Origin of the sequence: Thermosulfurimonas sp. F29 (genome assembly GCF_019688735.1) — a bacterium.
Lineage (GTDB): Bacteria > Desulfobacterota > Thermodesulfobacteria > Thermodesulfobacteriales > Thermodesulfobacteriaceae > Thermosulfurimonas_A.
The window spans coordinates 54,382-167,909 of the sequence record NZ_JAIFYA010000003.1; the positions used below are offsets into that span (position 1 = coordinate 54,382).

Here is a 113,528-nt window from a genome sequence, read left to right on the forward strand (position 1 = left end):
TTACCGTCCGAAAGCCGGTTCCCCCAACCTCGAAAAGTACAATCTAAAAAAGGAGGTAAGAGCATGCATACATCGAAAGCTTTAGCGAGGTTCGAATTCTGGAAAGTATTCCGCTCCCTCTCCGTCTCCGGTTTTGTTCCGGTAATCCTGGCCGGAATTAACCCCGCACATCCGGTTTACGCCATGGGGGCTCCGCCGGCGGAAGGAGCCCACGGAGGGCCGGCCGGTCTGGTGGCCACCTTTCTGCCCCTCGTTCTCATCTTCCTGGTCTTTTACTTTCTCCTCATTCGTCCCCAGCAGAAGCGGGCCCGGGAACATCAGAGATTCATAGAGAACCTCCGTAACGGCCAGAAGGTGATCACCGCCGGAGGTCTCATCGGACATGTGGTAAAGGTGGAGGGGGACGAGGTTCTCCTTGAGGTGGGCAAGGATGTGAAGGTCCGGGTGCAGAAGAACTACATAGCCGGGCCGGCCTAGGTCTCTCCTATTTCCTCAAGCCACCGGGAAAGGACGGCGAGGGCCCTTTCGGCCATGAGCCGATAGCGCTCGCGCTTGGGAATCTTTTTTCTCCTCCGCGGAGGCAGATCCAGGGGCGGGAAGAGCCCCCAGTTGATGTTCATGGGCTGGAAGTGGCGGGGGTCGGCCTCCATGAGGTATCGGATAAGGGCTCCGTGAGCGGTCTCCGGCGGGGGCACCACCGGTTCGAGCCCGCGCACGATCCGGGCCGCATTAAGACCGGCTATAAGTCCCATGGCCGTGGACTCCACATAGCCCTCCACCCCGGTGATCTGCCCGGCCAGAAACACCCGGGGGGCCTTTTTCAGCTGCAGGGTGGGAAGAAGCACCCGGGGAGCGCACACGAAGGAGTTCCGGTGTATGGAGCCGTAGCGGGCAAATTCGGCCCGTTCCAGCCCCGGAATCATCCGGAAGACCCTCTCCTGTTCCGGATACTTGAGTTTGGTCTGGAACCCCACCAGGTTGTAGAGGGTGCCCTCCCGGTTTTCCGGACGCAGTTGCACCACCGCATAGGGTTCCTTCCCGGTGCGGGGATCGACCAGTCCCACCGGCTTCATGGGACCGTAACGAAGGGTTTCCGGCCCCCTTTCGGCCATGACCTCGATGGGCAGACACCCCTCGAAGTACCGGGGCTCCTCAAAGTCCTTGAGGGGAACCTTCTCGGCGGAAAGCAGGGCCTCCACGAAGCGTTCGTATTCCTCCCTGGTAAGCGGACAATTCACATAGGCCCCTTCTCCCTTTCCGTATCGGTCGGCCCGGAAGACCCTATCCCAGTTGATGGAGTCGGCGTAAACGATGGGGGCGATGGCGTCGTAAAAGTGGAAGTAATCCTCGCCGGTGAGTCGCCGCAGGTCCTCGGCCAGGGCCTCGGAGGTAAGGGGTCCGGTGGCCACGATGGTGAGTCCCTCCGGGGGGATCTCGGTAACCTCCTCCCGGACGATCTCCACCAGGGGTTCGCTTTCCAGTTTTTCCGTCACATAGCGGGCGAAGCGCTCCCGATCCACGGCCAGAGCCTTTCCCGCGGGGACCTCGCTGGCCAGCGCCGCCTCCATGATGAGGGACCCCATTCGCCGCATCTCCTCCTTGAGAAGCCCCACGGCGCTGGTCAATTCCCGGGAACGCAGGGAATTGGAACAGACCAGCTCGGCCAGGTTTCCGGTGCGGTGGGCCGGGGTGAGCCGTCGGGGACGCATTTCGTAAAGCCGCACCCGCACCCCACGGCGGGCCAGCTGCCAGGCCGCCTCGGATCCGGCCAGCCCCCCTCCTATGATGATCACCGCTTCAGACATGGGCCACCACTCCTGCCCTCCGGGTATCACCGGCCCCGGAAAGATCGCTTCCCGCCAGGTGTACTCCCCCGAAATAGAGGTTCTTTTCCGGCCAGAGATTTAACGGTTGAGCAATTTCGGAAAGAAAATCAGAGAAACCGGGCTCAGCCTGAAAAGTGCCTTCCTCGAAATGGAGTCTCGGGGCTGAGACGGCCTCCTCGGGGGAAAGTCCAAAGAAGGACAGATTGATCACCACCTGGAGGAGGGCCGAACGGATCCTCTTGCTCCCGCCCGAGCCTAAAACGAAACGCTTTCCGGAAATTTCTAAAAGACTCGGAGCCATCATGGAGGGGACGCGTTTGCCGGCCGGATAAGAGAAAAAACCCCGGGGATGAAGATCTTCCTCCCCCAGAATATTGTTGAGAACCAGACCGGCCTCCGGAAAGATAACGCCCGCTCCTTCCCCGAAAGTCAGGGTTATACCACAGAGGTTCCCTTCCTCGTCGGCTACACTCAGATGGGTAGTCCCTTTAGAGCCCCCCTTAAGCCACCGGAAGACCCCTTCGGGATGCGCCAGGAGTTCGTTGCGTACGCCGGCCTGAAACTTGAGGGCCCCGGCCAGAGCCTGCAGGTGGGCTTTCCCGAGATATTCTCCTTTCCCGAAGTGTTCTCCGAAAAACTCAAGCGCCAGGGCCACCAGACTTCCTCCGAAAGAAGGCGGGGGATTGGTTAGAAAATGTCCCCGGGGAAAACGGTACTCCAGGGGTTTACGCCGATAAACATGGTAAAAGGAAAGATCCTCCTCGGTGAGGAGGCCCCCGCGGCCCTTGAGAAAACTTACGAGTTTACGGGCCAGTTCTCCCCGATAGAGTTCCTGAGCACTACGAGGGAAATCTTTCAAAAAATTCGCCAGAGCGGGATTTTTGAGCCTGGTGCCCGGAGCCGGGGGTTTCCCCGAGGGATAGAAAAGTTTCTCCGCCAGCGGATCCCTCCGGAAAATGGGCTCAAGGATACCGAAACAGGCTGCCTGTAGGCTATCCACCTCAAAACCATCCCGAGCCAGGCGTACGGACGGCGAAACCACCTCGGCCCAGGGAAGGATTCCCAGGTCCTCCTTAAGGATCTTGAGTCCCAGAGGGGTACCCGGCACGGCTACCGAAGCCGCCCCTACGAAAAAATCCTGAGTGGAAGAGGTGAAACGAAGGGTCACTTTCTTGAAATCCGATTTCTCGGGGAAAGAGGCCAGGCCCAGGCCCGGAACATTCACGAAGAAATCGTAGATGAAGGCTTGCCGGGTTTGCCCTACATAGGCCACGGCGTAACCGCCTCCGGCGAGTCCCGTGAGCCCGGCCTCCGCTACCCCGGCGGCCAGGGCCGCGGCCACCGCGGCGTCAAAGGCGTTCCCTCCGGCCCGCAACACCTCCACCGCGGCCCGGGCCGTCTGCGCGTTTCCGCAGGCCACCACTCCCCTCACAGCCAGAACTCCCCCTGCGTAATCGCCACCACCTCCCGCAGGTCTCGCCCCTCCAGGTGAAGGTTGAGCTGACGGTGGGCACCGGTGCCTTCCTCCACCACCCTTTCCAGGGCCCGAACATAGTCTCTCTCCCCGGTCTCGGCGAATCCGCCGGCACACCGGAAGAGGAACTCCCGGAAGATCTCCCGAAAGGTATTTCTCCGGCCCGTGGCCGGATCCACGAAGTAGCCGTCCAGACCGTGCCGGGCGGCCTGCCACTTGTTGTAGCGCAAAACCTCCATGGGCACCGCGGGGGGATCGGACTTTTCGGCGAGCACCGCGGCGGCAAAGGCCCGGGCCAGGGCCGCCACCCCCAGGACCTCGGAAAAACGCCCCGGCAGATCGCACACCCGAAGCTCCACCGTCCCGAATTCGGGATGGGGACGCACATCCCACCAAAGATCCCGGGGCTGAAGGATGATCCGGTGGGCCAGGAGAAGGTCCACCAGGTTCTCGAATTCCCGATAGTTCTCGAAATCCCGGGGATAGCCGGCCAGCGGCAGGGCCTCGAACAGCTTGCTCCGATAGGAATAAAAGCCGGTGTATTCCCCCTCGTAGAAGGGAGAAGAGGTGGTGAGGGCTAGGAAGAGCGGAGTGTAGAGACGGAACCAGCGGAAGACCCGCAGGGCCTCCTCCGCCGAGGGCATTCCCAGGTGGATGTGCAGCCCCTGCGAGATGAAACGCCGCCCCACGATCTGGAGTTCGTCCCGGAGGGCCTCGTAGCGGGGATCCTCCCACACCTTCTGTTCCGCGGCCCGGGAGAAGGGATGAAGGCTGGCCGCGTAGAGGAGGTAGCCCTTTTCCTCGGCCAGATTTCGCAACCTGGTGAGGGCCCCGCGCAGCCATTCCTCCGCCCGGGAAACGGACGGACACACCGGGGTCACGATCTCGATCATGGAGCGAATGAACTCCGGCTTCACGAATTCCGCAAGGTCCGCCTCCCTCCTGACCAGGTTTAAAAGGACGGGCCCTCCGGGGGCAAGCTCCAGGCTTTCCTTCCGCAGGATCTGAAACTCGATCTCTATTCCCAGGGTAAGGGGCTCACTCCTGGCAAAGGGGAGCATGGGCCTCCTCCCTGAGGGCCAGATGGGCCACCTCGAAGTAAAAACGCGCCCCTATGGGGAGAACCCTTTCGTCGAAGTCGAAGCGGGGGCTGTGAGCCGGCACATCTTCCCATCCCTTCTTTCTGGCCCCGAAGCGCACGAAACATCCCGGCACATGTTTAAGATAAAAAGAAAAGTCCTCCCCTCCAAGGCTGGGATGGGGCATCCGGACGAGCCCCTTTTCCCCCACCACCCGCCGCGCGGCCTCCCGGGCCAGCTCGGTCTCACGGGGGGTGTTTATCACCGGTGGATACCCCTCAAAGATTTCCAGTTCTCCGGCGACCCTGTAGAGTTCCTCCACCCCCCGCACCAGCCGGGCGAGTCCCTGATGGATCCTTTCCCGGATCCGCGCTTCGGTGGAGCGGATGGTCCCCTCGAGCCGGGCCTCCTCCGCAATCACATTGAAGGCCGTGCCGGCCTCAAACCTCCCCACGGTAACCACCGCGGGATAGGCGGGATTGACCTCCCTGGCCACAAGGGCCTGAATGGCGGTTACCAGGAAAGACCCGGCCACCACGGCGTCCACGGCCTCGTGGGGCCAGGCCGCGTGTCCTCCCCGCCCCTTAAGCCGGATCACGAAGCGATCCGTGTAGGCACAAATGAGTCCCTCGTTTACGGCTATCTCCCCCACCTCAAAGTGCCGGTCTATGTGTCCTCCGAAGATGGCTACCACTCCCTCCAGCACTCCGGCCTCGATCAGGGCCCTGGCCCCGCCCCCGCTTTCCTCGGCGGGCTGAAAAAGGAGTCGCACCCCGCCCCGTGCAGGAGGGTCCCGGGCCAGCAGACGGGCCGCCCCCAGGAGCATGGCCACATGGCCGTCGTGCCCACAGGCGTGCATCACCCCCGGCACCCGGGAGGCGAAGGGAAGACCGGTCTCCTCCTGAAGGGGGAGGGCGTCCATGTCCGCACGGAGGGCCACCCAGGGAGGCCCCTCCCCTATTTCACAGAGCACCCCCGTGCCCGCCACCCTGCGGGCCCGCAGACCCAGCTCGGCGAGCTTTTTCTCGATGAAGGCGGCGGTCTTCTCCTCCTGAAAGGCCGGTTCCGGAAACCGATGGATGTGCCTTCGGATGGCCACCAGCCACCGAAAAAACGCCTCCTCCGCACTCTCGCTCATGGGCTCAGTATAGTCCGGATATGTCGGAGGAGACAATCCGTGGGGTGATGAACACGATCAACTCGTTTTTGGAAAAGGAACGCTGACGATTCTTGAAAAGCTCCCCGGCTCCCGGAATTCTGGAGAGGCCGGGAACTTTGTTGCTGGCATTGGAGAGGTTCCGCTCTATTATCCCTCCGATCACCACGGTATCTCCGTTCTGAACGATCACCCTGGTCTTGGCGTAACGGGTCACGATGGAGGGGACCCCGTTCACCTGCCGGCTAAAATCCGGGGCATTCTTCTCAATCTCCAGTTCCAGGGTAATTCGATTATCCGGGGTTACATGGGGAACCACCTTCAACCGCAGGGTGGCATCCATGAATTCGGTGGTGGCTACCCCCTGTTCATTCAATTTAAGATAGGGGATGCGGAATCCCTGTTTGATCTCGGCCTCCTGATTATCCTCGGTGATAACCCGGGGAGCGGAAATGACCCTGGCCACTCCCTCACTCTCCAGAGCCGAGAGCTGCACATCCAAAAAAAGGGCCGACTCGTGACTCACATGACCGAAGGTAAAGCCCAGCCGGGAGGTCCCGGCCACGCCCAGATCCACTATGGCTCCGGGATCAATCCCGATGTTCACGGTTCCGGGCTGGACACCGGTGGCCTGGGAAGCGCTCAAATCGTTGTCCAGACTCAGTCCGGTCTGGGGCGAAATACCGGTGAAGGTATGCTGGCTCAGGCGCCAGCCCGCCCCGGACCAGCGAATCCCCAGCCTGTGCTCGTAATTATCCTGAACCTCCACGATCCGGGCCTCGATGAGGACCTGCTTGGTGGGCTGATCGATGCGATTGATGAGCTCCCGGGCCTCCCGGATGACCTTGGGCACATCCTTCACGATAACTTGATTGGTCCTTTCCTCGTAGGTCACATCCCCGCGATCCGAAAGGATCTTTTTGATCTGTTCGGCCACATCCTTGGCTCGAGCGTAGTTCACCTGAAAGTAAACCATCTTCAAGGGGGCTACATCCTCCTCCCGGGCCTGTTCCTCCTTTATCTCCCTGATCCTTCGGGCCTCGTCCCGCAGCTCTTTCAGGGGGGCCACCCGCACGATGTTACCCACCCTGACCATTCCCAGCCCCTTACTGGCCAGAACGGTATCCAGCACCTGATCCCAGGGCACATTCTCCAGGCGCAGGGTCACCGTGCCCTTTACGCTATCACTGACCACCACATTGAACCCCCCGACCTTGGCCAACAACCTCAGTACCGCATGAATATCCGCATTTTGAAAATCCACCGATATGGGGGTTCCGGTATACTTGCTTCGGGTAAGCGGTACCTCTATGGCACTCTCTTCTATTCTGGGCAGAGAAATTCGTTCATACCATTCCTTGGACTTACTCTGTTGTGCGACGGGAGAGGAAGGGGTTTCAAGCTCCCTAAGGGTAAGAATAAGCCCCCTTTTTTCGGGCCTAACCCTGTAGGCCACCGGTTTTTCGGTAAAAAGTTCCACTCTTATCCCCCGGTCCTCCGCCGCGATATCAATGCTCTTTATCAGGCTTTTACGGATATTTCCGATCCATTTGGTATCGGCGATACGGGTGTCCTCGAGCTTGAGCACCACCCCTTTCTTACCCTCTCGCGCAGAAACTGTATATACGGGTAGTCGATCAAAGGAAAAAATGATACTCACGCCCTTGGGAAAGGGAGAAACTTCCACATTTTGTAAAAGATGATAGGCGGCCTGAGCCACCCCTCCCCCCAGGAAGATAAAGGCAACCACAATCAGTTTAAGGAACCTCATGGGCTTCCTCCGTAGGTCTTAGGGATATTTTTATCTCTCTGACTTTCTCGCGTCCCAGAAAATCCACCACTCTTTCCCTGACCATAATAAAATCCTTCCCGATTCTGGTAATATAGCCCTGATTGGGGCCTATGCGCGTTCCCACCGACACGAAATATCCCTTTCCGGAAGGATCCTCTATCAGCGCCCACCTTCGGCCATTCTTTTTTACTATTCCGGTGAGCCGGAGTTCCTGAAGGGTCCACCTTTCCAGGGGGGATAAGGCTACGCGCTTTTTCCTGCCCCGGCTTCTCTCCCTGAAAAAGGGTTCAAAGGGGTTCGAAAAACCGCGAAGACGGGTATGGTAAGTCTCCGCCGCCAGAATCTTTTCCCATCGTGCAAGTTCCTGATCCTTGAGAATGATACCTTTTTTGGAAGTCGTTCTCTTCACGGATAAAGGTCTCTTTTCTTCTCTTTTACAATTTCCAAGAAACAGACACATCACCAAAATCAGAATAACAAATCTCATCTCTTTTTCCTTTTATTTATCACCTTTCCTGTATATCTATAAGTATGAAACACACATCTTGCGGAAAGATAAAATTTTTCTGCCTCACCTTCTCGCATCTGTAGATCCATAGAGTTCAAAGTAATAATACGGGGCAGGTGTTCAACCTTTTCCCAGAAAAGAACCAATTCTTCAAAAGTTCCTTTTAATTCAATACCGAAAGGAATAGTATTATAGTAATCATGAGCAATTTCCGGCTGAGGAGTAAAGGAGACAACCTCCAGACCAGAATGTTTAGCCTGCTCGGATACTCGACTCAACAGTTCCGGAATCTCCTTTTCATTGGGAAGCGTATAAACCAATTTCTTAAAAAAGATCTTTCTTCTTGCCAGTTTAGCCTCAAGTAATGGTTTCTGTTTCGATATTTTTTGATATTTAGCAATTTCCTTTCGCAGTTTATCATTTTCTTTCGTCAAATTTTCAATCTTTTTTACCGAAGGAATTACAAACCAATAAACATAAACAAACACAGGAAGAATTATACTAATAATAGCCAGAATGAATCTCTGTCGGAAATTTAGAGGCTCTATTTGTTTAACAAACCAGGATTTTAATTTATAAAAATAATCACGCATATTGCACCTTAAAATTCAAGATTAATTTTAAACTCGATCAAATTGTAACCTTTTATCTCTTTTTGTTTGGTATATAATAAGTCAGTGCGCTTGAAAAGTTTCTTACTCTCTAATGCCTTAAGATAAACAGCAACATTTTCATAATCAAGCGCAAATCCAGAAACAATAGCTCTATTATTATGAAGAGAAAAATTCACCAAATACATTTTACCTATAGGCACAGAAAGCATAATTTCATCAAAAATCTTTAAAAGTTGACCGCGCTTCCTTTTTAAATCAATGATAGTTTGAATACGATTTTTAAGTTCATCGTCTTCCTTTTTAAGTTTTTCGATCTTTTTTATTAAAATTATGTATCGAGCTCTTTCACGCTGAAGCAACTCTTTTTCTCGATTTTTATCGTTAATTTCCCTTTGAATCGCTAAAAAAGAAAATATAACCAAAAATAAACATAAACATGCAGATAAAAAATAAATCTTAAGCCAATCTATTCGAAGAACAAATTTTCTCTTCTCTCGCTCTTTTACAAAATTAATTTTAATCATGCTATAAACTCTCGGATGGCCTGAGCGACAGCAAAGGCGCCAATTCTATTAATATAAGAAATATAATTTTCATCAAAATTACCAGAAAAAGAAAGTTTAGAATTCAATGTTATACCCTTTACTTCTATTTTAAATTGATCTCTTATAAAATCAGAAAATCCCGGTATATTACTGCCACCTCCGATAATGAATATCTCTTTAGGAACCATGTAATATTTACCTTTAAAAATATTAAAACTATTTTCAATTTCCTCCACAAGATTACGCAAGAATTCCGTATATATTTCTTTTATCGCATAACCTCTTTCATCGTCGGGAAAGGAAAACTGAAGCTTTTCCGCCTCATCAAGAGGAACATCCAATTCTTGAGAAATATTTTTTAAAATATAAGACAAACCATAGGCAATCTCTCTGGAAAATAGTGGTCCAAGCTTATCAATAAATACCGTCAAAGTTTTAGAAAATCCTATATCGATGACTAATCTAATATTAGGCCCATATAAAAATTCAAGTAAATTAGAAATCGCAAAAACATCTACATCTATAGCGTTAACCGTGAGGTTTAGTTCAGAAAAAATTTCTAACAAGGTATCAACATTCTCCTTCTTAGCTGTAGCAAAAATTATCTCATATTTGTCTTTTTCTTTAATAAAAGGAACATAATCTATATAAATATCACTTAAATCGAAGGGAACAAAACTCTCTATCTCCGAGAGAACCGCCTGATGAAAATCTTCCTCCTCCACAAAGCTAAGAGGGATGCGCTCATAGAAAGTGGTATATGCGTAAAGACCAGTATTGAGTAAATGCGTCCGAGGTTTTAAATTATCCAGCAGCTCCTTTAAAGCCTTAAGAAACGCCTCCTTGTTCTTGATCATCCCATCGGTTACGGTGTCCGGAGGAAGACGAATCTGTGAAAAACTGTTTATAACAATAGAAGAACCTTTTTGATAAGCTTCGGCAAGCTTGAGAGAGTAACTACCTATATCTAACCCCAAAAAACCCCTCTTTTTCCCAAATGGCCCAAAAGATATAAACATCGGCCCTCCCTCTCCTCTTTCATAGCTTAAACTCACAGTCCTTGTCAAGCAGCAAAATTACCTTAGAGTTATAGTTGCAAAAAGTCTGGACATACGGGCACCCATGAAGGCCTTCCCTCAGGAAAGGATAAGAAACTTTTCCATCATCGCCCATGTGGACCACGGGAAGTCCACGCTGGCCGATCGTCTGCTCGAGGCCACCGGGGCGGTCTCGGAAAGGGAAATGCGTGAACAGTTCCTGGACAAGCTCGATCTCGAACGGGAAAGGGGCATCACCATCAAGGCCCAGGCGGTGCGTCTTTACTACCAGGCCGAGGACGGTGAGGTGTATCAGCTCAACCTCATCGACACGCCCGGCCATGTGGACTTCTCCTACGAGGTTTCCCGGGCCCTTTCCGCCTGTGAGGGGGCCCTTCTGGTGGTGGACGCCTCCCAGGGGGTGGAGGCCCAGACCCTGGCCAATGTCTATCTGGCCCTAGAAAACGACCTGGAGATCATTCCGGTGCTCAACAAGATCGACCTTCCCCAGGCCGACCCGGATCGGGTCCGAAGGGAGATAGAGGAGATCATCGGGCTAGACGCCTCCGAGGCCATAGAGGCCAGTGCCAAACTGGGCATAGGCACCAGGGAGATCCTGGAGGCCATCGTGAAAAGGATCCCACCGCCCCGGGGAGAAAGGAAAAAACCCCTGCGGGCCCTCATCTTCGATTCCTGGTACGACCCCTATCTGGGAGTGGTGGTCCTCATCCGGGTGGTGGAGGGAAAGATCCATCCGGGCCAGAGGATCAGGCTCCTTTCCACCGGCCGGGTCTACGAGGTGACCCGGGTGGGGGTCTTCGCCCCGCATCCCACCTCGGTGGACGCCCTCTACGCCGGAGAGGTGGGCTTTTTCGCCGCCGGCATCAAGGAGGTCCGCGAAACCCGCATCGGCGACACGGTTACCGAAGCCGACGCGGAGGTGGAACCGCTTCCCGGTTTCCGGGAGATCAAACCCATGGTCTTTGCCGGAATCTTTCCCGTGATAAGTGACGACTACGAGGACCTGCGCGAGGCCATCGAAAAGCTCTGGCTGAACGACCCCGCCTTCTCCTACGAGCCCGAAACCTCGGCGGCCCTGGGCTTCGGATTCCGCTGCGGGTTCCAGGGATTACTCCACATGGAAATCGTCCAGGAGCGACTGGAACGGGAGTTCGGGCTCAACCTGATCACCACCGCTCCCTCGGTGCGCTACCGGGTGGAGCTCACCAGCGGCGAGGAGATGGAGATAGAGAATCCCGCCCAGTGGCCCGACCCCGGAAGGATAAAGGAAGTCAAGGAGCCCTACATACGGGCCGAGATCTACACCCCCAAAGATTACATCGGTCCCATCCTCACCCTCTGCGAGGAAAAACGGGGGATTCAAAAGGAGATACGCTACCTCACCCCGGAACGGGTCCTCATCATCTACGATCTTCCCTTTGCCGAGGTGGTGCTCGACTTCTTCGACCGACTCAAGTCCGTGTCCCGGGGCTACGCCTCCATGGATTATCAGTTCCTGGAATATCGCCCCGGCGATCTGGTAAAGATGGACATCCTCATCAACAAGCAACCCGTGGACGCCCTCTCGGTGATCGTCCACCGGGAGAAGGCCTATTACCGCGGGCGGGAGCTGGTGTCCAGACTCAAGGAGGTCATTCCCCGCCAGCTCTTTGAGGTGGTCATCCAGGCGGCCATAGGTTCCAAGGTCATTGCCCGGGAAAGGATCCCTCCGCTCAGAAAGGATGTGCTGGCCAAGTGCTACGGAGGGGATGTGACCCGAAAGAAAAAATTGCTGGAAAAACAAAAAGAGGGTAAAAAGCGCATGAAGGCCCTGGGGCAGGTAGAGATCCCTCAGGAGGCCTTCCTGGCGGTGTTGCGCATCTAAAACCGGCAAAGGAGCCCGTAAGATGGAGGATTTCTGGGAAAAAGTTTGGGATTGGGTGAAAAGCATAGCGCTGGCCCTGGTTCTGGCCCTCTTCATTCGCACCTTTTTCGTGCAGGCCTACAAGATCCCCTCCGGATCCATGATCCCCACCCTTCTCATCGGGGACCACATCCTGGTAAACAAGATGGTCTACGGGATCAGGGATCCCTTCACCCGCAGACCCATCCTTTACCACGGACGCCTTCCCAGGCGTCAGGAGGTGGTGGTGTTTATTTATCCCCTGAATCGAAAGCTCGACTTCATCAAACGGGTCATAGGGCTCCCCGGAGATGTCATTATGATCCGGAACAAGCGGGTTTATGTAAACGGCAAACTCCTCAGGGAACCCTATGTACAGCACACCGATCCTCGGGTTTACCCCCTCCGCGAGGTGTGCGTAAGGGATCCCTTTTCCGTATCAGGGAGTCTCTGCCGGGACAACTTCGGGCCGGTGCGGGTTCCCCCGGGCTACATCTTCGTCATGGGGGACAATCGGGACGAGAGTTACGACAGCCGTTTCTGGGGGTTCGTGCCCCTTCGGGACCTCAAGGGCAAGGCCTTTCTCATATATTTCTCCTGGGATCCGCGCACCTTTCACATTCGCTGGCGCAGAATAGGAAAGCTCATTCACTGAGGGAGCCTTCCCCAGTCCAGCCCCACGATGCGTCCCGAAAGATAGAGCTCGCGCACGGCCCCGTTTACCAGAAAGAGATACAGTCCCTCGCCCCGGGGACCGCGTCCGCGGGCCAGCACATACATTCCGTCTGGGGCCACCCGTGGCTCCTCAAAGGAACCCTCCCCGCTTATGGCCAGGGGATTCCCTCCCCCGGGATCCACGGAAAAAAGGATGAATCGTCCCCGGCGCAGACCGGAAAAGATTATTCGATCCCCCCGGGGGGACCAGACCGGAGAGACATTGTATCGTCCGGAAAAGGTGAGCCGTCGAGTGCCCCCGGTAAGAAAGTCGTAAACATAGATCTGGGGGCTACCGCTCCGATCCGAAACGAAGGCCAGGTAGTGCCCGTCCGGGGAAAAGCTTCCCCCGGTGTTCAGGCCCTCGCCCTGGGTGAGCCTCCGCAGGATCCTTCCCGAAAGGTCTACCAGATAAAGGTCCGGAGAACCGTCCTTGCTCAGAGTGACCACCAGCCGTTTCCCGTCCGGATGCCACACCGGGGAGGCGTTAAGCCCCGGGTAGGCGGAGAGCGTGCGCACGCTTCCGGAGACCAGATCCATCGTCCGGACGACCGGACGGCCGCCTTCGTAGCTGACGAAGACCAGACGCCGCCCATCCGGCGAAAACCGCGGGCTGAGAATGATGGGGGCCCGATAGAGCACCCGGAGGTTGTAGTGATCAAAGTGCATGAGACAGAGCTCGTCCCCCCCGGGGGTGCGCCGCACGAAGGCCACCTGGGAATAGCTCACTCCGGGGAAACCGGCCATGGCTCTCACAGCCTGGTCCACGAATCGGTGAATCATGAAGCGCCCGGCGGCGGGTGGACCGGTGAAGAGCCTGCGCAGGAGAGGACGATCTTCAAAGAGATCCCTCAACTCGAGATAGAGACGAAGCCGTGGACGCAGGGCCTCCACCCTTCCGGAGATGAGATATTCCTGGACCGAGGTCCTTCCCAGAGGGGGTTCCGTGAGCACCCGGAAAATGAGGTGCAGACGCAGATCGTTTCGCAAAACCGCGGAAAGCTCCCTCGAAACCTCGGCCGGACCGGAAAGGGGAGGTACCCGCACCACGATGGGGGTGAAGCTGGGTTGATCCACCACGACGGTAAGTTCCCGAGCGACGGTTCCCGCAACCGTGAGAAGGGAAAGGACCACCGCGAGAAGGAGGACTTTGACAGCCCGAACACACGGGGATAACATGTCTCCAAATATAGTTCCCGGGAAAGGAGGCGCCAAGGCCGATGATTATTATTCTCAGACCCGAAGTCGATCCCGCCGGGCCGGAGGTCAAACAGATCCTGAACACCCTCCATTACTATCAGGGCGTTCAGACCCGCATCTCCGGAGTCACGGGCAAGGAGAGGAAGGTGATCGAGATATATGTGATAGGGGATACCTCCCGCATCCCCGAGGAGGAGATAGAGCGTCTCCCCGGGGTGGAGAGGGTGGTTCGGGTCTCCAAGAAGTATCGCCTGATCGGTCGTCACCGGGAGGACCTCGAGGCCCTGGGCTTCGAGTACAACGGTCTCTACTTCGACCAGGACTCCTTTCACATCTTCGCCGGGCTCTGCGCGGTGGACACCCCGGAGAATGTGGAGGCCATGTTCCGGGCCCTGCGGGAGGTGGGCGTCACCACCTCGCGAATGGGGGCCTACAAGCCCCGCACCAATCCCTATTCCTTTCAGGGACACGGGCGTCGGTGTCTGCCCTGGCTTTTTGAACTGGCCGGGAAGTACGGCATCAGGTGTATTGCCATGGAGGTCACCAAGGAAGTCCACATAGAGGAGATTTACGAGGAGCTCGAGCGGGCCGGGCGCCCCACCGGGGTCATGCTCCAGATCGGCACCCGAAACGCCCAGAACTTCGAACTGCTCAAGGCGGTGGGAAGCCAGAACGAGTTTCCCGTTCTTTACAAGCGAGGAATGGGAATCACCCTCGAGGAATCCCTCAACGCCTGTGAGTACATCGCCAGTGAGGGCAATCGCAGGATCGTCTTCTGTCTGCGCGGGGTGAAGACCAATCTCGGGGATCCCCATCGCAACCTGGTGGACTTTGCCCATGTTCCGGTGGTGAAGGGGCTCACGCGGCTTCCGGTTTGCGTGGACCCCACCCATTCCGTCGGACGGAGGCAGACCGCGCCGGACGGAATCCAGGAGATCTTTCACATCGCCGCCCAGGGGGTCATCGCCGGGGCCAACATGATCCTGGTGGAGTTCCACCCCCGGCCCGAGGAGGCGCTCTGCGACGGTCCCCAGGCCCTGACCCTGGAGGAACTTCCCCACTTCGTGGAGGACATGCGGGTGGTGCGCGAGGCCTACCTCACCCGCAAGGCCCTGGCCCATAGATATCAAACCGCACCGTCCCGAAAGGAGGTCTCCATCGATGAAGGGACTCTACCTTCAGCATGTGCCCTTTGAGACCCCGCGGGCCATCCTGGACTGGGCCGACGAAAGGGGTCACGAACTGCGGGGGATACACCTTTTCGCGGGCGATCCTCTCCCCCGGGAGTTTCCCGAGCTGGTGGTGGTTATGGGAGGGCCCATGAGCGTTCACGACGAGGACCGTTATCCCTGGCTTCCGGAGGAAAAGGGTTACCTGAGGGAGGCCCTGGCGGCCGGAAGCCGCATTCTGGGAATCTGTCTGGGGGCCCAGCTTCTGGCGGAAATCCTGGGAGCGGAAGTGGTCAAGAACCGGCACAAAGAGATAGGCTGGTTTCCGGTGCACCTTACCGACGAAGCCCTAAAACATTCACTGTTCGAGGGCCTTCCCCGGGAATTTCCGGCCTTTCACTGGCACGGGGAGACCTTCGGCCTTCCGGAAGGAGCCATGCATGTGGCCTACTCCGAGGCCTGCCGAAACCAGGCCTTCCTTTACCGGGATCAGGCCCTGGCCCTGCAATTCCACCTGGAAATGACCCCGGAGGGGGCGGAGGACCTCCTGAGACATTCGGCCGAGGATCTGGTTCCCGGGCCTTATGTGCAATCCCCGGAGGAAATCCGGGGCCGGGATTCTCTATATCGAACCACCCGGGAGATCCTTTTTACCCTTCTGGACCGGTTCGTGGACCTCTAGGCGACGGGCCAGCTCCAGATACACCTCCGGTCCCACCGCCTCGGCCCTAATATTCTCGGCGAGGCCGAGATCCCGAAAGGCCTCCCGGATCGCCTCTTCCGGCCAGACGGTGGCGAGATTGCGCAGGAGCTTCTTGCGGCGCCGGGAAAAAGCCACCTTCAGGAGCCGGAAAATCCCCTCGGGAAGAAACTCCCGCCGGAAGACCAGTTTTACCACCGCGGAAGCCACCTCCGGAGGGGGATAGAATTCCCCGGGGGAAAGGAGCATCAGCCGACGGGCTTCGGTAAGAAGGGAGGTAAGAACGGAAAGCAGACCGTAGTTTTTCCCTCCCGGGGAAGCGAGCAGCCTTTCGGCCACCTCACGCTGGAACATGAAGACCGCCGCCTCGAAGAGTTCGTGTAATTCGTAGAGTCGATATAGAAGCCGGCTTGAGAGGTAATAGGGCAGATTCCCGAAGAGGATCAGGGGGCGCCCCACCTCCCGCCTTAACGCGGCATAGTCCAGACGCAGGATATCGCCCCGGCGGATCTCCACCCGGGAGGGCAGGAAGTTTTCCTTACGGAGTACGGAGAGCAACTTTTCGTCGAGCTCGTAGGCGATGACCCGCCTGAATCGCAGGGAAAGGGCCCAGGTCAGGATTCCCAGCCCGGCTCCGAGTTCCACCACCGTCTCGTGCGGGGGCAGAGCCGCGGCCTCCACAATCCGCAGGGCCGCTTCCGGACGCCGAAGGAAGTGCTGCCCCAGGGACTTGCGCGGCCTGAGACCGTGGCGTCTCAGCAGTTCCGCCGGGCCGGGGGGCTTAGAAGGAATATCGGGGAAAACGGGCCCGGGCATAGACATCCAGATCCCAGCCGGCCTTGTGGCCGGCCGTGAATTCAAAATAGCCGGAAACCGCCACCATGGCCGCGTTATCGGTACAGTATTGCGGGGAAGGAAAGAAGACCTCAAACCCCTCCTCGCAAGCTCTCTCCTCAAAAAGTCCTCTCAGGCGACGATTGGCCGCCACCCCTCCCGAAACCACGACCCTTCCTATGCCCGCGGCCTTCACCGCCCGCACGGTCTTTTCCACCAGAACCTCCGCCACCGCGGCCTCGAAGGCCGCGCAGAGATCGTGCACCAGAAATTCCTCCCCCGAACGCACCACATTCAACACCGCGGTCTTGAGCCCGGCGAAACTGAAGTCAAAATCCGGGCTATCCAGCATGGGTCTGGGAAGGCAGATACGGTCGGGGTCTCCCTTCTCCGCCAGGCGACTTATCACCGGTCCCCCGGGATAGCCCAGATGGAGGAGCTTGGCCACCTTGTCAAAGGCCTCACCGGCGGCGTCGTCCCGGGTGTGCCCCAGAAGATAATGCTCCGTGGGGGAGCGTACCAGAAAAAGGGCCGTGTGTCCCCCGGAGACCACCAGACTTATCCAGGGAAACTCCGGGGCGTTTTCCAGAAATATAGCGAGACTGTGAGCCCTTACATGATCCACGGGCACCAGCGGTTTCCCGAGGGAAAAGGCCAGGGACTTGGCAAAGGAAACCCCCACCACCAGGGCCCCTACCAGCCCCGGTCCGGTGGTTACCGCCACGAGATCCACCTCCCCGGGGGAGATCCCGGCCCTCCCTAGGGTTTCCCTTACCAGGGGGTAAATGACCTCCAAGTGCTTCCGGGAGGCGATCTCCGGGACGATCCCCCCGAAGGGTCGATGAAGCTCCACCTGGGAGGCCACGAGGGAGGCCTTCAGCCGGAAATCCCTCTCTTTGCCGACCTCAAGCACCGCGGCGGCGGTCTCGTCGCAGGAACTCTCTATGGCCAGGACACGCATGCCGTATATAATAGCAGAGATGCGCTCCCTTGAGGAATTCCACAAACGAATCTCCGGCCATAGGGAACGCTTGAGGCGGCGTTTTCTGGAGTACGGTCTTTCCGCTTTCACGGACGAGGACATCCTGGAGATGTTGCTGGCCTTCGGCACCCCCCGGCGAGACACGCGGGCTACGGCCCGGGAGCTTCTCAAACGGTTTGGCGGGCTGGCCGCAGTCCTGGAGGCCCCTCTGGAAAAACTTACGGAGGTACCGGGGGTGGGACCCAGGAATGCTTTGCCCCTCAAGTTCGTGCACGAGGTGGCCCGGCGGTATCTTCGCCGTCGCCTGGAGAAAAAGGAATACATTCGCAGTGCCCGTGAAGCCTACGAATACCTGGCCCACGAACTGAAGCATCGCCCCCAGGAGATCTTCAAGGTAATCTTCCTGGATGCCCGGGGAAGAATTATCGAGGTGGAGGAACTTTTTCGGGGCACGCTTACCGAAACCGCCGTCTATCCCCGGGAGGTCTTCGCCCGGGCCTTTCAACACCGGGCGGCCTCCCTGGTGCTGGCCCACAACCACCCCAGCGGAGATCCCCGTCCCTCCGGGGCGGACCTCGAGCTCACCCGCAAATTATTGCTGGCCGGGCACCTCCTTTCGATCCGCATCCTGGATCACCTGATCATCGCCCGGGAGGGCTATTTCAGTCTGGCCGAGGAGGGAATTCTCGAAAAACTGGAAAGGGAGTTGTGAGGAATATGAAGGTAAGGCTCGCCCGAAAAGCCGGCTTTTGCATGGGGGTGCGACGGGCCATGCGTCTGGCCCTGAAGGCCGCCGAAACCTCCTCCAGACCGGTCTATACCTATGGCCCCCTGATTCATAATCCCCAGGCCCTCGAACTCCTGGAACGGCTCGGGGTGCGCGACCTCAAAAAGACGAAAACCGCACCGGAGGGGGTGGTCATCATCCGGGCCCACGGAGTGCCTCCGGAGGAAAAGGAGGCCCTGGCGGCCTCGGGGCTTGAGGTGATTGACGGAACCTGTCCCCGGGTGGCCAGGGTCCAGGCCCTGGCGCGAAAGTATTCCCGGGAAGGCTATCAGGTAATCGTCATAGGGGATCGGGATCACGCCGAGGTAAGGGGAATCCTGGGTTATACCGGGGGGCGGGGAGTGGTGGTGGAAAGCTTCGGCGATCTCGAGAGTCTGCCCCCGCTAAAGAGGTATGTAATCCTCTCCCAGACCACTCAGGACGAAGAAATCTTTGAACTCCTTTCCCGGGAGATCCTTTCCCGTTATCCCGGAGGAAAGGTCATCAACACCATCTGCCACGCCACCCATGTGCGCCAGGAGAGTGTACGGGAGCTGGCGCGGGAATGCCCGGCCATAGTGGTGGTGGGAGGAAGGGGAAGTGCCAACACTAACCGGCTCGTCCAGATCGCCGGGGAGGAGGGGGCACGGGCCTTCCTGGTGGAAACCCCGGAGGAGTTGCCGCTTGCGGAACTGGCCCGATACCCCCGTGTGGGGGTGAGTGCCGGTGCCTCCACCCCCAACTGGCTCATAAACGGCGTGGTGGAACGACTGGCCGCCCACGGGAATCCCCTGCGGCACCTGCTGCGTGTGCTCCTCTATCTGCATGTACCGCTGGCCCTTTCCGCGGTCTTGCTTCTGGCCGGAGGCTTCCTTATACTCGGAAAAACTCCGCCTCTTTCCGCAGCGGTTCTTGTATTCCTCATGGTCTTTTTTGCCCACACCTGGAACTCCCTGGTAGCCCGCGAGGTTCTGGCCCTGTGTCATCCCTACAAGGCCGCTTTCTACCGAAAACGGGAAAAGTTTCTGGTATCGTTATCCCTGGGGGCCTTTTCCGGGGCTCTCCTGATGGGCTATCGCCTGGGACCTCAGATTCTCATGCTTGTGGCTATTCTGGGAGGGATTTCGGCCCTCTACAGCCTCACCTCCCTGAGGGGACTCTTTCCGGGGAATCGCCCCCTATTCATTACTCTTTACTGGATCGTCCTGATGGGCTCTTTTCTGGTCCCTTCCTCGCCGCCGGGTCTGCCGGGCTTTGTGCTCCTCGGACTTATTGTTCTAGCCGTCTTCTTTCAAATTCTCTACCTGGATCTCCTGGATCTTTTCGAGGACGGCTTTCTCGGTCGCGAATCCATGGCGGCCTGGCTCGGAGAAAATCGAACCCTGAAACTCCTTATGGGATTACCCATTCCTGAAGTCCTCCTGATCCTGGGGATGGTCTTTTCGGCGGGCTGGAAGTTCCTGATCCTTCTTGGGGTCCCGTTCCTTCAGACAGGAATCACCTTTTTCCTGCGCCGCAAACCCTTAGGCCGAAGGGTGTCTCTTGAATACCTCGGTCTTTCTCCTTCCCTGCTCTTCATGACCCTGAGTCTTCTGGTGGTGAAAATTTAGATCATGTCCGGGGACAAAGATCGCTTTTTTATGCTAGAGGCGCTGCGGGAGGCCGAAAAGGCCTTTCGGGAAGGGGAGGTTCCGGTGGGAGCGGTACTGGTATCTCCGGAGGGGGAAATCCTGGCCCGGGCGCACAATCGTCCCCTGGGGCTGTGTGATCCCACGGCGCACGCCGAAATCCTGGTCTTAAGGGAAGGGGCTCGCCGGGTGGGAAATTACCGTCTCCTCGGGACCACGCTTTATGTAACCCTGGAACCCTGTCCCATGTGCGCCGGAGCGCTGGTCCATGCCCGGGTAAAACGCCTGGTCTTCGGAGCCAGGGACGAACGGACGGGAGCCTGCGGAAGTCTTTACGATCTGGTGAGGGACCCGCGCCTGAACCACCGTCTCGAGGTGGAGGAAGGGATCCTGGCCGAGGAGGCCGCCCTACTCCTTCGGGAATTCTTCCGGCTACGCCGTTGAGAGTTTTCACGGGGATGCAATTTTTGAATCCGGTGTTATATTATTCGCTGCCGGGGCGAAAGGAGGGGTGCCCGAGTGGTCGAAGGGGGCCGACTCGAAATCGGCTAGGGGAGTGAAAGCTCCCCTCGGGGGTTCGAATCCCTCCCCCTCCGCCAATTATTGTAAATATTATAAATCTCGTACCCCCCAATCTTCGGTCTCTAAACATCCCAAAAGTCTCAATGAGTCAATCCGAAGTATTGACATTTTTTATAATACTTCCATTATCCCTCCTGCGGAGGGGCTCCGGGCCTAATTCTCAATTCTTTAGCCCTTCCCCATTGGAGAGGCTTCCTCTTTTCTCTTAATAGACACAAAAATTTAGGCAACACCGAGCTTTGAGGGGAGGGCGTATGAAGCATTCTTAAGGTTTTTCATCCGAGAACTCGAAGGTCAAGCAAGGCGGACCTCAAGGCCTTTTTCCCGGAGGTAACGCTTGATCTCGGGGATTTCCACCTCCCGGCGATGGAAGATGCCCGCAGCCAGGGCCGCTTCGGCCTGGGTGTGGGCGAAGACCTGGTAAAAGTGCTCCACCGAGCCGGCACCGCTTGAGGCGATCACCGGAATAGAGACCGCCTCCGCCACGGCCTGGATCAATTCCAGATCGTATCCGCGATTGGTACCGTCGCGGTCGATGCTGTTCAAGAGTATCTCCCCGGCTCCGAGTTCCTCGCAGACCCGGGCCAGGGTGATGGCGTCCACATCCCGAGCCTCTCGTCCTCCCTTGACCGTGCACTGGAACCAGCAATAGCGTTCCCCGTTCGGACCGGGTTCGGCGGTCTCTATAACCGGATGTTCCGTTTCGGAAGGGCTTTTCACATAATGTCTCCGGGGATCGATGGATATCACCACCGCCTGTCGGCCGTAAACCCGGGAGATGGTTTCGATGGAGGATCGGCCCGAGGGACCCTTTCGGAGGACTTCCTCCACGATGTATACCGCATCGGAACCGATGGAGACCTTGTCCGCCCCGGCCCGAAAGTAGGCGGAGGCCACCTCCAGGGCGGTGTAGGAGCGTCCGTCGTGATCGGTGAAGTCCCGAATGCCCCCTCCGATGGTGAGCGGCACGAAGACCCGTTCGGAGGTGCGCCGAAGGACCTCCAGCATGGGTTGATCCTTCAGGGGGAAGTGGCGGAAACCGGTTATGTTCAGGAAGGTGATCTCGTCCGCCCCCTCCCGGTAATAGCGGTGGGCGAGGTCCACGGGGTCTCCCAGGTCCCGTACCCGGCCGCCCTCCCGCACATCGTACTGGAGCCCCTTGGTAACCACCAGACGCCCCTCGTCGTCCGAACGGACATCCAGGCAGGCGATGATGCGTTTGGCCAGTTGAGTCCGCTCGGGAGGTCGAGAAGGCAGAACCACCGGCCCCTCCCCGCGGAGAAAATTTTCGAGGATCCGGAGTCCCGCCGGGCCACTTTTTTCCGGATGAAACTGAAGGGCCACCACATTCCCGTCCTCCACGGCACTCACGAACTCGATTCCGTAATCCGTGACCGTAAGGGCCAGGTCCGGATCCCAGGGATCCACATAGTAGGAATGGACGAAGTAGAATTTTTCCTCACCGGTCAGCCCCTGAAAGAGACGGGAGGGTTTGCGAGGTTTGATCCCGTTCCAGCCGATGTGGGGTACCGAAAGATCTATTCGAAAACGACGAACGAAACCGCGGAAGACGGAAAGCCCTGCCACGCCCGGGGCCTCCTCGCTTCCCTCGAAAAGCACCTGAAGCCCCAGGCAGATTCCCAGAAAGGGACGATTGGCCCGCAGGTATTCCCGCAGCGGTTCCACGAAGCCCTTTTCGTGAAGGGCTCGCATGATGCTTCCGAAATGGCCCACCCCCGGAAAGACCAGCCGCTCGGCGGAAAGGATGTCTTCCGGGCGTTCCACGAACCTAACCTCGGCCCCCAGGACCCGCAGGGCGTTTACCACGCTTCGCACATTTCCCGCTCCGTAATCAAGCAGCGCCACCCGCATTTCCGGCCCCTCACGGTCTTTTGGCGACCATTTTAACACGGTAGAATGAAAGGGACATGCCCTCTCCCCGGGACAGACTGCCGAGCCTCCTCGAAGTCCTCAATCAGGTCCTCCGCGGAAAGAGCGAGGTGGTGGAACTGGCGGTGAGCTGTTTCCTGGCCGGGGGACATCTACTGCTCGAGGATCTTCCGGGCACGGGCAAGACCACCCTGGCCGTGGCCCTGGCCCGGACCACGGGGGGAGCGTTCCGTCGGGTCCAGTTCACCAACGATCTTCTGCCGGCGGATCTCCTGGGAACGGAGGTGTGGCAGGCCTCGGAAGGTCGCTTCGTTTTTCATCCCGGCCCCATCTTTACCAATGTCCTTCTTGCCGACGAAATCAATCGGGCCAGTCCCCGTACGCAGAGTGCCCTTCTGGAGGCCATGGCCGAAGGGCGGGTCTCCCTCTCGGGAAAGACCTATTCCCTGCCGGAACCATTCATGGTCATCGCCACACAGAATCCCTTGGATCTCTACGGAACCTATCCTCTCCCCGAGTCCCAGCTGGACCGTTTTTTGATGCGACTTTCGTTGGGTTATCCTCCCCGCGAGGAGGAACGAAAGGTACTCGCCGAGAACGGACTTTACGAAAAGGCCCGTGAGCTACAGCCGATTTTTTCCCGTGAGGAATGGCTGATCCTGCAAAAGGAGACCCGGAGGGTAAAGGTTTCGGACCGGCTCAGGGATTACCTTCTCGATCTCGCCGAGGCCAGCCGTAGAAGTTCGGAGTTTCGCTACGGGTTTTCCACCCGGGGGCTTCTGGCCCTCCAGGCCGCGGCGAGAGCGCTCGCCTATCTGCGCAATCGGGATTTCGTGACCCCTGATGAGGTGAAAGCGGTTTTCGTGCCGGTGGCCTATCATCGTCTCCTTCCCCGGGCGGAGCTTGAGCCCGGGGCGCGAGAGGAGCTCCTGCAGGAAATCCTCTCCCGGGTACCGGTGCCCCTGTGAAAAAGAGATACCGGGTAAGGATCACCCTCTCCGGATACCTACTGATCGGCCTCACGCTGGTGGTGGCCCTTGCAGGGGTGAACACCGGAAACAACCTGCTGTACCTCTCCGCCTCGGCGCTTCTCGCCCTTATGACCCTTTCCGGCCTGGCCTCCTGGCTCAACCTCTCCCGGGTAAAGGTGGAACTTGAACCTCCCCCGGAGATATTTGCCGGTCTTCCGGCCCTCTTCAGGGTGCACCTCCGGGGCCCCTTCTGGCCCTGTTTTTTTCTGCGGGTGCGCACCCCTTACGGGGAGACCCTGGTGCCCTGGTTTCGCGGAAAGCGGACCGTTTCCCTGTGGCTTCGTTTTCCCCGTCGCGGCACAGGGCGCCTCTCCTTCCTGGAGCTGGTCTCCGGATATCCCCTGGGATTTTTCCGGCGAACGCGTTTTCTGGAGTCGAACCTCGCCCTTACCGTCTATCCCCGCCCTCAATCGGGGCCGTTGAGGATCGTTGCCCTTGAGGTAGGAGAGACCGGGGCCTCCCTTTCCGGAAGTGCGGAGACCGAGCCCGAGGATCTCGTGGGCCTCGAGCCTTTCAGGGAGGGAACCCCGGCGAGCCGCATAGCCTGGAAGGCTTCCGCGGCCCGGGGGGAACTCCTGGTGAAACTCTTTCGCGGCTCCTCCGGATCCCGGATCGTGCTCGACCTGCGCCCTCCGATCTCCGAGGAACTCGTCTCCCGGGCTACCGAGGTGGTCCTGAGGAGTCTGCGGGAGGGTAAGTCCGTGGGACTAAAACTTCCGGAGCGAGAGATCCCTCCCGGAATGGGCAACGACCACCGCCGAATTCTTCTCGAGGCCCTGGCCTATGTCTGAGCTCTATCCGTTACGATGGGCCTGGTGGCTAGGAGTGCTGGCCCTCGGGGCACCGGTGCTGTTTCTCGCCCGGGACCTTCCCCTGCCAGGCCTCTCGGCCTTCGGAGGAGGGCTTCTCCTGGTGTTATTCCTCCGGCGTGATCCGCGCTTTTCCGGACTTTCCGTAAGAAGCCAGCTCCTTTTCATGGCCCCGTTTCTCCTGTGGGGGCTCTTCGGCCTTCGCCCGGAAACCCTGGTTCAGGACTTCCTGGGATACCTCCTGATCATAGCCGCGGCAAAGATACTCGGACCCCGTACCCCCCGGGACGCCCTCCAGCTTTTCCTCCTGGCCCAGCTTCTCCTGGTGGGGTCGGCGGTGATAAGGCTTGATCCGGGCTACGCCGTGCTTTTTGTAGTCGAAACCTGGGTTTCCGTTTCCGGCCTGGTCTTGCTCTACGCGGCCCGGGAATGCGAGCAAATCTCCCGAAAACTGGCCTCGAGACTCCTGATCCTGGGTCTGCTTTTCACCCTGGGTATCCTGTTTCTGACCGTATTTTACTTTCTGTTCCTCCCCCGCCCCCGGTTCACCCTATTTTCCGCTTACCTGGGAGGGACCCGCACCGGTCTCTCCGAAGAGGTGGACCCGGGGGCCGTGGTTGCCCTAAAGGAGGATCCATCCGTGGTCTTCAGGATTCGCTGGAGAAAAGGACCGCGTCCGAAGAGACCTTACTTTCGGGTATATGTGTACGGACGCTACCGGAAAGGAGTGTGGGAGGCCCTTCGCGGTCGAGGCCGGAGGAGAACCCCGCCTTCCGGGCCCCGGGCCACCTTTGAGGTCCTTCCGGTGGCGGAGACCTCGGGGCTTCCGGTTCCGGGTTATCCCCTTTCGGTGCGGACCGTAAGAGGACCCCGGGCCTTTACCGGGCCGGAGGGAACCGTGCTCCTCAGGGAACCCGTGGTGGAGCCGTCCCTGTGGCGAATAGAGGCCGTCTTGTCCGGGACCTTTCCGGTGGAGAGCCCTCCGGAAAGGTTTCTCGCCGTGCCGGAGAATGTAAAGTCCTTCCTTGCACCCCTCGCGAAAAGGCTCAAACGGTCCACCCCTCTGGCCACGGTCCGGGCCGTGATGCACTTCCTCAGGGAAAATTACACCTATACCGTGTCTCCGGGGAGGCCCCGGGGCGACCCCCTGCGCTGGTTTCTCTTCGAGAGTCATCGGGGACACTGTGAATACTTCGCCACCGCCATGGTCTTTCTCCTGCGCACACTGGGGCTTCCGGCCCGCGTGGTGGGAGGCTATGCCGGAGGAGAGTGGAATCCCCTGGGGAAGTATTATCTTCTGCGGGCAAAGGACGCCCACACCTGGGTGGAGGTGCTCATCCCCGGACGGGGCTGGGTATCCTTCGATCCCACCCCTCCCGCGCCCGGAAGTCTCCACCGTCCCTCCACCTTCCATCGCCTGAGACTTCTCTGGGATTATCTGGAATTTCGCTGGTACTACTGGGTGGTGGAGTACGATTTTCTGAAACAGGTCCGGCTCCTCCGGGGGCTTTCTCGCGAGGCGGCACGATTTTCCCTGCCGAAGCCTTCCGCGTTTTCCCTGAACGGTCGAGCGAAGGATCTTATTCCGGCAACGGGGCTCGTCCTCCTGGGCCTTCTGCTGTTTTTCGTCTTTCTCAGGAGATACCGGAGGCGGCCCCCGGTGGAAAGGCTCCTTCGGGACCTCGAAAAACGGGTCGGTCCGCGGGCATCCTCGGAAACCCTGCGGGAATACTTCAGCCGGATCTCGGGACAGAGGCCGGAAATCTCCAGCTTTCTAGAACGATTCCTCGAACTTTACGAACGCGAGGCCTTCGGCGAAGAGGATACCCGCCGGGCTCAGGAGAAACTCCTGGCCCGGATTCGTGCGGCGCTGGACAACCCCCCTTCTTTGGGGTTTAAAATATTTAAATAATCCGGGGTCGGGGGGGCGGATGAGGGTCGTCTGTATTGAACCGCGCAACCCGCGCACCCATGTGTTTTCGGCCTTCAGGCTTCCTCGTCTGGCCATGCCCCTCCTGGGCACCATCCTCCGGAATCGGGGCCACGAGGTCAGGGTCTTCCTCGAGGAATGGGGTGAGGTGGACTGGAGGGCGGTGCGCGAAGCGGACCTGGTGCTCATCTCCACCATCACCCCCACCGCCGAGAGGGCTTACGCGCTGGCCGACCGGATACGCCGGGAATGGCACAAACCCGTCGTCCTGGGAGGCCCTCACGCCACCTTTCTTCCGGACGAGGCCCTGGAGCACGCGGACTTCGTGATCCGGGGCGAGGGAGAGAAAACCGTGGTGGAGCTGGTGGAGGTTCTCTCCGACGGCGGAGGGTTCGAGACCGTCCCCGGCCTCTCCTTCCGGCGGGGGGAGGAGCGGGTGCACAACCCGCCCCGGCAGGGGTTCGTGGACCTGGACGAGCTTCCCGTCCCGGACTTTCGCCTGGTGCCCGGGGTGAGTCCGGAAAGGATGCGCATCTATCCCACCATGACCTCCCGGGGGTGCCCCTACGGCTGCGTTTTCTGCTCGGTGATCGCCATGTTCGGCCGCAAGTATCGCTATCGCTCCACGGAACTCGTCCTGGAAGAGATCTCCGGCATCCAACCGGGACAGCATGTCTTCTTCTACGACGACAACTTCGCCGCCCACCCCGAGCGCACCAAGGAATTGCTTGAAGGTATGATCAGACAGAACTTTCGGGGCGTATGGTCCTCTCAGGTTCGCATCGATGTCTATCGGGACCGGGAGATGCTAGATCTCATGAAAAGGAGTCGCTGTTTCGTGGTTTACATCGGTCTTGAGTCCGTGAATCCGGAAACGCTTAAGGCCTTCCGCAAGGGTATCACCTTTCAGGAGATCGAGGAGGGTGTGCGCGCCTTTCATCGTTACGGGATTCGGGTGCACGGGATGTTCGTGATCGGGGCCGATACCGACACCGAAGAGACCATCCGGGCCACTCTGGATTTCGCCAGGAAGGTCCATCTGGATTCCGCCCAGTTCCTGGTCCTCACCCCGATTCCGGGCTCGAAGCTGTTTCGCCAGTTCGAGGAGGCCGGGCGCATCTTCGACCGCCGCTGGGACCTCTACGACGGCCATCATGTGGTCTTCCATCCCCGGAACCTCTCCCCGCTGCGCCTCATGGAGCTTTCCTATGAGCTTCACCGGCGATTTTATTCCCTTTCCGAGGCCCTGCGTCGTCTGCTGCGCGGGGACCGGTTCGGGGCCTATATCGCCTTCATGGGCCGGAAATTCGTGCGCCGCTGGCGGAAGGAAAACGAAGAGGAATTCGCCTACCTGAGCTCCCTCACCGCGGCCAGCGCCGCCTCGTAATCGGGTTCCCGGGTGACTTCGGAAACCACTTCCACATAACGCACGGTGTCGTCGCGATCCAGCACCAGAACCGCCCGGGCTAGCAACCCCAGCTCCTTGATGAGGAGCCCGTAGGCCCGGCCGAAGGCCCTCTCCCGGTAGTCCGAAAGCACCGTCACCCTATCGATGCCCGCGGCTCCGCAGTAGCGGGCCAGGGCAAAGGGAATATCCACGCTCACATTGAGCACCACCACCTCATCGGAAAACGCCGCGGCCTCGGCATTGAACCTTCGGGCCTGGAGGTCGCACACCGGGGTGTCCAGAGAGGGGGTCACGCTTATCACCTTTATCCGTCCGGAAAAGTCCGCCAGCGCCACCGGATTGAGGTCCCTGTCCACCAGGGTGAAGGCCGGGGCCTTCTGGCCCACCCGAATCTCCGGTCCTATCAGGGTGAGGGGCTGCCCCTTAAAGGTCACGGCCCCGGGACGCTCCTCGAGCCCCTTTAGCTTGCGCAGAAAGGCCCTCATGAAGGCCGGAAGATCCCCGGGATGGCGCGAGGTGACGATCTGACCGTCCACCACCACCTCCCGGTCGAGGTATTCCGCCCCGCAGGCCAGCACTTCATCCTTCACCTTCCAGTAGCAGGTGGCTTTGTGGCCCGAAAGGAGTCCGGCGGAGACGAGAATCTGCGGACCGTGACATATGGCCGCAATGGGTTTGCCGCTACGGTAAAAATTCCGAACCAGGGCGAGCACCCGTTCGTCCTCCCGCAGGGCGGCCGGGGCCTTTCCACCGGGAAGCACGAGCCCCGCGTAGTCCTCCACCCGCACCTCCTCCAGGGTGAGGTCCACCGGTACCTCGTAGCCCCGCTTTCCCCGGATCTTCTCCTTCTTAAACGAGGCCACCTCGGGCGTGAAACCCTCCTCCCGAAGGCGCCAGTAAGGATAGAGAAGTTCACTGTCCTCGAACTGGTCGGCACTGAGAATAAGGACTCTCATTTCGGCCTCCCTCAAAGTCTTTGATCTATGATAAAGTAAAAGAACAGATTTTTCGAGGAGTCCAGCATGGTTCCGGCGCGAAAGGTGCTCCTGGCTTACGACGGCACCACTCCTTCCCGGAAGGCCGTGGCCTACCTCAACGAGGTCTTCGGCCATCGGCGGGACTTTACGATCACCCTGTGCGTGGTGGCCCGGCGTCCGCCTTCCTATTTGCTCCGTGGTGGTGGAGGAAAGCCCCTCTTTGAAAGGGAGGATCTGCTGGAGAAGGCCATTGCCGAGAACATGGCCCGGGCCCGGGCCGTGGCCGAAAGGGGACGGCAACTGCTCTCCGCCTTCCCCGAAGACGCGGTGGACCTCAAGGTTTCCCTTCAGACCGGGGATCTGGCTTACGAAATCATCCGGGAGGCGGAGGGGGGCTACTACGACGCCGTGGTGGTGGGGCGGCGGGGGCTTTCCCGGGCCACGCAGGGGTTCATGGGGAGCGTATCCTACAAACTGGCCGAACACGCCCGGATTCCGGTTTGGATGGTGGCCGGGGAGGGCTGGAATCACCGGGTGCTCGTGGCCGTGGATCTGGGAGAGCCCGGTTTTCGGGTGGTGGACCATGTGGCTTATGTCTTTGCCGGGGATCCCGGGGTGGAAATCACGCTGTTTCATGTGGTCTATCCCTGGACGGGGACCGGGCCCCGCACCGAGACCCTCAAGAGGATCGAGGCGGGGCTCGTGGCCGCCGAGGAGGAGGAAACCCGGACCTTTTTCGAGAAGGCCCGCCGACGCTTCGAGGAGGAGGGGTTCCCCACCGAGAGGGTCCGGGTGCGAATCGTGCGGTCCATTTTCGGGCCGGCCTCGGCCATCCTCAAGGAGGCCCGAAAGGGCGGCTACGGTACGGTAGTGGTAGGGCGTCGGGGCCGCGGAGGCTTCAAGGGACTTCTTCTCGGTTCCGTCTCCACCAAAATTATTTCCACGCTCAAGGACCGAACCGTATGGCTGGTCGGGTAAGACGGTGCCCAATCTGCGGCAGGCCGACCTCCTGGAGGAAAAACCCTTATCGCCCATTCTGTTCGGAAAGATGCAAACTGGTGGATCTGGACCGGTGGTTCTCCGAAGAATATCGCATTTCCGTATCCCGAGACACTATGGAAGCCGAGGAAGAGGAGGTGAAGGGATGAAAAGTCCGAATGTCATCTGGCATCCACGCCTGGTTACCCGAGAAGACCGGGAACGCCTGAACAAACACCGCAGCGGAGTAATCTGGTTTACCGGACTCCCGGCGTCGGGAAAATCTACCATCGCTCACTTTCTTGAAAAAGAACTTCACGATCGTGGTATCCGGGCCTATGTACTGGATGGAGATAACATCCGCTACGGGCTCTGCGGAGATCTGGGATTCTCTCGGGAGGATCGACGGGAAAACCTGCGACGCATAGCCGAGGTCTGCCGTCTCATGATGGATGCAGGTCTGCTGGTGCTCGCAGCCTTCGTTTCCCCTTACAGAGAAGACAGACGATATGTACGCGAAAGGGTGGGAGACGGGGCCTTCTTTGAGGTGTATGTGAAATGCAGTCCCGAAACATGTGAAAAGCGTGATCCCAAAGGTCTCTATCGAAAGGCCCGCGAAGGAAAAATACACGAATTTACCGGGGTAAATGCGCCTTACGAGGAACCGGAAAATCCGGATCTCGTTCTTAATACCGAAGAAGAGGATCTTGAGACCTGCATTCGCAAAGTTTTACAGATGCTTTCGGAAAAAAATTTCATTTTATTGCTTTAATTTCTGAATCCGCGATGAAGAAAAAGGCCCGTTTCTACCGGTGCAGGGCCTGCGGATTGCGCTTTCCGGATCTGGCCCCGCGGGAGGGGTGTCCCTCCTGCGGAGGGAGTCTGGAACTCGTGGCCGAGCGGCACCTTCGGGAGGACGCCCTCGGGCCTTCGCGGGGAGTGGTGGAGCCCCCCTGCGTGGCGATCCTGGAAAACATCCGCAGTGCCTGGAATGTGGGATCCATGTTCCGCACCGCCGAGGCCGCGGGTTTTGCCCGTCTTTATCTCTGCGGTATCACCCCTGCCGGGGACCATCCGGGGGTGGCCAAGACCGCTCTCGGGGCCGAGAGCGTGGTCCCCTGGACGCATCATCCCGACGCCCTGGCGGTGGTGAAGAACCTGAAACTGGAGGGCTTCAGGGTGCTCATCCTGGAGACCGAGGAAGCCGTGGACTGGCACCCGGAGCTCCCCCCGCCGGAAGGCCCCCTGGCCGTGGTGGTGGGAAACGAACTGACCGGGGTGGATCCTGGGGTGCTTGAGGCCTGTGACCTCACGCTGCGGCTTCCCATGAGGGGAGGTAAACGCTCGCTCAATGTCGCCGTGGCCTTCGGGGTGGTGGCCCTGTGGCTGTCGGCCCGGAGAGCTACTCCACGGTGACGCTTTTGGCGAGATTTCGTGGCTGATCCACATCACAACCCCGTCGCACGGCCATCTCGTAGGCGAAGAGCTGAAGGGGCACCGTGTAGACCAGGGGGGAAAACTCCCAGGAGACCGGGGGGAGCCCTACGAAGTCCGAGACCTTTTCCGCCAGCGCCTGATCTCCCCGGGTGCCGAAGGCCAGCACCGGGCCCCTCCGGGAACGCACCTCCTCGATGTTGGAAAGCATTTTCTCGTAAACGAGGCCGGCCTCCCGCGGGGCCAGCGCCACGGTGGGCACCGTTTCCTCAATGAGAGCGATGGGGCCGTGTTTCATCTCGCCAGCGGCGTAGCCCTCCGCGTGGATGTAAGAGATCTCTTTAAGCTTGAGGGCCCCCTCCAGAGCCACCGGAAAGAGGATGTTCCGGCCCAGGTAGAGGAAGTTTTCCCGGCGAAAGTACTTTTCCGAGAGATCCCGTAACTGCGGATGGACTTCCTCGATGAGGTTCTGGATGCGGCCGGGGATCTCGTAAAGCTCTCCCGCAAGGCGCCGGGCCTCCTCCGGGGAGAGCCTTCCCCGCAGGCGTCCCAGATAAAGGGTCAGGAGAAGCAACACGGTGAGCTGGGAGGTGAAGGCCTTGGTGGAGGCCACGCCGATTTCCGGGCCGGCGTGGGTGTAGATCACCCGGTCGGCCTCCCGGGCGATGGTGCTCCCCAGCACATTGACGATGCCGAGCACCCGGGAGGAAAGCTCCCGGGCCAGGCGAAGTCCCGCCAGGGTGTCCGCCGTCTCCCCGGACTGGGAGATCACGATGGTGAGGGTGCGTTCGTTCACCAGAGGGGACCGATAGCGGAACTCCGAGGCCAGATCCACCTCCACGGGCACCCCCGCCCACCTCTCCAGAAGATACTTTCCCACCAGACCGGCGTGGTAGGAGGTGCCGCAGGCCACGATGAAGATCTTTTCCGTGTCCTTGAAGAAATCCGGAGAAAGCTCCGCGTCGTCCAGATGGACCTCTCCGCTTTCGGGATCGAGACGCCCCCTCAGGGTGTCGCGGATGGCCTCGGGTTGCTCGTAGATCTCCTTGAGCATGAAGTGGGGAAAGCCTCCTTTTTCGGCCCGGGAGGCGTCCCAGGTGATTTCCTGAACGGAACGCTCCACCGGGGAACCGTCCAGGCGGAACACGCTGATCCCGCCGGCAGTGAGCACGGCGAGGTCTCCGTCCTCGAGGAAGACGACCCTTCGGGTCCAGGGCAGGAGCGCCGGCACATCCGAGGCCAGAAAGACCTCCTCCTCCCCCAGTCCCAGCACCAGGGGGCTCTGGTTGCGGGCGCACACGATTCGCCCCGGATCACGGCGCCAGATGATGCCCACGGCGTAGGCTCCCCGGAGCCGGAGAAGGGCCCGCCGTACCGCCTCGGGAAGGTTCCCAGTCTCGGAGAGGGCCTCCTCCACCAGATGGGCAATCACCTCGGTGTCGGTCTCGGAAACGAACCGATGCCCCCGGGCCAAAAGCTCCCGCTTAAGGGCCTGATGGTTTTCGATGATGCCGTTGTGCACCACCGCCACCTCGCCGGCGCAGTCCAGATGGGGATGGGCGTTGGTCTCGGAGGGTTCTCCGTGGGTGGCCCACCGGGTGTGTCCCAGTCCGGGGGCCTCACCCCGCACCTCAAGCCGGGCCAGACTCTCGTCGAGATCCAGGATCTTTCCCTTAACCCGGTGCAGAAAGAGCCTCTCCCCCTCGAAAAAGACCACTCCGGCCGAGTCGTAACCCCGATACTCAAGCCGCCTGAGCCCCTCGAGCAGCACGCTTTTTACCGGTCTTTTTCCCAGGTAACCGATGATTCCGCACACGAGGTTCCTCCTTTCCGGAGTTTTTCCAGGTATTCCTCCCACTCCCAGGGCAGGAGGTATTTCTTCCGATTATTGCATTCCTTGCAGGCCGGAACCAGGTTGGACTTTTCCGAGCGTCCTCCCTGGGAGAGGGGGATGCGGTGATCCATGGTGAGTTCGTGCGGAGGAACCCGCCTTCCGCAGTAATAGCACACCCCCCGCGCACACTTCCTGCGCCACCAGCGGGTCTTTCGCAGACGCCGGGCCTTTTCCCGTTCGCGCCGGATCCACTCCTCCGGCAAACATCCCTTCTCCCACATGGACCCTTACCGAAATTGATAAGAGTAATAAAGAGCAATACCCTTATCCCTGGCGTACCTTTCCACCGAGGGATGAGAAACCATGTGGGTGACCAGAATTAGAAATCGGTCGGGAAAAATCTGAATCAAGGGTTTGATCTTGCGGCGGAGGAATCGGTCTATGTCGTTTTTGGAAAGCTGAGCCTTGGCTTCTCCCAAAATAACCAGCTCCTTCCCGTTCTTTCGGGCCTTACCGAAAATGTTGACCTCTAAAGGCCGACCCTTTTCGTCTTCTACAAAGGTCCGGATCAATTCTCCTTCCACTTTCAGACCGTAGTCTTTTTCCAGGAGCCGAGGCAAATAACGGAAGGCTTCGTTTTCCAGGGTGTAGCCTACGGTAATGGAAAGGCCCCCCACCTGTTGCCGCAGATCCCGGATATCCTCTTTTACCTTCCCCATCTCTCCGGTGAGCTTGCGTACATCCTCCGTGAGCTGATCCACCCTTTGAGTGAGTTCGTCCACCCTTTGAGTGAGTTCGTCCACCCTTTGAGTAAGCTGATCCACTCGTTGAGTGAGTTGATCCACCCTTTGAGTTAGGGTTCGCAGGTTTTCTCCCTGCTGGCGGACGATTTCTTTGAGCTCGTTAAACTCCTCCCGGGTAACGGTCTGGGCCAGATTTTCGTAGATCTCGGAGAGGACGCGTAGGAGTTTGAGGGCCGCTTCCTCTCCGAAGGTCTCCCGAAATTCCTCAAAATATCTAAAGGCGTTAAACATTTTTATCTCTCCGCCCTCCAATCCGGATCTCCGTCCAACCGGAAACCCGGGTTGTCATTTTTTTCAGTTAAACTAGTATAGCCGTTGATGCGGGAGAAAACAATCAGAATAGCTGGTCTCTACGACATCTACGAAAAGATCCGGGCCGGGGAGAGACTCTCCCGTGAGGACGGGCTGAAGCTCCTCTCCTGCCGGGACCTCCTGGCGCTGGGATGGCTGGCCCGGCTGGTGCGGGAACGCCTGCACGGTCGGCGGGTGTATTATGTGATCAATCGTCATCTGAACTATACCAATGTCTGTGAAAATCGCTGCCGCTTCTGCGCCTACTGGCGGGCTCCCGGGGATCCGGAGGGGTATGTCGTCTCCCCGGAGGAGGCCGTAAAACGGCTTTCGGAGGGACCTCCTCCCCGGGAAATTCACATCGTGGGAGGGGTGAATCCGGAGCTTCCTTACAGTTATTATCTGGAACTCCTTTCGGCCCTGCGCGAGGCTTTCCCCGGGGCGGCCTTAAAGGCCTTCACCTGCGTTGAGATAGATCACCTGGCGAGGATTTCCGGAAAGTCAGTGGAGGAGGTGTTGCTGGATCTTAAAGAGGCGGGTCTTTCCTGTCTTCCGGGAGGCGGGGCGGAGGTCTTCTCGGAAAGGGTGCGCGAGAGGCTCTTTCCCCGCAAGATCCCCGCCGAACGCTGGCTGGAGGTCGCCCGCACCGCGCACCGTCTGGGCATCCCCACCAACGCCACCCTGCTTTACGGACACCTCGAGACCCCGGAGGAGAGGGTGGATCACCTCCTCCGGCTCCGGGAGCTTCAGGACGAAACCGGGGGTTTTCTCTGCTTCGTGCCCCTGCCCTTTCTTCCGGAAAAGACCCCTCTCCGGGGAGAGGTCTCCGCTCCCACGGGGTTCGACGATCTGCGGATGGTGGCCGTGGCCCGGCTCCTGCTGGACAACATACCTCACCTCAAGGCCTACTGGGTCTTTCTGGGGGTAAAGCTGGCCCAGCTGGCCCTTCACTTCGGGGCCGACGATCTCCACGGCACCGTGGTGGAGGAGAAGATAAGCGAGGCCTCCGGAGGGCGGGAGGCCGAGGCCCTGAGCCGAACCGAGATAGAGCGTCTCATCCGGGAGGCAGGCTTTGAACCCGTGGAAAGGGACGCCTTTTACCATCCCGTGAACTAGACCTCTCTCACCCCGGCCAGCCCCACGATCCTCTCCTCTCCGTTGAGGAAGAAGAGCTTGACCCCGCGGGTGGCCCGTCCCTTGAAGGGAATGTCTTTCACCCGAAGGCGGATGATCTTCCCGGAATCGGAGAGGAGGAGGATCTCGTCTCCCTCCGAGACCAGAAGCCCCCCGGCCAGATCCCCGGACTTGGCGTCGATCCGGGCGGCAATGATCCCTTTTCCCCCGCGACTCTGGAGCCGATATTCCGTAAGAGGAGTGCGTTTGCCGTAGCCGAAGGCGGTGACGGTGAGGAGGTCTCTTTTTTCTCCGGGGGGGAGCACCAGGAGGCTTACCACCTCGTCTCCGCGGGCAAGCTCGATGCCCTTGACCCCGGCGGCGGCCCGTCCCATGGGGCGCACCTGATCCTCGGGGAACCGGATGGCCTGTCCCCGCCGGGTGAGTAGCAGGATCTCGTGATCCCCCTCCGTGAGGGCGGCGTCCACCAGCTCGTCGCCTTCGTTCAGCTTCAGGGCCAGGATGCCCGTGGAACGCGGGTTTCCGAATTCGGAAAGTTCCGTCTTTTTGATCAATCCCCGGCGCGTGACGAAGATCACGAAACGCCCTTCGGAAAACTCGCGCACCGGAACCACCGTGGCCACCCGTTCGTCCTCGGTCAGCCGCAGGAGGTTGGAAAGGGGCGTGCCCCGGGCCGCTCTCCCCGCCTGCGGAATGTCCAGCACCCGCAACCAGTAGGCCCGTCCCCGGTTGGTGAAACACAGAAAGGTCTCGTGGGTGGTGGCCACGAAGAGGTCCTTCACCGCGTCCCCGTCTCCCACCGAAAGCCCGCTTACGCCCTTTCCTCCCCGGCGCTGCTGGCGATAGGTGGAAAGGGGTAGTCTCTTTACATAGCCCCTGTAGGTCACGGTGACCACCATGGATTCCTCGACCACCAGGTCCTCCCAGGAGACCTCACCGTCGTCGGCAACGATCTCCGTGCGCCGGGGATCGGCGTACTTCTCCTTGAGCTCCCGCAGTTCGGCCTCTATGACCCCCTTCAGGGTCTCCTCGTCGGAGAGAATCCTTTCGAACCAGGCGATCTGGCGCTGAAGTTCCCGGTATTCGGCGCGAAGTTTCTCCCGTTCAAGGGCCGTGAGTCTCTGGAGACGCATGTCCAGGATGGCCTGGGCCTGGGCCTCGGAAAAGGCGAAGCGTTTTATTAATTTCTCCTTGGCCTCGGACGGAGTGCGGGAGCCCCGGATGAGGGCGATGATTTCGTCGAGGTGATCGAGAGCCTTGAGCAAGCCCTCCAGAATGTGGGCCCGTTCGCGGGCCTTGCGGAGGTCGTACTGGGTACGACGCAGCACCACCTCCCGGCGGTGAGCCAGAAAGTGTCCCAGCACCTCCCGGAGGGAGAGAAGCTCGGGTCGGCCCCGCACCAGGGCCAGCATGATGACCCCGAAGGTGCTCTCGAGCGGGGTGTGCTTGTAAAGCTGGTTCAGGACGATCCGGGCCTGATCGGCCTTCTCCCGCTTGAGTTCCACCACCACGCGGAGACCGTCCCGGTCGGATTCGTCCCGCACCTCGGCGATACCTTCCAGTTTCTTCTGCTGGGCGAGTTCCGCGATGCGCTCCACCAGCTTGGCTTTGTTGACCTGATAGGGAATCTCGGTGATCACGATGGCCGTGCGCCCCCGTTCCCGCTCGATCACCGCCCGGCCCCTCATCCTGATGAGTCCCTTGCCCGTGGCGTAGGCCTCCCGGATCCCTTCCCGTCCCACGATGAGGGCCCCGGTGGGAAAGTCCGGCCCCTTTATGTAGCGCATGAGCTCGTCGAGGGTGATTTCCGGGTTGCGGAGCATGGCGATGAGGGCGTCCACCACCTCCCCCAGATTGTGCGGGGGGATGTTGGTGGCCATCCCCACGGCTATCCCCGAGGCCCCGTTCACCAGCAGGTTGGGGAGCCTGGAGGGAAGCACCACCGGTTCCTTCAGGGTGTTGTCGTAGTTGGGGGCAAAGTCCACGGTCTCTTTTTCGATGTCGGCGAGCATCTCGTGGGCAATGCGGGAAAGGCGCACCTCGGTGTAGCGCATGGCCGCCGGGGCGTCGCCGTCCACGGAACCGAAGTTCCCCTGTCCGTCCACCAGGGGGTAGCGCATGGTGAAGTCCTGGGCCAGCCGCACCAGGGTGTCGTAAACCGCGGCGTCCCCGTGGGGATGATACTTACCGATGACCTCTCCCACCACGCGGGCGCTTTTCTTGTGGGGTTTGTTCCAGTCGTTTTTCATCTCGTGCATGGCGTAGAGGATCCTGCGTTGCACGGGCTTGAGACCGTCTCTCACATCCGGAAGCGCCCGCCCCACGATCACGCTCATGGCGTAGTCCAGATAGGAACGCTTCAGTTCCTCCTCTAAGGGCACGCTCAGAATCTCACCCATTTCCGGATTCCTCCCGTGGTGCTATGATTTGCGATTCAGGAAGGACGGTGCTGGGGCTTGCCCCGGGCCAAAATCAGTAGAACCGTTACCAGACCTATCACAAAAAGATAGAAGCAGCCCCCAGCACCTCCATTTTTACTCCTCCCGCTGGTTTCGATCGAGGGCCATGTCCCTACTTTACCACAAAAAAAACGGGAGCGGATCCGGTTCCGTATCCCTGAAGATCACCCCTGGCAAATCCGATCTTTGCGTGTTAAGGATAAGGCCCGGAGGGAGGCTTCCCCATGGAGACCAGGGTCTATGTCCTGCGGCACGGTCAGACCCACGCCAATGCCGAAGGGAGGTTTGCCGGGCGCACTCCGGAACCCCTCACCGAAAAGGGGCGCGAGCAGGCTCGTCGGGCCGGGGAGTACCTCCGTTCCGATCCACCGATCCGGATCTATGTGAGCCCCCTGCGCCGCACCCGCGACACCGCCGAGCTTATGCTCGAGGCCCTGGGACGCCGGGCGGAGGTGGTGGAGGAGCCGGGATTTCTGGAGATCTCCATCCCCCCCTGGGAGGGGCGTTTTAAGCACGAACTGCGGGCCGATCCGGTCTTTCAGTACGAGGTGTGGTCGAAAAGCCCTCATCGATTCTTTATTCCCGGTTGCGAGACCCTTCCCGAGGTTTACGGGCGGGCCGTGCGGGCCATGGAAGAAGTCTTCCACCGCGAGTCCAGTCGCACCGTGGCCGTGGTTACCCACATGGTGGTGGTGCGCTGTCTCCTGGTGCATTACCTGGAGCTACCCCTTGCGGCCTATCGCACGGTCCCCGTGCCCAATGCCCTTCCGGTGCTTCTCCGCCGCCGGGGGCTCGAGGTCTCCGTGGAGGTGCCTTTCGGAGGAGGACGGGAAGCCGAAGAGATGCGGGCCTTTCTGGAGGGGGTTCGTCCGTGAAAAGGGCCCTTAAGATCTCCGCCCTGGTTCTGGCGGGTTTTCTGCTCCTTGCGGTGGCCCTGGGGTTTCTGCTCCCCTACATAGTGAACCTTTCCGCGGTAAAGGACCGGGTGGCGCAAAGGCTTTCCCGCACCCTAAAGGCCGAGGTCTCGGTAGGGACCCTTCGGTTCCGGGTCTTCCTTCGCCCCGGACTTTCCGCGGAGGAAGTACGCATCAGGGCACCCAGTTATCTTCTCTCCGTCAGAAGCTTGCGCCTTTACCCGGAGGTAATCCCGCTTCTTCACCGGAAGATCGTCATAAGGAGTTTCGCCCTGGAGTCCCCGCATCTCACCGTAATCCTTCCGGAGAGCCGGGGGAAAAGGCCCCTTTCCGTGAGGGAGATCGTCCGGCGCCTTCCGGTCCTACCGGCCATGGAGGTGCGGGTGTCCGGGGGGCGGCTGCGCCTTCTACGGGGGGAGGTCTTCCTCCTGGAACTCACCGACCTTTCGGCGGAGGTGGCCACCCGTCCCGAACAGATCCTGGTGGAACTCAAGGGGACCCCCTCCTTCGCCCGCAGTCTTCGTCTCAAAGGGCGGCTGAACCTGAAAGAGGCCTCGGCGGAAGGACTCCTGGAGCTCTCCCGGGTGGATCTAGCCGCCTTACGGCTCCTTAAGGATTATCTTCCGCTTCCCGTGCGGAAGACCGACTTTTCCCTTTCCCTGGCCTATACCTACGAGGACGGCTCCCTGGTGGCGGGTTTCAAGGGTTCGGCTCCCTGCGTTCTCTTCGAGAAGGAACCGGATCTCCTCTTTTCCTGCGCCGCCTTCGAGGGACAATTTTCGGTCTCAAAGGCCGGTTTCGAGGTCCTTTTCAGGAATCTCGACTTTAAGGAGCCGGAGCTGCGGGGGGAACTCACCCTGCGCAAACAGTCCGGGGCCTACGAGCTGGCCGCCCGACTGAGTAGCCTCGACTTTACCGCGGTCCGGGAGCGCCTCCTGCGCATTTTCCCGAAAAACAAAGGGCTTGCCCACCTTTTCTCCACGGTGCGCGGGGGCGTCTTCTCGGACCTGGAATTTCGGTCCCGGGCTCCCGAACTTTCCGGTCTTTTCCGTCCGGAAAACTTCATCCTTTCGGCCCGGGTGCGGGAAGGGGCGGTTCGTCTCTCCCGCCCGGCCCTGGATCTTTCCGGGGTCTCGGGGACTCTCTCCCTGATCATGGGGGACCTGACCTTCAAGGGCTCGGCCCGGCTCCCGGAGCTTACCGTTAATAAAGCTTCGGTTCGGGTGCACCTTCGCGACCGGAAGGCCCCCCTGAGGGTCGCGGCCGGGTTTTCCGGCGAGTCCGCGAGGCTCCTTTCGGTGGCGCGCTCGGTCTCGCCCCGGGTGGAAAGGGCCCTTTCCTTCCTGGCGGTGCGCGGCCCGGTTTCGGGAAGCCTCGAGGTGTCCGGGTCGCGCGAAAAGCCCCGGGTAAGGGTGCGTCTCAGACCCGAACGGATCTCCCTCAGGATGAACGCCCTGCCCTGGCCCCTCACCGTCTCCGGAGGGACCTTCTCCCTCCGGGGGAAAAAACTGAGTCTTTCCGGCTCCCGGATCTCCGGTCCTCCCGGCTCCCTGCGGATCTCGCTGGACCTTGACTTTTCCCGCAGGCCCTATCGAATCCGTCTCAGCGAGGCCCGGGGAAGGGTGATCCTGAAGCCCCTTCTTCCGCTCCTCTTTCGTTCCGCGGAGATTAAAAGGCTCTGGGAATCCCTCCGGCTCTCGGTAAAGGAGGTGGAAATCGCCTCCCTGACCTATCAGGGACCGCTTACCGGAAAGGCCCTCCGCGCCGGAGTCCGCTTCCAGGGAAAAGTCCTTGCGGGAAGCCTCTTCGTTAAAGCCCTCGGTATTCCCCTTCAATTCCGCGGCCTGCCCCTCACCTATCGACCCGGACATCTGGGCTTCGGTCCGGGGGAATTTGAGGTACTGGGGGCCGGCCTCGTCCTTTCCGGCACGAAGGACCTCCGCACCGGGACTCTCTCCCTGCGCGGCTCCGGGGAGGTCTCGCGAAACCTTCTCGTGCACCTTTACGAAAGACTCCACCTCCCTCAAAGATTCCTGCTGACCTCTCCCCTCCGTCTGAAAAACCTCGACCTTTCCCTTCCGGGAAAGGGACGGCTCCGGTTGACCCTTTCCCTGGAAACATCCCGGGGAGCCGCCCTTGAGGCCACCCTGGAACGGGATGAAAACGGTTTCGTCGTGAGAGACGGCCGTCTCCTTTTCCGGGAAGAGACCCTGACCTTTTCCTTTGAGAAGGTCCCGATGGAGTACAGGGTGAACCTGAAGGGGGAACTTTCTCCACGGGTTCTCACCGCCCTTTTTGAGGAAAATCCCGGGCTCAGGGGCTACTTCCGGGCCGACTTTGAGACGGACTTCAATCTCTCCCATCCCCTCCTTTCCCGCTTCCGGGGCCGTCTGGAGGGAGAGGGCCTGATCCTTCCCGTGCGAGGCTCTCCGCGGGTGGAGCGTTTTCGTCTCCGCGGAGCCGGACGCGTGTTCCACTTCGAGGAACTGGTGGCCCGCGTGGGCCGTTCGGACTTCACCGCCACCGGGAGGCTCGAGGTGGCCCCGGGCAATTTTCTGATCGAGGGGAACCTGGTCTCCGACTTCCTGGATCTTCCTTACCTGAAACAAACTCTTTTTCTCCGAAAAAAGAAAACTTCCCCGCGGCTCCGGGTGGCTGGTCATATGACGCTCAGATGTCACCGGCTTCGGCTATCCGAAAATAAATTCCTGGAAGACTTTGAGGGGGAAATCTTTCTTTATGCTCCGGGCGGTCGGGTAGTAATTTCCAGAGCTCGTTTCTGCGGTCTCCCTCTCGAAGGAGATTACCGTTTCGGCCGTCGCAAACAGCTCAACCTCAATATTTATGAACCCCGGGGGAATTTCGAAGTTCTCTGGTCATGCCTTTCCCCGGGCCAAAAAGTGTTTATTACGGGGCCCTTTAGTCTCCGGACCGAAATCCATCTCGGTGGAAGCCGAAATCTTTTCGAGGAGGGCCGGGGTACATTTTCACTCTACTCCCCCTCCGGAGAAATCCGCCGATTCGGACTCCTCGCCAAGATCTTGGGTTTTCTCAGTCCCATCGATCTCTTCAAAGGACAGATTCCCTCCATGGAGAAAAGCGGCTTCCCTTATCAGAAGCTTTCGGTAAAGGGAAAACTTTCCGGATCACGGTTTCATGTAGAAAGCGCCCACCTTGACGGGCCGGGATTGAGACTCTTCGCCTCCGGAGATGTATTTCTTCCCGAGGGAAGGCTTGACCTTACCGTCCTGGCTTCACCTTTTAAAACGGTAGATACCCTGGTGAGCCGCATTCCGGTGGTGGGTTTCGTTCTCACCGGGAAGAAGAAAATGCTGGTCTCCTTCCCCATCGGGATCCGGGGTACCTATAAGGATCCTACCATCCTTCCTCTGGATCCCAAGGCTATCGGAGAAGGGGTCTTCAATATCTTCAGGCGCGTCTTTGAACTCCCGGCTCATGTGGTGATACCGAAGAAGTAGTTTCTGAATGAAAAAACATATAAATGAGGCTTCAACTCCTCTCATCCCTTTTAATGACATACATCTTTTAAAAACGGCCCTTTACATTTATAAGGCTTTGGAGTATTAAGGAACGAGTAAAACCGGAGGATAAAAATTTTAGGGTTGAGGAGGTGTGCTTATGAAGCGATGGTTGGGGTTATTTCTGGCGTTCTTATTAATGGTACCAATGGTACCCGGGGGCCTCAGGGCCTACACCGGGGTCTCGCAGGAGGAACTGCTTCAGAAGATTGAACAGCTCGAAAAGGAACTCCAGGCCCTGAAGAAGCAACTACAGGAGGTGAAGCAGGCCCAGGAGGAGACCAGCGACACCGTGGACGAGATGAGCGACCTGGTGGAGAAGTTCAAGGACAATGCCGGAAAATTCAAAATCTGGGGTGACATCCGCACGAGGATTGATTCTACCCGGGCTTATGTGCCGGCGAATCATTATATGTTTACCTATGTTCCGACTTTTGCGCAGATGCCAAACGGGATGAGGAATTTATTAAATGGGTATGGTTTTGTTGCTGTTGGTGGAATGTTGAATCAGACTTTTCAGGCTTTGTTGCCTGCTTTGCAGGCTGACCCTAATGCTGCTGACCTTTTGAGGCAAATGAATGACTTGCCTACTTCTGTTAGAAATTCTTTAATGAATATGCGCCTAGTTGATATGGTTGGTCATCCTATTATTGATAATTCGGGTAATATCATCGGTTGGGATGGTGGCATTCAGATGCCCGTGGATGAAAGAACTGTAAACGCTCTGGCCCGGGCGGCTCGCAAGCAGCACCGTGAAAACGACACCATCTGGACCAACCGGATGCGTATCAACTTTAAGGTCAATCCCACGGAGAACACCAATGTAAAGGTCCGTCTTTCCTACTACAAGGTCTGGGGAATGAGTAACGATTATATAGCTCCAGGCCTCTTTCCGCCTCAGAGCAGCAACTTTTCTTTCGGCGTGCGTCCCTCCGACAGCCGACTTTATGTGGATCGGGCCTATTTCAACTGGGTGAATGTGGGCGGCTACCCCATCTGGATCTCCTTCGGTCGCCGGCCCACCACCCACGGCTCCCCGCAGCACCTGCGCGAGGGGCTCGACAAGAAGGAGGCTTCTCCCTCCGGTATCAACATTGACATTCCCTTCGATGGGGCCACCCTCGGGTTCCAGTATCGCTGGCCCTGGCCCGGGCGCATCCGCTTTTGTTACGGTCGCGGTTTCGAGTCCGGCTTCAAGCTCCCCATTGACCGGGCCAAGGACGATGTGGACTTCTACGGCTTCGTGTGGGATGTGCTGGACGACCCCGACCGCAACATGATGCTTATCGTGCAGGCCTTCAAAGCCGAGGGCGTGATGGACTTTCCGGATGGCGAGTGGTACATGTTCAACCCGGTCTTCAACGCCTGGATGCCCTTTGCGGTTACCACCCAGAACAACCTTGGTGATATTTACGAGCTCGGTGCCACCTGGATTCACAAAGTTGATATTCCTTATCTTGGTCTTGAAGGTGTAGATTACTTTGTCTCGGTCGGAGTTTCTATCACCGATCCGGACGACTGGGGTTACATGGGGATCCCCATCGATCATAATGGAAACTATCTTATGATGTACTATAGCCTTCTTGAGGGTCCGTATCTTACGCTGGCCAATCCGGCCAATGGAATTCAGCCCGGTGATCTCTGGAATCCTAAGGATGCCGGTCTGGATCTCGATACCCATACCGGCTGGGCGGTTTATGTGGGTGCGCGGATCCCGCTTCCCTGGGTGCCCGGGGCCAAGCTCGGTCTGGAGTACAACTACGGCTCCAAGTGGTGGCTGCCCTTCATGGTGGCTACGGACGATATTTACTTCAATAAGCTCGCCACCCGCGGACATGTGGCCGAGGTCTACTGGATCCAGGATCTTCCCGCCGGCGAGGCCCTTTCCAAGTACGCCCGTGTGTTTCTGCGCCTCGGCTTCCAGTACTACTGGTTTAATTACACCGGAAGTGGCGTGTGGCTCGGCCGTCCCTATGCCATTAAGGGCGACCTCGACGATACGGATAGCGTGACCATGTTCCAGCCCATCGACCACATGTACAACTTCTACGCCTCCTTCGAGGTCTACTTCTAGGGTAATCACTCTCAATTTTCTCTCAAAAAAGGGGCGGGATTCTCCCGCCCCTTTTTATTTAAACTTGAAGATTTTTTACGGAGGGCTAAGCTATAAAAGAAAGGGAGTTTATACATGCCCGAAGTCTTTTTCTTCAAACTCGCTATAATCCTTTATACCATATCCGCGGTGGGTTTTTTTATTTACTTTTACACCCTGCGTCCGGAAGCTCTGAAGGGAGCCCGCCGGGTGTTGCTGTTCGGGTTCGCGGTGCACACCTTAAGTCTCGTCCTCCGGCTCAAGGCCCTCAAGGCTCCCCCGGTGACCTCCTTTCACGAGGCCACCTCTTTTCTGGCCTGGTCGGTGGTGGGAGTGTACTTCTTCCTCTCCTACCGGGGGCCCAAGGTTTATACCCTGGGGACCTTTCTGGCGCCGGTGGTCCTCTTTCTGATGATCGTCTCGGCGGTCTCACCGGCCACCCTTCTGCCCCTCCCTCCGCCTCTGAGGAGTTTCTGGCTTCCCATCCACGCGGTAATCTCCCTTCTTTCCTACGCCTTTTTTCTGGTGGCGGCGGTGGCCGGTCTCATGTATCTCCTTCAGGAAAGACAGGTCAAACGGAAGACCCTCGGGGGGATCTTCCGGCGACTCCCCCCTCTGGAATCCCTGGATCGGCTGAACGAGGTGTGTCTAAAGTACGGTTTTCCTCTCCTCACTCTGGGGATCATCACCGGGGCTCTCTGGGCGGAAAAGGCCTGGGGCACCTACTGGAGCTGGGATCCCAAGGAGACCTGGTCCCTTATCCTGTGGCTGATCTACGCGGCTCTTCTCCACGAACGGCTCATCGTGGGCTGGCGGGGCCGCCGGGCCGCCTTCATGGCTCTTCTGGGCTTTGTGGTATGGATAATCAGCTTTTTTGTGGTAAATCTCCTTTTCCCGGGACTTCACGGCTATGGAAGGTGGACCTAAGGAACAAATCCTCCTCGTAGGTCTCAATCACCGCACCGCCCCGGTGGAGGTGCGGGAACGGTTCGCCCTGGACAAAAAGGGCGGGTCTCCTCTGGAGATCCTGCGCGAGAATCTTCCCGGAGCAAACGAGGTCTTCTTCCTTTCCACCTGCAACCGGGTGGAATTCCTGCTGATCTCGGAGGATCCCGAGGGAGTTCTGGAAAACCTCAAGGCCATACTCTCGCGGGAGACGGGGCTTTCCCGGGAGGAGTTCGAGCCCCACCTTTATGTAATGCGCAACATGGAAGCGGTGCGACACCTCTTCCGGGTGGCCTCCGGGCTGGACTCACTGGTGCTCGGGGAGCCCCAGATCCTGGGCCAGGTCAAGGAGGCCTATCGGGAAGCCGCGGCGCGACGCACCACCGGTCCCATCCTGAATCGCCTGCTCCACCGCACCTTTTCCGTGGCCAAGAGGGTGCGCACCGAGACCGGCATCGGTTCCTATGCGGTCTCGGTAAGTTACGCCGCCGTGGAACTGGCCAAGAAGATCTTCGGTTCCCTGAAGGGAAAGACCGCCCTTCTGGTGGGAGCCGGGGAGATGGCCGAGCTCGCCGCCCAGCACCTCCTCGGGGCCGGGGTGGAGAGGATGCTGGTGGCCAACCGGACTCTGGCCCGGGCCGTGGAGCTCGCCGAACGCTTCCGGGGAGAGGCCTACAGCCTGGAGGAGCTCACCGAGTGCCTACTGGCCACCGACATAGTGATCTCCTCCACCGGGGCTCCGGGGTATGTCATCACCCGGGACATGGTGAAGCCCCTCCTGCGGAAACGCCGCCTGCGCCCCCTCTTTTTCATAGACATTGCCGTGCCCCGGGATGTGGAACCGGCGGTTAACGATCTGGAAAATGTGTATGTCTTCGACATCGACGACCTCAAACAGGTGGTGGAAGAAAACCTGGGGCGGAGAAGGAAAGAGGCCCTGAGGGCGGAAAGGATCATCGAGGAAGAGGTCCTAAAGTTCGAACGCTGGTGGCGGGAACTGGCCGTATATCCCACCATCAAGGCCCTGAGGGAGAAGGCGGAGGCCATCCGTCGGCGGGAACTGGCCCGTACCCTTCCGCGACTTCGTGATCTTTCTCCGGAGGAACGGGAGGCCCTTGAGGTCATGACCGAGGCCATCGTCCAGAAACTCCTCCACGCCCCCATCACCTATCTCAAGGCCGGCTACCACCGCATGGGCCGGGAGGCCATTACCACGGTAAGACGAGTCTTTGACCTGGACGGTGATCTGGAGACCCTCCTCACGAAAGAGTGGCCCCCCGAGCACGAAAAACTCGGCAAGAAATCCTAGAAGGGCAGGTCGTCGTCCGGCGGGGGCTCGGGAAGCTCTTCCCTGCCTTCACCGGAAGCAAACCCCGCCGAGCCTGCAGGAGGGGGCTCCGGAGTCTCACGACGCCCGTCCAGCATCCGCATGTCGCTGGCCACGATCTCGGTGATCCAGCGTTTCTGACCCTCACGATCCTCAAAGGATCGGGTGCGGAGACGCCCCTCGATGTAAACCTGGCGTCCCTTGGTGAGGTACTCTCCGCAGATCTCGGCCAGACGACCGAAGGCCACTATCCGATGCCATTCCGTATGTTCCTGGCGTTCCCCGTTTTTGATCCGCACCTCGTTGGTGGCGATCCGAAAGGTGGCCACCGGCTGGCCCTCCGCGGTGTAGCGAATTTCGGGATCGGCCCCGAGACGCCCGATAAGAATGACCTTGTTTACGCTCATTACCCTTACCCCTCCATAACCTTTAGGTAAACCTTTCTGGTGCGGGGCCCGTCGTACTCGGCGAAAAAAATGCGCTGCCAGGTACCCAGAACCGGGCGACCGTCCTCCACCAGGATGGAAAGGCAGGGTCCGGTAAGGCTGGCCTTCACATGAGCCGGAGAGTTTCCCTCAAGGTGGCGATAAGCGTAATCGTAGGGAGCCAGACGCTCGTACACATTGAGAATGTCCTCGGCCACCGCGGGATCCGCCCCTTCGTTGATCACCAGACCGGCCGTGGTGTGAGGCACATAGAGAAAACAGACCCCACTCTTCACCCCCTTCAGCCGGCGGGCCACCTCCTCGGTAATGTCGATAAATTGGGCTCTGGCCGTGCTCTTTACGGTGATGACCTCCATGACCGCCTCCCCCGGGTGGTTCTTTAAAACTATAGTCCCTCCTCTCCGCTTGTCAAAGCCCTGCGAGAAATCGAGCCTCAGGGAGACTTTTTCCGAAACAGGGTTTATAATTTTAGATATCCAGACTTCCCCGGGGGATTTACCGATGGAAACAGCGGCCTGCAAAGACATGGAAACCTACCGGGTGGTTAGTTTCGCCGACATCGTAAGGGCCCTTAAGACGAAGCCCGAGTGGCTCGAAGAGATCCGAAAGATTATCCTCACCTCCGAATTGATGGATCTACCCCGGAAGTTCGACGAACTCCTGAAAAAGGTGGAAAAACTGGAAGAGGATGTCGTGGTGCTCAAGCAGGATGTAGCGACGCTCAAGCAGGATGTAGCCGTGCTCAAAGAGGATGTGGCCATACTCAAACAGGATGTGGACATGCTCAAACAGGATGTGGCCGTGCTCAAACAGGATGTGGACATGCTCAAACAGGATGTGGCCGTGCTCAAGAAAGACATGGCTTATCTTAAGGGAGAGTTCGGTCGTTTCAAGGGCAAGGACTTTGAACGCACCATTCGGGAGAGGTATCCGGCCTACTTCGGAAGGATTCTCCGAAAGTGCCGAATAATCGACTGGGAAACCCTTCTTTCCATGGCTGACGAGGCTGAAGAGAGAGGTCTGATCACTGAACAGGAAAGGGAGGACCTGTTAAGGGTGGATCTGGTGGTTAAGGGAGAGATAAGGAAGACCCGTAAACCGGTGATCCTGGTGGTGGAAGTGTCCTATGCCTTGCACGAGGGGGACCTCCAGAGGGCCCGGAAACGCGGTGAAATGTTCAGTCGATTCTGCGAGGAGGAAGTGATTCCGGTGGTAATAGGGACGGAAATAAAAGACGAAATAGAAAGAAAGGCCGAGGAGGAAGGGATTCTGGTAATCAAAACCTCCTATTAATCGTTGGGGGCTTCGCCCCCAATGCGGGAGCCGAACTTAACCGGAAATTTTGGCGGAAAGCAGGATAGGTTGCCAAAGATCCGTTTAAGGGGCATAATGGCCTGAAGATCGGTTTTCGGAGGGGAACCCATGCTGGTAAAGGACTGGATGACCGAAGATGTAATCGTTCTCGACGAGAATGCCTCCATAATGAAGGCCTCTCAGATCATGAAGGAAAACAACATCCGACGGATTCCGGTGGTGCGGGCCGGGAAACTGGTGGGGATCGTGAGCGACCGGGACATAAAGGAGGCCACGCCCTCCAAGGCCACGGCCCTGGATGTGCACGAACTTTATTACCTCCTTTCCGAGGTACGGGTAAAGGACATCATGACCCCGGATCCCATCACGGTGCGCCCGGAGGACACCGTGGAATACGCCGCGGTGCTCATGCTGGAAAACCGCATCTCCGGACTTCCGGTGGTGGACGAGGAGAACCGGGTGGTGGGGATAATAACCCAGACCGATGTCTTCAAGCTCTTCGTGAACATTACCGGGATCTATTACGGGCCCATTCAGATCGGTCTGGAGGTGGAAGCCCCCATCGCCCTAGACGAGATCACCAGGATCGTGGCGGAGCACGGGGCCCAGATCATAAGCATCCTCACCTACCGGGAGGAGATCGACAGCCCCAGACGCCAGGTCTTCGTGCGCATCAAGGATCTTCCCGAGGAAAAGCTTCGGGACCTTCTGCGCACCCTGGAGGAACGCTACCGGGTGCGTTACTGGGCCAGAGACGATGTTAGCCGCATCAGGTTGCGGGACATTAGCGCCACCAGAAAAGCCATCTTAGAGGAAAGCCTCGCCGAGGCCTGAGGGGGGGCACCTCCCTGATCTCGGGGACCAGTTTATCCGGGTAGGGAAGCCAGATCTCCTCCGTTTTCCCGGAAGGGGTCCGATCCCGAAAGGGCACGAAGGTGATTCCTTCGGGCACGGGAAAGTCCTTCCCGGAAAGGGGAACCCCTCGCATGACCTCCACCCAGATGGGACAGGCGGCCCGACCGCCGGTCTCAAGCCTTCCCAGGGTCCTGGGAGTGTCGTACCCCACCCAGACCCCGCAGGTATAGCGAGGGGTAAATCCCACGAACCAGGCGTCCTGATACGAATCGGTGGTCCCCGTTTTCCCGGCGGCCGGAACCCCGAGAACCCTGGCGCAGCGTCCGGTGCCCTCCCGGACCACCTCTTTGAGGAAGAAGGTCATCACATAGGCGGTCTCCCGGGAAAGGATCCGCCGGCTCCGGGGATGGGCGCGGTAAACTTCCCTTCCCTCCCGATCGTATATAACGGCTACCAGGTGGGGCTGAACGAGAGCCCCCTGATTGGGGAACACGGTATAGGCCCGGGTGAGTTCCCAGGGAGAGACCCCGATGGTGCCCAGGGCCACGGATAGATTGCGGGGGAGGATCGCGGAAATTCCCACCGTTTTAAGGGTCTCCTCCACCTCGCCCAGACCGAGGGCGCGGGCGATCTTCACCGCCACGGTGTTTCGGGAGTCCACCAGGGCGGTGCGCAGAGAAATTATCCCCAGATACCGATGGTCGAAGTTGCGAGGACGCCAGAGTTCTTCCGGACTCCCTCCGGGAAGCACCACCGGTTCGTCCATGACCAGGGAGTCCGGACGCAGCAGCCCTTCCTCCAGGGCCCGGGCCCAGAGAAAGGGTTTCAGGGCCGAACCCGGCTGTCTCCTCGCAAAAACGGCCCTGTTAAACTGCGACTTGCGAAAATCGCGCCCTCCGATGACAAGACGCACCTCTCCGCTCTCGTTCTCCAGACATACCGCGGCCACCTGAGGAATCTCCCGGGAGTGATGCCGGCGAGGTATTTCGGAAAGCCTCCTGAGCACCCCGGGAAGGACCTTCTCCTGCCAGTTAAGATCCAGAGTAGTGTATATTCGGTAGCCCCCGGTGAGCAGACGCTCCCTCCCCAGCATGCGTTCCAGACGGCGCCGGACTATCTGCAAAAAGTAACCGGCCCGGGGATCCGGCGAGAAGTCCATGGGATGAAGCCGCAGGGGGGTCTTCTCGGCCCGACGGGCGGTATCCCAGGTGATGTAGCCCTCCTCGGCCATGCGCCTGAGCACATAGGCCCGCCGCTTGAGAGCTGCCCGGGGATTGCGCAGGGGGTTGTAGCGACTGGGGGCCGGAGTGAGACCGGCGATCAGAGCGGCCTCCGGGAGGGTCAATTCCCAGACATGTTTCCCGAAGTAGGTGAGCGCCGCGGCCTCCACCCCGTAGGCACCGGCCCCCAGATAGATGTGGTTGAGGTAGATGTTCAGGATCTCGTCCTTGGAAAGGGCCTTGTCGATCCTCCAGGCCAGAATGGCCTCCCGAATCTTCCGGGAAAGCGTCCTTTCCGGGGAAAGGAGCAGCGCCCGGGCCACCTGCTGGGTGATGGTGCTGCCCCCCTGCACCACCCTCCGGGCCCGGATGTCCGCAATGAGGGCCCGAAGGATGCTCACGAAGTCTATGCCCTTGTGCTCGTAGAACCGGGCGTCCTCGGCGGCCACGAAGGCCTGAATGAGATAGGGGGGCATTTTGGCCAGCGGCACAGGAAAGCGTCTTTCCGTGTACCAGTAAGCAATGGGGGTTCCGTTCCTATCATAAACGACGGTGGTGGCCGGGGGGCGGTAGTGTTTGAGGGACGAGATGTCCGGGAGCTCCAGGCGGAGATAGAGGTAAAGGCCCGCGAGAACCATCCCCAGGGCCAGGGCAGCTGCCGAGAGGAAGAGCACCGAGAGGTGATAGTAAGAAAGTTTCGTCTTGCCCAGAGAACTCACCCCCGAGGTTCGGATTTATCCTCAGACCCGGGGCCTGGCCTTGAGGGAACGCAGCCGGTTCAGCGTCGCGGCCATCTCGAACCGGCGCACATACGCCAAATCCCCCCGCAATTCCCTGGCCAGCACTCCCCCTCTTTCCTCCCGCAGCTCCCTTTCCAGTTCGGAGACCGCCTCCGGAACGGTCTTTCCCTCCCGAAGAAGCTCTCGCAGACGGGGGAAGAGCACTCCCAGGGTGCGCACCTGATCCGGCGAAACGAGTTGCTCCACCGCGGACAGGTCGATTCTCTCCCGGGCCACCGTGAGCCCCTCCACGCCCAGCACCTTGATCTTGAGTTCTCCCCGGGGAAGCCCGTCGGAGAGGACCTCTCGCACGGGAATGCGTTCAAATGGCCGGGGGCGTTCCGTCTTTCGCCCGGAAGGATAGGCGGCCACGATCTCCCGGGCCCTGGCCGTCACCACCCGCGGACGAAAGTGATCCATGGCGATCACCGTATCGGCCACCTCCAGGTAGTCCCCGCTGCCTCCCATAACCAGGACCGTGGAGACCCCGAACCGTTCGTAGAGTTCCCGCACCCGGTCGATAAACGGGGTGATGGGTTCCTTCTCCTTGGCGATGAGGGCCTGCATGCGGGCGTCGCGGATCATGAAGTTGGTGGCAGAGGTGTCCTCGTCCAGAAGCAAAACCTTAGCCCCCACCTCCAGGGCCTCCATGATGGCCGCGGCCTGACTGGTGGATCCCGAGGCACAGGGAGTTTCAAAGTTTTCCGTGCTCTTACCGAAGGGGAGGTTGTTTATGAAGGGCGAGATGTCCACCCCGGCCACGGAGCGACCGTCCTCGGCCCGGATCTTTACCGTTTCGTAGCGGGAGACCACCAGCTCTCGCCCGTCTCCCGGACGATGATTGTAAACGCCGAGCTCAAGGGCCCGGAGCAGGGTGGACTTTCCGTGGAAACCGCCCCCCACGATAAGGGTCACTCCCTCGGGGATCCCCATCCCCCGCACCCGCCCCCGGTTGGGAAGCTCCACCTCCACGGCGAGTTCGGGGGGCACCTCAAAGGGCACCGCGTCCCGGGCCGGACGGGGATCCACCCCCGAGGCCCGGGGAAGTACCGCCCCCTCCCCCACGAAGGCCACCAGACGAAGCTCCCCGAGCCTGGCCCGGAGGTGTTCAGCGTCCTCGTAGGTCTCCACGAAGGAAAAGAGTTCCCGGGTATCCAGGTTCCGATAGAAAAGGCCTCCGGCCACCAGGCGGGGGAGGATCTCCCCCAGCAGCTCCCAGGCCTCCCGGGCCAGGATTCGGCGTCCGGCGGCGGGAAGCCCCACGAAAAACCGGGCCTCCACCGTGCCGTCCTCCTCCACCAGCACCGCCGAGCGGGGCAAAAGTTCCTGACCGGGACCGTGCACCACGATGAGGCCGCTTTTTCCCGAACCACGGTGTTCGGAAAAGCGCCGGGCCAGACGCTGCAACCGATCCGCCAGGTAGTTTTCCAGCCCCACCCGCCGGGCCGCGTTGGCGTAGGCCGAGGAGGGTAGCCCGGCCACCTCCGCCGGCACCCGCACCCTCACCCGACTGGGAGGGGCAAAGGGATCGGCCTGCACCCGGTCTATGTGAAGGATAAAGCCCGGGAAACGGTAGGTGCCCTTCAGCTCTTTGTAAGCCCCGTAACCCTTACCGTCCAGCCGGAAAAGAAGCCTGCGTAACCTTTCCATTTGCCCACCGACGAAATTTTTGCTTTAATAACATAAAAGAAAACCGACGACCATCCAATGGCTTCCGATCTTGAATTTTACAAAGCGGTCCTGGACCTCTTCCCGGGTATGGTCTCGGTGGTATCTCCGGAGTTTCGAGTCCTCTATGCTAACGAGGCCCTAAAAAGACGCTGCGGAGAAAACCCGGAGGGTAAACTCTGCTACGAGGCCTTTCACGACCTCAAAGAACCCTGCCCCTGGTGTAAAAAGGACGAAGTCCTCCGAACCAAAAAGATCTTCTTGCGGGAAGTGTTCAGTCCCAAAGACCATCGCTGGTACGAAATCAGAAGTGCGGCTTTTAAAGCAGGGAAAAGCTGGGGCTATCTTTCGGTTATCCTGGATATTACGGAAAAGAAAGAGCTTGAACAAAAATTAAACAAACAAATCGAATTTTATACCAGGATACTTCACGAAAATCCTATTCTCATCCTATTTAGCCGCGAAGGGAAAATCTCCTTTGTCAACCGGACATTCGAAAAGATAACCGGTATCAAACCGGAGGAAGTTCAGGGACATGGCATATTCGATACGATTGTCCCGGAAGAGGACCTGGAATCCTGGAAAAAACATTGCGAGGAGGTCCAGCGCGGAATATTCAAGGCGGGGGTGGAGCTTCCAATTAAAACCGCAAAAGGGAACAAAAGGTATCTTCTCTGGAACTGCATGCAGGTGGAGGATCCGGAGGGGGGCCCCATCATCATAGGGATGGCCGTGGACATCACCCGGCAGAAGGAGCTCTTCGAACAGTACCTTCAGGCCCAGAAGATGGAAAGCCTGGGGCGTTTCACCGGGGTGCTTCTTCACGAGTTGAACAACCTCTTCATGGCCCTTCAGGGATACCTGGGAGTGGCCAAGCTGCGCCTTTCCGAGCCGGAGGCCCTGCGGGGGTATCTGGAGAAAATGGAGGGCCTCATCGAGCGCTGGCGCAACATGAGCCGGGACCTTCTGGCCTTTGCCCGGCGCTCGCCCGGAGGAACCGAAATACTCGATCTAGCCGAATTTCTTCACCGTCAGGCCGAAACCCTGAAACATCTTTTGGGTTCTAAGATCCAACTCCACCTGGAGGTTCCGGAAAGGGGACTTCGCGTAAGGATAAACGGAGTTCACCTTCAGCAGATCCTTCTTAATCTTGCGGCCAACTCCCGGGAGGCCATGCCGGAGGGGGGAGAGATCCGGCTTCGTCTCGAAAAAGTGACCCTCTCCGAGGAAACCGTGGCCCTTCTCGGAATTCAGGCCGGAGATTACGCCCTTCTCACCTTTGAGGATAACGGGCCGGGAATCGCCCCCGAGATCATACCGCACATCTTTGAACCTTACTTCACCACCAAGGAAGAGGGCACCGGTCTGGGGCTGGCCACGGTCTATTCCCTGGTCAAACAATACCAGGGACATGTGGCCGTCTACAGCACCCCGGGAAAGGGTGCCACCTTCAAGATTTATCTTCCCCTTACCGACGAAGATGATCGAAAAAAACTGGAGGTATCCGGAGTAGAAATTCTGGTAGTGGAGGAAGACCCGGATCTCCTGGAAATTATAGAAGAAATGATGCGTTCTCTGGGGTACAAGCCTTATGTGGCTCGGAGCTTTTCCGAAGCCCGGGAACTACTGGATTACGGACTCCGTCCGGAAGTACTCTTTTCGGACTTCGAGCTCAAAAATGAAAGCACCAGGGATTTTTTCAGAGAAATGAAAGAACGCTTTCCTGAGCTGAGGTTCATCATCGCTACCTCTTACCAGGAAAATGTGGTGCGCAAAACCCTTTCCGGAATGAAGAATCTTTACTATATTCACAAGCCCTTCACCCTGGAGGAATTAAGAAATATCCTGGAAAAGGCTGCTCCAGGTGTGTGAGGATATTCTGCGGGCCTTCCTATCCTACCTCAAAGACGAGAAGAACTACTCCGGCCACACCCTTCGGGCCTATCGTCGGGACCTTGAGGAATACCTGGCCTTTCTTTCCGGTCCCCCGGAGGAGGCCGAACTTTCCGACCTCCGGGCCTTTGTGATCCAACTGCGTCGTCGGGTCTCCCCCCGCACGGTGGCCCGCAAGCTTTCGGCCATCAAGAGTTTCTATCGTTTTCTTTTGCGAAAGGGGTTTTTGCGGGAGACCACCCTCCTGGCCCTTCCGGGACCCAGACTTTCCCGGGATCTTCCCCGGGTGCTCACCGTGGACGAGGCCCTGGCCCTCGTGGAAACGCCCCCCGGGAAAGACTTTCTCGGGCTCAGGGATCGGGCCGCGCTGGAGCTCCTTTACGGCGCCGGGCTTCGCGCCGCGGAGGCCTGCGGACTCCGGCTCGGAGACCTTAATCTGGAGGTTCGCCTCCTGCGCGTCCGCGGAAAGGGCCGAAGGGAACGTCTCGTGCCCCTCGGACGCAAGAGCGTAGCGGTGCTCAGGGAATATCTTTCCGCCCGAAAGAGCTTCCTGGACTCCCTCCAGCGGGAAAACGACCACCTCCTCCTGAATTGCCGCGGCGAACCTCTTTCCACCAGGAGCCTCCAGCGGATCGTTAAGAGGTACGCGTCCGTCCTGGGGCTTTCCGGGGTGCATCCGCATGTCCTCCGGCATTCCTTCGCCACGCACCTTCTCGAGTCCGGAGCGGACCTGAGAAGCATCCAGGAAATGCTGGGACACAGCCGTCTTACCACCACCGAACGCTACACCCATCTCGACTTCGGGCACCTGGCCCGGGTTTACGACCGGGCTCATCCCCGCGCCCTTGCCAAAAAGCCCCAGTGTGATAAGGATTAACGACATGTTAAAGGGAACCACGGTGGTGGCGGTGCGCCGGGGCGGGCGGGTGGTGCTGGCCGCCGACGGGCAGGTCACCCTGGGCGATACGGTGATCAAACACGGGGCCCGTAAGGTGCGCCGCCTTTACAAGGGACAGGTGCTGGTGGGGTTTGCCGGATCCACGGCCGACGCCCTCACCCTTTTCGAACGGCTGGAGAAGAAGCTCGAACTTTACAGCGGGCACCTGGTCCGCGCGGCCGTGGAGCTGGCCAAAGACTGGCGCACCGACAAGCTCCTCCGGCGGCTCGAGGCCCTTCTCATAGCCTGCGACCGGGACAACATCCTCCTCATCTCCGGGGCCGGGGATGTGATCGAACCCGACGAGGAGGTCCTGGCCATAGGTTCCGGAGGGCCCATGGCTCTGGCCGCGGCCAAGGCCCTCCTGCGGCGAACCGAACTTTCGGCCCGGGAGATCGCCGAGGAGGCCCTGCGGATCGCCGGTGAAATCTGCGTCTACACCAACCAGAACATTACCGTAGAGGAGCTATGAAGGCCTTAACCCCCAGAGAAATCGTTTCCGAACTGGACAAGTACATCGTGGGGCAGCAGGAGGCCAAGAAGGCCGTGGCCATTGCGCTGCGGAATCGCTGGCGCCGTCAGCAGGTCCCCCCGCCGCTCCGGGACGAGATCTATCCCAAAAACATCATCATGATCGGACCCACGGGGGTGGGGAAGACCGAAATCGCCAGGCGTCTGGCCCGGCTCTCGGGTTCCCCCTTTCTCAAGGTGGAGGCCACCAAGTTTACCGAGGTGGGATATGTGGGACGCGATGTGGAATCCATGATCCGTGATCTCACCCACATCGCGGTACAGATGGTCAAGGCCGAGGAGGAAGAGCGGGTGCGGGAACGGGCCCGCCGGCTGGCCGAGGAGCGGGTGCTGGACCTTCTGGTACCTCCCACGCCTCAGCGCCCGGAGGGAGACAGTGAGACCCGCGAAAAGTTTCGCCGCATGCTCCGGGACGGAAAGCTGGACGATCGCTATGTGGAGCTAGAGGTGGAGACCCGGCCCCCGGCTCCCATGGTGGAGGTGTTCGCCGCCTCCGGTCTTGAGGAGATCGAGCAGCAACTCCGGGAGATGATGAGCACCCTCTTCCCCCGGAAACAGAAGCGTCGGCGGGTTAAGGTGCGCGAGGCCCTGGAAATCCTTACCAAGACCGAGGCCGAAAAGCTCATCGACATGGAGAAGGTGACGCGGGAGGCCATCCGGCGCACCGAAACCAGCGGGATCATCTTCATAGACGAGATCGACAAGATTGCCAGCCGCGGCGAGGGACACGGCCCGGATGTGTCCCGGGAAGGGGTGCAGCGGGATTTGCTCCCCATCGTGGAGGGCACCACGGTGAACACCCGCTACGGCATGGTCCGCACGGATCACATCCTCTTCATCGCCAGCGGGGCCTTCCATGTGGCCAAACCCTCGGACCTCATCCCCGAACTCCAGGGCCGTTTCCCCATCCGGGTGGAGCTGAAGCCCCTGACCCGGGAGGACTTCGTGCGCATCCTCACCGAACCGGAAAACGCCCTGGTCAAGCAGTACAAGGCCCTCCTTTCTACCGAGGGGGTGGAGCTGGAATTCACCCGGGACGGGCTTGAGGAGATCGCCAGGATTGCCTACGAGGTGAACGAGCGCACGGAGAACATAGGCGCCCGGCGGCTTTACACGGTAATGGAAAAACTTCTGGAGGAGATCTCCTTTTCCGCTCCGGACATCGCTCCCACCCGGGTGGTAATCAACGGCGATTATGTGCGGGAAAAACTCTCGGAGATCGCCACCGACCTGGATCTCTCGAGGTTCATTCTCTAAATCTCGAGCACCATGCCGTCGTAGGCCGCACTCACCGGTATTCCGGTCTCCCGGGAGAGCTTCTGGGCCACCTGCTTGGGATTGGCCCGGATCATGGTCATTCCGAAGTGGGTGAGCACGGCCCGCTCCGGGCGCAGTTCCTGGATCATCTCCTTCACATTGGCCACGCACAGGTGCTGCACCTGGGGTGAGGGGTGAGGCCTGTAGCGCACCACATTGAAGATCAACACATCACAGTCACGATAACTCTCGATCAGCCCCCGGAAGTAAAGGGTGTCCACCACGAAGCCCACGCGTTTGCCGGAAAGCTCCAGGACCACGCCGTAGGTCTCGGCCGGGTGGTGATGTCGCACCGAGGTGCGAAAGGCGATCTCTCCCAGCCTATATTCCTGCTGGGGAAGAAGGATCTCCACCCGTTCCAGGTAGGGACGCAGGTAGGGAAGTAGCACGGCGTTTTCCCCGTAAAGCCCCTCGCGGGGGATAAACACGGTCCCTCTGCGCTTAAGGCCGCCCTCGGTTAGGGCGTCCACCAGGATGTTGAGGTCCGCGGAATGATCCAGATGCACATGGGTGACGATGAGGCCGGTGAGCTTTTCCACGCGGATCTTCTCCCGGGCCAGGTAAACCAGGGTCCCCGGTCCGGGATCCAGAACCAGACGGGTCCCGTCGGCCTCGATGTACACGCCTCCCGAGGCCCGCAGTTGCCGGGCCACCACATACCGGGCCCCCGCCGTCCCCAGAAACACTATTCGCGCCATCTCCGTCCCCTAAAAATAACCACTCCCCTCCCTTCCCGCAAAATCCGAAAAATAGGATCCGATCCTATTTTTGGAGAGTGAGAAAGAATCGGTTGAGCTTGATGGTCGCGGAAAAGGCGTTCAATCCCGGGCGGGCGAATTCCAGTTCCCTTACCCGAAGGACCCGGCTCTTCAGGGCGCGAAAATAGGGGCGTCTTTTGGGGGGAAGGGGATTCCTATTCATGGGTCCCACCTGATAAATGTAGACCTCCGGGGCCAGGGCCAGAATCCTTTCCGGAGAGATGAGCACATGTTTGCGGGGCACGGCCACGAGGTTGCGCCCTCCGGCCACGCGAATGATGTCGTTCACGATGCTCCGGCTTCCGGCCACCTTTAGAGGCGTGGCGCTAACCTCGTAAACCACGGTGACCGGACGGGGAAGGGGTTTCACTTCCGCGAGTTTTTTCCTGAGGGAGGCCACCAGGTCTTCGGCCTCGCGCCGGCGTCCCAGGACCTCTCCCAGAGCTTCTATGCGGGCGAGAATCTCCTCCAGCGTCCGGGGATCGTAGCGAAAGATCCGGGCCTTAAACCGACGGGCCGCCTCCTCGGGAAAGGCCCGGCGGGAGCCCACGACGAGGAGATCCGGACGAAGGGCCCGGATCAGTTCCAGGTTGGGACGCAGGTGGGACCCCACCCGCACCGCCCGGGGGTAGGTCCGATCGTGTCGGGTAACCCCCACCACTTCCCCGTCGGGGACTCCCAGAGCCCGCAGGACCGGACTGGCCGCGGGGTAAAGCACCACGATGCGCAAACCGAAGGCCACCGAAACGCCCGTGCAGAAGAGTACCAGGCCTAGAATCAGAGTCCTCATCCTCTCCCTCCTCCTAAACGGTTACGGAAATTAGGGTCTCCTCCCCGTGACGCACGAAGGAAAGGTCCACCCCCAGGACCTCTCCCACGAGTTCCCCGGAGAGAGCCTCCCGGCGGTAAACCCCCACCAGATCTCCTCCTTGGAGGAGGACGAAACGATCGAAGTACTTCAGCGCCAGGGCGAGATCGTGAAGCACGGCCAGGCAGGCCCCCTTTTTCCTCCGCACATAATCCCGAACATGACGGATCAGAAGGTGCTGGTGTCTCAGGTCCACGGCGTTCAGGGGTTCGTCCAGAAGAAGGATCGGGGAGGCACGGTTGAGGGTTCTGGCCAGGAGCACCCTCTGGCGCTCTCCACCGGAAAGTTCCCCGAAAAGACGCCGACGCAGGGGCTCGAGATCGAAGAGACGGAGGATCTCCTCCGTGGCCAGATAATCCTCGGGGGTGTAGTCCCGTCCGGAAAGAAGGGGGTAGCGTCCGGTGAGCACCACATAGAAGACCTCAAAGGGCAGGCCCAGGCGTCCTCCCTGCGGGAGGTAGGCCAGAAGCCGCGAGCGCTCTCCTTCGGGGTACAGGGAAAACGGACGCCGGGCCAGAAGATAGGTGCCCCGGAAGGGTCGCAGACCGGCCAGCGCGGAAAGTAGGGTGGACTTCCCGCTTCCGTTCGGCCCCACCACCGCCACCATCTCTCCCTCCGGGATCGAAAGTTCCGGGACATGGAGGCGAAAGGTTCCCCGCGACACCTCGAAGTTGCGCAGCTCAATCCATCTCATAGAGGTCCCTCTTGCGCCGGGCCAGGAGATAGAGAAAGAAGAGGCCCCCCAGGGCGGAGGTCAGCACTCCCACCGGAAGCTCCTGCCCCTGAGGAAGAAGGGTGCGTGCCAGGAGATCGGCCGTCATCATGAATGAGGCCCCGAAGAGGAAGGTCAGGGGCACCAGGGCCGAGGCCCGCAGGAATCCCGCCAGTCGGAGAAGGTGAGGCACGATCAGCCCCACGAACCCGATAATTCCCGAAAAGGCCACGCTTGCGGCGGTAAGAAGGGCTCCCAGGAAGAGGAGTTCCCTGCGCAGGCGGTAGAGCGGGACCCCGCTAGAAAGAGCGGTCTCCTCGTCGAAGGCGGTGAGGTCCAGGGCCGGGGCCCGAGCCATCCCGTAAGCAAGGGCCAGCCCCCCGGTCAGGGCGAGCAGCCCGGCGCGAAAGTAATCGGCGTTCTGAAAACCTCCCATGAGCCAGAAAACCACCGAGGCCACGGATTCGTCGGCCAGGAACTTGAGCAGACTTATAGCCGCGGAGGCGAAGGTGTTCACCACTATCCCGGCCAGCAGCATGGTTACCGGAAGAAGCCGGCCCCTGAGGGAGGCGATGCGGAGGACGGCAAGGAGTCCCAGGAGGGCTCCGGCCACGGAAGCCGGAAGAAGGGCCTTCTCCCCCGCGGCCAGAAGGGCCAGGACCGCCCCCAGGGCCGCCGAGGCGGAGGCCCCGGTGGTAAAGGAATCGGCCAGGGGATTCTGCATGACATACTGGAAGTAGAGCCCGGAGAGGGCGAGCGCCCCTCCGGAAAAAGAAGCCAGTAACACCCTGGGCAACCGCACCTCCAGAAGAATCCTTCGGCCCAGCTCGTCCGGATGAAAAAGGTCCACGGAAACCGCCCCTCGGCTAAGCGAAAGAACAAACACCCCCACCCACAGCAACCCCAGAACCCCTGTGGCTGAGAAGAACCGGCGGTTGTCCAGATCGCGGCCCGGAGATAAACTGGAGCCCATGAAAGTATCCGTCCTGTGGGTGGTGGAATCCAGTATAAAGAGATTTTTTCCTCCCTCAAAGGGTAGCTTTCGGGTGCTTGAAGAGGAGGAATTTCGACAACGCCTTGCGGCTCTCGATCCCGCGGGGGATGGCCTCCTTCTCGTGGGCACGGCCGGATCGGAGTCCTTCCGGCGCAGGATCAGGGAAGGGGTGAGGCCCCACGGCAGGACCGTAATCCTGTGGGAGGAGGCCTCCCCGGATCTCCGGCGGGAGGCCCTGACTCTCCTGGAAAAGGACCCCGCCCCCGGGGAAATAGAGTCCCTGAGCATGGCCACGATCTCCTCTCTGATCCGGCTCTCCTCTTTTCCCGAGGAAGCCCATCCCCTGATTCTCCGCCTGATTCACGCCTCCGGGGATCCGGATCTGGCGGAGACCCTGGTGCTCCATCCCCGAGCCGTGGGGGTAGCCACCTCCCTTCTGCGGGAGGGGAAATCCGTAGTGGTGGATGTGGAGATGGTGGCCTCGGGGGTGAATAGGCGAAGACTTGAGGAACTGGGAGGGAGACTCTTCTGTGCCGTGGCGGAGGGAGACCATCCACCGCCTGGGCACACCCGCACCGCTTACGGAATGGAAAAGCTCCTGCGCGAGCATCCCGAAATAGGAGTGGTGGCGGTGGGGAACGCCCCCACCGCCCTTCTTGCGGCCCTGCGGGTTCTCGAGGAAAATCCCCGTCCGGTGATGGTGATCGGGTTCCCGGTGGGGTTCGTGCGGGCGGCGGAGGCCAAGCTAGTCCTGACCCGATCTTCCCTTCCGCACCTCACCAATTACGGCTCCCGCGGGGGCTCGGCCCTTGCCGCCGCGGCCGTGAACGCTCTCCTGCGCATGGCCCATGGGGCGGCGTAAACTCCGCACCGGATACACCACCGGGGCCTGCGCCGCCGCGGCAGCCAAGGCCGCGGTACTGGCCCTCGCGGGAACTTTCCCCGAAAAAGTGGAAATCCCCTTTCCGGACGGCAAACGACGGACCCTTCCGGTGCATCGGATATGGCGGAGGGACGAGACCGCCGGCGCCTCGGTCATCAAGGACGCCGGAGACGACCCCGATGTAACCAACGGGGTGGAGGTGGTGGTCACGGTGGAAAGGCAATCCCGAAAGCACGGGCGCATATTGCTCCGGGGAGGCGAAGGAGTGGGCCGGGTGACCAAACCAGGGCTCCCGGTGCCGGTGGGAGAGCCGGCCATAAACCCCGTACCCCGGCGGATGATCCGGGAAGCTATTCAGGAGGCCCTTTCGGGAAAACCCTGGTCCCTCATCGTGACCGTATCCATTCCGGGAGGGGAGAGGATCGCGGAAAAGACCCTCAATCCCAGGCTGGGCATCGTGGGGGGGCTTTCCATCCTGGGCACCACCGGAATCGTGAAACCCCTTTCCTCCGAGGCCTGGCTGGCCACCATCGAATCCTCCCTTTCGGTGGCCCGGGCCGCGGGTCACCGCCGGGTGGTACTCTCCTTCGGAAGGGCCTCCGAGGTGGCCCACATGAAGCATTACGGTCTTCCGGAAGAACTCTACATTCTGATGGGAGACTTCGTAGAGTTCGCCCTGCGCCGGGTGCGGGACTTCGGTTTCCGGGAGGTGTGGCTCTGCGGACAGTGGGCCAAGCTCCTCAAGTGCGCCAGCGTGGCGGACTCCCCGCCGCGGGTGCGTGAGCCCTACGGATTCACCACCCATGTACGCCACGGAGTACTGCGCGGACCGGAAACGGTGGCCCTGCTGAAGCAATGGGGATTTCGGGGGCTTTTTCCCCGGAGGGAAAGGTTCAACACCGCCCGGGAGGTATTTCTGAGCCTGGAGACACGCCCCATCCGGGCAAGAGAAGCCGTGTTCCGGGAGGTCCTTCGCCGGGTGCGCCGTCTGGCTCTCCACTTCGCGGGGAACCTGAAGGTGCGGGTAACCCTGGTAAATTACCGGCGGGAGGTGATCTTTGAGCTTTAAAGTGCACCTGATCGGAGTTTCCGGAGGGCGCCCCGGACCGGAGGCCGAAGACATCCTGGCCAGGGTGCAGATCGTGGTGATCTCGCGTTCCCTTATCGAGGAGGGAACGCGGATTCCGGCCTCCGGGGCCCGGGTGCATACCTACGGCCGCCTGGAGGAGGCCCTTGCGATACTCGACGAGGCCCGCCGGAGAGGGGAGGAGGTGGCCTTCGTCGCCACCGGGGACCCTCTGCTTTTCGGGATCGGGGGCCTCCTCAGGCGCAGATTCGGTCCGGAGGTGCTGGAGATCCACCCGGCTCCGAGCACCGCCCAGCTGGCCTTCGCCCGACTCAGGCTCCCCTGGGAGGAGTTCTTCTTCGTGAGTCTTCACGGTGGCCCCAGAAACTTTGCCCTGGAGGACCTTCCCGGACTTCTGCGCCTCTACGGGCGAGTCTGCGTATTCACCGACCCCGGATGCGGTCCCCGGGAAATCGGCGCCTACCTGGCCCCCCGCGTCCCCGAGGAGGACCTGCGTCTCGTGGTGGCCGAAAGAATGGGGCTTACGGGAGAGAGGATCTGGGAGGGTCCGGCCTCCCGGGCCCTCGGAGAACGGTTCGCCACCCCCAACCTGGTCCTCCTTTTCTACGACGGTCCGGGGCGGCGGCACGGCTTCGGGCTCGAAAACGAGGAAATAGCCCATCCCCGGGGACTCATCACCAAGAACGAGGTTCGAGCGGTGGTGCTCCACCGGTTGAATCTTCCGGAAAGGGGAATCTTCTGGGATGTGGGGGCCGGGGCCGGAGGGGTGAGCGTGGAGGCGGCCCGCCTGAGACCGCTCCTTCGGGTCTTCGCCGTGGAACGATCGCCGGAACGCCTGAGTTTTCTTGAAGAGAACCGTCGCCGCTTCGGACTCCTGAACCTCGAGGTGGTGGCCGGAGAGGCTCCGGAGGCCCTGGAGGGACTACCGTCTCCGGATCGGGTCTTCGTGGGAGGGTCGGGGGGAAGACTCCGGGAAATACTGATCCACCTGGCCGAAAGGGGCTGCCGGGAGGTGGTGTTAACCCTGGTTTCCATGCAACATCTCGCCGAGGCCCTGTCCCTCCTTCGAAAGGAGGGCTTTGCGGTGGAGGTAACTCAGGTGGCCATTTTTCGGGGACGGGATCTTTCCGGTCACACCCTTCTTTCTCCTGAGAATCCGGTCTTTGTGTTACGGGCGCAAAGGGGGTAAAATGCCCGGCATGATCTACCTTATCGGAGCCGGGCCGGGGGATCCGGAGCTCATCACCGTTAGGGGCTTAAGGATCCTGCGCCGGGCCGATCTGGTGGTCTACGCCGGGAGTCTCATTCATCCGGCCCTTCTCAGGGAGACCCGTCCCGGGGCCCGGATCTACAATTCCCACGGAAAGACCCTGGAGGAAATCGTGGAGGTTATGGCCGGGACGGCGGAAAAGGGAGGAGTGGTGGCCCGACTGCACAGCGGGGACACCGCCTTTTACAGCGCCATAAACGAAGAGATTGCCGCCCTGCGGCGTCGCGGACTCTCCTGCGAGGTGATCCCCGGGGTGAGCTCCGCCTCCCTGGGTGCGGCGCGCATGAGGCTGGAGCTGACCCGCCCCGAACGGGTTCAAACGGTGGTCTTCACCCGGCTGGGAGGCCGCACCCCCGGTCCCTCCCCCGAGGATCTGCTCCGGTTTGCCGGCCGGGATGTGACCCTGGTCCTTTTCCTGAGCGTTCATCGGGCCGAGACCATCCAGAAGACCCTTCTCGAACGCCTTCCCCCGGAAACACCGGTGGCGGTGGCGGAAAAACTGGGTTTCCCGGAAGAGCGGATTCTTCACGGCCGTCTCGACGAGCTTGCCCGTATGGTAAGGGAAGCGGGGATCCGGCGCACCGCCCTCATCTATGTGGGAGAGGCGCTGGAGGTAACCCGGAATCCACAGAAAGAGCGCTCCCGACTCTATGCCCGAACTCGGTAAGGTCGTCTTCCTTCCGGTGACGGCAAGGGCCGGGGAGGTGGCCCGCCGGCTCTCCGACCACTTTCCCGGTTCGGTGATCAGGCCTCTTTCCCGGGAGAACCTCTCCGCGGAGTGGCAGCGGGGAACGGGGCTGGTGATCGTGGGGGCCTGCGGGGTGGCGGTGCGCATGATCGCTCCCCTGATACGGGACAAAAAGGAAGACCCGGCGGTGGTAGTGGTGGACGAGACCGGCCGCCGGGTGATCAGTCTCCTTTCCGGACACCTGGGTGGAGCCAACGCCCTGGCCCGGGAGCTGGCGGCCCTTCTCGGAACCGAACCGGTGATCACCACCGCCACGGATCTGGCCGGTCTCGTCGCCCCGGATCTCTGGGCCGAGGAGGTGGGAGCCCTTCTCCTTCCGGAGGAAAGGATCCCTTCCTTCACCTCCGGTTACCTGCGTCGGGGCACTCTCCGGGTCCTGCGCGAATACCCCCTGCCCCTTCCTCCCGGGTGGCGGGAGGTGTCCGGGGAGGACGAGGCGGATTTGGTGATCTCCTATCGCCGGCGGGATCTCCCGGAGGGAAAACTTCAGGCCGTGCCCCGGGTCCTCTTCGTGGGTCTGGGTTTTCACCGCAACACCTCCGAGAACCGCCTGGAGGAGGCCCTCTTAAGGGTCCTCGCCTGCCACGGTCTCCGGGAAGAGGCCCTGGCGGGCCTGGCCACCCTGGAAACCAGGGCCGGGGAGCCGGGACTCCGGAGCTGGGCTGCCCGAAAGGGCCTGCGCGTTTTTTCCTTTCCGCCGGAGGTCCTGTCCCGGTGTACCAGGGAAAGAGGGCTTTCCGTTTCCGAGGCGGCCCGTCGGGCCACCGGGGCCCTGGCCGTGGCTGAACCGGCGGCGCTTCTGGCCGCCGGCCCGGGCTCGCGACTTATCGTGCCCAAAGAGAGGGTCTCCGGGATAACCGTTGCGGTGGCCGAGGCCCGGAGGCCAAAAGGACGGCTTTACCTGGTGGGGATCGGCACCGGAGCTCCGGAGGAGATGACCCCTGCCGCCCGGCGGGCCCTGCGCGAGGCCACCCATGTGGTGGGATACACCAGGTACCTGGATCTCGTCCGTCCCCTGCTCGGGGGAAAGGAGGTTTTCGCCACCGGGATGACCCGCGAGGTGGAAAGGGCGGAAAAGGCCCTGGAGCTGGCCCGGGCCGGTCACCGGGTGGCCCTGGTGAGCGGGGGAGACCCGGGCATTTACGGCCTGGCCGGACTGGTGTTTGAACTCATGCAGACCAGAGGGCTCGGGGCGGAACTGGAGGTTGAGGTGATTCCGGGGCTTACGGCCCTCAACGCCTGCGCGGCGCGCCTGGGGGCACCGCTCATGCACGATTTTGCCGTAATAAGTCTTTCCGATCGCCTTACCCCCTGGGAGGTCATCGAACGGCGACTCCGGGCCGCCGCCCGGGCCGACTTCGTAATCGTGATCTACAACCCCCGAAGCCGGGGACGCCCGGACCACCTGGAAAGGGCCCGAAAAATTCTTCTGGAATACCGTTCTCCGGAAACCCCGGTGGGGATCGTACGGGCCGCTGGACGAACCGGAGAGAGGGTCCTCCTTTCCACCCTGGGGGAGTTTCCGGTGGAGGAAGTGGACATGCAAAGCACGGTCTTCGTCGGCAACTCCGAGAGTTTTCGGTTCGGCCCCTGGCTGGTTACTCCCCGGGGCTACCGGGGCCGACGATTCTGAAACGCCTTTACCCGGAATCGAATTCGGGGTAACTTTTGAAACATGTTCAACGCCTTTCGCTATTTTGAGGAGTTCAGGGAAAGCCTGGGGGAGGAGGTCGCCCTCAAGCTGGCCCGGGCCCTGGCCGAAATCTACGAAAACCTCTCCCGGAGCGTCACCAAGGAGGAGTTCAACGAACTCAGGGAGATCGTCCGGGAACAGGGAGAAAACCTGAAGGTTCTCACCCAGAGGGTGGATCAACTCACCGAGGATGTACGCCAGCTCACCCAGAGGGTAGACCAGCTCACCCAGCGCGTGGATCAGCTCACCCAGAGGGTGGATCAACTCACCGAGGATGTACGCCAGCTCACCCAGAGGGTAGACCAGCTCACCCAGCGCGTGGATCAGCTCACCCAGAGGGTAGACCAGCTCACTCAGAGGGTAGACCAGCTCACCGAGGATGTCCGGAGGCTCACCGGGGAGATGGGGAAGATGAAGACCGATCTCTCCGACCTCCGCAAACAGGTGGGAGGGCTTTCCCACACCGTAGGCTACACCCTGGAGAACGAGGCCTATCGGTATCTCCCCGGCCTTCTCGAGAGGGATTACGGAGTCCGGGTGGAGGGGGATTTACTTCGCACCTTCGTGGAGGACGAGAGGGGGCGTCCGGTGGAGGTCAACATCTTCGGACGGGCCCGAAGAGATGGCCACACCCTGATCATTCTGGGGGAGGCCAAGGCGCAGCTTTCGCGAAACGATGTGGATCGTTTCCTGCGCCGGAAGGTGAAGCCCCTGGAGGGGATCTTTCCGGAGAAGTTTCTGGTGCTGGTCACGCACATGATCACGCACCCCTCGGTGGAGGAATACGCCCGGTCGCGAGGCATCGCCCTCTACTACTCCTACCAGTTCCGGTAAAGAAGGGGGCGGCGTTTTGGCCGCCCCCCCCTTTATCCTAATATCCCTCGCCGTAAGCCAGCTCCTCCCGGGTAATGCGGAAGGAGAAGGTCCGATAGGTCCAGAGGGTGTAGACCAACACGATGGGGACAAAAACGAGGGCCACCACGGTCATGATCTTAAGCGTAAGGGGGCTTGACGAGCTGTTGTATATGGTGAGGGACCACTCCGGATTGAGACGCGAGGGGAAGAGGTTGGGGAAGAGCCCGGCCATCCCCCAGGCCGTAACTCCCAGAATGGCGGCCCCGGAGGAAAGAAAGGCCGCCAGAGTGCGTCCCGCGTTCAGGAAGTAGGGCACGAGTAGCAACCCAATCACCGCCACCAGGGGAAAGACGAACAGAAGCGGGGCCTTGAGATAGTTCCCCCACAGGGGGGTAAGCTTGAGGGAGAAAAGGAGCACCGCCACCGCGGTCACGGCCTCGAACACCCACAGGACCTTGGCATCCCGGATGAGCCTCTGGCGAAGCTCGCCGTTCACCCGGAAGGCCAGCCAGGTGGCTCCGTGCACGGCAAAGGCCAGGACGAAGAGAAGCCCCACCAGAAGGGCGTAGGGGTGAAGCAACGAGAAGAAGCTTCCCCGGAAGATCCCCTGAGCGTCAATGGGAAGTCCCAGGAAGATGTTTCCGAAGGCCACGCCCAGGATGAGGGTGGCCACCAGGGAGGAGATCCAGAAGAGGAAGTCCCAGAAACGACGCCAGCCCGCACCTTCCACCTTGCCCCGGAACTCGATGGCCACCCCCCTTACGATGAGGGCGAAAAGCAGCAGGAAAAGGGCGGTGTAAAGGCCGCTGAACATCACGGCGTAGGTCTTGGGGAAGGCCGCAAAGGTGGCCCCTCCGGCGGTGATCAACCACACCTCGTTTCCGTCCCAGAAGGGACCGATGGCCTGATATACGGCCCGCCTCTCCTCTTCGCTTTTAGCTACACAGGGCAACAGAATCCCGGCTCCCAGGTCAAAACCGTCCAGCACAAAGTAACCGGCCCAGAGCACGCCCCACAGGACGAACCATATAATCTGAAAGACATTGTGTTCCATGACCTATCCCTCCTTTCCTTAAAATTTTTAGGCACTTGCGGGCTCAGGCCCCTTGCGGGCGTAGTGAGCCAGCAACCAGAAGTCGATCACCCCCAGGACCGTGTAAAAGACCACGAAGGCCAGGAGGGTCACGGTGACCTGAGCCGGGGAAATGGGAGAGACCGCGTCGGCGGTCTTCATGAGTCCGTAAACGATCCAGGGCTGGCGACCCACCTCGGCCACCATCCATCCGGCCTCGATGGCAATGTAGGGGAGCGGAATGGTCCACACCAGGGCCCTCAGCAGCCCGGGGGAAGCCTCGGGACGCTCGCGGTTCTTAAAGGCCCACAGGGACATAAGCACGAACCAGATTCCCAGGAGGACCATGATCCGGAAGCTCCAGAAGGTAAAACTCACCGGAGGCCTCTCCTCCGGGGGAAAATCCTTCAGCCCCTTGACTTCGGCGGAGGGGGAATGAAAGGCCAGCAGGCTCAGAAGTTTGGGGATCTTTATCTCCACCACATTGCGTTCGCCCGCGGGATCGGGGATGGCAAAAAGGGTCCAGGGCGCACCGCTCTGGGTCTCCCAGAGGGCCTCCATGGCCGCAAGCTTGGTGGGCTGGGTGTGAGCCACCTCGGTGCCGTGGAGATGCCCTTCAACGAAGACGAAGAGACTGAAAATGAGGGTCCAGACCGCGGCCACCCGAAAGCTCTTTCTGAAAAAGACCGCCTCCTTTCCCCTCCGAAGGTGCCAGGCGGAAACACCCAGCACGAAAAATCCGGAAAGGATGTAGGCCGCGGGAACGGTGTGCAGAAACTCCAGCCAGGCGAACTTGTTGAAGACCACCTCGGCGAAGCTCTTGAGCTCGGCCCGACCGTTGCGCAGCACATAACCCACGGGGTGCTGCATCCAGCCGTTGGCAATCAGGATCCACAGGGCCGAGATGTTCGAGGCGATGGCCGTAAGCCAGATGGCCAGACAGTGCACCTTGGGGGAGAGGCGATTCCACCCGAAGGCCCAGACGGCGATAAAGGTGGACTCCAGAAAGAAGGCCAGGGTGGCCTCGATGGCCAGAAGCGAACCGAAAATGTCTCCCACATACTCGGAATAGTAACGCCAGTTGGTCCCAAACTGAAACTCCAGGGTGATTCCCGTTACCACCCCCAGGGCAAAGTTGATGAGAAAGAGCCTCCCCCAGAACTTGGCCGCCCGCTTGTAGTCCTCGTCCCCGGTCTTTACATAAATAGTCTCGTAGATGGCCGTAAGGAGAGAAAGCCCCAAGGTCAAAGGTACGAAGAGAAAGTGGAAGAAAGCCGCCACGGCAAACTGTAATCTTGAAGCCCACACAACATCCATCGCTACCCCTCCTTTCAATTAATTTAAAATTAGACCCTGCTTTAGATTAAAATGAGAAAGGAAAACCACCCATTTTTCTCACCGCATAGGTATCACCCCCCTTTAATCCGCTTTATACGACTTGCGGGAACGCCTGTCAAGTAGACAGGCCTCTTTCCGCACCAGATCGGCAAAGGTGGTGTTTCCGAGTTTGTCGCGAATGAGATCCAGGAGTTCCTTCCAGGTGTGATGGACTGGGCACAGAGGCTGACGCCGGCAATTTTCGGGATCCAGGATGCAGGGGCTCAAAAATAGCTCCCCGCTCATGGCTTCCATAACCTGCAGAAGGGTCAATTCCTCCGGGGGGATGCGCAGGCGGTACCCTCCCTTTCTTCCCCGGATGATCTCGATGATGCCGGCCCGGGCCAGGTCCTGGGCGATCTTGGCCAGAAAGGGTTCGGGTATGTTCATGGATCGGGCGATCCGCCAGCGCGGGATCACCTTTTTGGGCTGGCGGGCCAGGTAAAGCACACACCGAATACCGTAGTCCTCCGCCTGCGTGATCTTCATGACCGTCCCCGAAACTTTTTTGGACAATGTTAGTCTAAAAAAATATTTTTGTCAAGGATTCACAGGGCGTGTTCGGATATAAAACGGCGAACGGCCTCCACCTCGGCCGGAAGGATCACCACCCGTCGGGGTCTTGATTCCAGGTCCCGCAGGGGCTCGGGGACCGGCGGGGGGAATCCCAGCGCCCGGGATACCGCCTCGGGGAACTTGGCCGGATGCGCCGTGGCCAGACATATCGTCGGGAGGTCGCTCGGGAATTCCCGGGCCGCCCGCACCCCCACCGCGGTGTGAGGATCCAGAATGTACCCGGTCTCCTGATAAAACTCCCGGATGGTCCGGAGGGTCTCCTCCTGGGAGACGGAGGCCGACAAAAAGTCCCGCCTCACCCGGGCCAGATCCTCTTCGGAGAAGGAGAGACGCTTCTCCTCGGCGAAACGCTCCATGGCCTCCCTCACCCGCCCCGCATCCTCACCCCAGAGATAGTAGAGGTAACGCTCGAAATTGGAGGCCACCTGAATGTCCATGGAGGGACTGATGGTGGGGACCACCTGCCGCACCGAGTAGTCTCCCCGGGTGACGAAGCGGGTCAGGATGTCGTTTTCGTTGGTGGCCAGGATCAGACGCTCAACCCGGTCTCCCAGCATCCGCCGGGCCAGATAACCGGCAAAGATGTCTCCGAAGTTCCCGGTGGGCACCGAGAAACGGACCCTCTCCGCTCCCTCGGCTTCCGAAACTCGGAAGTAGGCCCAGAGGTAATAGACGATCTGGGCAAGCACCCGGGCCCAGTTAATGGAGTTCACCGCCCCCAAACGATAGCGGCGTTTGAACTCCAGGTCCGCAAAGAGTCGTTTCACTATGGCCTGACAATCGTCGAAGGTGCCCTCTATGGCCAGATTGAAGACATTGGGGTCGGTGACGGTGGTCATCTGGAGGGCCTGCACCGGAGAGACGCGCCCGTGAGGATGGAGAATAAAAATGGTCAGGTTCCTGCGCCCGCGCACGCCGTAAATGGCCGCCGAACCGGTATCCCCGGAAGTGGCTCCCAGAATGTTCATCCTCTCTCCGCGCTCGGAAAGGAGGTACTCGAAAAGATTCCCTAGGAACTGGAGGGCTATATCCTTAAAGGCCAGGGTGGGCCCGTGAAAGAGCTCCAGGATCCAGAAGGCCCCCTTCCTGACCACCGGCGTAATGTCCGGATGGGTGAAGGTTCCGTAGGACCTGGCCACGAGGATCTTAAGATCCTCCTCCGGGATGTCGTCCACGAAAAGACGGAAGACCCTAAAGGCCAGATCCTGATAGGGCAAATGGCGCAGGGACTCTACCTCGGAGTCGGAAAGACGGGGCACCCTTTCGGGAACGATAAGCCCCCCGTCTTCGGCAAGCCCCGAAAGAACCGCCTCTTTAAAGGAAAGGGGAGGGATTCCTCCCCGCGTGCTTAAATATTTCATCATATTTATTATCTACACTTTAAACCGGGAAACCGCCCGGGCAAGTTCCTGAGCTACATGGACGAGTTTTCGTATAGCCTCCAGATTTTCTCTGACTCCGGCCAGGGTCTTTTGAGCGGCTGCATACGCCTCTTCCGCCTCCTGAGCAAACCTTTCCGCGCTACCTCGCTGATCGTCCACCTTCTGAACGATGTCTGAAATCACCGCCGTCTGTTCCTCCACCGCCGCGGCTATGGCCGAGGCAATCTGATCGATTTCCTGAATAATATCGGTGATCTCGTCCGCGGCCCGAATGGCCTCCTCGCTTCCGGACTGCATGGCCCGTACCTTCTGCGTGATTTCCTCGGTGGCCTCCGCGGTCTGCCGGGCCAGTTCCTTCACCTCGTTGGCCACCACGGCAAAACCCTTCCCGGCCTCCCCGGCCCGGGCCGCCTCAATGGTAGCGTTGAGGGCCAAAAACTTGGTCTGCTCGGCTATGTTCGTGATGAGCTGAATCACTCCCTCGATCTCCTGCGAGGCGGCCCCGACTCTGTGCATTATTTCCTGCGCGTTGCGGGCCTTTTCCACCGCCTCCTTGGTGATCATGCTCGCCCGGGTGGTGTTCTGACCGATCTCCTGTATAGCCGCGGAAATCTCGTTTATGGACCGGGATTCCTCTTCTACGCTCTCAAGAATGGTCTTCCCCTCGTTTCTCATCCTGGTGGCACGCTCTCCGGCTGCCTCCGCTTCCCGGGAAGCTCCCTCTAAACGCTCCTTCATCTCTAGGGAAACCTCCTCCACCTCTCGGGATCCAGAAGCTACATCTTTCAAAAGGGGCCGCAGGGTGGAAACCATGTGATCCAGGTGCTTAAGAATCTGTGCCGTCTCGTCCCTACCATCCACGCTGAAACTGCGGGAAAAATCCCCCCGCGCCAGGGCGTCCACAGCATCAATAATCAGACGAATATTCCGGGAAAGCCCGCGAGAAATTACGACGAGAATCAAAATGGTACTGAGTATTAGAATCAAATTCGTTAAAACCGTAACCTTCTTTACCAGTAAAAGGGCTTCCGAAGCCTGAGCCTTGGCTTCGGCCTCCCTTCTGTCCAAAAAATCCCGCCCTAACCGTCTCATAAGACGGAAGAGTTTCTTGGAAAGAGGGTTGGTCTTCTCGTTATAAATTGCCACAATATCCTCGTAATCCGCCTCACGGGCATAAAGCTTCTGCATCTCGGCTACTGAAAGATGGAGCTCACGATCAACTTCCCGAATCTTCTGAATCAGTTCGGCCTCCTCGGAATCCAGGGGCTTATACTCAGCCAGAAACCTCTGAAGAGGACATTTTTTCGGGTCAACCACCACCTTAGGAGCCGCTTCATTGAGCACAGCCACAAGAACATTCACCTTCCAGCGAATATGAGAGGCTATGAACCTTTCCATGTTTTCCCTTACTCTTTGGGCCTGCTCCGCCCTGAAGTAGTCGTGATCAGCCTTCTCCTGGAAATACCAGAGCACACTCAAATTGACCAAACTAATCAGAATTACCGCCAGAAAGCTCAATAAAAGTTTCTGCCACATCTTGAGTGAACGGCTCATTCTCTCCATAAACGACATTTCGTGGTCCCCCGATTTCTGGGATTTAATGGTAAATTAATTTATATAATTAATCCCTTGAGATCAAGGAGTTTCCGCAGGATGATGAAAAAGTTATTTTTCCCTTTGCGGAGCAGAAAAATTCTACTTGAACTGACCCCCGGTGAATTGATTCTGCTTTCGGGCAGGCTTCTTGCGGCCCGCGACGCCACGCACCGACGCCTGCTTAAGCTCCTGGATGCGGGGCGTGAACTTCCGGTGGATCTTCAGGGTCAGGCCATTTACTATGTGGGGCCCAGTCCGGCTCCTCCGGGGCGCGTCATCGGCTCCGCCGGCCCCACCACGGCCTACCGCATGGACCCCTACACTCCGCGCCTCCTGGAACTGGGCCTGGCCGTCACCATCGGGAAAGGCCCCCGCGGGCCGGAGGTGCGCGAGGCCGTCGTGCGCTACAGGGCTGCTTACCTCGCCACCTTCGGAGGAGCCGGGGCCTATCTGTCGGAAAAGATAAAAGCGGTGCGAACGCTCGCCTTCCCCGAACTCGGACCGGAGGCCCTGCTGGAGCTCGAGGTTGAGGACTTTCCCGCCGTAGTGATCAATCCCCCGGGCGGAGGCGATTACTACGAGGAGGTAAGGCGTCGTGCCGGTGGCGAGCTCTGAGGTTCGCCATTACCGGACCTGGTTCCGGCCCGGGGAGGGACTGGTCGCCTTTCGGGTGGTCTATAAAGAGACCGACCTCGCCATCCTGGCCGAAAGGGACCTCTCCCTGGAGGGGCTGCGGCTGGTGCGTGAGATTCGGGCTCCCCTGGAACGATACATAGGGAATCATCCGGAATTCCTCACGGCCCTTAAGCCTCTCCCGGAGGACCCGGAGGCCCCGGAACTGGTGCGCAGAATGATGCTTGCCGCCCGGACCGCCCGGGTGGGGCCCATGGCCGCGGTGGCCGGAGCCATCGCCGAGGCCCTGGGACGCCGCCTCCTTGAGGAGGGACGAACCTCCCAGGTGGTGGTGGAAAACGGCGGAGACATCTTTCTGGCCCTGCGTCGCCCGGCCACCGTGGCTCTCTTCGCCGGAGAATCCCCCCTCTCCGGCCGGGTGGGACTCCGCCTGCCCGCGGAACTCATGCCCTGCGGGGTCTGCACCTCCTCGGGGAAGATCGGGCACAGCCTTTCCCTGGGGCGGGCGGAGGCGGTTTGCGTCATCGCCGGGGACACGGCACTGGCCGACGCCGCGGCCACGGCGCTCGCCAATCTGGTGAAGGGGCGCCGCTCACTCAAGAAGGTGCTGGCCCGGGCGGGGGAAATCCCCGGTCTTATGGGGGTGGTAGCGGTGGTGGAGGACGAAATCGGGGCCTGGGGACCGGCCGTGGAACTGGTACCGCTATGAGGGGACTCTATCAGATCACCCTTCTGGGGGCGGTGGTCAACCTTTTCCTGGCCCTTTTCAAGATCGGAGCCGGGTGGTGGGCCGGAAGCCAGGCCGTTCTCGCCGACGGACTCCACAGCCTCTCCGATCTGGCCACGGACCTCCTCGCTCTTCTGGGGTTGCGTTACGGCAGTGCCCCACCGGACGAGTGTCATCCCTACGGACACCGCCGCATAGAAACCCTCGTTTCCGTGGTCATAGGCCTGCTGCTCGCGGGTACCGGTCTGGGACTGATGGTAAAGGCCCTCCTTTCCCTGAAACACTGCCGGGCCCTTTCGGGCCTTCCCCCGTGGGTGCTCCTCCCCCCGGCCCTGTCCCTGATTTTCAAGGAGGCCCTGTACCGGATCACACTAAGGGTGGGAGAGAGGGCTTCCTCTCCCGCGGTGGTGGCCAACGCCCATCACCACCGCTCCGACGCTCTCAGCTCCATTCCCGCCCTGGTGGGAGCGGGATTGGCCGCCTGGCGCCCGCAACTGGCCTTCTTTGACCCGGTGGGTTCCATGGCGGTCTCCCTCTTCATCCTCAAGTCCGCATGGAACATCGTGAAACCCGGGGTGGTGGAGCTCTGTGACGGCGTGGACATCTCCGAGGCCTGCCGTATCAGGGAAGAGGTGTTGAGGATAAAGGGCGTGCGCGATGCCCACCGGGTGCGCACCCGCAAGCACGCCGGCCACACCCTGGTGGACCTTCACATCCAGGTGGATCCGGAACTTTCCGTGCGGGAGGGGCACGAAATCTCCGAGGAGGTAAAGAAGACCCTCCTTTCCCGGCACCGCCGGGTCATCGATGTGGTGGTGCACCTCGAGCCCTACGAGGAGCCTAGCCCGGAGGCCAGGTCATCTCGCGGCCACCGAGAAGGTGCAGGTGAAGGTGGAAGACGGTCTGCCCGGCCTGAGGGCCGGAGTTGATCACCAGCCGGTATCCCCGCGTGGGATCCTTGGCCGGGGAAAGCTCCAGGTCCTCGGCGATCCTGCGGGCCACCCAGAAGAGATGCCCCACCAGGGCGCGATCCTCCTCGGACATCTCGTGCACCCCGGAGAGGTGCTTCCTGGGAATGATAAGGATGTGAATGGGGGCCACGGGATTGATATCGTGAAAGGCGTAGGCCAGATCGTCCTCGTAGACCTTTCTCGAGGGAATTTCCCCCCTCAGAATCTTACAGAAGATGCACTCCGACATCCCACCCTCCTTTTCGCAGGCTTTAGGTTCTAATTAGCTCATCTTCCCCCTCCCATCAACCCAATTTTTCCAAAAAAATAGGATCGGATCCTATTAGCCGGATTGCTGAAAGGAAGAAGCGGTCTTATTTTAGAGGAAAGGAGGTTCGTAATGCGCGAGGCCCTTCTCTACGATCGTCTGGAAAACGACGAGGTGAAGTGTCACCTGTGTCATCACCGCTGCCGGATTCCCCCGGGAAAGACCGGAATCTGCGGGGTGCGCAAGAACGAAAGGGGCGTGCTTTACACCCTGGTTTACGGGGAAATAATCGCCCGCCATGTGGACCCCATAGAGAAAAAACCCCTCTTTCACTTTCTCCCCGGCACCCTCAGCTACTCCATCGCCACGGTGGGCTGCAACTTCCAGTGCGACTTCTGCCAGAACTTCGAAATCTCTCAGTTCCCCAGGCATTACGGATATGTAACCGGGGAAAAGGTCTCCCCGGAAAGGGTGGTGGAGGAGGCCAGACGCTCCGGCTCCCGATCCATCTCCTACACCTACACCGAACCCACCGTGTACTTCGAGTTCGCTCTGGATTGTGCCCGCCTGGCGGAGGAAGCGGGGCTGAAGAATGTCTTCGTCTCCAACGGCTACATGACCCCCGAGGCCCTGGAGACCATTTATCCCCACCTGCACGCGGCCAACATCGACCTCAAGTCCTTTCGGGAGGAGTTTTACCGGCGACACTGCCGGGCCAGGTTGAAACCGGTTCTGGAAACCCTGCGGCACCTCAAGCGTCAGGGGGTGTGGCTGGAGGTCACCACTCTGATCATCCCGGGGGAAAACGACGATCCGGAGGAATTGCGGGACATTGCCAGTTTCATCAAGGAAGACCTCGGCCCCGAAACCCCCTGGCATGTAACCCGCTTCTATCCCACCTATCGCCTGCTCACGCGCCCCCCCACCCCCATTGAGACCCTGCACACGGCCTACGCCATAGGGCGAAAGGAGGGGTTAAAGTATGTCTATACCGGGAACATACCCGGAGACCGGGGGGAAAACACCTACTGCTGGTCCTGTGAACACCTTCTCATCGAGCGGTACGGTTTCCGGATCCTGAAAAACGAAATCACTGAAGAGGGCACCTGTCCCCGCTGTGGAGCCCGCCAGGATGGCCACTGGGCGTGAGGGAATCGTACTTCTCGATCACGGAAGCGGAGGGCGGGCCACCCATAACCTGATCCGGGAGGTATTCCTTTCCGCTTTCTCCGGCGGGAAAGAACTCCTGGACGCGGCCCTCCTCGGCGAGGTTGCGGGTCCTCTGGCCTTCACCACCGACGGGTTCGTGGTGGATCCCATCTTTTTCCCGGGCGGGGACATCGGGTCTCTTGCCGTCCACGGCACGGTCAACGACCTGGCCATGGCCGGAGCCGAACCCCTGTATCTTTCCTGCGGATTCATCCTGGAGGAGGGGCTTCCCCTTGAGGAACTCCGCCGGGTGGTGACCTCCATGGCCCGGGCCGCGCGGGACCTCGGCATCCCCATCGTTTGCGGAGACACCAAAGTGGTCCCCCGGGGCAAGGGAGACCGGATTTACATCACCACCACCGGTCTGGGCCGAATCCGGCTCTCCCCTCCCCCTCATCCGGAACGCATCCGTCCGGGGGATGTGGTGCTGGTCTCCGGTCCGGTGGGGGAGCACGGACTGGCGGTACTCGCGGCCCGGGAGGGGTTACCCCTCACGGGGCTCAAAAGCGACTCCGCCCCGGTCTGGCCCCTGGTGAAGGTCCTTCTCGAGAAACTGGGGGCCGAACTGCACGCCCTGCGGGATCCCACCCGGGGAGGGCTGGCCACCACCCTCAATGAGCTGGCCGAGGAGGCGGGAGCGTGTTTCCTGGTGGAGGAAGCCGAAATTCCGTTAAGCCCGGCGGTGCGGGGGGGAAGCGAGATTCTGGGTCTAGATCCCCTTTATCTGGCCTGTGAAGGGCGTTTCGTGGCCGTGGTTAGCGAAAGGGCCGCTCCGCAGGCCCTGGAAATACTTAAAAGCTTTCCCGAGGCCCGCGAGGCCCGAATCATCGGACGGGTGGAGGAAAGGAAAGGCCGCCCTCCGGTGATCCTGCGCACCCGGGTGGGAGGGGAACGGGTGCTTCCGGTTCTCACCGGCGAACCCCTTCCTCGAATCTGCTGAGCCGAAACTATTGAAGAGCTCCCTTTTCGGGGGTAAAAACCCTGGAAAAAAAGCGGTGTGAGGAGCGCGATCCATGGAAAGACGCACCCCGGAAGAGGCCCTGGAGTACCTAAAACGCGGCACCGTGGACATCGTGGAAGAGGAGGAATTACTGGCCAAACTCAAACGCTCGGCCGAGACCGGGACTCCCCTCCGGGTAAAGGCCGGTTTCGATCCCACCGCTCCGGATCTCCACCTGGGCCACACCGTGCTCCTGCGCAAGATGCGCCACTTCCAGGATCTCGGCCACGAAGTCTACTTCCTCATCGGGGACTTCACGGCCATGATCGGAGACCCCTCCGGTCGCTCCGAAACCCGCCCCCCGCTCACCAGGGAACAGGTGATCGAGAACGCTAAAACTTACGCCGACCAGGTCTTCAAGATCCTGGATCCGGAAAAGACCAGGGTGGTCTTTAACAGCGAATGGATGAGCAAGATGACCGCCGAGGACTTCATTCGTCTCTGCGCCAGGTACACCGTGGCCCGCATGCTCGAACGGGAGGACTTCAGGAAACGCTTTGAGGCCCATCGCCCCATAGCCATTCACGAACTCATTTATCCCCTCATCCAGGCCTACGACTCCGTGGCCCTCCGGGCGGATGTGGAGCTCGGGGGTACCGATCAGCTTTTCAACCTCCTGGTGGGACGGGAGATCCAGCGGGAGTACGGCCAGGAACCTCAGGTCATCTTGACCGTGCCCATCCTGGAAGGGCTCGACGGGGTGCAGAAGATGTCCAAGAGCCTGGGCAATTATGTGGGAATCACCGAGCCTCCGCAGGAAATGTTCGGAAAACTCATGTCCATTTCCGACGAGCTCATGTGGCGCTATTACGAGCTTCTCACGGACCTTCCCCTTTCGGAAATAGAGGCCCTCAGACGGGCGGTGGCGGAAGGGCGGGAACATCCCAAGGAGGTGAAGAAGCGTCTGGCCATGAACATCGTGGCCCAGTTTCACTCCGAAGCCGCGGCCCGCGAGGCCGCGGAGGAGTTCGAGAGGGTCTTTGCCCGGCGCGAAGTCCCCAGAGACATTCCGGAAGTAAAGGTGGCGCCGGGGAGGATCTGGATTCCCGGCCTCCTCAAAGAAACCGGTCTGGTAAAAAGCACCTCCGAGGGCAAACGACTGGTCTCCCAGGGAGCGGTCAGGCTCGTGGACGGAGAGGCCCTGAGGGAGGAACACTTCGAGTTTGGCCCGGGAGAATACGCCCTCCGGATCGGTAAAAAGCGTTTCCTGCGGGTCCTGGTGTCGGCCTGATCCGAAAATGGTCCGCCGGGGAGAGGTCATCCTGGCCCCGCTTGCGGGCTACACCCATTCCCCCTTTCGCCGGCTCGTGCGCCGACTCGGGGCCGACCGTACCTGGACCGAACTCGTAAGCGCGGACCTGATCCTGCGGAAGGGACCCTCCGATCCTCTTCTCCGTTTCACTCCGGAGGAACGCCCCCTGACCGTACAGCTTTTCGGAAACGACCCCGAGAAGCTCCACCGGGCCGGAAGGCTCGTGGCCTGTGAGCTCCGTCCCGACGGCCTTGACCTCAACCTGGGCTGTCCGGTGAAGAAGGTGGTCTCCCGGGGAGCCGGGGCAGGGCTTCTTCGGGACCCCGTCCGAATGCAGGCCTGCGCCGAGGCCCTGGTTTCGGCCGGGAAGGCTCACGGAATCCCGGTCTCGGCCAAGATCCGGCTGGGCTGGGACGAAGATCGCCTGGAGGACATCGTCGAACGGCTTCTTTCCGCCGGGATTTCCGCCCTGGCCCTTCATCCCCGGCTGGCCAGAGAGGGTTTCTCCGGCCGGGCCCGCTGGGAACGCATCCGGGATCTGGTCCGCCTCGCGGGAAACCGTATTTTCGTGATCGGCAACGGGGACATCCGTAAGTGGACGGACATTGAACGCATGTTTCGCGAAACCGGTTGCGCAGCGGTCATGGTGGGTCGGGCGGCCCTGAAAAACCCCTGGATCTTTAAAGAATTCAGGGAAAAACGGGAGCTCGCGCACGGAATTTCCGAAAGGGCCGCGCTCGCCCTGGAGCTTCTTGACGAGATGGCCCGCTTTTTTCGCCCCGAAACCGCGGCCAAAAAGATTAAGGCCTTTCTGGCGCAGCTCTTCAAAGGGGTCCCCGGAAAGAAGGCCCTCCTTCCGGCGCTCCTCACGGCCCCGGATTACGAGACCCTGGAGAAACGCCTTCGGAGTTTACCGGAGGGCTCGAATCGTGGTAAGCTGGATCCAAGACCATCCGGTGAGGGGGTTATTAAATGAAAGCCCTTCGAGCGCAGAGGATTCTCATGGGGTTGATCCTTCTGGTGGGGCTTCTCCTGATGCACTCGGGACGCCCGTGGGGGGAGTATCTCGTCTGGTTCGTGACCTTCATGAGCGTTCTTTCCGGAATAATTAACTTCTGCCCCTCGGAGTGGTTCTTCCGCAGGATCTTCAGAGAGTAAGAGGATCGGGCGGCCCGTACGGGCCGCCCTCCGCGTCCTAGAAGGGGATCTCGAGCCCGGGTTTCTCGCTCTGAAGGGCCTTGCGCTCCTCGGCCTTCATGTCGTAATACACCCGACCCGTTCCGGCGGGAATGAGCCGTCCGATGATTACATTTTCCTTGAGTCCGCGCAGGTAGTCCACCTTTCCGGCGAGAGCCGCGTCCGTGAGCACCCGGGTGGTCTCCTGGAAGGAGGCCGCCGAGAGCCAGCTCTCCGTGTTGAGCGCGGCCTTGGTGATGCCCAGCACCACCGGCTCGGCCACCGCGGGACGCCCGCCCTCCCTGAGCACCCGCTCGTTCTCCTCCTCGAAGACGGCCCGGTCCACCAGCTCCCCGATCATGAAACGGGTATCACCGGTCTCCTTGATCTTCACCTTCTTCAACATCTGGCGCACGATGACCTCAAAGTGCTTGTCGTTGATGCGCACCCCCTGGAGCCGGTAAACCTCCTGGATCTCCTCCACCAGGAACTTGGCCAGCTCCTTTATCCCCTTCACCCGCAGGATGTCGTGTGGATTGGGGGAACCCTCGATCAGGGGATCACCGGCCCGAATGTAGTCCCCCTCCTGCACCGCGAGGTACTTGCCCTTGGGCACCAGATACTCCTTGGGTTCACCGATCTCGGGCTTTACGATGATCTTCCGCTTTCCTTTAAGCTCCTTGTCGAAGATGACCTCTCCCTCGATCTCGCTGATCACGGCGTAGTCCTTGGGCTTGCGGGCCTCAAAGAGCTCGGCCACCCGGGGGAGACCTCCGGTAATGTCCTTGGTCTTTACCGTCTCCCGCGGAATCTTGGCGATGATGTCGCCGGCCTCCACATAGTCCCCCTCCTGCACCGTGAGAATGGCCCCCACGGGAAGCAGGTACCGGGCCTCACCCTTGCCGGAGGGCAGCTTCTTGGTGCGCCCGCGCTCGTCCTTGATGGAGACGCGGGGACGATAGTCGGTGAGCTTGTACTCCCGCACGATAATGCTCACCCGACCGGTGATGGGATCGGTGCGCTCGTCCACCGTGACCCCGTCGATGATGTCTCCGAACTTCACCTTTCCGGAGACCTCGGTGATGATGGGATTGGTGAAGGGATCCCACTCCACCAGGAGGTCGCCGGGTTTCACCTCCTGATCCTCCTCCACCCGAATCCTGGCCCCGTAAACCACGGGGTAACGCTCCTTTTCCCGACCGTCCGGGGCCACGATGGCGATTTCCCCCTGACGGTTCAGAGCCACCAGGGATCCGTCCCGGGCCCGCACGGTCTTGAGGTTGACGAACTTGACCCGCCCCTGGGTCTGAGCCCGATGTTCGCTCTGTTCCACCGCCCGGCTGGCGGTTCCTCCGATGTGGAAGGTCCGCATGGTAAGCTGGGTTCCGGGCTCACCGATGGATTGCGCCGCAATGATCCCCACCGCCTCGCCTATCTCCACCATCCGTCCGGTGGCCAGATCCCGACCGTAACACTTGGCGCAGACCCCGTAACGGCTCTGACAGGTCAGCACCGACCGGATGGCCACCTTCTCGATTCCGGCCTCGCGCAGCTTCTTCACCGCCTTCTCGTCGATCTCCTCGTTGGCCCGCACCAGGACCTCCCCGGTCACCGGATCCACTATGTCCTCCAGGGCCACCCGACCCAGCACCCGGTCCCACACCGGTTCCATGATCTCTCCGGCCTCGATGAGGTGCCCCACCTCGAGGCCGTCAATGGTGCCGCAGTCCTCCTCCACCACGGTGCAGTCCTGCGCCACATCCACCAGACGACGGGTGAGGTACCCGGCGTTGGCGGTCTTGAGGGCCGTGTCCGCGAGCCCCTTACGGGCCCCGTGGGTGGAAACGAAGTACTCAAGCACCGAAAGCCCTTCCCGGAAGTTGCTCTTGATGGGGGTCTCGATGATTTCCCCGGAGGGCTTGGCCATGAGACCCCGCATCCCGGCTAGCTGCCGGATCTGGTCCACCGAACCCCGGGCCCCGGAATAGGCCATGATGTAAACCGGGTTCATGCTGGGACCCACCACCTTCTTCCCGTCCGGGCCCACATACTCCGCGGTCTCCATCTCCTTGATCATCTCCTGAGTGACCCGATCCGTGGCGGCGGACCAGATGTCCACGGTCTTGTTGTAACGCTCCCCGTCGGTGATGAGTCCGTCACGATACTGCTGCAGGATCTCCTCCACCTTCTTCTCGGCCTCCGCGAGAATCTCGGCCTTCTTTTTGGGGATGACCAGATAGTCCACGCAGATGGAAAGACCCGCTTCCGTGGCCATCTGATACCCCATGTCCTTCATGCGGTCGGCGAAGATGACCGTCTTCTTGGCCCCGGCCCTACGGTAGGAGAGATCGATGAGGCGCTGAAGTTCCTTCTTGCGCAGGGGTTTGTTGTACTCCTCAAAGGGGATCTCCTCCGGAACGATGGTGCGAAAGATGAGCCGCCCGGGGGTGGTCTCCACCAGCTTTCCGTCCATACGAACCTTGATCCTGGCCTGAAGATCCACGGCCCCTTCCTGATAGGCCAGAAGCACCTCCTCCGGATCCCGGAAGACCCATCCTTCCCCCCTGGCGAAGGGCCGATCGAGCGTCATGTAGAAGAGCCCCAGAACCATGTCCTGGGTGGGATAAACCACCGGCACGCCGCTTGCCGGAAGGAGGATGTTGTTGGTGGAAAGCATCAGCACCCGGCACTCGGTCTGGGCCTCCACGGAAAGAGGTACATGCACGGCCATCTGGTCGCCGTCAAAGTCCGCGTTGTAGGCCACGCACACCAGGGGGTGCAGCTGAATGGCCTTGCTGTCTATGAGCACCGGCTCAAAGGCCTGAATCCCGAGCCGGTGAAGCGTGGGGGCCCGGTTGAGCATGATGGGAAATTCCTTGACGATCTCCTCCAGCGCGTCCCAGACCAGGGGATCCTCCTCCTCCACCAGACGCTTGGCCGTCTTGATGGTGGTGGCGTAGCCGTGCTTCTCCAGCCACTGGTAGATAAAGGGCTTGAATAGCTCGATGGCCATCTTCTTGGGCAACCCGCACTGGTGCATCCGAAGCTCCGGACCGGCCACGATCACCGAACGACCGGAAAAGTCCACCCGTTTGCCCAGAAGATTCTGCCGGAACCGGCCCTGCTTTCCCCGGAGCATGTCCGAGAGGCTCTTCAAGGGGCGACGGTTCGGACCGGTCACCGGACGCCCTCGCCGCCCGTTGTCAAAGAGGGTGTCCACCGCCTCCTGGAGCATGCGCATCTCGTTGCGCACGATGACCTCCGGGGCGTCCAGCTCCTTAAGCCGCCTGAGCCGATTGTTCCGGTTGATCACCCGGCGATAGAGGTCGTTTAAGTCCGAGGTGGCAAAACGCCCCCCCTCAAGCGGCACCAGGGGACGAAGCTCCGGGGGAATGACCGGCACCACCTCGAGGATCATCCACTCGGGACGGTTGCCGGAGGTGCGCAGGGCGTCCACCACCTTGAGGCGTTTGCCCAGCTTCTTCCGTCGGGCCTCGCTCGCGGTCTTTTCCATCTCGGCCCGGATCTCCTCGGCCAGACGATCCAGATCCAGACCCCGCAGGATCTCCCGCACCGCCTCCGCCCCCATGCCCACCCGGAACTTCTCCCCGTGTTTCTGCCGGAGGGCGTAAACCTGCTCCTCGGTGAGCACCTTGCCCACCGGGATCTCGGGAACCTCGCTTTCCACCACGATGTACTTCTCGAAGTAAAGGACCGCCTCGAGCTCCTTCAAGGTGAGATCGAGAAGGGATCCGATCTTGCTGGGAACGCTACGCAGAAACCAGATGTGCGCCACCGGAGCGGCCAGCTCGATGTGCCCCATCCGCTCCCGGCGCACCTTGCTCTGTATCACCTCCACCCCGCACTTCTCACAGATCACTCCCCGGTGTTTGGCCCGCTTGTACTTACCGCACAGACACTCGTAGTCCTTCACCGGTCCGAAGATCTTGGCGCAGAAAAGGCCATCGCGCTCGGGCTTGAGGGTCCGGTAGTTGATGGTCTCCGGCTTCTTCACCTCCCCGTGGCTCCACTCCCGGATCTTCTCCGGAGAGGCCAGCCCCAGACGAATGGCCCGAATGTTCATGGGGTCCTTGGGTTTGGCAAAGTAAGAAAAAAGCTCTTCCATACGAATGCACCTCCTGCGAGGCTTTTTATTCCTCCAGCACCTCTACATCCAGGCAGAGGCCCTGGAGTTCCTTGACCAGAACCTTGAAGCTTTCGGGAAGCCCGGGCTCAAGAAAGTTCTCACCCTTCACGATCTTCTCGTACATCCGGGTCCGCCCGGTCACATCGTCGCTCTTGACCGTCAGGAACTCCTGCAGCGCATAAGCCGCCCCGTAGGCCTCCATGGCCCACACCTCCATCTCACCCAGACGCTGCCCTCCGAACTGGGCCTTCCCTCCCAAGGGCTGCTGGGTGATGAGGGAGTAAGGACCGGTGGCCCGGGCGTGAATCTTGTCGTCCACCAGGTGGTGAAGTTTGAGCATGTACATATACCCCACCGTAACCGGCTCCCGAAAGGGCTCCCCGGTCATCCCGTTGTAGAGCACGGTCTGCCCGGTCTCGGAAAGACCGGCCTCCCTGAGCCAGGCCTTGATCTCCGGCTCCCGGGCCCCGTCGAACACCGGCGTGGCCACCGGGATACCGTCGGCAAAGGCCCGGGCCAGGTCCAGGATCTCCTCGTCGGTTTTCCCCTCGGTCAGGCGCCGGTATTCCTCCTCGGAAAAGAGACGCTTCAACATGTCCTTCACCGCCTGCACCTGGTGCTCCTCCGCCAGTCGGGCCAGCTTCCGCCCCAGCTCCTTACAGGCCCAGCCCAGATGGGTCTCCAAGATCTGTCCGATGTTCATTCGGGAGGGCACCCCCAGAGGCGAAAGCACCATGTCCACCGGGGTCCCGTCCGGAAGATAGGGCATGTCCTCTATGGGCACCACCTTGGAGACCACGCCCTTGTTCCCGTGTCGCCCGGCCATCTTGTCCCCGGGCTGAAGCTTCCGCTTCATAGCCACATACACCTTCACCACCTTGAGCACCCCCGGCGGGAGCTCGTCCCCCTTGGTAACCCGCTTGATCCGCTGCTCGAACTCGTGCACTATCTCGGCCTTCTTGGTTTCGAAGTTCCTGAGGATCTCGTCCACCTTTTTCTTGAGCTTCCTGGGCGCGATCTCCCGGAGTTGAGACATGGGCACCTTTTCCAGCACCTCGGGGGTAATCTTCACCCCCCGGCCCACCACCTCGTTTCCGTCCTGGTCAATGTAGGCCGCGGCGGTCTCCTCTCCCACCAGCACCTCTTCCAGGGCCTTGAGGGTGCTGCGACGCAGGATCTCCAGGTAATCGGCCCGATCCTTTTCCAGACGGGCAATCTTCTCCGCCTCCTTGGCCAGTGCCCGCTCGTCCTTCTCCACCCCCCGCCGGGTGAAGACCTTGGTGTCGACCACGATCCCCTCTATACCGGCGGGCACCCGAAGTGAGGTGTCCTTAACATCGCTGGCCTTCTCCCCGAAGATGGCCCGAAGGAGCTTCTCCTCCGGGGTGAGCTGAACCTCTCCCTTGGGCGTCACCTTCCCCACCAGTATGTCTCCGGGCCGCACATAGGCCCCGATCTTCACGATCCCGCTTTCGTCCAGATTGGAAAGCGCCTCCTCGCTCACATTGGGAATGTCGCGGGTGATCTCCTCCCGTCCGAGTTTGGTCTCCCGGGCCACGCACTCGAACTCCTCGATGTGAATGGAGGTGTAAACATCGTCCCGCACCAGACGCTCGGAAATCACGATGGAATCCTCGAAGTTGTAACCCCTCCAGGGCATGAAGGCCACCAGGATGTTCTTGCCCAGGGCCAGTTCCCCTCCGTCGGTGGAGGGGCCGTCGGCCAGCACCTCGCCCTTCCGCACCCTCTGGCCGGGCCGCACCCGGGGTTTCTGATTGAAGGTGGTGTTCTGGTTGGAACGCCGCCACTTCATCAGGTTGTAAATCCTGACCCGCGGAGCCCCGCCGTTTCTCCCCAGATACCGCACCACGATACGGGTGGCGTCCACATCCTCCACCACCCCGTCGTCCTCGGCCAGGATCACCACCCCGGAATCCCGGGCCGCGATCTTCTCCATCCCCGAGCCCACCAGCGGGGCCTCCGTCCGAACCAGGGGCACCGCCTGGCGCTGCATGTTCGACCCCATGAGGGCCCGGTTGGCGTCGTCGTGCTCCAGGAAGGGAATCAGGGACGAGGACACGCTCACCACCTGGGCCGGAACCAGGTCCACCAGATCCACCTCCTCGCGCCGGGCCATGATGAATTCTCCTCCCTTCCGGGCCGGCACCACCTCGTCGAGGATGTTGCCGTCCTTATCGATGTTGATGGTGGCCTGGGCGATGACCATGTCCTTCTCTTCCGCGGCGTTGAGATAGATCACCTGATCCGTCACCCGACCGTTTTTCACCAGCCGGTAAGGGGTCTCCAGGAACCCGTAAGGATTGGTGCGGGCGTAAGTGGCCATGGATACGATGAGTCCGATGTTCGGCCCCTCCGGGGTCTCGATGGGACAGATGCGCCCGTAGTGGGAGGGATGCACATCCCGCACCTCGAAACCGGCCCGCTCCCGGGTAAGCCCCCCGGGGCCCAGGGCCGAAAGCCGGCGCTTGTGCGTGATCATGGAAAGAGGATTGGTCTGATCCATGAACTGGGAAAGCTGCCCCTGGGCGAAAAATTCCCGCAGGGCCGCGGAGACCGGCTTCGGATTGATGAGGTCGTTGGGCATGAGGGCCTCCACATCCTGCAGGGTCATCCTCTCCTTAACCGCCCGCTCCATCCGCACCAGCCCCACCCGGTACTGGTTCTCCGCGAGCTCCCCCACGGCCCGCACCCGGCGATTGCCCAGATGATCGATGTCGTCCCCCTCGCCACCCTCCTCCTTGAGCCGAATGAGCTCCTTCAGGATGGCCAGCACATCCTCCTTGGTAAGCGTGGTCTGGGTGATGGGTATGTCCAGCCCCAGCCGAAGATTGATCTTGTAGCGCCCCACCTCGGAGAGATTGTAGGTGGCCGGATCGAAAAACAGGGACTTGAAGTAGGGTTCGGCCACCTCGAGAGTGGCGGGACTCGAGGGACGCATCTTCCTGTAGATCTCGATCAGGGCCTCCTCCCGGGTCTTGGCCTTGTCCAGCTTCAGGGTATCCCGCAGGGCCCGGGTGTAACGATGGACATCGATGTAAAGACACTCCACCTCCCTGACCCCGGCCTCCCGCAGCCGGGCCAGCTTCTCCTTGGTAATTTCCTCGTTGCACTCCAGGATGACCTCTCCGGTTTCGGGATCCACCACATCCTTGGCCGCCACACGGCCGAGGAACTCCTTCTCGGTAACCGGTACGGTCTTCACCCCGGCCTCGAGCAGGCGCTTCAACGCCGCCTTGGTCACCTTGCGCCCGGCCTTGAGCAACACCTCCCCGGTCTCCGGATGAACGATGTCCACCGAGACCTTCTGCGTGAGAAAGACCTCCGGGTTGATCTCCTTCTCGATCCGGTCGGGATGGATGATGAACCTCTCCCGCGGATAGAAGTAATTGAGGATCTCCTCCTCGGTCATCCCCATGGCCTTGAGAAAGGTGGTGGCGGTGAAGTTCTTGCGCCGATCGATACGGGCCAGCAACCTCCCCCGGTGATCGTACTCGAAGTCCAGCCACGACCCCTTGGCCGGAATGACCCGGGCGGTGTAGACGATCTTGCCGGCGTGGGCCTTGCCCTTGTCGTGATCGAAGATCACCCCCGCCGAACGCTGAAGCTGACTCACCACCACCCGCTCGGTGCCGTTGATGATAAAACGCCCGTCCTCGGTCATGAGGGGCACGGAACCGAAAAAGATCTCCTGTTCCTTGATGTCCCGGATGCTCTGGGCGCCGCTTTCCGGATCCACATCGTAGGTGATGAGCCGCACCCTCAGTTTCATCAGAGCCTCGTAGGTGAGCCCCTTCTCCCAGCACTCCTCCGGGGTCAACTCCGGGGGAAGAATCTCGTAGTCCACGAACTCCAGCTCCGCCGTCCCGGTAAAGTCCTTGATGGGAAAGACCTCCTTCAGTGCGGCAAGGATCCCCTTGTTCTTCCGGGACTGCGGAGGCACATCCTGCTGAAGAAACTCTCTGTAGGATTCCTTCTGCAAACTGATGAGGTAGGGCACCTCCATGGGGGGCCTGACCCTGCCGAAGTTTCTCCTAACCCTGGCCGGAACGATGGTGGGGGTTTCCATAGCCTGGATCGCCTCCTTCCCGATTTTTCAAACACAATAAGGGCTTCCCCCGCACCGGGGGAAAGCCCTCTTTTTATCGTGCTCTTTTGCCCCTAATTTTACTTGATTTCTACCTTGGCGCCAACGGCCTCGAGCTTCTTTTTGATCTCCTCGGCCTCCTCCTTGGATACCCCCTCCTTCACCGGCTTGGGCGCGCTCTCCACCAGTTCCTTGGCCTCCTTGAGACCCAGCCCGGTGATGGCCCGCACCTCCTTAATCACCTGAATCTTCTGGCTGCCGACCTCGGTCAGAATTACATCAAACTCCGTCTTTTCCTCGGCCGGCGCGGCCTCCGCCCCGGGCGCCGCCCCCGGAGCTGCCGCCACCGCCGCCACCGGAGCCGCCGCGCTCACCCCGAACTTTTCCTCGAGCTCCTTGATGAACTCCGAAAGCTCGAGCACACTCATGTTGGCAATAAACTCAATTACCTCTTCCTTGGTTACCGCCATCTTGCCTGCCTCCTTCTGATATTTTTGAGATTACTGGCCTCCCTCGGCCTTCTTTTTCTCCTCAATAGCCCTGAGCACATAGAGGAAGTTCCGCACCACATTGGCCAGAAGCTGCACCAGCCGCGCCGGAGGAGCCTGAAGCAGACCCAGAAGCTGGGCGAGCAGCACCTCGCGCGGCGGAAGCTTGGCGAGGGCCTCGATCCCCTTGGCGTCCACCGGTTTACCCTGAAGAGCCGCCCCACGCAAAACCAGGGCCTCGTGCTCCTCGGAAAACTCCTTGAGGACCTTGGCCAGCGCCACCGGATCCTTATAGGCCAGGGCTATCCCCGTGGGCCCCTCGATGAACTCCTGAATGGGTTCCGCAGGAGTGTCCGCGGAGGCGATACGGAGGAGAGTGTTTTTCACCACCCGGTACTCCCCTCCGGCCTCCCGAATAAGCCTCCTGAGCTCGTTGCTCTCGTTGGCCGTAAGCCCCTTAAAGGAGGTCACGAAGACCGCCTGGGCCTCCTGAAACTTCTCCCGAAGATTCCTGACCAGTTCTTCCTTCTGCGCACGCGTAAGCACCGCCCGCCTCCTTCAAAAACTTTTGGACGAAGGCTTCCCTTCGTCTCCACAGGCCGGCCCCCGGGCCGTTTAAAGCCTGCCGGCTACCTGTGCTCTCCGACTCAGGGTCGCCTCCCGAGGGGAGGGACACCTGAGAATTATTCCACCTGGTAATCCTTCACCAGGTTCCGTACATCCGCCGGGTCCACCTTTATCCCCGGCCCCATGGTCGTGGAGATGGTAACGCTTTTTATGTATTGCCCCTTGGCCGCCGAAGGCTTGGCCCGGAGCAGGGCGTCAAAGAAAGCCGCCAGATTCTCCAGAATCTTCCTCTCCCCGAAGGAAACCCGGCCTACCGGGGCGTGCACCACCCCCGCCCGATCCACCTTGAAGTCCACCTTTCCGGCCTTGATCTCCTTAACCGCCCGGGCCACATCAAAGGTCACCGTGCCCGTCTTGGCACTGGGCATGAGCCCCCGCGGCCCCAGGATCTTACCTATGCGCCCCACCAGAGGCATCATGTCCGGCGTGGCCACGGCCTTGTCGAACTCCAGCCAGCCATCCTGGATCTTCTTGATCAGGTCCTCCGCCCCCACATAGTCCGCCCCCGCGGCCTCGGCCTCCTTGGCCTTGTCCCCCTTGGCAAAAACCACCACCCGGGCCGTCTTCCCCGTGCCGTGAGGAAGCACCACCGAACCCCGCACCATCTGATCCGCGTGGCGGGGATCCACCCCCAGCACCACCGCCACATCCACGCTCTCGTCAAACTTCGCGTAAGCGTTCTCCAGCGCGAGCTTCACCGCCTCTTCAAAAGTGTAACGCCTGGTGCGGTCTATCCTGGAAAGAGCCTCGCGATACTTCTTGCCCCTCTTCGCCATCTTCCCTCACCTCAATCCACGATCTCTATCCCCATACTCTTGGCCGTACCCTCGATCATCCGCATCGCGGCCTCAAGACTCGCCGCGTTGAGGTCCTTCATCTTCATCCTGGCGATCTCCTCCACCTGCTTCCGGGTCACCCGCCCTACGATCTCCTTCTTCGTGGCGTGCGCTCCCTTCTCAATCCCCGCCGCCTTCTTGAGCAACACCGAGGCCGGCGGCGTCTTCAACTCGAAGGTGAAGGAACGGTCCGCATAAACCGTGATCACCGCCGGGATGATCATCCCCTCCTGGCCCTTGGTCTTGGCGTTAAAGGCCTTGCAGAACTCCATGATGTTCACGCCGTACTGACCCAGGGCCGGCCCCACCGGCGGCGCCGGATTGGCCTGTCCGGCCGGAAGCTGAAGCTTTATAACCCCTATGACCTTCTTAGCCATGGCTCACCCCTCTAAATCTTCTGCACCTGCGCAAATTCGATCTCCACCGGCGTCTCCCGCCCGAAAATGCTCACCAGCACCCTAACCTTCCCCTTGTCCGGTTTCACCTCGTCCACCACACCTATGAAATTGGCAAACGGCCCCTCGGTAATCCGCACCCGGTCTCCGGGCATGAACTGATACCTGGGCTTCGGCTTGATCTCCTCAACCGTAATCTGTTCAAGGAGCTTCCGGGCCTCCTCCTCGGAAAGAGGCCGGGGTTTTCCGTCGCCCATAATCCCTACCACACCTTCCACGTTTCGCAAGACCTCGAAAATTCCCTCCGCCTCCTCGGCCAGACGCACCAGGATGTAGCCCGAATAAAACCTCCGGGAAACATGCTTCTCCGGACTGAAAACCACCTCGATGATCTTCTCTGGAGGAACCACCACCTCCTCCAGAACCTCCGCCATACCCGCCCGGGAGAAGGCCTCCCTCAGGGCCTCCCCCACCGCCTTCTCCTTTCCCGACCACACATAAACTACATACCAGGGCATCTCAATACACCAGCCATTGGACTATTTTGGAGAGCAACAGGTCCACCAGACCTAAGTAAAAGGCAATAAAAAGGGTAAAGGAAAGCACCGCCACGGTGGTGGCCAGCGTCTGCCGGCGATTGGGCCAGGTGATCTTTTTGAACTCGACCCTTACCTCTTTGAGAAACTGAACGGCCCGACCGGGAAACCCCTGCTCCCTCAGATCCTTAAGGTAGGCCACCTTCCCCGTAGCCTCTCCCCTCTGAACCTTCCTCTTCTTTTTGACCGCCTTGGCCATTCCCCTCTCCCAAAATATGAAAAAATGGCAGGCCAGGGAGGATTCGAACCCCCAACCCCCGGATTTGGAGTCCGGTGCTCTACCAGTTCGAGCTACTGGCCTGCCTTATCGTTATTTTACTTCCCCTTGACCTCCCTGTGGAGGGTGTGCTTCCGATCCCAGGGACAGTACTTCCGCAACTCCAGCCGATCCGGCGTGTTCCGCCTGTTCTTGGTGGTGGTGTAATTCCTGCGCTTGCACTCCGTGCACTGCAGATGAATGATAACCCGCGCGTCTCCCTTCTTGGCCATCGCTCCTCACCCCTCATTATTCCAGAATCTTGGTGACCACCCCGGCTCCCACCGTGCGGCCACCCTCCCGTATCGCAAACCTCAATCCCTCCTCCATCGCCACCGGCTTGATCAACTCCACCTCCAGCTCCACATTGTCCCCAGGCATCACCATCTCCACCCCCTCAGGTAGCTTCACCACTCCCGTCACATCCGTCGTCCGAAAATAAAACTGCGGACGATAACCGTTGAAAAACGGCGTGTGCCGTCCTCCCTCCTCCTTCTTCAATACATATACCTCCGCCTTAAACTTCGTGTGCGGCGTGATCGTCCCAGGCTGCGCCAATACCTGCCCACGCTCCACCTCGTCCTTGCCCACCCCCCTCAAAAGCACACCTATATTATCCCCGGGCAACGCCTCGTCCAGTATCTTCCTGAACATCTCCACACTCGTCGCCACCGTCTTCACCGTCGGCCTCAAACCCACTATCTCCACCTCATCCCCAGGCTTCAATACACCCCTCTCCACCTTCCCCGTAACCACCGTCCCTCGACCACTTATCGAAAATACATCCTCTATCGGCATCAAAAACGGCTTGTCCACCTCCCTCACCGGCTCCGGTATGTACTCGTCCACCGCCCTCATCAACTCCCATATCGGACCACACCACTGACAATCCTCCTTGCCACACCCACACTCAAGCGCCTTAAGCGCACTCCCCCTCACCACCGGCGCATTGTCCCCATCATATCCATACTTCGACAACAACTCCCTCACCTCTAACTCCACCAGGTCCAACAACTCCTCGTCATCCACCATGTCCACCTTGTTCATAAACACCACTATCGCCGGCACATTCACCTGACGCGCAAGCAGTATGTGCTCCCGCGTCTGCGGCATCGGCCCGTCCGTCGCCGCCACCACCAGGATCGACCCGTCCATCTGCGCCGCTCCCGTAATCATGTTCTTGATGTAGTCCGCATGACCCGGACAGTCCACATGCGCATAATGCCTCTTCTCCGTCTCGTACTCCACATGCGCCAGCTGAATCGTTATCCCCCTCTGCCTCTCCTCCGGCGCCTTGTCTATGTTCTCAAACGGCACATACTCCGCCAACCCCTTCGTCGACAACACCCTCGTGATCGCACTTGTAAGCGTCGACTTCCCGTGGTCAATGTGCCCTATCGTCCCCACATTCAAGTGCGGCTTCTTCCGCTCAAACTTTGGCTTCGACATCTCTTACCTCCCTCTTTGTGATGAAACCTCTCTGGAGCCCACGACCGGATTCGAACCGGTGACCTCTTCCTTACCAAGGAAGTGCTCTACCTCCTGAGCTACGTGGGCTCCTCCGTTTCCCCAAGAGCGGGAGACGGGACTCGAACCCGCAACCCTCAGCTTGGAAGGCTGATGCTCTGCCAATTGAGCTACTCCCGCCCCATAACTTCCCGCAAAGTGGTGGAGGGGGGAGGATTCGAACCTCCGAAGGCTGAGCCATCGGGTTTACAGCCCGACCCCTTTGACCGCTCGGGAACCCCTCCATCAAAAAAGCAGGTCTGATTCCTCAGACCTGCTTTGCAATTATAACCAAAACGCCATCTGTGTCAAGAAGAATCAGGCTGCTTGAGACTCTTCTCCGGCCTCGGTCTCCTCTACGGAGACCTCTTCAGCCGGAGCCGCAGAACCCCCTTCCGCGGCAGCAGCCCTTACAGTTTCAAGAGCTGCCATCTTGGCCCGGACATCCCGGCTATAAAGGTCAAATACATAGGCCGTGGTCCGGTAAACCAGGTGCGCGAACTTGGAATAGGGTACGCTCAGAAAGAGCAGAAATACCGCCGAAAGATGGGAAATGTAGAAGGCGGGATACAGAACATTCCCGGCAATCCTGAAGACCTCCGTAAGAATCCCCGTTAACCCCACCGCAAGAATCAGGTAAATCAGGAACCAGTCCTGATAGGAACTGGAAAGCTTACCCTCCCCCGCGGCCCTGTTCCGATTCACTATGATGGCTATCACCCCGTACACCAGTAATACAGCCCCGATGTTGGCCAGAATCTTTACGGGATTATAAAGGGGCCAGGGGGTGTGGAAACCGAACACATCCGCCGCTATAAATACCACCGCCGTAACGAAGGCCAGAATTATAAACGACCAGAGCAGCATCCGGTGCCCGTTGGCCCGCCACCGGTTGGCCCCGCACTCCAGAAACCGGCTGTGCGCAAGAATTTCCCGAATGGCCGGCACCAGATATGTGCTCACAAGGGCCCACAGTCCCATTCGATAGGCCGCGGGTATGCCGGCTCCGGCCATCATCCCGTTCCACAAACGGTTAACCCCGATACCCACCATAATCACCACAAAGGCCGCAAGAGGTAAAAATATCGCGTCCACCGCCATCACTTTCGGGGTCAACTTGAGAAACAGAATCTCCACCTCCTCCTTACCCACACTGGGGATCAAACTCCAGTGAGGAAATCCGGGCTCCACCCCTCCGGCGAAGACCATGAGCGCCAGCACCACCACACTCACCGCCATCAGAATCAGGATGGGAAGCCCCCAGGGCTTGTTGTAAAAGGTCCACAGAAACTTGAATTCGCTGAGCTCCCGCACGGCCATGTTCCGGAGCGCCCCCAGCACATCCCCCGGCCGGGCCCCCCGGGGACAGTACTGCGTACAGTCCCCACACTGATGACACAACCACAGCGCCGGATCCGACAACAGCTTCTCCTTGAACCCCCACTGCCCCAGAAGCATCTGCTTCCGGGGAAAGGGCACCTCCTCGGTGGCCAGCGGACACACCGAGGCACAGGTGGCACACTGATAGCACTTCTTGACCGTATCCCCTCCGGCAGCCTGAATCTCCCTTACCGTTCTTACATCGGGCTCTATACGGGCCATACCTTACCTCCTTACCATCCCTTAAAGGGGCTTTCTCCGTATTCCTGCAGAAATTCCACAAACTTGTTCATGATCTGAGGCAGCTTCTCCACCTCGTCTATGGCCACGATTTCCAGCGTCACCCGCTCGGTCTCGAGAGCCAGCTGCTGGAGGGTCTCGGCCACATTCTCCATCCGCCGGTTGGCCAGCTCACTTCCCTTGATGAAGTGGCACTGGTAGTTCTCCCCGAACTTACAACCCAGAAGCAGCACTCCGTCAAAGCCCTTGCTCATGGCGTCCTTCACGAAGGACACATTCACCGCCCCAAGGCACCGCACCGGGATTACCCGGAAGGCCACCGGAAGGTTAAGCCGCCGGTAAGCCGCCATGTCCAGAGCCGGATAGGCGTCGTTCTCGCACACCAGAGCCAGCACCCGGTAGAGTCCGTAATCCGGCTCGGGCATCTCGCAGGCCTTGATCATCTGCGTCACCATGTCGATGCTGTAGTCCTTGAAGTTGATGATCCGCTGCGGACAGGCCCCGAAACAGGTCCCGCAACGCCGGCAACGGGTGGGATTGGGCATGGGCGTGCCGTCCTCGGTCTCGTCCAGGGCCCCGAAGGGGCACTCCTCCGTACACCGCTTACACTGGGTGCACATCTTGAGGTCCCACTCCGGATAGGCGAAGTCCCAGGTCCGCGGATGCACCGCGTGCCCCATCTCTATGGCCTTGAGACACTGAAGGGCCTTGAGCGCCGCCCCGGCGGCGTCCTCCATGGCCTGAAAGACGGTCATGGGCTGATGCACCGCTCCGGCGGCGTAGATTCCCGTGCGCCGGGTCTCGTAAGGGAAGCAAATGTAATTGGAGTCCGCAAAACCGTAAAAGAGTTCAAGCTCCGGAAAACCGTGCCCCTGCCGGTACTCCAGAGGAATGATGGGATCCTCCGCCGTGGCCGGCACCATCCCCGTAGCCAGCACCACCATGTCCACCGGAATCTCTATCTCCTCCCCGAAAAGGGTCTGGTCCACCTTCACCACCAGCCGCCCGTCCTCCTCCCGGATCTCCTTGACCTCACCCTTGGTAAGGAAGACCCCCGGATCGTCCTGCATGGCCCGATAGAAGTCCTCGTAAGCCCCTACCGTCCGCATGTCCTTATAAATGATGTAGGCCTTGGCCTCGGGATCGGCCTCCCGCACATACCTGGCCTGCTTGAGGGAGACCAGACAACACACCGAAGAGCAGTAGGGAAGATGATTCTCGTCCCGCTGACCGGCACACTGCACGAAGAGCACGCTCTTTACCGGCTCCCCGCTGGACTTGCGCTTGAGCTCCCCCTTCGCACACATCTCCTCGAATTCCACATTGGTCACCACATCCGCAAACTTTCCGTAGCCCAGGTCCTCAAGCTTGGAGGCGTCGTACGGCTTCCATCCCGCCGCCACCACTATGGCTCCCACCTTAACCTCTTCCTCGCCACCGGCCTTCTTTATGGTCACCGTAAAGAGCCCCGGAGCCCCCTTGATGCTGGTTACCTGGGCCCCGGTGTAAACGGTAATATTTTCGTTCCCCTGCACCTCGGAAATGAGCTTTCCGGTTACGGGCTCGGAGATTCCGTCAAAGGGAGGCTCGGCCTTCACCTGGGCCTTCATCCTGGCCACGAATCCACCGAGCTCCTTTTCCTTCTCCACGATGATGGCCGGATGCCCCGCCCTGGCCACCTCGAGAGCCGCGGTCATCCCCGCCACACCGCCTCCGATCACGAGAACCGTCTTCGAAATCTCCTCCTCGGGCTTGTAAGGCTCGGGATGCTTGTAGCTCTGGAGCTTGGCCACCCCCATCCGCACATAGTCCTTGGCCAGGGCCATGAGCTCGTCCTTGAAGGTGACCCCCTCGGCCACCTCCTTGCTGTCATCCACCGATTCCTCACCCTCCCCGGGAACCGGAAAACGACTCCAGACCACCCCCTCCCGCAGGTTCACCCGCTCCACCGCCACCTTGCCGAAGTTAAAGACATCGTAATTCACCCGCGGGGAACACGCGCAGATGGCCACCGCCTCGAGCCCCTCGTTCTTGATGGTCTCGTTTATGAACTGGCAGCCCTCCTTGCTACACAGAAACTCCCGGGAGGCCGCAAACTGCGCCCCCTGATCCTGGGCCGCCGCTTCCAGCTCAGAGACCTCCAGCCTCTCCCCGATATTACAAGAGGTGCAGATAAAGACTCCTATCTTCATGGAATTACCCCCTTACAATGGTCTGTATGGCTTTTAGGGCCGCGGCCGTAGCCGTCTCGTTGGAGGTCATCACATCGAGCGGAAGACGCGCACAGCCGCAGGCATACATCCCCTCGGAAATCCGGACGAATCCGTTCTCGTCCACCGAAACCCCCGCCGGAACCTCCCCTTCCGCCAGCGAGGGCTGCATCCCCACCGCCAGCACCACCATGTTCACCCGCTGACTCACCTTCTTGCCGGAAAGGGTGTCCTCCGCGGTCACGATGAGGTCCTTGGTCTCGGGATCCTCCTCGATCTTGGCCACCTTGCCCTTGATGAAGTTGATCCGCGCCTCCTCCTGCGCCCGACGCAGGAACTTCTCGTAACGCCCGGGAGTCCGTATGTCAATGTAAAAGATAAAAATCTCCGTATCCTTGTCCTGCTCGGCCAGGTAAAGACTCTGCTTGAGGGAGGCCAGACAGCAAATGTAAGAACAGTAGGGCAGATGATTCTCGTCCCGCGACCCGGCACACTGAACGAAGGCCACTGTCTTGGGCGCCGTCTGGTCTGAAGGCCGAAGGATCTTTCCCCCGGTGGGCCCGGTGGGCGAGGCCAGACGCTCCATCTGCATGTTGGTGATCACATTGGCGAAACGCCCGTAACCCAGGTTGTCGAGCTTCCGGGCGTCGTAAGGCTTCCACCCCGTGGCCCAGATGATGGCCCCTACCTCAAGCTCCACCGTCTGGGGCTGCATGTTCGGATCGATGGCGTCGTACTTGCAGGCCGCCATGATCCGGTCAAGATCCCCCTCGGCAAGAGCCGACTTGTCCAGCACATACCGCAGGGGAAAGGCCATGGGATGGGGAAGATAAATGGCCTTGGTCCTGGAAAGACCGAAGTCAAAGGTGTTCTCCCGCTCCCCCTGACAGACCTTCTCGCACTCCCCACAGGCCGTGCAATTCTCGTTCACATACCGGGGAGCGATCTCCACCGTTACCCGGTAGTTGCCCGGACCGCCGGAGACGCTCTTCACCGTGGCCAGGGTGTAAACCGTGATCCGGGGATTGGTCTTGATGCGCCGGTAGTTCATCTCCAGACCGCAGGTGGGCGGACAGAGCTTGGGAAAATAGTACCGCAGCTGCGCCACCCGGCCTCCCAGCGAGGGCTCCCTCTCCACCAGATAGACATCGTATTCCATTTCGGCCGCCTCCACGGCCGCCGTGATACCGCTTATCCCTCCGCCTACCACCAGTATTTTATCATTAGCCATAACCGCCTCCTCCAGGTTTTATAAAAACCCTTGGCTTGCACCGGAAGCCCGCAACCGGCTTCCCGCCCAAACCAAGGAAGCAAAAAAGAGGGGGCCTTACGGCCCCCTCGAGGTTCGCCCGAAGGCCCTTACGGTCCCAGCGGATCGGGGATGATCTGGATGTAGGGGAACTTCTCCATCTTCCACTCGCCGGTCTCGGGATCCACGCTGGAGAGGGTGAAGCACCGCCAGTTCTGATCGTCAAGATTGGGGAAGTCGGCCCGGTAGTAGTATCCGGGATAACGGGTCTCCTCACGGAAGAGGATGTGCCGCAGATGCGCCTCCGCCGTCCACACGCGGTGGATATTCTCCCAGGCCCGCATGAGCTCGTGAAGATCCCGCGCCGCGGCCTTCTGCATGTCCTCCTTGAGCATGGTGAGCAGCTCAAGCCCGGTCTCGAGCATCACCTTGTTGGTCTGATAGTAGGTGGAGGTTCCGGCCACATACTCGTCCATGATCTTCATGAGACGGTTCTGGATCTGCCGCGGCAGGAGGTAGTTGGGGTTGATCTCGTAGACCGTGGTGGCGTTCTTGAACTCCTGGAAGCGATACCACGGCCCGTAGATCTCCTTCTTGTAATCCTCGGCCGAACGCTTCGGGGTGGGCTTGAAGTCCTTGTGATCCAGGCAGAACTTCACCATGGCCTTGGCCGCAATCCGCCCCTCCACATGGGACCCGGAGGAGAACTTGTGTCCGCAGGCCCCCACGGTGTCGCCGGCACAGAACATCCCCTTCACGGTGGTCATCCGGTTGTAAAGCCCGATCTCCTTCCAGGGCGCCTTGTACTCCTCGGGCACCCAGTCCTCGTCCGGACCGCAGCACCAGGCCCCGGCGCAACCGGCGTGAGACCCCAGGAAGTAGGGCTCGGTGGGCATAATCTCGGAGGGCTTCTTCTCGGGCTCGATGTTCAGGCAGGCCCACAGCCCGGCCTGGGTCACGCACATGTCCAGGAAGTCCTCCCAGGCCTCGGCCTCAAGCTTCTTGAACTCCTTCTTGTCCATCTGCTTCATGGCCTCCTGAAGGGCCCACTCGGTGTGCATGAAGATGGGCCCGCGACCCTCCTTCATCTCGATGAGCATGGCGTGGTTACGCAGACAGGTACCCACCACGGAGGCCTCACTGTAGGGCGCGAACTTCTTGAGTTCGTCCTTGTGCTTGGCGATGTAGTCCTCGTCGAAGGCGTTGGTGGCCCGGGCCTTGAAGAGGAGGAACCAGGCCCCCACCGGTCCGTAGCCGTCCTTGAAGCGGGCGGGCACGAACCGGTTCTCCATGAGAACCAGCTTGGCTCCGCTCATCAGGCACATGGCATAGCCGGAACCGGGGTTCCACACCGGATACCAGGTCCGGCCCATACCCTCACCCTGGGAACGCGGACGGAAGATGTTCACCGCACCACCGGTGGCGATCAGGGTGGCGTTGGCCTTGATGATGTAGATCTTGTTCTCACGGACGGAAAAGCCCACGCCGCCGCAGCAGCGGTTGGGCTCGTTGGCGTCCATGAGAGGCCGCACAATGAACACCCGCTCAAGGATCACGCCGTTTTCACCCATCTGATCCATGGCGTTCTTGGCCGCCTCGGCCACGATCACCTTGTAGGACTCACCGTTGATCATAATCTGCCAGCGTCCGGAGCGCACCGGCTTGGCCCCACCTTTCAGGGTGAGCCCCTTGGCCTTGGCCTCGGCGCCGTCCAGGGTCTTCCCATCCTCGGTCTTCTTCCAGATGGGAAGACCCCACTCCTCAAAGCAATGCACGGTGTCGTCCACATGACGCCCCACATCGAAGGAGAGATCCTCACGGATGATACCCATCAGGTCGCAGCGGACCATCCGCACATAGTCGTCCGGCTTGTTCTCACCAATGTAGGTGTTGATGGCCGAAAGACCCATGGCCACCGCACCGGAACGCTCAAGAGCCGCCTTGTCACACAGGACAATCTTAAGACCGGCCTGCTTGGCCCACCGCACGGCCTCCACGGCCGCCCCGCAGGCGGCCATACCGCCTCCCACGATAAGAATATCCGTCTCCATCTCTACGATTTCAGGCTCGGCACACTCCAAACCGGGATTATAAGACCAAATCCGACCCATAATTTCCCCTCCTTTCTAAAATTTTCTCGTTAACAAAATTACCCGGCAAACTTGATGCACACCGGATTCTCCGGCGTGGCCGGAGTAACCCCGTCAGCAATCTCGGTAAAGAGACGGTTGTCCGAAAGAGCGCCCAGATCCGGATCCGGCTTGCCCACCGTGGGATCCGCGGAACCCTCGGGCGTGGTCCGAATGGGGAACTTGAAGCGCTTCACCACGCCGTTACGGAACTTGATGGTCCACATGATGTCCGTGGTGCCCCGCATGGGCTGGCAGGAAGCCCCAAGCGGAGAGAAGTCCGAATAGTGCCGCACGGAGATGGCCCCCTGCGGGCAGCTCTTCACGCAGCTGTAGCACTCCCAGCACTGATCCGGCTCCTGGTTGTAGGCCTTCATGTTCTCGGTGTCCAGGATCATAAGATCGTTGGGACAGATGTACATACAAACCGTCCGATCACCACCCTTGCATCCGTCACACTTTTCAGGATTTACATAGCTCGGCATACTTCCTACCTCCTTACTTTATTTTTTTTTGGAAGCCCCTTTCGGGCCCTTCACCTCTCTTCCCTCTTACCCAAACCCCTCTTTTTTTTCAACTCCCATCTTAGGAAGCTGAGAGAACTTACCCTTTTAATTCCCTTCCAAACTGTCCCTAATTCTCCATTTCACACTTATTCAGTCTCAATCTGAGGAGGTGGAAGGTATTCCGACTCCTTGGCCGCCATCTCCTTGATCTCGTTCACCTTGGCCAGCACCCCTTCCACCACCTCGGGACCCAGGGACTTCTTCTCCGCCACCTGATTGAAAAGCTCCCGCATGAAGGCCACCGGCACATCGGTAATGGCCCCCCGGGAGTCCACCCGGGCCGTCTCAAACTCGGCGAGGATCTTGTCCTTCAACTCCTCGGTGACCTCCACCTCGAGAAGCCGAAGCTCCCCGCCGAACATATATTTAATGTGCTTTTCCAGATCGGTCCCCTTTATCTTCTCCATCCGGCTATCGTCCAAAAGTACCACCATAAAGTAGGCCATTTCTCTCCCTCCCTACATGATTTTTGGATCTCTTTAGAGGTCCTCCAAGTCGACCTCGAGCTCTTTCTCCTTGTTGATCACATACTTCTCGTTACAGAAGGGATACCCGAACTTCTTCCACCACTTGACCACCACCTTGTACACCTCGGGCCGCATGATGATGCTCGGAGGCTGCACGCCCTCGGCCACCATGCCCCGCAGAAAACTTCCGGAAAGCTTCTCCCGCTTGTGCCCGCAGGTCTCGGAATAGGCCATCTCCTTACAGGTGGGGCAGTAGGAGAACTCACGCATGTTCTGAGGCCGGATCTTGAGACCGTAGGGCACATCGGTGGGCGGAGCCGGGAAGCCAAAGCTGGGAATCCCCTTCGTCCAGAGGATCTGCGTGGCGAACTTGTCGTAGTACTCACCCACCGCGGCGTGGTCACGCCCGAACATGTGGTGAGTGCAGCCCATGTTCTGGCGGATAATCCCATGGAGCAGGGACTCGAGCGGGTTCCCGTAACGCATGTCCCAGAGCACGATGCTCACCAGGTGCCGCTCGGGCTTGATGTAGCCGTACTTGTTCACCGCCTCGTGCGCCTCCACGATGGCCTCGTCGGGATAGTCTCCCCGCCGCTTGACCCCGATCACGGCGTTCACCAGGATCCCGTGACAGGGCTCCACATCGCCGGTGAAGGCCGCACACTTCATCAGAAACTCATGACCCACATGGGGCACATTCCGGGTCTGGTGATTGATCACCGTACGCCAGCCCCGCTTCTCGAACTCCTCCCGGGCCTTGCGCGGAGGGAACCAGAACCGATCAAAGGGCGGCTTTAACCTGGGAGGATTGATAATGGTGTACTTTCCGGCCAGCACCCAGGGCTGATGGCTCCGATAAATCACCCACCCCGGATGCTTCTTATCGAACTTCTGCTGAACCACCTCGGGATTGGTCTCCGGATCCCCGAAGGTCTTGTAGGCCAGCTCCTCGGGATCGATCTCGTAAATCTCCTCGATGTCGAGAATAGCAAAGGGTTTACCCTTCAGGGTGAGACCCAGACGATCCCCGGGCTCCACCCCCAGCTTGTTGAGATCGTCCTTGCTGATATCGAAGATCAGAGGATAGGGAAAGATCCACTCGTTAAGGAGACGCCGCTCCTTCAGCACCCGCTCCACCTCGGCCTGCTTCATGGAACCCTCGACCGGGCTGAAGAAACCGTAGCAGATGGACATGATCTCCCGGTATACATTGCGCACCGGAACCCCGGTCTCATAGTGGAGCGTGGGCTTGATCTCGTAGACGGCATTACAGGTCTTCCACATCTTCCTGGCCACCGCTTTGTCCTCGATCACCCTTTCCACCAGACGCCCGCCGTGAGGCAGAGGCCGCTCAATCAAAAGACCCGACATCACACACCTCCTTCTCAGACTTTATTTTGAAAACCTCATACAGATCCTTTCCCCGCCTCTTTCTTCCCGGTTTATAGAACCGCTCTAGTGAGTTTGTCAAGACTAGATTCCCGGCCTTATGGCAAGTTTTGGAAAATTTGCTAAAAAAATCCCATGCATAAGAAAACAATCGGATTAATACTTGCGGGAGGATACGCCCGGCGTTTCGGAGGGAGGAAGGCCCTGAGCCTTCTGAAAGGGAAACCTCTACTACTATGGGTCAGGGAGACAATAGCTCCTCTGTGTACGGAAGTCTGGCTCTCTCTGAGAGATCCGAAACAGGCCGAAGCCTCCCTCAAGACCTATTTTGACCGTGTGATATGGGACCCCCTTCCGGGAGCCGGACCGCTTTCCGGACTCCTGGGAGGATTGCGCGAACTGGCCCCGAACGAGGCCCTTCTCGTAGTCTCCTGTGACCAGCCCCTTCTGCAGGTTTCCCTTCTCCACAAACTCCAAGACATTTTCAATACGGGAAATTACTGGGTCGTCTTTTGTCTCAACCGTAAAAATGAACCCGAACCCCTTCCCGGAGTTTACGGAAAAAAACTGCGGGAACATCTGGAGAAGTATTTATGTGCGGGCCGAAAGTCCTTCCGGGAGTGGTTAAAGACTCTACCTCCTGAAAAAATCCTTGGCCTTCCCTTCGAAATCTGGTATTCTCTAGATAAGAAGGGTCTGAGTTTTCTTAACATCAACTTCAGGAAAGATCTTGAAGAGGTAGAGAGGATTTTACATTGAATCGCTCTCGAATACTCTGTATTGACGACGACTCTACCATTCTGGAATTACTCACGGATTATCTCGAAGCACTGGGATACGAAACCCTTGCAGCTCCGGACGGGGAGGCCGGGCTGGAGCTGGCTCGCAAGGAATTGCCGGATCTTATCCTGCTCGATGTGATGATGCCCGGGCTTTCCGGATTCGAAGTATGTCGGGCCCTAAAGGAGGATCCGCAGACCCGGGACATTCCGGTGGTGATGGTGACGGCCCTGGGAGAGATCGAAGACCGGGTGCAGGCCCTTGAGGCCGGAGCGGATGACTTCCTGACCAAACCCGTGGCCCTGCCGGAACTCAAGGCCCGTGTCAAGTCTCTTCTTGAGGTCAAGGCCTACCGGGACCATCTCAAGCGACACAAGGAAGCCCTAGAAAAAGAAGTGGCCCTCAAAACCGAAGAGCTCCAGAGGGCCTTTGAGGCCCTGCGCCGGGCCCATCAGAAGATAAAGGAACTATCACTTGAGGTGATCCTGCGTCTTTCCCGGGCCGCCGAGTACCGGGACGAACACACCGGCGAACACATTCGGCGCATGGCCCACTACTGTGCCCTAGTGGCCCGCAAGCTGGGCCTAAACGAGGAAGCCGTGGAGAGCATCCTTTACGCCGCTCCCCTTCACGACATAGGCAAAATAGGAATCCCCGACCAGATCCTTTTAAAACCCGGCCCACTCAACGAAAAAGAGTGGGAAGTCATGAAACGGCACACCGAAATAGGGGCCGAAATCCTCCGCGGGACCCAGAGCGGATTCGTAAAGGTGGGGGAAATAGTGGCCCTTTATCACCACGAGAGGTGGGACGGACAGGGTTATCCCCGGGGGCTAAAGGGCTCGGAGATCCCGCTGGCCGCCCGCATCGTGGCCGTGGCCGATGTCTTTGACGCCCTAACCAGCGAACGGCCCTATCGAAAGGCCTTTTCCGTAGAGGAAGCCTTTCAAATCATTGAGGAAGGTCTGGGTAGTCAGTTTGATCCGAAAGTAGGAAAGGCCTTCTTAGAATCCCGGGAAGAAATTCTTCGCATTAAAGAGACCTTCCAGGACAAAGAACATTCCAAGCTTTACCGCCTGGTTAAAAGTTTACGGAAATCCCGATGAAGATCGGCATTCTGGATGAATTGCTCGAAGACCTGGAAAGATCTCCAGGATTCTTTTATACCCGGGTTTGTGAGGTAGTACGGGATAAAACCCGCGCTGATCTGGTATGGCTTGGATTTGTGGAAAAAAACGGGATAATAAAACCCCGCGCTTATTCCGGAAAATATTTTGCCTACCTCAAAGAATTAAAGATAAATCTAAATGATCCCGAACTCTCCCGGGGTCCCACCGGAAGGGCCCTTCTGGAAAAAAAGCCTGTAATAGAACCGGACATTCAGCAATCCTCAAGTTATGCTCCCTGGAGGGAGCGGGCCCTTTACTTCGGCTTTCAATCTTCCATGGCCATACCCGTAATCTACTGCAAGGAAACTCTGGGAGTAATCAATCTCTACTCCCTCCAAAAAAATTACTTTTCCCGGGAAAAAGCAACCGCTCTCGAAAAACTGGCCCGGGAGGTGGCCTTAATCCTTACCATCTATACCCGTTTTCAAAGAGGAGAACAGGAACGAAAAACTCTAGCAAGACGAATAGAAAACCTAAAACAGGATCTCCGGGAGAAGGATCTTTACCTCCAGCACCTGGAGGAATGCAAGGACCGGTGGCTGGCTTTACTGGGCCACGAATTGCGCACGCCCCTTACTTCCATTCTGGGATTCGCGGAAATGCTGCTTTCCGGACTTTTCGGAAATCTTTCCGAAAAACAACAGCGTTACCTCAAACACATCAAAAAGAATGCCGAATTCATCCTGCGTATCCTCGAAGAACTTCAAAAACTGGCTCGCTTTAAGTATTTGCGGGAGACGGGAACCGAGATTTTTTCCTTTGAAGAAGTCATCGAGAGGATATTATTTCTGTTAAAAGAAGAAATCAATAAAAGAAAAATCTCTTTAAAAATCGATTATCCGGAAAAATTTAAATTAATTGGAAATAGCCATTTGCTTCAGGAGGTGATTTTCAATCTTCTCTCAAATGCCCTTAAATTTAGTCCTGAAAAAGGAACCGTTTCCATAAAAGTTACTCGGGAAAAGGATTTGAGGGCTCGTGGTTGGATGGGGGTAGCGATACTCGATCAGGGGCCGGGAGTCAGGCCCGGAGAGTATTATCGCATCTTTAAACCCTTCGTTCAGGCCGGATCCTTTTACACGGGAAAACCCAGCGGACTGGGACTGGGTTTGAGTCTTTCCCGCGAAATAGTGGAAAGACAGGGGGGTGTTCTAACCATCCTTCCTTCCAGAAGAGGAGGACATTTCGTATTCTTCTGGCCGGAGACCCCGATTACCCATCCCGAAAAAATAGAGGCTCTGCTTCTTGAAGGACGCGAACGAACCGCCCATCGCATGATCCTCTGGCTAATCGGGGAGGGTCTCCGGACCACCGTTTTCCCCGAACCCGAAGCCCTTCTCAATACTTTAAAAGAAGAAAGAGGGACTTTCGTCCTGGCTCTCGACCCCTGGGAGTATCCTCGAGAGGCTCGAAGTCTCCTCCTCCGCATGGAGGCGGAGAATCAGGCTCTTCCCACCCTATTCTATCGCATGGAGGGAGAGAGGCTTAAGATGGCCCTGGGGGCCAACTTTGTCTGTCTAAGACCCCTTAACTTTCCTTACCTGAGAAAACAGCAAAAACAGTTTCTGGACATCTTCCAGACCCCTCCCACGAGAGTATTTCTGAACGCCCGGGAACACCTGGCCTCCGAAGCCCGAAGACTGCTTTCGGCCCTTGATCTGGAATTGGTATCCCATCCGGAGGAGGCTGAAGTGGCCGCTCTGGATCTGGGACTTCCGCCGCAGGATATCATCACCGCTCTTCGCCATCTCAGTCCCAAAACTCCCCTTTTTGTCAACTTTTCCGAGGCAAACCCGCGCCCTCCTCGGATAGAGGAAGAACTGCCGGCGGAAGACTTCCGGCGGGAGGTGGCCCGATTACTTCTCGTGGCCAAACCGGAAGTAAGCCGCACAGGATCCCTCGTTTGAGACCATGCAGGGTCCGTGCGGGGTGTCCGGGGTGCAGACCCGGACGAAGAGGGGACAGTCCGGAGGAAGCACCTTCCCCTTAAGGACCTCTCCGCAGCGGCATCCGGCCGGTTCCGGGCTCGGGGTCAGGGAAAGTCCGAATTCCCGCACCGCATCGTATTCCTCAAACTCTCCGGACGGAACCAGTTTGCTCTCCGGAATCTCACCGAGGCCGCGCCAGCGTCCCGACACCGGTCGAAAGACCTCGCTCATCATCCTGCGGCCCCAGGGATTCCCTTCGGGGCGCACCGCCCGCGTATACTGAATCTCAATCCGTGGAAGACCCTCCCGCAGGATCCTTACCAGAAGGGCTATCCCCTCCAGGATATCCCGGGGCTCGAATCCGGTTATCACCCCGGGGATCCCGAACTGCCGGGGAATAAACTCGTAGGGTTTACTTCCTATGACCGTGCTCACATGCCCGGGAAGGATCAGGCCGTGGACTCTCAGGTCCGGGTCCGAAAGAAGGGCCCGCAGGGCCGGGGGCATGAGCCGGAGGGCGGGAAAGAAGCGAAAGTTTCCGAGCCGCCGCTTCCGGGCCTCGATCAGGGCCACGGCGTGGGCCGGAGCGGTGGTCTCAAAACCCACCCCGGCCAGCACCACCCGTCGATCCGGATTCTCCTCCGCTACACGCACGGCATCCAGAGGAGAATAGACGACCCGCACCTCTCCCCCGCGGGCCCGGGCCTCCCGAAGGGAGGACCGAGTCCCCGGCACCTTGAGCAGATCCCCGAACACGCAGAGGATCACCCGGTGGACCTCCACCAGTTCGATGAGGGCGTCTATCTCCTCCTGAGGCATCACGCACACCGGACACCCCGGACCGGAAAGCAAACGCACCTCCGGGGGAAGGAGACTCCGCAGTCCGAAGCGAAAGATGTTAACCGTGTGGGTGCCACAGACTTCCATGAGGGTGTAAGTCTCTCCCATCAGTCAAGGGGCCTCCCTTGAAGGATTTTCAGGGCCTCCGGGGGCAGACTCCGCGCGGGAAGTCCCAGCCTCTTCCTCAAGCGCAGAGCGTTTTCCGGAGCCCATCCCAGAGCGTCGTTGTCAAAATACACATAAACTCTTTTTACCGAAAGCTCCTCAATCCTCCGGGCCCAGAAGTCGAGCTCCTCGTCGGTATAAGAGGAGCGATAGAGGACCCGGGAACCGTGCAACCGGATGTAACTGAAGTTCGCGGTAACGGCCCAGAGGAGGGAGGGGTAGCGTCCGGCGGTGTCGGAGACGCAGAGGGCCACTCCGTACCTCCGCAACTGATCGAGAAAAGCCTCCCGGTGGAAACTGCGATGACGGATCTCGATGGCCACCGGGAAATCCCGGGGAAGGATCCGCAGGAACTCCTCAAGGAGGTCGGGATCGTACCTCAACGAAGGGGGAAACTGGAACAGGATCACCCCGAGCTTGGGATAGAGGGGTTCCAGGGAAGCGTAGAAACGGGAAAGGGCTTCGTCCACCCCACGAAGTCGTTTTATGTGGGTGATGTAGCGATGGGCCTTCACGGCGAAAAGAAATCCCTCCGGGGTCTCCTCGGCCCACTGGCGCAGGGTCTCTTCCTTAACGGTTCCGTAGAAGGTGGCGTTTACCTCCACCGTGTCAAAATAGCCTGCGTAGTAGTTAAGCCATTCCCTCGTCGGGAGACCTTCGGGGTAGAACACCCCGCGCCAGTGTCTGTAACGCCATCCCGAGGTTCCTATGCGAACCTCCATATTGACACTCCTTAAAAAGGAAATTATAGATTTGAGTGCCGAATATTCCAAAGGGAGGGAGTAGTCTTGCCGCTACACAAATCTGCTGCTAAGGCCCTGAGGCAGAGTGAGAAACGGCGTCTGCGCAACAAGGCTATAAAGACCCGCGTAAAGACAGCCACGAAGAAGTTCCTGAAGACCCTTGAGGAAGGGGATCTGGCCAGGGCGGAGGAGGCCTTTCGGGAGGCCCAGAGTATTATTCAGAGGGCGGTTTCCAAGGGCACACTTCACTGGCGCACGGCCGCCCGTAAGATTTCGAGGCTTGCGGCCAAATTGAACGCCAAGAAAGCGGCTCTTTCCGGTCAGGCGTAACTTATTTCGGTGGGGACGTAGCTCAGTTGGGAGAGCGCCAGAATCGCAATCTGGAGGTCGCGGGTTCGAATCCCGCCGTCTCCACCAGTTGTTAAAGATAATCTGTAACCCCCGCCCACGATAAGTACGAACTTCCTTGCCTCTTAGATTGGCTAGACACGAACAGGGTTTTAAAATGGGTTCGATAAATCGGGAATATTGTTTTGATCTTTTCGGGGGTGTGTGAATGAAGGGACGGGAGATTCGGAAAGCCTTTCTGGATTACTTCGCCCGAAACGGCCATGAGATAGTACCCTCAAGTTCACTGGTTCCGGCGGATGACCCCACCTTGCTTTTTACCAATGCGGGTATGGTGCAGTTCAAACGGGTCTTTCTGGGGGAGGAGGAGCGCCCCTACCGCCGGGCGGCCTCCTGTCAGAAGTGCATGCGGGCCGGAGGTAAACACAACGATCTCGAAAATGTGGGTTATACGGCCCGTCACCATACCTTTTTCGAGATGCTGGGGAACTTTTCCTTCGGGGATTACTTCAAGGCCGAAGCCATCGCCTACGCCTGGGAATTCCTTACCCGCGAGCTCGGACTCCCCCCGGAGAGACTTTACGCCACGGTCTTCCGGGAGGACGACGAAGCCGCAGATCTCTGGCGAAGGATCTCCGGCCTTCCGGAGGATCGCATCGTGCGCCTAGGGGAAAAGGACAATTTCTGGGCCATGGGGGACAGCGGCCCCTGCGGTCCCTGTTCGGAGATCATCTATGATCAGGGCGAGGAGGTAGGCTGCGGTCGTTCGGATTGCGGTCCGGGCTGCGATTGTGATAGGTTCCTGGAAATATGGAATCTGGTCTTTATGCAGTACGAAAGGGACGAGTTCAGCAAACTGAAACCCCTCCCCCGCCCCTCCATCGATACCGGGATGGGACTTGAGCGGATAACCGCTGTGATTCAGGGTGTGCAAAGCAATTACGACACGGATATTTTCGCCGGAATTATGAAGGGGATTGCCGATCTCTCCGGTCGTTCCTATGAGGAAGGCGGAGAAATCACCGTGGCTTTTCGGGTCATCGCCGACCACCTGCGGGCCTCGGTTTTCCTCATCGCCGACGGTGTGGTGCCCTCCAATGAGGGGCGTGGTTATGTATTGCGGCGGATCATTCGTCGAGCCGAACGCTTCGGCCGACTCCTCGGATTGACCGAACCCTTCCTTTTTAGGCTGGTCCCACGGGTGGTGAGCGAGTTCGGGGACTTTTATCCGGAGCTCCGGCGGGCGGAACGGGCCGCCGAGAAGATTCTGGAAATTGAAGAAGGACGCTTTCAGGAGACCCTTGCAAAAGGGCTTGAATTGCTAGAGACCGAGCTTGAGCGCCTTTCTAAGGCCGGCGAGTATCGCGTCCCCGGGGGGATCATTTTCCGCCTTTATGACACTTACGGTTTTCCCCAGGACATTGTGCGTGATGTGGCTTTTTCCAGGGGTTTTGAACTGGATCTGGAGGGTTTTGAGAAGGCCATGGCCGAAGCCCGGGAGCGCAGCCGGCGTAGTTGGAAAGGGCGGCTTGCCATGGTGCCCGAGGTACTGAAAAGGCTTTCGGAAAGCTTTAGGGAAACCCCCTTTGTGGGTTACGAAAGTTTTTCCACCGAGGCCGAGGTTCTGGCCCTTATAAAGGACGAAAAAGAGGTCCCGGAGGCCGCCCCCGGGGAGGAACTTTTGGTCCTTTTTTCGGAGACACCCTTTTACCCTGAGGGCGGAGGCCAGGTGGCCGATATTGGCCTGGTACTGGCTCCGGGGCTTAAGGCCGATGTGCTCGAGGTTCGACGCTTCGGAGGGCTCGTTCTTCATCGGGTGCGGGTGGTACAGGGAATCCTTCACCGGGGTCAGCGGGTTCGCCTTGAGGTTATTGTGGATCGAAGGCTTTCTACAGCTCGACATCATACCGCTACCCATTTGCTTCATGCGGCTCTCCGCCGGGTACTCGGGGAACATGTGCGTCAGGCCGGATCGCTGGTGACTCCGGACCGTCTGCGCTTCGATTTCACCCACTTCGAGCCCCTTACCCATGAGGAAATCCGTTCGGTGGAGAGCCTGGTTAACCGAAAGATCCGGGAGGATATATCGATTTCGGTGCAGGTGGTCCCCTTTCGAGAGGCACTCTCTATGGGGGCCCTGGCCCTTTTTGGGGAGAAGTACGGAGACCGGGTGCGGGTGGTGCGCATCGGAGATTTTTCCCTGGAGCTTTGCGGCGGAACTCATGTGCGCCGCACCGGGGAGCTGGGACTTTTCAAGATCGTCTCCGAAGGAGGCGTGGCCGCGGGAGTGCGTCGTATTGAGGCGGTGGCCGGCGAGCCGGCCCTGCGCTGGATTTATTCCCTTGAGGACGAGCACCTGCGGCTAGCTCAGCTTCTGCGCTGTTCGCCTCAGGAGGTTGAACGAGAGGTGCGGAGACTTCTTGAGCGAGTTAAAGAGTTGGAGGCTGAGGTGCGTCGGTTTAAGAGTGGTGCGATCCGACGAAGTCTTGAAGAAAAACTTACAGAGCTGCGGGAGGTCGACGGGGTTAAGGTTCTGTGTACCGAGGTTCCGGCCCGCAACGCCGCAGAGCTTCGGGAAATGGGAGACTTTTTCCGGGACAGGCTCGGCTCCGGCGTGGTTTTCCTTTATGCGGTAAACGACGGCAAGGTACAGCTGCTCGCCATGGTAACCCGGGATCTTTCCGGGCGAATTCCGGCGGAGAAACTCCTGCAGGCCGTGGCTCCAGTGGTGGAAGGGCGCGGAGGCGGGCGCCCGGAAATGGCCCAGGGAGGAGGTTCTCGCCCGGAAGCGGTCTCGGAACTTCCTCTGGCCGTGCTCAAAAAGGTGAAGGAGTTTCTCGGAAGGACAAGTTAGTACCTCAACCGTCTTTTCAAGCGGCGCGAAGGTCTGAAACGGATCACCTGGCGGCCGGGAATTTCTATTATCTTCCCGCTGGGAAAGTGATATCCCTTCCGGGGAGCCCGGAGGGATACCTCCAGGGTCCCGAACCCGGTAAGACGCACCGATTCTCCCGAGGCCAGGGTTTCATGGATCAATTCGATGAAGGCGGAAAGAACGGTGTGCACCTCCGCCCGAGACCAGGAAAGACCGAATTCCCGTAACCGTTTTCGTACTTTCTTTTCCAGTTCCTGACGGGTCAAAGAAGTCTCACCCCCCACCAGAGTAAAACCAGAGGCAGAAGCCACCGGTAAATCCTTTCCGGATTTTCAATCCTGAACCCCGGGATTACTTCCAGCAGAGCCAGTCCCAGGATTATCACCGAAAAGGGATTAAGGACCAGGGCCTCGCGCACCCGTCCCCCGGAAAGGGCCCACAAGGCCCGGGTCATTCCGCATCCCGGACAGGGAAGTCCGGTCATGCGCCGAAAAGGACAGAAGACGACCTTTTCTCCCTTCCGATAGAAGGTTGAAAGGGGGGTTATAAAATGGGCCAGGATCATAATCACAAAGACCAAAATAAGGAGTATGCTAAAGCCTCTTTCACTCATGAGCAACTACATGGTCAATGATTTCGTTTAGTTCTTTCTGTTCGATGGCATCGACTATGAGAGGAAGTCCAGCCAGGGAAAGGATCAAGGCCAGTACAGGAAGGTGACTGCTCGGTACCGGTTTTCCTATCTGATACTGAATCTCCACGATATACTTGGCCATCAGGTATTCATGATAGACATGATAAAGACCACAGGTAAGAAAGGTAAAAAGAACCCATCGCCAGAAGGAGAGTTTCTTCTTTCCCAGAAAAAAGTTAACGGTGTTGATCTGGTGTTTCTGCCAGAAGGGGTAATAGATTCCGCAGGTAAGAAGAGTTAAAACCACCGCAGCGGCGACATCCCTACGATATTGCGGGGCCTTTAGACCGAGGTCCCGATCCATGCCGCCTCCTCAGAAGGAAGAGAGCCGGAGGCCCGGTGAACTATTTTTGGTAAAACTCGCAACCCGCAAAGATGGCCGCGGCTCCCAAGCTCTCCTCTATACGCAAAAGCTGGTTGTATTTGGCCACGCGTTCGCTGCGGCATGGGGCACCGGTCTTGATTTGCCCCGCGTTGGTGGCCACCGCAAGGTCCGCAATAAAGGTGTCCTCCGTTTCTCCGGAGCGATGAGATATTACGGTGCGCCAGCCACTGCGATGCGCCAGTTCTACGGCCTGAAGGGTTTCCGAGACCGTTCCGATCTGGTTGAGTTTGATGAGAACGGCATTGGCGATCTTTCGTTCAAGACCTTCCCGAATGCGTTTTACATTAGTGACGAAGATATCATCACCCACTATTTGCACCCGCTCCCCAAGAGCCCGGCAGAGATTCTCCCAGCCCTCCCAGTCATCTTCGGAAAGCGGATCCTCCAGCAGAACAATAGGAAATTCCCGGAGGAGCTCTTCATAAAACCGTATCATCTCCTCGGCGGAAAGTTCCCGGCCTTCCAGATAATAATGGCCTTCCCGGTAAAATTCGCTGGCCGCGGCGTCTATGGCGAGCATAATATCCTGCCCTGCACGGTAGCCCGCCTTTTCAATGGCGGTAAGCAGCAGGTCAAGGGCTTCACGGGTGTTCCGAATCTGGGGGGCAAAACCTCCCTCGTCTCCCACGGCTACGGAAAGGCCCCGCTCCTTAAGAACATGTTTT

At 59.5% G+C, this 113,528-nt stretch carries 102 protein-coding genes and 6 tRNA genes (1 of these 108 running past the window's edge); 49 read left to right on the top strand and 59 right to left on the bottom strand.

Annotation, left to right across the window (positions count from 1 at the left end; all coding sequences use genetic code 11):
• The first annotated feature begins 63 nt into the window (after positions 1–63).
• A complete protein-coding gene (yajC, locus tag K3767_RS08640; RefSeq protein ID WP_255592367.1) occupies positions 64–477 on the top strand; it encodes a preprotein translocase subunit YajC in 414 nt (137 codons plus the stop codon).
• On the opposite strand, the gene trmFO is transcribed toward yajC, so the two are convergent.
• The 9 genes from trmFO to pilM all read right to left on the bottom strand — a co-directional run bounded on the left by trmFO (position 474) and on the right by pilM (position 10,013).
• Positions 474–1,805 (bottom strand): methylenetetrahydrofolate--tRNA-(uracil(54)-C(5))-methyltransferase (FADH(2)-oxidizing) TrmFO, encoded by a 1,332-nt coding sequence (gene trmFO / locus K3767_RS08645; protein WP_221173187.1) that lies wholly within the window; start codon positions 1,803–1,805, stop codon positions 474–476. The genes yajC and trmFO overlap by 4 nt on opposite strands.
• Positions 1,798–3,258: a gamma-glutamyltransferase gene (locus tag K3767_RS08650; protein WP_221173188.1), complete on the bottom strand. Its 1,461-nt coding sequence runs from the start codon at positions 3,256–3,258 to the stop codon at positions 1,798–1,800. The genes trmFO and K3767_RS08650 overlap by 8 nt, the downstream gene beginning before the upstream one ends.
• Positions 3,255–4,361: a YbdK family carboxylate-amine ligase gene (locus tag K3767_RS08655; protein ID WP_221173189.1), complete on the bottom strand. Its 1,107-nt coding sequence runs from the start codon at positions 4,359–4,361 to the stop codon at positions 3,255–3,257. Before K3767_RS08655 ends, K3767_RS08650 begins: the two co-directional genes overlap by 4 nt.
• A complete protein-coding gene (locus K3767_RS08660) occupies positions 4,339–5,517 on the bottom strand; it encodes a M20 family metallopeptidase (RefSeq protein ID WP_221173190.1) in 1,179 nt (392 codons plus the stop codon). The genes K3767_RS08655 and K3767_RS08660 overlap by 23 nt, the downstream gene beginning before the upstream one ends.
• Before the next feature lie 4 nt (positions 5,518–5,521).
• Positions 5,522–7,306, bottom strand: coding sequence for a type IV pilus secretin PilQ (locus K3767_RS08665; RefSeq protein WP_221173191.1), 1,785 nt, complete (start codon positions 7,304–7,306; stop codon positions 5,522–5,524).
• Entirely contained in the window at positions 7,293–7,736 is a 444-nt protein-coding gene (locus tag K3767_RS08670) for a pilus assembly protein PilP (RefSeq protein ID WP_221173192.1), read from the bottom strand. The genes K3767_RS08665 and K3767_RS08670 overlap by 14 nt, the downstream gene beginning before the upstream one ends.
• A 74-nt stretch (positions 7,737–7,810) precedes the next feature.
• Positions 7,811–8,428: a type 4a pilus biogenesis protein PilO gene (locus K3767_RS08675; protein WP_221173193.1), complete on the bottom strand. Its 618-nt coding sequence runs from the start codon at positions 8,426–8,428 to the stop codon at positions 7,811–7,813.
• Between the two features lie 8 nt (positions 8,429–8,436).
• Complete coding sequence (locus K3767_RS08680) at positions 8,437–8,973, bottom strand: PilN domain-containing protein (protein ID WP_221173194.1); 537 nt, start codon at positions 8,971–8,973, stop codon at positions 8,437–8,439.
• A complete protein-coding gene (gene pilM / locus K3767_RS08685) occupies positions 8,970–10,013 on the bottom strand; it encodes a pilus assembly protein PilM (RefSeq protein WP_221173195.1) in 1,044 nt (347 codons plus the stop codon). Before pilM ends, K3767_RS08680 begins: the two co-directional genes overlap by 4 nt.
• A 103-nt stretch (positions 10,014–10,116) precedes the next feature.
• On the opposite strand from pilM, the gene lepA reads away from it, so the two are divergent.
• Positions 10,117–11,916, top strand: a complete 1,800-nt coding sequence (gene lepA, locus K3767_RS08690) for a translation elongation factor 4 (protein ID WP_221173196.1) — start codon at positions 10,117–10,119, stop codon at positions 11,914–11,916.
• Between the two features lie 22 nt (positions 11,917–11,938).
• Positions 11,939–12,589 carry a signal peptidase I gene (gene lepB / locus K3767_RS08695; protein WP_221173197.1) on the top strand — a complete coding sequence of 217 codons (651 nt, stop codon included), beginning with the start codon at positions 11,939–11,941 and terminating at the stop codon, positions 12,587–12,589.
• Here lepB and K3767_RS08700 read toward each other — a convergent pair.
• Positions 12,583–13,827, bottom strand: coding sequence for a hypothetical protein (locus K3767_RS08700; RefSeq protein ID WP_221173198.1), 1,245 nt, complete (start codon positions 13,825–13,827; stop codon positions 12,583–12,585). The genes lepB and K3767_RS08700 overlap by 7 nt on opposite strands.
• A gap of 41 nt (positions 13,828–13,868) precedes the next feature.
• Between K3767_RS08700 and K3767_RS08705 the strand changes: the two genes are divergently transcribed.
• Positions 13,869–15,044, top strand: coding sequence for a 3-deoxy-7-phosphoheptulonate synthase (locus K3767_RS08705; RefSeq protein WP_221173199.1), 1,176 nt, complete (start codon positions 13,869–13,871; stop codon positions 15,042–15,044).
• Positions 15,010–15,699 (top strand): type 1 glutamine amidotransferase, encoded by a 690-nt coding sequence (locus K3767_RS08710; protein WP_221173200.1) that lies wholly within the window; start codon positions 15,010–15,012, stop codon positions 15,697–15,699. The genes K3767_RS08705 and K3767_RS08710 overlap by 35 nt, the downstream gene beginning before the upstream one ends.
• Here K3767_RS08710 and rsmA read toward each other — a convergent pair.
• Both rsmA and tsaD read right to left on the bottom strand, forming a co-directional pair.
• The gene (rsmA, locus tag K3767_RS08715) at positions 15,640–16,533 is read right to left on the bottom strand and encodes a 16S rRNA (adenine(1518)-N(6)/adenine(1519)-N(6))-dimethyltransferase RsmA (RefSeq protein ID WP_221173201.1); all 894 of its coding nucleotides are present in this window, start codon (positions 16,531–16,533) and stop codon (positions 15,640–15,642) included. The genes K3767_RS08710 and rsmA overlap by 60 nt on opposite strands.
• Entirely contained in the window at positions 16,499–17,512 is a 1,014-nt protein-coding gene (gene tsaD / locus K3767_RS08720) for a tRNA (adenosine(37)-N6)-threonylcarbamoyltransferase complex transferase subunit TsaD (protein WP_221173202.1), read from the bottom strand. The genes rsmA and tsaD overlap by 35 nt, the downstream gene beginning before the upstream one ends.
• On the opposite strand from tsaD, the gene radC reads away from it, so the two are divergent.
• The 4 genes from radC to K3767_RS08740 all read left to right on the top strand — a co-directional run bounded on the left by radC (position 17,496) and on the right by K3767_RS08740 (position 20,526).
• The gene (gene radC, locus K3767_RS08725) at positions 17,496–18,245 is read left to right on the top strand and encodes a DNA repair protein RadC (protein ID WP_255592370.1); all 750 of its coding nucleotides are present in this window, start codon (positions 17,496–17,498) and stop codon (positions 18,243–18,245) included. The genes tsaD and radC overlap by 17 nt on opposite strands.
• A gap of 5 nt (positions 18,246–18,250) precedes the next feature.
• The gene (ispH, locus tag K3767_RS08730) at positions 18,251–19,909 is read left to right on the top strand and encodes a 4-hydroxy-3-methylbut-2-enyl diphosphate reductase (RefSeq protein WP_221173203.1); all 1,659 of its coding nucleotides are present in this window, start codon (positions 18,251–18,253) and stop codon (positions 19,907–19,909) included.
• Between the two features lie 3 nt (positions 19,910–19,912).
• Positions 19,913–20,371 (top strand): tRNA adenosine(34) deaminase TadA, encoded by a 459-nt coding sequence (gene tadA / locus K3767_RS08735; RefSeq protein ID WP_221173204.1) that lies wholly within the window; start codon positions 19,913–19,915, stop codon positions 20,369–20,371.
• Positions 20,372–20,432: 61 nt separating this feature from the next.
• Positions 20,433–20,526, top strand: a tRNA-Ser gene (locus K3767_RS08740).
• Positions 20,527–20,803: 277 nt separating this feature from the next.
• On the opposite strand, the gene hisF is transcribed toward K3767_RS08740, so the two are convergent.
• Positions 20,804–22,381, bottom strand: a complete 1,578-nt coding sequence (gene hisF, locus K3767_RS08745; RefSeq protein ID WP_221173205.1) for an imidazole glycerol phosphate synthase subunit HisF — start codon at positions 22,379–22,381, stop codon at positions 20,804–20,806.
• Positions 22,382–22,437: 56 nt separating this feature from the next.
• Here hisF and K3767_RS08750 point away from each other — a divergent pair, with 56 nt between their 5' ends.
• Genes K3767_RS08750 through K3767_RS08765 form a run of 4 tightly spaced genes read left to right on the top strand, consistent with a single transcriptional unit; the run spans position 22,438 to position 27,556 of the window.
• Positions 22,438–23,367, top strand: coding sequence for a MoxR family ATPase (locus K3767_RS08750; RefSeq protein ID WP_221173206.1), 930 nt, complete (start codon positions 22,438–22,440; stop codon positions 23,365–23,367).
• A complete protein-coding gene (locus tag K3767_RS08755; RefSeq protein WP_221173207.1) occupies positions 23,364–24,221 on the top strand; it encodes a DUF58 domain-containing protein in 858 nt (285 codons plus the stop codon). The genes K3767_RS08750 and K3767_RS08755 overlap by 4 nt, the downstream gene beginning before the upstream one ends.
• Positions 24,214–26,151 carry a DUF3488 and transglutaminase-like domain-containing protein gene (locus K3767_RS08760; RefSeq protein ID WP_221173208.1) on the top strand — a complete coding sequence of 646 codons (1,938 nt, stop codon included), beginning with the start codon at positions 24,214–24,216 and terminating at the stop codon, positions 26,149–26,151. Before K3767_RS08755 ends, K3767_RS08760 begins: the two co-directional genes overlap by 8 nt.
• Positions 26,152–26,170: 19 nt before the next feature.
• The gene (locus K3767_RS08765; RefSeq protein ID WP_221173209.1) at positions 26,171–27,556 is read left to right on the top strand and encodes a B12-binding domain-containing radical SAM protein; all 1,386 of its coding nucleotides are present in this window, start codon (positions 26,171–26,173) and stop codon (positions 27,554–27,556) included.
• Here the strand turns inward: K3767_RS08765 and tpx are convergent.
• The gene (gene tpx / locus K3767_RS08770; RefSeq protein WP_221173210.1) at positions 27,517–28,533 is read right to left on the bottom strand and encodes a thiol peroxidase; all 1,017 of its coding nucleotides are present in this window, start codon (positions 28,531–28,533) and stop codon (positions 27,517–27,519) included. The two genes, K3767_RS08765 and tpx, sit on opposite strands and share 40 nt — an antisense overlap.
• A 66-nt stretch (positions 28,534–28,599) precedes the next feature.
• Here tpx and K3767_RS08775 point away from each other — a divergent pair, with 66 nt between their 5' ends.
• The 4 genes from K3767_RS08775 to K3767_RS08790 are packed head-to-tail and all read left to right on the top strand — an operon-like array spanning position 28,600 to position 30,948.
• Complete coding sequence (locus tag K3767_RS08775) at positions 28,600–29,532, top strand: universal stress protein (protein WP_221173211.1); 933 nt, start codon at positions 28,600–28,602, stop codon at positions 29,530–29,532.
• A complete protein-coding gene (locus K3767_RS08780) occupies positions 29,517–29,702 on the top strand; it encodes a DNA gyrase inhibitor YacG (RefSeq protein ID WP_221173212.1) in 186 nt (61 codons plus the stop codon). Before K3767_RS08775 ends, K3767_RS08780 begins: the two co-directional genes overlap by 16 nt.
• On the top strand, positions 29,699–30,304 hold the full coding sequence (gene cysC, locus K3767_RS08785; protein WP_221173213.1) for an adenylyl-sulfate kinase: 606 nt from the start codon (positions 29,699–29,701) through the stop codon (positions 30,302–30,304). Before K3767_RS08780 ends, cysC begins: the two co-directional genes overlap by 4 nt.
• 14 nt (positions 30,305–30,318) lie before the next feature.
• Positions 30,319–30,948, top strand: a complete 630-nt coding sequence (locus K3767_RS08790; RefSeq protein ID WP_221173214.1) for a TrmH family RNA methyltransferase — start codon at positions 30,319–30,321, stop codon at positions 30,946–30,948.
• Here K3767_RS08790 and glmS read toward each other — a convergent pair.
• The 3 genes from glmS to K3767_RS08805 are packed head-to-tail and all read right to left on the bottom strand — an operon-like array spanning position 30,935 to position 33,834.
• Positions 30,935–32,782 carry a glutamine--fructose-6-phosphate transaminase (isomerizing) gene (gene glmS, locus K3767_RS08795; RefSeq protein WP_221173215.1) on the bottom strand — a complete coding sequence of 616 codons (1,848 nt, stop codon included), beginning with the start codon at positions 32,780–32,782 and terminating at the stop codon, positions 30,935–30,937. The genes K3767_RS08790 and glmS overlap by 14 nt on opposite strands.
• Positions 32,743–33,063 (bottom strand): HNH endonuclease, encoded by a 321-nt coding sequence (locus K3767_RS08800; RefSeq protein ID WP_255592371.1) that lies wholly within the window; start codon positions 33,061–33,063, stop codon positions 32,743–32,745. Before K3767_RS08800 ends, glmS begins: the two co-directional genes overlap by 40 nt.
• A 24-nt stretch (positions 33,064–33,087) precedes the next feature.
• On the bottom strand, positions 33,088–33,834 hold the full coding sequence (locus tag K3767_RS08805; protein ID WP_221173217.1) for a hypothetical protein: 747 nt from the start codon (positions 33,832–33,834) through the stop codon (positions 33,088–33,090).
• Positions 33,835–33,921: 87 nt separating this feature from the next.
• Between K3767_RS08805 and mqnE the strand changes: the two genes are divergently transcribed.
• On the top strand, positions 33,922–35,010 hold the full coding sequence (gene mqnE / locus K3767_RS08810; RefSeq protein ID WP_221173218.1) for an aminofutalosine synthase MqnE: 1,089 nt from the start codon (positions 33,922–33,924) through the stop codon (positions 35,008–35,010).
• Here the strand turns inward: mqnE and gyrA are convergent.
• Positions 35,007–37,427: a DNA gyrase subunit A gene (gyrA, locus tag K3767_RS08815; RefSeq protein WP_221173219.1), complete on the bottom strand. Its 2,421-nt coding sequence runs from the start codon at positions 37,425–37,427 to the stop codon at positions 35,007–35,009. The genes mqnE and gyrA overlap by 4 nt on opposite strands.
• A gap of 284 nt (positions 37,428–37,711) precedes the next feature.
• Here gyrA and K3767_RS08820 point away from each other — a divergent pair, with 284 nt between their 5' ends.
• The 5 genes from K3767_RS08820 to hemA all read left to right on the top strand — a co-directional run bounded on the left by K3767_RS08820 (position 37,712) and on the right by hemA (position 46,286).
• Complete coding sequence (locus K3767_RS08820) at positions 37,712–38,362, top strand: histidine phosphatase family protein (protein WP_221173220.1); 651 nt, start codon at positions 37,712–37,714, stop codon at positions 38,360–38,362.
• Complete coding sequence (locus tag K3767_RS08825) at positions 38,359–41,880, top strand: AsmA-like C-terminal domain-containing protein (RefSeq protein ID WP_221173221.1); 3,522 nt, start codon at positions 38,359–38,361, stop codon at positions 41,878–41,880. The genes K3767_RS08820 and K3767_RS08825 overlap by 4 nt, the downstream gene beginning before the upstream one ends.
• A gap of 160 nt (positions 41,881–42,040) precedes the next feature.
• On the top strand, positions 42,041–44,014 hold the full coding sequence (locus tag K3767_RS08830) for a DUF3373 family protein (protein ID WP_221173222.1): 1,974 nt from the start codon (positions 42,041–42,043) through the stop codon (positions 44,012–44,014).
• A 114-nt stretch (positions 44,015–44,128) separates the two neighbouring features.
• Positions 44,129–44,959: a c-type cytochrome biogenesis protein CcsB gene (gene ccsB, locus K3767_RS08835; RefSeq protein WP_221173223.1), complete on the top strand. Its 831-nt coding sequence runs from the start codon at positions 44,129–44,131 to the stop codon at positions 44,957–44,959.
• Entirely contained in the window at positions 44,943–46,286 is a 1,344-nt protein-coding gene (hemA, locus tag K3767_RS08840) for a glutamyl-tRNA reductase (RefSeq protein WP_221173224.1), read from the top strand. The genes ccsB and hemA overlap by 17 nt, the downstream gene beginning before the upstream one ends.
• On the opposite strand, the gene K3767_RS08845 is transcribed toward hemA, so the two are convergent.
• Complete coding sequence (locus K3767_RS08845; protein WP_221173225.1) at positions 46,283–46,711, bottom strand: single-stranded DNA-binding protein; 429 nt, start codon at positions 46,709–46,711, stop codon at positions 46,283–46,285. The genes hemA and K3767_RS08845 overlap by 4 nt on opposite strands.
• Positions 46,712–46,716: 5 nt before the next feature.
• Entirely contained in the window at positions 46,717–47,106 is a 390-nt protein-coding gene (locus K3767_RS08850; RefSeq protein WP_221173226.1) for a secondary thiamine-phosphate synthase enzyme YjbQ, read from the bottom strand.
• A gap of 145 nt (positions 47,107–47,251) precedes the next feature.
• Here K3767_RS08850 and K3767_RS08855 point away from each other — a divergent pair, with 145 nt between their 5' ends.
• Both K3767_RS08855 and K3767_RS08860 read left to right on the top strand, forming a co-directional pair.
• The gene (locus K3767_RS08855; protein ID WP_221173227.1) at positions 47,252–48,043 is read left to right on the top strand and encodes a hypothetical protein; all 792 of its coding nucleotides are present in this window, start codon (positions 47,252–47,254) and stop codon (positions 48,041–48,043) included.
• Positions 48,044–48,172: 129 nt separating this feature from the next.
• Positions 48,173–48,898, top strand: coding sequence for a CBS and ACT domain-containing protein (locus K3767_RS08860; protein WP_221173228.1), 726 nt, complete (start codon positions 48,173–48,175; stop codon positions 48,896–48,898).
• Here the strand turns inward: K3767_RS08860 and K3767_RS08865 are convergent.
• Positions 48,849–50,858, bottom strand: coding sequence for a penicillin-binding protein 1A (locus K3767_RS08865; protein ID WP_221173229.1), 2,010 nt, complete (start codon positions 50,856–50,858; stop codon positions 48,849–48,851). The genes K3767_RS08860 and K3767_RS08865 overlap by 50 nt on opposite strands.
• A gap of 21 nt (positions 50,859–50,879) precedes the next feature.
• Entirely contained in the window at positions 50,880–52,568 is a 1,689-nt protein-coding gene (locus tag K3767_RS08870) for an ABC-ATPase domain-containing protein (RefSeq protein WP_221173230.1), read from the bottom strand.
• A 57-nt stretch (positions 52,569–52,625) separates the two neighbouring features.
• Between K3767_RS08870 and K3767_RS08875 the strand changes: the two genes are divergently transcribed.
• From K3767_RS08875 to hslU, 4 genes are read left to right on the top strand one after another with little or no spacing between them, the layout of a single operon-like run.
• The gene (locus K3767_RS08875) at positions 52,626–54,458 is read left to right on the top strand and encodes a PAS domain-containing sensor histidine kinase (RefSeq protein WP_221173231.1); all 1,833 of its coding nucleotides are present in this window, start codon (positions 52,626–52,628) and stop codon (positions 54,456–54,458) included.
• A complete protein-coding gene (locus K3767_RS08880; RefSeq protein WP_221173232.1) occupies positions 54,451–55,356 on the top strand; it encodes a tyrosine recombinase XerC in 906 nt (301 codons plus the stop codon). Before K3767_RS08875 ends, K3767_RS08880 begins: the two co-directional genes overlap by 8 nt.
• Positions 55,357–55,360: 4 nt before the next feature.
• Positions 55,361–55,888 carry an ATP-dependent protease subunit HslV gene (gene hslV, locus K3767_RS08885; protein WP_221173233.1) on the top strand — a complete coding sequence of 176 codons (528 nt, stop codon included), beginning with the start codon at positions 55,361–55,363 and terminating at the stop codon, positions 55,886–55,888.
• The gene (hslU, locus tag K3767_RS08890) at positions 55,885–57,204 is read left to right on the top strand and encodes an ATP-dependent protease ATPase subunit HslU (RefSeq protein ID WP_221173234.1); all 1,320 of its coding nucleotides are present in this window, start codon (positions 55,885–55,887) and stop codon (positions 57,202–57,204) included. The genes hslV and hslU overlap by 4 nt, the downstream gene beginning before the upstream one ends.
• Here hslU and K3767_RS08895 read toward each other — a convergent pair.
• The 4 genes from K3767_RS08895 to K3767_RS08910 all read right to left on the bottom strand — a co-directional run bounded on the left by K3767_RS08895 (position 57,201) and on the right by K3767_RS08910 (position 60,575).
• Positions 57,201–57,962, bottom strand: coding sequence for an MBL fold metallo-hydrolase (locus tag K3767_RS08895; RefSeq protein ID WP_221173235.1), 762 nt, complete (start codon positions 57,960–57,962; stop codon positions 57,201–57,203). The two genes, hslU and K3767_RS08895, sit on opposite strands and share 4 nt — an antisense overlap.
• Before the next feature lie 64 nt (positions 57,963–58,026).
• Positions 58,027–58,812, bottom strand: coding sequence for an ABC transporter substrate-binding protein (locus K3767_RS08900; protein WP_221173236.1), 786 nt, complete (start codon positions 58,810–58,812; stop codon positions 58,027–58,029).
• Positions 58,813–58,825: 13 nt separating this feature from the next.
• Positions 58,826–59,584, bottom strand: a complete 759-nt coding sequence (locus K3767_RS08905; RefSeq protein ID WP_221173237.1) for an ABC transporter ATP-binding protein — start codon at positions 59,582–59,584, stop codon at positions 58,826–58,828.
• Positions 59,571–60,575 carry an iron ABC transporter permease gene (locus K3767_RS08910; RefSeq protein WP_221173238.1) on the bottom strand — a complete coding sequence of 335 codons (1,005 nt, stop codon included), beginning with the start codon at positions 60,573–60,575 and terminating at the stop codon, positions 59,571–59,573. The genes K3767_RS08905 and K3767_RS08910 overlap by 14 nt, the downstream gene beginning before the upstream one ends.
• On the opposite strand from K3767_RS08910, the gene K3767_RS08915 reads away from it, so the two are divergent.
• Genes K3767_RS08915 through K3767_RS08940 form a run of 6 tightly spaced genes read left to right on the top strand, consistent with a single transcriptional unit; the run spans position 60,574 to position 67,111 of the window.
• Positions 60,574–61,458, top strand: a complete 885-nt coding sequence (locus K3767_RS08915) for a precorrin-8X methylmutase (protein WP_221173239.1) — start codon at positions 60,574–60,576, stop codon at positions 61,456–61,458. The two genes, K3767_RS08910 and K3767_RS08915, sit on opposite strands and share 2 nt — an antisense overlap.
• A complete protein-coding gene (gene cbiD, locus K3767_RS08920) occupies positions 61,445–62,548 on the top strand; it encodes a cobalt-precorrin-5B (C(1))-methyltransferase CbiD (protein ID WP_221173240.1) in 1,104 nt (367 codons plus the stop codon). Before K3767_RS08915 ends, cbiD begins: the two co-directional genes overlap by 14 nt.
• The gene (gene cbiE, locus K3767_RS08925) at positions 62,538–63,755 is read left to right on the top strand and encodes a precorrin-6y C5,15-methyltransferase (decarboxylating) subunit CbiE (protein WP_221173241.1); all 1,218 of its coding nucleotides are present in this window, start codon (positions 62,538–62,540) and stop codon (positions 63,753–63,755) included. The genes cbiD and cbiE overlap by 11 nt, the downstream gene beginning before the upstream one ends.
• Before the next feature lie 10 nt (positions 63,756–63,765).
• Positions 63,766–64,503: a precorrin-4 C(11)-methyltransferase gene (gene cobM / locus K3767_RS08930; RefSeq protein WP_221173242.1), complete on the top strand. Its 738-nt coding sequence runs from the start codon at positions 63,766–63,768 to the stop codon at positions 64,501–64,503.
• Positions 64,487–66,217 (top strand): precorrin-3B C(17)-methyltransferase, encoded by a 1,731-nt coding sequence (cobJ, locus tag K3767_RS08935; RefSeq protein ID WP_221173243.1) that lies wholly within the window; start codon positions 64,487–64,489, stop codon positions 66,215–66,217. Before cobM ends, cobJ begins: the two co-directional genes overlap by 17 nt.
• Before the next feature lie 42 nt (positions 66,218–66,259).
• Positions 66,260–67,111 (top strand): DUF2730 family protein, encoded by an 852-nt coding sequence (locus K3767_RS08940; protein ID WP_221173244.1) that lies wholly within the window; start codon positions 66,260–66,262, stop codon positions 67,109–67,111.
• Positions 67,112–67,148: 37 nt separating this feature from the next.
• Here the strand turns inward: K3767_RS08940 and cydB are convergent, their stop codons facing one another.
• The 5 genes from cydB to K3767_RS08965 form a co-directional block, all read right to left on the bottom strand.
• Positions 67,149–68,186 (bottom strand): cytochrome d ubiquinol oxidase subunit II, encoded by a 1,038-nt coding sequence (cydB, locus tag K3767_RS08945; protein ID WP_221173245.1) that lies wholly within the window; start codon positions 68,184–68,186, stop codon positions 67,149–67,151.
• 27 nt (positions 68,187–68,213) lie between these two features.
• Positions 68,214–69,521: a cytochrome ubiquinol oxidase subunit I gene (locus K3767_RS08950; protein WP_221173246.1), complete on the bottom strand. Its 1,308-nt coding sequence runs from the start codon at positions 69,519–69,521 to the stop codon at positions 68,214–68,216.
• 102 nt (positions 69,522–69,623) lie between these two features.
• Positions 69,624–70,070: an Rrf2 family transcriptional regulator gene (locus K3767_RS08955; protein ID WP_221173247.1), complete on the bottom strand. Its 447-nt coding sequence runs from the start codon at positions 70,068–70,070 to the stop codon at positions 69,624–69,626.
• A 59-nt stretch (positions 70,071–70,129) separates the two neighbouring features.
• Positions 70,130–71,518: a threonine synthase gene (gene thrC / locus K3767_RS08960; RefSeq protein WP_221173623.1), complete on the bottom strand. Its 1,389-nt coding sequence runs from the start codon at positions 71,516–71,518 to the stop codon at positions 70,130–70,132.
• Between the two features lie 12 nt (positions 71,519–71,530).
• Positions 71,531–73,093, bottom strand: coding sequence for a methyl-accepting chemotaxis protein (locus tag K3767_RS08965; RefSeq protein WP_221173248.1), 1,563 nt, complete (start codon positions 73,091–73,093; stop codon positions 71,531–71,533).
• Between the two features lie 102 nt (positions 73,094–73,195).
• Here K3767_RS08965 and K3767_RS08970 point away from each other — a divergent pair, with 102 nt between their 5' ends.
• The 3 genes from K3767_RS08970 to K3767_RS08980 are packed head-to-tail and all read left to right on the top strand — an operon-like array spanning position 73,196 to position 75,424.
• Complete coding sequence (locus K3767_RS08970) at positions 73,196–73,750, top strand: FumA C-terminus/TtdB family hydratase beta subunit (RefSeq protein ID WP_255592375.1); 555 nt, start codon at positions 73,196–73,198, stop codon at positions 73,748–73,750.
• Positions 73,731–74,477 (top strand): UPF0280 family protein, encoded by a 747-nt coding sequence (locus K3767_RS08975; RefSeq protein WP_255592376.1) that lies wholly within the window; start codon positions 73,731–73,733, stop codon positions 74,475–74,477. Before K3767_RS08970 ends, K3767_RS08975 begins: the two co-directional genes overlap by 20 nt.
• Positions 74,474–75,424, top strand: coding sequence for a cation diffusion facilitator family transporter (locus K3767_RS08980; protein WP_221173250.1), 951 nt, complete (start codon positions 74,474–74,476; stop codon positions 75,422–75,424). The genes K3767_RS08975 and K3767_RS08980 overlap by 4 nt, the downstream gene beginning before the upstream one ends.
• Here K3767_RS08980 and K3767_RS08985 read toward each other — a convergent pair.
• Entirely contained in the window at positions 75,336–75,695 is a 360-nt protein-coding gene (locus K3767_RS08985) for a histidine triad nucleotide-binding protein (protein WP_221173251.1), read from the bottom strand. The genes K3767_RS08980 and K3767_RS08985 overlap by 89 nt on opposite strands.
• Positions 75,696–75,845: 150 nt before the next feature.
• Between K3767_RS08985 and amrS the strand changes: the two genes are divergently transcribed.
• The 5 genes from amrS (at position 75,846) to K3767_RS09010 (ending at position 80,332) form a co-directional block, all read left to right on the top strand.
• The gene (gene amrS / locus K3767_RS08990) at positions 75,846–76,862 is read left to right on the top strand and encodes an AmmeMemoRadiSam system radical SAM enzyme (protein ID WP_221173252.1); all 1,017 of its coding nucleotides are present in this window, start codon (positions 75,846–75,848) and stop codon (positions 76,860–76,862) included.
• Positions 76,846–77,862: a hydrogenase expression/formation protein HypE gene (gene hypE, locus K3767_RS08995; protein WP_221173253.1), complete on the top strand. Its 1,017-nt coding sequence runs from the start codon at positions 76,846–76,848 to the stop codon at positions 77,860–77,862. The genes amrS and hypE overlap by 17 nt, the downstream gene beginning before the upstream one ends.
• Positions 77,863–77,935: 73 nt before the next feature.
• Positions 77,936–79,153: a tyrosine--tRNA ligase gene (gene tyrS, locus K3767_RS09000; protein ID WP_221173254.1), complete on the top strand. Its 1,218-nt coding sequence runs from the start codon at positions 77,936–77,938 to the stop codon at positions 79,151–79,153.
• Positions 79,086–80,150, top strand: a complete 1,065-nt coding sequence (locus K3767_RS09005) for a tRNA-dihydrouridine synthase (protein ID WP_221173255.1) — start codon at positions 79,086–79,088, stop codon at positions 80,148–80,150. Before tyrS ends, K3767_RS09005 begins: the two co-directional genes overlap by 68 nt.
• Positions 80,147–80,332 (top strand): YgaP-like transmembrane domain, encoded by a 186-nt coding sequence (locus K3767_RS09010; RefSeq protein ID WP_221173256.1) that lies wholly within the window; start codon positions 80,147–80,149, stop codon positions 80,330–80,332. Before K3767_RS09005 ends, K3767_RS09010 begins: the two co-directional genes overlap by 4 nt.
• Positions 80,333–80,369: 37 nt before the next feature.
• Here K3767_RS09010 and rpoC read toward each other — a convergent pair whose 3' ends face one another.
• The 21 genes from rpoC to sat all read right to left on the bottom strand — a co-directional run bounded on the left by rpoC (position 80,370) and on the right by sat (position 102,918).
• Complete coding sequence (rpoC, locus tag K3767_RS09015) at positions 80,370–84,476, bottom strand: DNA-directed RNA polymerase subunit beta' (RefSeq protein WP_221173257.1); 4,107 nt, start codon at positions 84,474–84,476, stop codon at positions 80,370–80,372.
• A gap of 25 nt (positions 84,477–84,501) precedes the next feature.
• Positions 84,502–88,584 carry a DNA-directed RNA polymerase subunit beta gene (gene rpoB, locus K3767_RS09020; RefSeq protein WP_221173258.1) on the bottom strand — a complete coding sequence of 1,361 codons (4,083 nt, stop codon included), beginning with the start codon at positions 88,582–88,584 and terminating at the stop codon, positions 84,502–84,504.
• Between the two features lie 98 nt (positions 88,585–88,682).
• Complete coding sequence (gene rplL / locus K3767_RS09025) at positions 88,683–89,072, bottom strand: 50S ribosomal protein L7/L12 (protein ID WP_221173259.1); 390 nt, start codon at positions 89,070–89,072, stop codon at positions 88,683–88,685.
• A gap of 30 nt (positions 89,073–89,102) precedes the next feature.
• On the bottom strand, positions 89,103–89,636 hold the full coding sequence (gene rplJ / locus K3767_RS09030; RefSeq protein WP_221173260.1) for a 50S ribosomal protein L10: 534 nt from the start codon (positions 89,634–89,636) through the stop codon (positions 89,103–89,105).
• A gap of 137 nt (positions 89,637–89,773) precedes the next feature.
• Complete coding sequence (gene rplA / locus K3767_RS09035) at positions 89,774–90,493, bottom strand: 50S ribosomal protein L1 (RefSeq protein ID WP_221173261.1); 720 nt, start codon at positions 90,491–90,493, stop codon at positions 89,774–89,776.
• A gap of 11 nt (positions 90,494–90,504) precedes the next feature.
• Positions 90,505–90,930 (bottom strand): 50S ribosomal protein L11, encoded by a 426-nt coding sequence (rplK, locus tag K3767_RS09040; protein WP_221173262.1) that lies wholly within the window; start codon positions 90,928–90,930, stop codon positions 90,505–90,507.
• An 11-nt stretch (positions 90,931–90,941) separates the two neighbouring features.
• Positions 90,942–91,466 (bottom strand): transcription termination/antitermination protein NusG, encoded by a 525-nt coding sequence (gene nusG / locus K3767_RS09045; RefSeq protein ID WP_255592379.1) that lies wholly within the window; start codon positions 91,464–91,466, stop codon positions 90,942–90,944.
• A gap of 1 nt (position 91,467) precedes the next feature.
• The gene (gene secE / locus K3767_RS09050; RefSeq protein WP_221173263.1) at positions 91,468–91,743 is read right to left on the bottom strand and encodes a preprotein translocase subunit SecE; all 276 of its coding nucleotides are present in this window, start codon (positions 91,741–91,743) and stop codon (positions 91,468–91,470) included.
• Positions 91,744–91,768: 25 nt separating this feature from the next.
• A tRNA-Trp gene (locus tag K3767_RS09055) sits at positions 91,769–91,845 on the bottom strand.
• A 14-nt stretch (positions 91,846–91,859) separates the two neighbouring features.
• Positions 91,860–92,033, bottom strand: a complete 174-nt coding sequence (rpmG, locus tag K3767_RS09060) for a 50S ribosomal protein L33 (protein WP_221173264.1) — start codon at positions 92,031–92,033, stop codon at positions 91,860–91,862.
• Positions 92,034–92,049: 16 nt separating this feature from the next.
• Positions 92,050–93,249, bottom strand: coding sequence for an elongation factor Tu (gene tuf, locus K3767_RS09065; protein WP_221171583.1), 1,200 nt, complete (start codon positions 93,247–93,249; stop codon positions 92,050–92,052).
• Positions 93,250–93,281: 32 nt separating this feature from the next.
• Positions 93,282–93,357, bottom strand: a tRNA-Thr gene (locus tag K3767_RS09070).
• 17 nt (positions 93,358–93,374) lie between these two features.
• Positions 93,375–93,447, bottom strand: a tRNA-Gly gene (locus K3767_RS09075).
• Positions 93,448–93,466: 19 nt separating this feature from the next.
• Positions 93,467–93,551: transfer RNA gene (locus tag K3767_RS09080), tRNA-Tyr, on the bottom strand.
• Positions 93,552–93,624: 73 nt separating this feature from the next.
• Positions 93,625–94,908: a quinone-interacting membrane-bound oxidoreductase complex subunit QmoC gene (gene qmoC, locus K3767_RS09085; RefSeq protein WP_221173265.1), complete on the bottom strand. Its 1,284-nt coding sequence runs from the start codon at positions 94,906–94,908 to the stop codon at positions 93,625–93,627.
• 11 nt (positions 94,909–94,919) lie between these two features.
• Entirely contained in the window at positions 94,920–97,118 is a 2,199-nt protein-coding gene (locus tag K3767_RS09090; protein ID WP_221173266.1) for a hydrogenase iron-sulfur subunit, read from the bottom strand.
• Between the two features lie 4 nt (positions 97,119–97,122).
• On the bottom strand, positions 97,123–98,367 hold the full coding sequence (locus K3767_RS09095; RefSeq protein ID WP_221173267.1) for a CoB--CoM heterodisulfide reductase iron-sulfur subunit A family protein: 1,245 nt from the start codon (positions 98,365–98,367) through the stop codon (positions 97,123–97,125).
• Between the two features lie 128 nt (positions 98,368–98,495).
• Positions 98,496–100,496 carry an adenylyl-sulfate reductase subunit alpha gene (gene aprA / locus K3767_RS09100; RefSeq protein WP_221173268.1) on the bottom strand — a complete coding sequence of 667 codons (2,001 nt, stop codon included), beginning with the start codon at positions 100,494–100,496 and terminating at the stop codon, positions 98,496–98,498.
• Between the two features lie 38 nt (positions 100,497–100,534).
• Complete coding sequence (gene aprB, locus K3767_RS09105) at positions 100,535–100,999, bottom strand: adenylyl-sulfate reductase subunit beta (protein WP_221173269.1); 465 nt, start codon at positions 100,997–100,999, stop codon at positions 100,535–100,537.
• A 167-nt stretch (positions 101,000–101,166) separates the two neighbouring features.
• On the bottom strand, positions 101,167–101,526 hold the full coding sequence (locus K3767_RS09110; RefSeq protein ID WP_221173270.1) for a hypothetical protein: 360 nt from the start codon (positions 101,524–101,526) through the stop codon (positions 101,167–101,169).
• A 33-nt stretch (positions 101,527–101,559) separates the two neighbouring features.
• Positions 101,560–102,918, bottom strand: a complete 1,359-nt coding sequence (gene sat / locus K3767_RS09115) for a sulfate adenylyltransferase (protein WP_221173271.1) — start codon at positions 102,916–102,918, stop codon at positions 101,560–101,562.
• Between the two features lie 153 nt (positions 102,919–103,071).
• Between sat and K3767_RS09120 the strand changes: the two genes are divergently transcribed.
• Genes K3767_RS09120 through K3767_RS09130 form a run of 3 tightly spaced genes read left to right on the top strand, consistent with a single transcriptional unit; the run spans position 103,072 to position 106,792 of the window.
• On the top strand, positions 103,072–103,695 hold the full coding sequence (locus K3767_RS09120; protein WP_221173272.1) for a molybdenum cofactor guanylyltransferase: 624 nt from the start codon (positions 103,072–103,074) through the stop codon (positions 103,693–103,695).
• Entirely contained in the window at positions 103,692–104,822 is a 1,131-nt protein-coding gene (locus K3767_RS09125; RefSeq protein ID WP_221173273.1) for a two-component system response regulator, read from the top strand. The genes K3767_RS09120 and K3767_RS09125 overlap by 4 nt, the downstream gene beginning before the upstream one ends.
• The gene (locus K3767_RS09130; protein WP_221173274.1) at positions 104,819–106,792 is read left to right on the top strand and encodes a GAF domain-containing sensor histidine kinase; all 1,974 of its coding nucleotides are present in this window, start codon (positions 104,819–104,821) and stop codon (positions 106,790–106,792) included. Before K3767_RS09125 ends, K3767_RS09130 begins: the two co-directional genes overlap by 4 nt.
• Here K3767_RS09130 and hypD read toward each other — a convergent pair.
• Positions 106,742–107,761, bottom strand: a complete 1,020-nt coding sequence (gene hypD / locus K3767_RS09135; protein WP_221173275.1) for a hydrogenase formation protein HypD — start codon at positions 107,759–107,761, stop codon at positions 106,742–106,744. The genes K3767_RS09130 and hypD overlap by 51 nt on opposite strands.
• Complete coding sequence (locus tag K3767_RS09140) at positions 107,761–108,540, bottom strand: DUF72 domain-containing protein (protein WP_221173276.1); 780 nt, start codon at positions 108,538–108,540, stop codon at positions 107,761–107,763. The genes hypD and K3767_RS09140 overlap by 1 nt, the downstream gene beginning before the upstream one ends.
• Positions 108,541–108,606: 66 nt before the next feature.
• Between K3767_RS09140 and rpsT the strand changes: the two genes are divergently transcribed.
• From rpsT to alaS, 3 genes are all read left to right on the top strand, one after another.
• A complete protein-coding gene (gene rpsT / locus K3767_RS09145) occupies positions 108,607–108,891 on the top strand; it encodes a 30S ribosomal protein S20 (RefSeq protein ID WP_221173277.1) in 285 nt (94 codons plus the stop codon).
• 11 nt (positions 108,892–108,902) lie between these two features.
• Positions 108,903–108,978: transfer RNA gene (locus K3767_RS09150), tRNA-Ala, on the top strand.
• 139 nt (positions 108,979–109,117) lie between these two features.
• Positions 109,118–111,763: an alanine--tRNA ligase gene (gene alaS / locus K3767_RS09155; RefSeq protein WP_221173278.1), complete on the top strand. Its 2,646-nt coding sequence runs from the start codon at positions 109,118–109,120 to the stop codon at positions 111,761–111,763.
• Here the strand turns inward: alaS and K3767_RS09160 are convergent.
• The 4 genes in view from K3767_RS09160 to eno are tightly spaced (at most 40 nt apart) and all read right to left on the bottom strand, a layout consistent with a single transcriptional unit that may run on beyond the window.
• Complete coding sequence (locus K3767_RS09160; RefSeq protein WP_221173279.1) at positions 111,760–112,050, bottom strand: HU family DNA-binding protein; 291 nt, start codon at positions 112,048–112,050, stop codon at positions 111,760–111,762. The genes alaS and K3767_RS09160 overlap by 4 nt on opposite strands.
• Positions 112,047–112,397 (bottom strand): DUF2752 domain-containing protein, encoded by a 351-nt coding sequence (locus K3767_RS09165; RefSeq protein ID WP_221173280.1) that lies wholly within the window; start codon positions 112,395–112,397, stop codon positions 112,047–112,049. The genes K3767_RS09160 and K3767_RS09165 overlap by 4 nt, the downstream gene beginning before the upstream one ends.
• On the bottom strand, positions 112,390–112,782 hold the full coding sequence (locus tag K3767_RS09170; protein ID WP_221173281.1) for a DUF4234 domain-containing protein: 393 nt from the start codon (positions 112,780–112,782) through the stop codon (positions 112,390–112,392). The genes K3767_RS09165 and K3767_RS09170 overlap by 8 nt, the downstream gene beginning before the upstream one ends.
• Before the next feature lie 40 nt (positions 112,783–112,822).
• Positions 112,823–113,528, bottom strand: the 3' portion of a protein-coding gene (eno, locus tag K3767_RS09175; RefSeq protein WP_221173282.1) for a phosphopyruvate hydratase. It continues 566 nt past the right edge of the window; the window shows 706 of its 1,272 coding nt (coding positions 567–1,272); the start codon falls outside the window, past its right edge; the stop codon is at positions 112,823–112,825.

What these genes read in the sequence shown, in the direction of transcription:
- yajC (WP_255592367.1), top strand. Translation starts at nt 64, where the DNA reads ATGCATACATCGAAAGCTTTAGCGAGGTTCGAATTCTGGAAAGTATTC.
- trmFO (WP_221173187.1), bottom strand. Translation starts at nt 1,805, where the DNA reads ATGTCTGAAGCGGTGATCATCATAGGAGGGGGGCTGGCCGGATCCGAG.
- K3767_RS08655 (WP_221173189.1), bottom strand. Translation starts at nt 4,361, where the DNA reads ATGCTCCCCTTTGCCAGGAGTGAGCCCCTTACCCTGGGAATAGAGATC.
- K3767_RS08660 (WP_221173190.1), bottom strand. Translation starts at nt 5,517, where the DNA reads ATGAGCGAGAGTGCGGAGGAGGCGTTTTTTCGGTGGCTGGTGGCCATC.
- K3767_RS08665 (WP_221173191.1), bottom strand. Translation starts at nt 7,306, where the DNA reads ATGAGGTTCCTTAAACTGATTGTGGTTGCCTTTATCTTCCTGGGGGGA.
- K3767_RS08675 (WP_221173193.1), bottom strand. Translation starts at nt 8,428, where the DNA reads ATGCGTGATTATTTTTATAAATTAAAATCCTGGTTTGTTAAACAAATA.
- K3767_RS08680 (WP_221173194.1), bottom strand. Translation starts at nt 8,973, where the DNA reads ATGATTAAAATTAATTTTGTAAAAGAGCGAGAGAAGAGAAAATTTGTT.
- pilM (WP_221173195.1), bottom strand. Translation starts at nt 10,013, where the DNA reads ATGTTTATATCTTTTGGGCCATTTGGGAAAAAGAGGGGTTTTTTGGGG.
- lepA (WP_221173196.1), top strand. Translation starts at nt 10,117, where the DNA reads ATGAAGGCCTTCCCTCAGGAAAGGATAAGAAACTTTTCCATCATCGCC.
- lepB (WP_221173197.1), top strand. Translation starts at nt 11,939, where the DNA reads ATGGAGGATTTCTGGGAAAAAGTTTGGGATTGGGTGAAAAGCATAGCG.
- K3767_RS08700 (WP_221173198.1), bottom strand. Translation starts at nt 13,827, where the DNA reads ATGTTATCCCCGTGTGTTCGGGCTGTCAAAGTCCTCCTTCTCGCGGTG.
- K3767_RS08705 (WP_221173199.1), top strand. Translation starts at nt 13,869, where the DNA reads ATGATTATTATTCTCAGACCCGAAGTCGATCCCGCCGGGCCGGAGGTC.
- K3767_RS08710 (WP_221173200.1), top strand. Translation starts at nt 15,010, where the DNA reads ATGAAGGGACTCTACCTTCAGCATGTGCCCTTTGAGACCCCGCGGGCC.
- rsmA (WP_221173201.1), bottom strand. Translation starts at nt 16,533, where the DNA reads ATGCCCGGGCCCGTTTTCCCCGATATTCCTTCTAAGCCCCCCGGCCCG.
- radC (WP_255592370.1), top strand. Translation starts at nt 17,496, where the DNA reads ATGGCCAGGACACGCATGCCGTATATAATAGCAGAGATGCGCTCCCTT.
- tsaD (WP_221173202.1), bottom strand. Translation starts at nt 17,512, where the DNA reads ATGCGTGTCCTGGCCATAGAGAGTTCCTGCGACGAGACCGCCGCCGCG.
- ispH (WP_221173203.1), top strand. Translation starts at nt 18,251, where the DNA reads ATGAAGGTAAGGCTCGCCCGAAAAGCCGGCTTTTGCATGGGGGTGCGA.
- tadA (WP_221173204.1), top strand. Translation starts at nt 19,913, where the DNA reads ATGTCCGGGGACAAAGATCGCTTTTTTATGCTAGAGGCGCTGCGGGAG.
- hisF (WP_221173205.1), bottom strand. Translation starts at nt 22,381, where the DNA reads ATGCGGGTGGCGCTGCTTGATTACGGAGCGGGAAATGTGCGAAGCGTG.
- K3767_RS08750 (WP_221173206.1), top strand. Translation starts at nt 22,438, where the DNA reads ATGCCCTCTCCCCGGGACAGACTGCCGAGCCTCCTCGAAGTCCTCAAT.
- K3767_RS08760 (WP_221173208.1), top strand. Translation starts at nt 24,214, where the DNA reads ATGTCTGAGCTCTATCCGTTACGATGGGCCTGGTGGCTAGGAGTGCTG.
- K3767_RS08765 (WP_221173209.1), top strand. Translation starts at nt 26,171, where the DNA reads ATGAGGGTCGTCTGTATTGAACCGCGCAACCCGCGCACCCATGTGTTT.
- tpx (WP_221173210.1), bottom strand. Translation starts at nt 28,533, where the DNA reads ATGAGAGTCCTTATTCTCAGTGCCGACCAGTTCGAGGACAGTGAACTT.
- K3767_RS08775 (WP_221173211.1), top strand. Translation starts at nt 28,600, where the DNA reads ATGGTTCCGGCGCGAAAGGTGCTCCTGGCTTACGACGGCACCACTCCT.
- K3767_RS08780 (WP_221173212.1), top strand. Translation starts at nt 29,517, where the DNA reads ATGGCTGGTCGGGTAAGACGGTGCCCAATCTGCGGCAGGCCGACCTCC.
- cysC (WP_221173213.1), top strand. Translation starts at nt 29,699, where the DNA reads ATGAAAAGTCCGAATGTCATCTGGCATCCACGCCTGGTTACCCGAGAA.
- K3767_RS08790 (WP_221173214.1), top strand. Translation starts at nt 30,319, where the DNA reads ATGAAGAAAAAGGCCCGTTTCTACCGGTGCAGGGCCTGCGGATTGCGC.
- K3767_RS08805 (WP_221173217.1), bottom strand. Translation starts at nt 33,834, where the DNA reads ATGTTTAACGCCTTTAGATATTTTGAGGAATTTCGGGAGACCTTCGGA.
- mqnE (WP_221173218.1), top strand. Translation starts at nt 33,922, where the DNA reads ATGCGGGAGAAAACAATCAGAATAGCTGGTCTCTACGACATCTACGAA.
- gyrA (WP_221173219.1), bottom strand. Translation starts at nt 37,427, where the DNA reads ATGGGTGAGATTCTGAGCGTGCCCTTAGAGGAGGAACTGAAGCGTTCC.
- K3767_RS08820 (WP_221173220.1), top strand. Translation starts at nt 37,712, where the DNA reads ATGGAGACCAGGGTCTATGTCCTGCGGCACGGTCAGACCCACGCCAAT.
- K3767_RS08830 (WP_221173222.1), top strand. Translation starts at nt 42,041, where the DNA reads ATGAAGCGATGGTTGGGGTTATTTCTGGCGTTCTTATTAATGGTACCA.
- ccsB (WP_221173223.1), top strand. Translation starts at nt 44,129, where the DNA reads ATGCCCGAAGTCTTTTTCTTCAAACTCGCTATAATCCTTTATACCATA.
- hemA (WP_221173224.1), top strand. Translation starts at nt 44,943, where the DNA reads ATGGAAGGTGGACCTAAGGAACAAATCCTCCTCGTAGGTCTCAATCAC.
- K3767_RS08845 (WP_221173225.1), bottom strand. Translation starts at nt 46,711, where the DNA reads ATGAGCGTAAACAAGGTCATTCTTATCGGGCGTCTCGGGGCCGATCCC.
- K3767_RS08850 (WP_221173226.1), bottom strand. Translation starts at nt 47,106, where the DNA reads ATGGAGGTCATCACCGTAAAGAGCACGGCCAGAGCCCAATTTATCGAC.
- K3767_RS08855 (WP_221173227.1), top strand. Translation starts at nt 47,252, where the DNA reads ATGGAAACAGCGGCCTGCAAAGACATGGAAACCTACCGGGTGGTTAGT.
- K3767_RS08860 (WP_221173228.1), top strand. Translation starts at nt 48,173, where the DNA reads ATGCTGGTAAAGGACTGGATGACCGAAGATGTAATCGTTCTCGACGAG.
- K3767_RS08870 (WP_221173230.1), bottom strand. Translation starts at nt 52,568, where the DNA reads ATGGAAAGGTTACGCAGGCTTCTTTTCCGGCTGGACGGTAAGGGTTAC.
- K3767_RS08875 (WP_221173231.1), top strand. Translation starts at nt 52,626, where the DNA reads ATGGCTTCCGATCTTGAATTTTACAAAGCGGTCCTGGACCTCTTCCCG.
- hslV (WP_221173233.1), top strand. Translation starts at nt 55,361, where the DNA reads ATGTTAAAGGGAACCACGGTGGTGGCGGTGCGCCGGGGCGGGCGGGTG.
- hslU (WP_221173234.1), top strand. Translation starts at nt 55,885, where the DNA reads ATGAAGGCCTTAACCCCCAGAGAAATCGTTTCCGAACTGGACAAGTAC.
- K3767_RS08895 (WP_221173235.1), bottom strand. Translation starts at nt 57,962, where the DNA reads ATGGCGCGAATAGTGTTTCTGGGGACGGCGGGGGCCCGGTATGTGGTG.
- K3767_RS08900 (WP_221173236.1), bottom strand. Translation starts at nt 58,812, where the DNA reads ATGAGGACTCTGATTCTAGGCCTGGTACTCTTCTGCACGGGCGTTTCG.
- K3767_RS08905 (WP_221173237.1), bottom strand. Translation starts at nt 59,584, where the DNA reads ATGAGATGGATTGAGCTGCGCAACTTCGAGGTGTCGCGGGGAACCTTT.
- K3767_RS08915 (WP_221173239.1), top strand. Translation starts at nt 60,574, where the DNA reads ATGAAAGTATCCGTCCTGTGGGTGGTGGAATCCAGTATAAAGAGATTT.
- K3767_RS08910 (WP_221173238.1), bottom strand. Translation starts at nt 60,575, where the DNA reads ATGGGCTCCAGTTTATCTCCGGGCCGCGATCTGGACAACCGCCGGTTC.
- cbiD (WP_221173240.1), top strand. Translation starts at nt 61,445, where the DNA reads ATGGGGCGGCGTAAACTCCGCACCGGATACACCACCGGGGCCTGCGCC.
- cobM (WP_221173242.1), top strand. Translation starts at nt 63,766, where the DNA reads ATGATCTACCTTATCGGAGCCGGGCCGGGGGATCCGGAGCTCATCACC.
- cobJ (WP_221173243.1), top strand. Translation starts at nt 64,487, where the DNA reads ATGCCCGAACTCGGTAAGGTCGTCTTCCTTCCGGTGACGGCAAGGGCC.
- K3767_RS08940 (WP_221173244.1), top strand. Translation starts at nt 66,260, where the DNA reads ATGTTCAACGCCTTTCGCTATTTTGAGGAGTTCAGGGAAAGCCTGGGG.
- cydB (WP_221173245.1), bottom strand. Translation starts at nt 68,186, where the DNA reads ATGGAACACAATGTCTTTCAGATTATATGGTTCGTCCTGTGGGGCGTG.
- K3767_RS08950 (WP_221173246.1), bottom strand. Translation starts at nt 69,521, where the DNA reads ATGGATGTTGTGTGGGCTTCAAGATTACAGTTTGCCGTGGCGGCTTTC.
- K3767_RS08955 (WP_221173247.1), bottom strand. Translation starts at nt 70,070, where the DNA reads ATGAAGATCACGCAGGCGGAGGACTACGGTATTCGGTGTGTGCTTTAC.
- thrC (WP_221173623.1), bottom strand. Translation starts at nt 71,518, where the DNA reads ATGAAATATTTAAGCACGCGGGGAGGAATCCCTCCCCTTTCCTTTAAA.
- K3767_RS08965 (WP_221173248.1), bottom strand. Translation starts at nt 73,093, where the DNA reads ATGAGCCGTTCACTCAAGATGTGGCAGAAACTTTTATTGAGCTTTCTG.
- K3767_RS08970 (WP_255592375.1), top strand. Translation starts at nt 73,196, where the DNA reads ATGAAAAAGTTATTTTTCCCTTTGCGGAGCAGAAAAATTCTACTTGAA.
- K3767_RS08980 (WP_221173250.1), top strand. Translation starts at nt 74,474, where the DNA reads ATGAGGGGACTCTATCAGATCACCCTTCTGGGGGCGGTGGTCAACCTT.
- K3767_RS08985 (WP_221173251.1), bottom strand. Translation starts at nt 75,695, where the DNA reads ATGTCGGAGTGCATCTTCTGTAAGATTCTGAGGGGGGAAATTCCCTCG.
- amrS (WP_221173252.1), top strand. Translation starts at nt 75,846, where the DNA reads ATGCGCGAGGCCCTTCTCTACGATCGTCTGGAAAACGACGAGGTGAAG.
- hypE (WP_221173253.1), top strand. Translation starts at nt 76,846, where the DNA reads ATGGCCACTGGGCGTGAGGGAATCGTACTTCTCGATCACGGAAGCGGA.
- tyrS (WP_221173254.1), top strand. Translation starts at nt 77,936, where the DNA reads ATGGAAAGACGCACCCCGGAAGAGGCCCTGGAGTACCTAAAACGCGGC.
- K3767_RS09010 (WP_221173256.1), top strand. Translation starts at nt 80,147, where the DNA reads ATGAAAGCCCTTCGAGCGCAGAGGATTCTCATGGGGTTGATCCTTCTG.
- rpoC (WP_221173257.1), bottom strand. Translation starts at nt 84,476, where the DNA reads ATGGAAGAGCTTTTTTCTTACTTTGCCAAACCCAAGGACCCCATGAAC.
- rpoB (WP_221173258.1), bottom strand. Translation starts at nt 88,584, where the DNA reads ATGGAAACCCCCACCATCGTTCCGGCCAGGGTTAGGAGAAACTTCGGC.
- rplL (WP_221173259.1), bottom strand. Translation starts at nt 89,072, where the DNA reads ATGGCGGTAACCAAGGAAGAGGTAATTGAGTTTATTGCCAACATGAGT.
- rplA (WP_221173261.1), bottom strand. Translation starts at nt 90,493, where the DNA reads ATGGCGAAGAGGGGCAAGAAGTATCGCGAGGCTCTTTCCAGGATAGAC.
- rplK (WP_221173262.1), bottom strand. Translation starts at nt 90,930, where the DNA reads ATGGCTAAGAAGGTCATAGGGGTTATAAAGCTTCAGCTTCCGGCCGGA.
- nusG (WP_255592379.1), bottom strand. Translation starts at nt 91,466, where the DNA reads ATGCCCTGGTATGTAGTTTATGTGTGGTCGGGAAAGGAGAAGGCGGTG.
- secE (WP_221173263.1), bottom strand. Translation starts at nt 91,743, where the DNA reads ATGGCCAAGGCGGTCAAAAAGAAGAGGAAGGTTCAGAGGGGAGAGGCT.
- rpmG (WP_221173264.1), bottom strand. Translation starts at nt 92,033, where the DNA reads ATGGCCAAGAAGGGAGACGCGCGGGTTATCATTCATCTGCAGTGCACG.
- tuf (WP_221171583.1), bottom strand. Translation starts at nt 93,249, where the DNA reads ATGTCGAAGCCAAAGTTTGAGCGGAAGAAGCCGCACTTGAATGTGGGG.
- qmoC (WP_221173265.1), bottom strand. Translation starts at nt 94,908, where the DNA reads ATGGCCCGTATAGAGCCCGATGTAAGAACGGTAAGGGAGATTCAGGCT.
- K3767_RS09090 (WP_221173266.1), bottom strand. Translation starts at nt 97,118, where the DNA reads ATGAAGATAGGAGTCTTTATCTGCACCTCTTGTAATATCGGGGAGAGG.
- K3767_RS09095 (WP_221173267.1), bottom strand. Translation starts at nt 98,367, where the DNA reads ATGGCTAATGATAAAATACTGGTGGTAGGCGGAGGGATAAGCGGTATC.
- aprA (WP_221173268.1), bottom strand. Translation starts at nt 100,496, where the DNA reads ATGGGTCGGATTTGGTCTTATAATCCCGGTTTGGAGTGTGCCGAGCCT.
- aprB (WP_221173269.1), bottom strand. Translation starts at nt 100,999, where the DNA reads ATGCCGAGCTATGTAAATCCTGAAAAGTGTGACGGATGCAAGGGTGGT.
- K3767_RS09110 (WP_221173270.1), bottom strand. Translation starts at nt 101,526, where the DNA reads ATGGCCTACTTTATGGTGGTACTTTTGGACGATAGCCGGATGGAGAAG.
- sat (WP_221173271.1), bottom strand. Translation starts at nt 102,918, where the DNA reads ATGTCGGGTCTTTTGATTGAGCGGCCTCTGCCTCACGGCGGGCGTCTG.
- K3767_RS09120 (WP_221173272.1), top strand. Translation starts at nt 103,072, where the DNA reads ATGCATAAGAAAACAATCGGATTAATACTTGCGGGAGGATACGCCCGG.
- K3767_RS09130 (WP_221173274.1), top strand. Translation starts at nt 104,819, where the DNA reads ATGAAGATCGGCATTCTGGATGAATTGCTCGAAGACCTGGAAAGATCT.
- hypD (WP_221173275.1), bottom strand. Translation starts at nt 107,761, where the DNA reads ATGGGAGAGACTTACACCCTCATGGAAGTCTGTGGCACCCACACGGTT.
- K3767_RS09140 (WP_221173276.1), bottom strand. Translation starts at nt 108,540, where the DNA reads ATGGAGGTTCGCATAGGAACCTCGGGATGGCGTTACAGACACTGGCGC.
- alaS (WP_221173278.1), top strand. Translation starts at nt 109,118, where the DNA reads ATGAAGGGACGGGAGATTCGGAAAGCCTTTCTGGATTACTTCGCCCGA.
- K3767_RS09165 (WP_221173280.1), bottom strand. Translation starts at nt 112,397, where the DNA reads ATGAGTGAAAGAGGCTTTAGCATACTCCTTATTTTGGTCTTTGTGATT.
- K3767_RS09170 (WP_221173281.1), bottom strand. Translation starts at nt 112,782, where the DNA reads ATGGATCGGGACCTCGGTCTAAAGGCCCCGCAATATCGTAGGGATGTC.